At 40.8% G+C, this 115,343-nt stretch carries 84 protein-coding genes and 2 pseudogenes (1 of these 86 running past the window's edge); 48 read left to right on the top strand and 38 right to left on the bottom strand.

Annotation, left to right across the window (positions count from 1 at the left end):
- Positions 1-330: the 5' portion of a M28 family peptidase gene (locus P8O16_RS03020; RefSeq protein WP_300310724.1), read on the bottom strand. 600 nt of this gene lie to the left of the window's left edge; 330 of the gene's 930 nt are visible here — the first part of the coding sequence; the start codon lies at positions 328-330; its stop codon lies beyond the left edge, outside the window.
- A 69-nt stretch (positions 331-399) separates the two neighbouring features.
- On the opposite strand from P8O16_RS03020, the gene P8O16_RS03015 reads away from it, so the two are divergent.
- Positions 400-1,386, top strand: coding sequence for an NTPase (locus P8O16_RS03015; protein ID WP_300310723.1), 987 nt, complete (start codon positions 400-402; stop codon positions 1,384-1,386).
- 194 nt (positions 1,387-1,580) lie between these two features.
- On the opposite strand, the gene yjjX is transcribed toward P8O16_RS03015, so the two are convergent.
- Together yjjX and P8O16_RS03005 are read right to left on the bottom strand one after the other, a co-directional pair.
- A complete protein-coding gene (gene yjjX / locus P8O16_RS03010; protein WP_300310721.1) occupies positions 1,581-2,147 on the bottom strand; it encodes an inosine/xanthosine triphosphatase in 567 nt (188 codons plus the stop codon).
- A gap of 21 nt (positions 2,148-2,168) precedes the next feature.
- Positions 2,169-2,876, bottom strand: a complete 708-nt coding sequence (locus P8O16_RS03005) for a YebC/PmpR family DNA-binding transcriptional regulator (RefSeq protein WP_075348693.1) — start codon at positions 2,874-2,876, stop codon at positions 2,169-2,171.
- A 198-nt stretch (positions 2,877-3,074) separates the two neighbouring features.
- Here P8O16_RS03005 and P8O16_RS03000 point away from each other — a divergent pair, with 198 nt between their 5' ends.
- Positions 3,075-4,406 carry an NAD(P)/FAD-dependent oxidoreductase gene (locus P8O16_RS03000; protein ID WP_300310718.1) on the top strand — a complete coding sequence of 444 codons (1,332 nt, stop codon included), beginning with the start codon at positions 3,075-3,077 and terminating at the stop codon, positions 4,404-4,406.
- 159 nt (positions 4,407-4,565) lie between these two features.
- Complete coding sequence (locus P8O16_RS02995) at positions 4,566-4,994, top strand: DUF4890 domain-containing protein (RefSeq protein ID WP_300310716.1); 429 nt, start codon at positions 4,566-4,568, stop codon at positions 4,992-4,994.
- Between the two features lie 83 nt (positions 4,995-5,077).
- On the opposite strand, the gene P8O16_RS02990 is transcribed toward P8O16_RS02995, so the two are convergent.
- The 5 genes from P8O16_RS02990 to mutY form a co-directional block, all read right to left on the bottom strand.
- Positions 5,078-6,556: a glutamate synthase subunit beta gene (locus tag P8O16_RS02990; protein WP_300310714.1), complete on the bottom strand. Its 1,479-nt coding sequence runs from the start codon at positions 6,554-6,556 to the stop codon at positions 5,078-5,080.
- A gap of 1 nt (position 6,557) precedes the next feature.
- On the bottom strand, positions 6,558-11,048 hold the full coding sequence (gltB, locus tag P8O16_RS02985; protein ID WP_300310712.1) for a glutamate synthase large subunit: 4,491 nt from the start codon (positions 11,046-11,048) through the stop codon (positions 6,558-6,560).
- A gap of 383 nt (positions 11,049-11,431) precedes the next feature.
- On the bottom strand, positions 11,432-12,781 hold the full coding sequence (gldE, locus tag P8O16_RS02980) for a gliding motility-associated protein GldE (RefSeq protein WP_300310710.1): 1,350 nt from the start codon (positions 12,779-12,781) through the stop codon (positions 11,432-11,434).
- Positions 12,782-12,849: 68 nt separating this feature from the next.
- Positions 12,850-13,317, bottom strand: coding sequence for a single-stranded DNA-binding protein (locus P8O16_RS02975; RefSeq protein WP_075348687.1), 468 nt, complete (start codon positions 13,315-13,317; stop codon positions 12,850-12,852).
- Between the two features lie 46 nt (positions 13,318-13,363).
- Positions 13,364-14,431: an A/G-specific adenine glycosylase gene (gene mutY / locus P8O16_RS02970; RefSeq protein ID WP_300310707.1), complete on the bottom strand. Its 1,068-nt coding sequence runs from the start codon at positions 14,429-14,431 to the stop codon at positions 13,364-13,366.
- A 144-nt stretch (positions 14,432-14,575) separates the two neighbouring features.
- On the opposite strand from mutY, the gene P8O16_RS02965 reads away from it, so the two are divergent.
- From P8O16_RS02965 to P8O16_RS02955, 3 genes are all read left to right on the top strand, one after another.
- The gene (locus P8O16_RS02965; protein WP_075348685.1) at positions 14,576-14,884 is read left to right on the top strand and encodes an HU family DNA-binding protein; all 309 of its coding nucleotides are present in this window, start codon (positions 14,576-14,578) and stop codon (positions 14,882-14,884) included.
- A gap of 17 nt (positions 14,885-14,901) precedes the next feature.
- Entirely contained in the window at positions 14,902-15,729 is an 828-nt protein-coding gene (locus P8O16_RS02960) for a tetratricopeptide repeat protein (protein WP_300310703.1), read from the top strand.
- A gap of 179 nt (positions 15,730-15,908) precedes the next feature.
- Positions 15,909-17,480, top strand: a complete 1,572-nt coding sequence (locus P8O16_RS02955) for an Rne/Rng family ribonuclease (RefSeq protein WP_300310701.1) — start codon at positions 15,909-15,911, stop codon at positions 17,478-17,480.
- Positions 17,481-17,556: 76 nt separating this feature from the next.
- Here P8O16_RS02955 and P8O16_RS02950 read toward each other — a convergent pair whose 3' ends face one another.
- From P8O16_RS02950 to P8O16_RS02930, 5 genes are all read right to left on the bottom strand, one after another.
- A complete protein-coding gene (locus tag P8O16_RS02950) occupies positions 17,557-18,675 on the bottom strand; it encodes a DUF4221 family protein (protein ID WP_300310699.1) in 1,119 nt (372 codons plus the stop codon).
- A gap of 168 nt (positions 18,676-18,843) precedes the next feature.
- Positions 18,844-19,596, bottom strand: coding sequence for a LytTR family DNA-binding domain-containing protein (locus P8O16_RS02945; RefSeq protein WP_300310697.1), 753 nt, complete (start codon positions 19,594-19,596; stop codon positions 18,844-18,846).
- Positions 19,593-20,669, bottom strand: coding sequence for a sensor histidine kinase (locus P8O16_RS02940; RefSeq protein WP_300310695.1), 1,077 nt, complete (start codon positions 20,667-20,669; stop codon positions 19,593-19,595). The genes P8O16_RS02945 and P8O16_RS02940 overlap by 4 nt, the downstream gene beginning before the upstream one ends.
- Before the next feature lie 95 nt (positions 20,670-20,764).
- Complete coding sequence (locus P8O16_RS02935; protein WP_300310693.1) at positions 20,765-21,409, bottom strand: hypothetical protein; 645 nt, start codon at positions 21,407-21,409, stop codon at positions 20,765-20,767.
- 10 nt (positions 21,410-21,419) lie between these two features.
- Positions 21,420-23,579 carry a TonB-dependent receptor gene (locus P8O16_RS02930; protein ID WP_300310691.1) on the bottom strand — a complete coding sequence of 720 codons (2,160 nt, stop codon included), beginning with the start codon at positions 23,577-23,579 and terminating at the stop codon, positions 21,420-21,422.
- A gap of 216 nt (positions 23,580-23,795) precedes the next feature.
- Between P8O16_RS02930 and P8O16_RS02925 the strand changes: the two genes are divergently transcribed.
- From P8O16_RS02925 to P8O16_RS02915, 3 genes are read left to right on the top strand one after another with little or no spacing between them, the layout of a single operon-like run.
- The gene (locus P8O16_RS02925; RefSeq protein ID WP_300310688.1) at positions 23,796-24,938 is read left to right on the top strand and encodes an efflux RND transporter periplasmic adaptor subunit; all 1,143 of its coding nucleotides are present in this window, start codon (positions 23,796-23,798) and stop codon (positions 24,936-24,938) included.
- Between the two features lie 4 nt (positions 24,939-24,942).
- Positions 24,943-28,110, top strand: coding sequence for an efflux RND transporter permease subunit (locus tag P8O16_RS02920; RefSeq protein WP_300310687.1), 3,168 nt, complete (start codon positions 24,943-24,945; stop codon positions 28,108-28,110).
- Positions 28,107-29,510 (top strand): efflux transporter outer membrane subunit, encoded by a 1,404-nt coding sequence (locus P8O16_RS02915; protein ID WP_300310685.1) that lies wholly within the window; start codon positions 28,107-28,109, stop codon positions 29,508-29,510. The genes P8O16_RS02920 and P8O16_RS02915 overlap by 4 nt, the downstream gene beginning before the upstream one ends.
- Positions 29,511-29,559: 49 nt before the next feature.
- Here the strand turns inward: P8O16_RS02915 and P8O16_RS02910 are convergent, their stop codons facing one another.
- The 9 genes from P8O16_RS02910 to P8O16_RS02870 form a co-directional block, all read right to left on the bottom strand.
- A complete protein-coding gene (locus tag P8O16_RS02910; protein WP_300310683.1) occupies positions 29,560-31,359 on the bottom strand; it encodes a M14 family metallopeptidase in 1,800 nt (599 codons plus the stop codon).
- A 52-nt stretch (positions 31,360-31,411) separates the two neighbouring features.
- Entirely contained in the window at positions 31,412-32,110 is a 699-nt protein-coding gene (locus tag P8O16_RS02905) for a DUF1003 domain-containing protein (protein ID WP_300310681.1), read from the bottom strand.
- Between the two features lie 86 nt (positions 32,111-32,196).
- A complete protein-coding gene (gene glgP / locus P8O16_RS02900) occupies positions 32,197-33,855 on the bottom strand; it encodes an alpha-glucan family phosphorylase (protein ID WP_300310679.1) in 1,659 nt (552 codons plus the stop codon).
- Positions 33,856-33,977: 122 nt separating this feature from the next.
- Positions 33,978-35,315, bottom strand: coding sequence for an acetylxylan esterase (locus P8O16_RS02895; protein WP_300310677.1), 1,338 nt, complete (start codon positions 35,313-35,315; stop codon positions 33,978-33,980).
- 194 nt (positions 35,316-35,509) lie between these two features.
- On the bottom strand, positions 35,510-37,108 hold the full coding sequence (locus tag P8O16_RS02890) for a GMC family oxidoreductase (protein WP_300310675.1): 1,599 nt from the start codon (positions 37,106-37,108) through the stop codon (positions 35,510-35,512).
- Between the two features lie 52 nt (positions 37,109-37,160).
- The gene (locus tag P8O16_RS02885) at positions 37,161-37,853 is read right to left on the bottom strand and encodes a hypothetical protein (protein WP_300310673.1); all 693 of its coding nucleotides are present in this window, start codon (positions 37,851-37,853) and stop codon (positions 37,161-37,163) included.
- Positions 37,850-38,272, bottom strand: coding sequence for a cupin domain-containing protein (locus P8O16_RS02880; RefSeq protein WP_300310671.1), 423 nt, complete (start codon positions 38,270-38,272; stop codon positions 37,850-37,852). Before P8O16_RS02880 ends, P8O16_RS02885 begins: the two co-directional genes overlap by 4 nt.
- A 65-nt stretch (positions 38,273-38,337) precedes the next feature.
- Complete coding sequence (locus P8O16_RS02875; protein ID WP_300310669.1) at positions 38,338-40,002, bottom strand: carboxylesterase family protein; 1,665 nt, start codon at positions 40,000-40,002, stop codon at positions 38,338-38,340.
- 243 nt (positions 40,003-40,245) lie between these two features.
- Positions 40,246-42,777, bottom strand: coding sequence for a M14 family metallopeptidase (locus P8O16_RS02870; RefSeq protein ID WP_300310667.1), 2,532 nt, complete (start codon positions 42,775-42,777; stop codon positions 40,246-40,248).
- 197 nt (positions 42,778-42,974) lie between these two features.
- On the opposite strand from P8O16_RS02870, the gene P8O16_RS02865 reads away from it, so the two are divergent.
- The 3 genes from P8O16_RS02865 to P8O16_RS02855 are packed head-to-tail and all read left to right on the top strand — an operon-like array spanning position 42,975 to position 45,362.
- The gene (locus P8O16_RS02865) at positions 42,975-44,369 is read left to right on the top strand and encodes an MBL fold metallo-hydrolase (protein WP_300310665.1); all 1,395 of its coding nucleotides are present in this window, start codon (positions 42,975-42,977) and stop codon (positions 44,367-44,369) included.
- Between the two features lie 12 nt (positions 44,370-44,381).
- Positions 44,382-44,693 (top strand): rhodanese-like domain-containing protein, encoded by a 312-nt coding sequence (locus P8O16_RS02860; RefSeq protein ID WP_300310663.1) that lies wholly within the window; start codon positions 44,382-44,384, stop codon positions 44,691-44,693.
- 57 nt (positions 44,694-44,750) lie between these two features.
- On the top strand, positions 44,751-45,362 hold the full coding sequence (locus tag P8O16_RS02855) for a bifunctional 2-polyprenyl-6-hydroxyphenol methylase/3-demethylubiquinol 3-O-methyltransferase UbiG (protein ID WP_300310661.1): 612 nt from the start codon (positions 44,751-44,753) through the stop codon (positions 45,360-45,362).
- 72 nt (positions 45,363-45,434) lie between these two features.
- On the opposite strand, the gene P8O16_RS02850 is transcribed toward P8O16_RS02855, so the two are convergent.
- From P8O16_RS02850 to uvrA, 4 genes are all read right to left on the bottom strand, one after another.
- The gene (locus P8O16_RS02850) at positions 45,435-46,886 is read right to left on the bottom strand and encodes a hypothetical protein (RefSeq protein WP_300310658.1); all 1,452 of its coding nucleotides are present in this window, start codon (positions 46,884-46,886) and stop codon (positions 45,435-45,437) included.
- Positions 46,883-48,076, bottom strand: a complete 1,194-nt coding sequence (locus tag P8O16_RS02845) for a hypothetical protein (protein ID WP_300310656.1) — start codon at positions 48,074-48,076, stop codon at positions 46,883-46,885. Before P8O16_RS02845 ends, P8O16_RS02850 begins: the two co-directional genes overlap by 4 nt.
- A 28-nt stretch (positions 48,077-48,104) precedes the next feature.
- Complete coding sequence (locus P8O16_RS02840) at positions 48,105-48,407, bottom strand: hypothetical protein (RefSeq protein WP_300310654.1); 303 nt, start codon at positions 48,405-48,407, stop codon at positions 48,105-48,107.
- 371 nt (positions 48,408-48,778) lie between these two features.
- Complete coding sequence (gene uvrA, locus P8O16_RS02835; protein WP_300310652.1) at positions 48,779-51,595, bottom strand: excinuclease ABC subunit UvrA; 2,817 nt, start codon at positions 51,593-51,595, stop codon at positions 48,779-48,781.
- A 247-nt stretch (positions 51,596-51,842) separates the two neighbouring features.
- On the opposite strand from uvrA, the gene P8O16_RS02830 reads away from it, so the two are divergent.
- The 6 genes from P8O16_RS02830 to P8O16_RS02805 all read left to right on the top strand — a co-directional run bounded on the left by P8O16_RS02830 (position 51,843) and on the right by P8O16_RS02805 (position 63,133).
- Positions 51,843-56,954 carry an adenylate/guanylate cyclase domain-containing protein gene (locus P8O16_RS02830; protein WP_300310650.1) on the top strand — a complete coding sequence of 1,704 codons (5,112 nt, stop codon included), beginning with the start codon at positions 51,843-51,845 and terminating at the stop codon, positions 56,952-56,954.
- A gap of 62 nt (positions 56,955-57,016) precedes the next feature.
- Entirely contained in the window at positions 57,017-58,831 is a 1,815-nt protein-coding gene (locus tag P8O16_RS02825) for a hypothetical protein (RefSeq protein WP_300310648.1), read from the top strand.
- On the top strand, positions 58,828-60,375 hold the full coding sequence (locus P8O16_RS02820) for a hypothetical protein (RefSeq protein WP_300310646.1): 1,548 nt from the start codon (positions 58,828-58,830) through the stop codon (positions 60,373-60,375). The genes P8O16_RS02825 and P8O16_RS02820 overlap by 4 nt, the downstream gene beginning before the upstream one ends.
- A gap of 92 nt (positions 60,376-60,467) precedes the next feature.
- The gene (gene pnuC, locus P8O16_RS02815; RefSeq protein WP_300310827.1) at positions 60,468-61,082 is read left to right on the top strand and encodes a nicotinamide riboside transporter PnuC; all 615 of its coding nucleotides are present in this window, start codon (positions 60,468-60,470) and stop codon (positions 61,080-61,082) included.
- The gene (locus P8O16_RS02810; RefSeq protein WP_300310644.1) at positions 61,072-61,599 is read left to right on the top strand and encodes an ATP-binding protein; all 528 of its coding nucleotides are present in this window, start codon (positions 61,072-61,074) and stop codon (positions 61,597-61,599) included. Before pnuC ends, P8O16_RS02810 begins: the two co-directional genes overlap by 11 nt.
- A 4-nt stretch (positions 61,600-61,603) precedes the next feature.
- Positions 61,604-63,133, top strand: a complete 1,530-nt coding sequence (locus tag P8O16_RS02805) for an arylsulfatase (protein WP_300310642.1) — start codon at positions 61,604-61,606, stop codon at positions 63,131-63,133.
- 24 nt (positions 63,134-63,157) lie between these two features.
- On the opposite strand, the gene P8O16_RS02800 is transcribed toward P8O16_RS02805, so the two are convergent.
- Positions 63,158-64,249 (bottom strand): serine hydrolase, encoded by a 1,092-nt coding sequence (locus P8O16_RS02800; protein ID WP_300310639.1) that lies wholly within the window; start codon positions 64,247-64,249, stop codon positions 63,158-63,160.
- A 69-nt stretch (positions 64,250-64,318) separates the two neighbouring features.
- On the opposite strand from P8O16_RS02800, the gene P8O16_RS02795 reads away from it, so the two are divergent.
- On the top strand, positions 64,319-65,608 hold the full coding sequence (locus P8O16_RS02795; protein WP_300310636.1) for an alkaline phosphatase family protein: 1,290 nt from the start codon (positions 64,319-64,321) through the stop codon (positions 65,606-65,608).
- A gap of 66 nt (positions 65,609-65,674) precedes the next feature.
- Here P8O16_RS02795 and P8O16_RS02790 read toward each other — a convergent pair whose 3' ends face one another.
- Together P8O16_RS02790 and P8O16_RS02785 are read right to left on the bottom strand one after the other, a co-directional pair.
- Positions 65,675-67,216, bottom strand: coding sequence for a M20/M25/M40 family metallo-hydrolase (locus P8O16_RS02790; RefSeq protein ID WP_300310634.1), 1,542 nt, complete (start codon positions 67,214-67,216; stop codon positions 65,675-65,677).
- A gap of 103 nt (positions 67,217-67,319) precedes the next feature.
- Positions 67,320-68,213, bottom strand: a complete 894-nt coding sequence (locus tag P8O16_RS02785) for a YitT family protein (protein ID WP_300310632.1) — start codon at positions 68,211-68,213, stop codon at positions 67,320-67,322.
- Positions 68,214-68,502: 289 nt separating this feature from the next.
- Here P8O16_RS02785 and P8O16_RS02780 point away from each other — a divergent pair, with 289 nt between their 5' ends.
- From P8O16_RS02780 to gldB, 7 genes are all read left to right on the top strand, one after another.
- Positions 68,503-69,390, top strand: coding sequence for an EboA domain-containing protein (locus tag P8O16_RS02780; RefSeq protein ID WP_300310630.1), 888 nt, complete (start codon positions 68,503-68,505; stop codon positions 69,388-69,390).
- A gap of 36 nt (positions 69,391-69,426) precedes the next feature.
- Complete coding sequence (locus P8O16_RS02775; protein ID WP_300310628.1) at positions 69,427-70,338, top strand: TatD family hydrolase; 912 nt, start codon at positions 69,427-69,429, stop codon at positions 70,336-70,338.
- A gap of 3 nt (positions 70,339-70,341) precedes the next feature.
- Positions 70,342-71,259 carry a UbiA-like protein EboC gene (gene eboC / locus P8O16_RS02770; RefSeq protein ID WP_300310626.1) on the top strand — a complete coding sequence of 306 codons (918 nt, stop codon included), beginning with the start codon at positions 70,342-70,344 and terminating at the stop codon, positions 71,257-71,259.
- 69 nt (positions 71,260-71,328) lie between these two features.
- The gene (locus P8O16_RS02765) at positions 71,329-72,480 is read left to right on the top strand and encodes a 3-dehydroquinate synthase (RefSeq protein WP_300310624.1); all 1,152 of its coding nucleotides are present in this window, start codon (positions 71,329-71,331) and stop codon (positions 72,478-72,480) included.
- 11 nt (positions 72,481-72,491) lie between these two features.
- Positions 72,492-73,703: a metabolite traffic protein EboE gene (gene eboE / locus P8O16_RS02760; protein ID WP_300310622.1), complete on the top strand. Its 1,212-nt coding sequence runs from the start codon at positions 72,492-72,494 to the stop codon at positions 73,701-73,703.
- Position 73,704: 1 nt separating this feature from the next.
- On the top strand, positions 73,705-75,066 hold the full coding sequence (locus P8O16_RS02755) for an alkaline phosphatase family protein (protein ID WP_300310620.1): 1,362 nt from the start codon (positions 73,705-73,707) through the stop codon (positions 75,064-75,066).
- A gap of 176 nt (positions 75,067-75,242) precedes the next feature.
- Positions 75,243-76,250: a gliding motility lipoprotein GldB gene (gldB, locus tag P8O16_RS02750; RefSeq protein ID WP_300310618.1), complete on the top strand. Its 1,008-nt coding sequence runs from the start codon at positions 75,243-75,245 to the stop codon at positions 76,248-76,250.
- Here gldB and P8O16_RS02745 read toward each other — a convergent pair.
- From P8O16_RS02745 to nth, 3 genes are read right to left on the bottom strand one after another with little or no spacing between them, the layout of a single operon-like run.
- The gene (locus P8O16_RS02745) at positions 76,210-77,433 is read right to left on the bottom strand and encodes a glycosyltransferase family 4 protein (RefSeq protein ID WP_300310616.1); all 1,224 of its coding nucleotides are present in this window, start codon (positions 77,431-77,433) and stop codon (positions 76,210-76,212) included. The two genes, gldB and P8O16_RS02745, sit on opposite strands and share 41 nt — an antisense overlap.
- A complete protein-coding gene (locus tag P8O16_RS02740; RefSeq protein ID WP_300310614.1) occupies positions 77,430-79,205 on the bottom strand; it encodes an asparagine synthase-related protein in 1,776 nt (591 codons plus the stop codon). Before P8O16_RS02740 ends, P8O16_RS02745 begins: the two co-directional genes overlap by 4 nt.
- A gap of 6 nt (positions 79,206-79,211) precedes the next feature.
- Entirely contained in the window at positions 79,212-79,874 is a 663-nt protein-coding gene (gene nth, locus P8O16_RS02735; protein ID WP_300310612.1) for an endonuclease III, read from the bottom strand.
- A gap of 132 nt (positions 79,875-80,006) precedes the next feature.
- Here nth and P8O16_RS02730 point away from each other — a divergent pair, with 132 nt between their 5' ends.
- Positions 80,007-81,131, top strand: a complete 1,125-nt coding sequence (locus P8O16_RS02730; RefSeq protein WP_300310610.1) for a P1 family peptidase — start codon at positions 80,007-80,009, stop codon at positions 81,129-81,131.
- Between the two features lie 204 nt (positions 81,132-81,335).
- On the opposite strand, the gene P8O16_RS02725 is transcribed toward P8O16_RS02730, so the two are convergent.
- Positions 81,336-81,722 (bottom strand): hypothetical protein, encoded by a 387-nt coding sequence (locus P8O16_RS02725; protein WP_300310608.1) that lies wholly within the window; start codon positions 81,720-81,722, stop codon positions 81,336-81,338.
- Between the two features lie 377 nt (positions 81,723-82,099).
- Here P8O16_RS02725 and P8O16_RS02720 point away from each other — a divergent pair, with 377 nt between their 5' ends.
- The gene (locus tag P8O16_RS02720; protein WP_300310606.1) at positions 82,100-82,459 is read left to right on the top strand and encodes a cupin domain-containing protein; all 360 of its coding nucleotides are present in this window, start codon (positions 82,100-82,102) and stop codon (positions 82,457-82,459) included.
- Between the two features lie 14 nt (positions 82,460-82,473).
- Positions 82,474-84,006, top strand: a complete 1,533-nt coding sequence (locus P8O16_RS02715) for an amidase (RefSeq protein WP_300310604.1) — start codon at positions 82,474-82,476, stop codon at positions 84,004-84,006.
- Between the two features lie 6 nt (positions 84,007-84,012).
- Here P8O16_RS02715 and P8O16_RS02710 read toward each other — a convergent pair whose 3' ends face one another.
- Positions 84,013-86,901, bottom strand: coding sequence for a CHAT domain-containing protein (locus P8O16_RS02710; RefSeq protein WP_300310602.1), 2,889 nt, complete (start codon positions 86,899-86,901; stop codon positions 84,013-84,015).
- Positions 86,902-87,035: 134 nt separating this feature from the next.
- On the opposite strand from P8O16_RS02710, the gene P8O16_RS02705 reads away from it, so the two are divergent.
- Positions 87,036-88,502 carry a hypothetical protein gene (locus P8O16_RS02705; protein ID WP_300310600.1) on the top strand — a complete coding sequence of 489 codons (1,467 nt, stop codon included), beginning with the start codon at positions 87,036-87,038 and terminating at the stop codon, positions 88,500-88,502.
- 34 nt (positions 88,503-88,536) lie between these two features.
- Here the strand turns inward: P8O16_RS02705 and P8O16_RS02700 are convergent, their stop codons facing one another.
- Complete coding sequence (locus tag P8O16_RS02700; RefSeq protein ID WP_300310597.1) at positions 88,537-89,205, bottom strand: hypothetical protein; 669 nt, start codon at positions 89,203-89,205, stop codon at positions 88,537-88,539.
- Positions 89,206-89,351: 146 nt separating this feature from the next.
- Here P8O16_RS02700 and P8O16_RS02695 point away from each other — a divergent pair, with 146 nt between their 5' ends.
- Positions 89,352-90,158: a peptidylprolyl isomerase gene (locus tag P8O16_RS02695; RefSeq protein ID WP_300310595.1), complete on the top strand. Its 807-nt coding sequence runs from the start codon at positions 89,352-89,354 to the stop codon at positions 90,156-90,158.
- A 32-nt stretch (positions 90,159-90,190) separates the two neighbouring features.
- Positions 90,191-91,582, top strand: coding sequence for a sulfatase (locus P8O16_RS02690; RefSeq protein WP_300310593.1), 1,392 nt, complete (start codon positions 90,191-90,193; stop codon positions 91,580-91,582).
- A gap of 101 nt (positions 91,583-91,683) precedes the next feature.
- Here P8O16_RS02690 and P8O16_RS02685 read toward each other — a convergent pair whose 3' ends face one another.
- Positions 91,684-92,427: an MBL fold metallo-hydrolase gene (locus tag P8O16_RS02685; protein ID WP_300310591.1), complete on the bottom strand. Its 744-nt coding sequence runs from the start codon at positions 92,425-92,427 to the stop codon at positions 91,684-91,686.
- 175 nt (positions 92,428-92,602) lie between these two features.
- On the opposite strand from P8O16_RS02685, the gene P8O16_RS02680 reads away from it, so the two are divergent.
- From P8O16_RS02680 to P8O16_RS02605, 16 genes and pseudogenes are all read left to right on the top strand, one after another.
- Complete coding sequence (locus P8O16_RS02680) at positions 92,603-93,673, top strand: DUF3500 domain-containing protein (RefSeq protein WP_300310589.1); 1,071 nt, start codon at positions 92,603-92,605, stop codon at positions 93,671-93,673.
- 197 nt (positions 93,674-93,870) lie between these two features.
- Positions 93,871-95,820 carry an adenylate/guanylate cyclase domain-containing protein gene (locus P8O16_RS02675; RefSeq protein WP_300310587.1) on the top strand — a complete coding sequence of 650 codons (1,950 nt, stop codon included), beginning with the start codon at positions 93,871-93,873 and terminating at the stop codon, positions 95,818-95,820.
- A 135-nt stretch (positions 95,821-95,955) separates the two neighbouring features.
- Positions 95,956-96,144 (top strand): annotated as a pseudogene (locus P8O16_RS02670) (DapH/DapD/GlmU-related protein); the annotation flags it as partial.
- A 10-nt stretch (positions 96,145-96,154) separates the two neighbouring features.
- Positions 96,155-96,649: a cupin domain-containing protein gene (locus tag P8O16_RS02665; RefSeq protein WP_300310585.1), complete on the top strand. Its 495-nt coding sequence runs from the start codon at positions 96,155-96,157 to the stop codon at positions 96,647-96,649.
- A 5-nt stretch (positions 96,650-96,654) separates the two neighbouring features.
- Entirely contained in the window at positions 96,655-97,065 is a 411-nt protein-coding gene (locus P8O16_RS02660; RefSeq protein WP_300310583.1) for a cupin domain-containing protein, read from the top strand.
- A gap of 85 nt (positions 97,066-97,150) precedes the next feature.
- On the top strand, positions 97,151-99,070 hold the full coding sequence (locus P8O16_RS02655) for an adenylate/guanylate cyclase domain-containing protein (RefSeq protein ID WP_300310581.1): 1,920 nt from the start codon (positions 97,151-97,153) through the stop codon (positions 99,068-99,070).
- On the top strand, positions 99,063-100,706 hold the full coding sequence (locus P8O16_RS02650; protein WP_300310580.1) for an arylsulfatase: 1,644 nt from the start codon (positions 99,063-99,065) through the stop codon (positions 100,704-100,706). The genes P8O16_RS02655 and P8O16_RS02650 overlap by 8 nt, the downstream gene beginning before the upstream one ends.
- 97 nt (positions 100,707-100,803) lie before the next feature.
- The gene (locus P8O16_RS02645; RefSeq protein WP_300310577.1) at positions 100,804-103,263 is read left to right on the top strand and encodes a CehA/McbA family metallohydrolase; all 2,460 of its coding nucleotides are present in this window, start codon (positions 100,804-100,806) and stop codon (positions 103,261-103,263) included.
- Positions 103,264-103,355: 92 nt separating this feature from the next.
- Positions 103,356-105,047 (top strand): gamma-glutamyltransferase, encoded by a 1,692-nt coding sequence (ggt, locus tag P8O16_RS02640; RefSeq protein WP_300310575.1) that lies wholly within the window; start codon positions 103,356-103,358, stop codon positions 105,045-105,047.
- Between the two features lie 14 nt (positions 105,048-105,061).
- A complete protein-coding gene (locus P8O16_RS02635) occupies positions 105,062-106,381 on the top strand; it encodes an APC family permease (RefSeq protein ID WP_300310573.1) in 1,320 nt (439 codons plus the stop codon).
- A 122-nt stretch (positions 106,382-106,503) separates the two neighbouring features.
- Entirely contained in the window at positions 106,504-108,537 is a 2,034-nt protein-coding gene (locus tag P8O16_RS02630; protein WP_300310571.1) for a S9 family peptidase, read from the top strand.
- Positions 108,534-108,971: a nuclear transport factor 2 family protein gene (locus P8O16_RS02625; RefSeq protein ID WP_300310569.1), complete on the top strand. Its 438-nt coding sequence runs from the start codon at positions 108,534-108,536 to the stop codon at positions 108,969-108,971. Before P8O16_RS02630 ends, P8O16_RS02625 begins: the two co-directional genes overlap by 4 nt.
- Position 108,972: 1 nt before the next feature.
- Positions 108,973-109,698 carry a hypothetical protein gene (locus tag P8O16_RS02620; RefSeq protein ID WP_300310567.1) on the top strand — a complete coding sequence of 242 codons (726 nt, stop codon included), beginning with the start codon at positions 108,973-108,975 and terminating at the stop codon, positions 109,696-109,698.
- 47 nt (positions 109,699-109,745) lie between these two features.
- Entirely contained in the window at positions 109,746-110,231 is a 486-nt protein-coding gene (locus P8O16_RS02615) for a (2Fe-2S)-binding protein (protein WP_300310566.1), read from the top strand.
- Positions 110,232-110,322: 91 nt separating this feature from the next.
- Positions 110,323-112,548 (top strand): molybdopterin cofactor-binding domain-containing protein, encoded by a 2,226-nt coding sequence (locus P8O16_RS02610; RefSeq protein ID WP_300310564.1) that lies wholly within the window; start codon positions 110,323-110,325, stop codon positions 112,546-112,548.
- 61 nt (positions 112,549-112,609) lie between these two features.
- On the top strand, positions 112,610-112,795 hold the full coding sequence (locus P8O16_RS02605) for a hypothetical protein (RefSeq protein ID WP_300310562.1): 186 nt from the start codon (positions 112,610-112,612) through the stop codon (positions 112,793-112,795).
- Between the two features lie 304 nt (positions 112,796-113,099).
- On the opposite strand, the gene P8O16_RS02600 is transcribed toward P8O16_RS02605, so the two are convergent.
- Positions 113,100-115,097, bottom strand: coding sequence for a sensor histidine kinase (locus P8O16_RS02600; protein ID WP_300310560.1), 1,998 nt, complete (start codon positions 115,095-115,097; stop codon positions 113,100-113,102).
- 150 nt (positions 115,098-115,247) lie between these two features.
- Positions 115,248-115,343, bottom strand: a pseudogene (locus P8O16_RS02595) (IS1595 family transposase); the annotation flags it as partial.

Below are 115,343 nucleotides of genomic sequence, written 5' to 3'. Positions count from 1 at the left end.
GACTATAATTTTACGGGAATCCTTGCCAGGGATAAAGGCCACCACATTAGTAGCATCCTCATATTTTTGCCGTTCTCTCCGATTTTCAAAAGTGAATTTTTGAAAATATTTAGCATAATGGGTGCTTAAATCCAAAGATTTAAATTCCTCACGTATAAATTCTTGTGCTTCTTTATTTCCTTCGCTTAAGGTTTTTCTGCCCTCAAGTTTATCAGATGAGAGGTATTCTATAGTTTGAAGTAGTTTTTGATCATCGATCGATTGACCCGAAGCAAAGCCGATGATAAATACAAATAAAAAACTTAAAACTGATTTGGTTGGTGATACCATCTAAGGAAGTATTTTGCGTTATGTATATTCGTACTATTAATTACCAAAACGAATCTACGATTTCCATTGATGAAATTCACGAGTTTACTATTGATAATCGCTTTCTTTTTGCCAAATGCACTCTTTGCGCAAGGGACGATTCCGCAGTCTTTTTTTGATGGTAAATCAGTGGTTTTAGTATCTGTAGATCCTGGTGCTAGACCAGCAATGTCTTGGAAACAATTGGCGGATAGTGTTCATACTAGTTTGGTCGAGGCCGGAGCGGATCCGGTAGCGTACTTTGAGCTGGAGCAAGTCACACTTTCGGAGGAGATTCAAGCTGATTATGCTAAAGCATTCCAGACTCGACTTGTAAAAAATATAATTCTCGTAACCAGGCAAAAAGCACAAACTAGCATACATGCCGGGGAATTTTCCGGTGATGGAACAATTATTACTTCTACAAATCTCTTTGGTGCTGTTGGTACTGATTATGATCAAGCAGGAGCGAATTTCGCAGCTATAGGACAAGGTCAAAAATCTAAAAATCTACTGGTACTTGATGTGCCCGAGTTTTTATCCATCAGCACTCAGGAGGCGGTTTCTGCTCAGAAGTTTATTCCTCGAAATCCGCTCAATTTGGACGTGTTCAAACTTGGGATTCCAATTGAAGGATCATCTGCACAAACAGGTCTGCTGAGTTATTTTAAATATGATAATTATGGCAAATCACAAGAAACTATTCTAGCTGAGCAAGCCGCACAAAAATCAGGAATCGAGGAAATCCTTAAGCAGGAATATCCCTATCCCGTGGAGTGGCTGACAGAAGCCAAAACGAACGAGGAATTGGTTCAAGACAGGGTCCAATTCCTATTAGTAAAAGTAGAAGGCCGCGAGGCTGATCTCATGGAAAGTATGGGGTTGGAAGTAATCCCTTCCGAGACTAATTCCCGAACGGTTGTGAAATACTACATCAAACTCCTCGTAAGAGATGAATTATATATAGGCCCTGAATGGGATGCTGATCCGGATTGGAGGCAAGCTTTGAAAAATTTCATGGTGAACCTAAAAAAATAGACCTCCGGAAGGAGGTCTACTGCTACTTAAGGGTAGGGTGATTTAAGCAACTATTACTGAGGTAAGATTTATAATTTTAAGGCTATCTTTTAATCTTTTCTTAAAGAAATAATTATTTAAGAATTTGCAAACAATTCAGAATTTTATTTTAATAATTTACTGTTCCTTAATTTTTTTTTACATAAACGGCCGACTTAATACAAATTTTCCTTGATAATTGGGATCAATGCTAAAATAATTGCCTGCTGATAATATGATTCCCGGTTTAAAACTCCATTAGTTAAAATCCCTACTGATCCTCCGGATTGTTTGGAGTTTTCTTTCGAAAAAAACTGATCATCTGCATCCCCCAATTCTATTCCGGAGTTTACCAAATCAGCAATCGCTTTTGGAAGGTAGAAGACCCCGGTTTTCGAGTAACCCACTTTTCCAGATTTGTTTTCGATATAGACCCAGGCAAAAGCGTTCATTCCTAACGTGTCTTCTGCAATTCCTCCCTCTATTCCCACCCAATAATCTGCTTCCGGAAAGATTGATTTTGAATTTAGGGCTCTGTTTTTTGCCCCTAAAAAAGTCTCTTCATCTCCTCTAGGCTGGTCAGAAACCATGGAAGAGACATTCACTCCATTTACGATAAAGCCTTGCTTGAAGGCTTCTGTAAAAGCTAATTCGGTACAGGAAATTTTTACGGGATTTTTGCTTCCTACAATGATTAATGCTTTTTCAGAAGCTTGGAAATTTTGTCTTTTGGGGAATATCATAGAAAAAGGCTTGGCTTACGCCTAGGCCATGTTGGTAAATATTTGATTGACATCATCATCCTCTTCCATTTTTTCGATCATTTTATGGATGATCTCTTCCTGCTCTTCCGTCAATTCCGTCAGGGTAGTTGGGAAGCGCTGAAAATCTGCACTGATGATTTCTATATTTTTCTCTTCCAATGCTTTTTGCATGGTTCCAAAGTCCTCAAATTCGGTGTAAACGAAGATTTCTCCTTCATTTTCATCGATATCAACCAATCCGAAATCAATTAATTCGAATTCTAATTCTTCCAAATCAAAATCACCTTTCGCAAATCTGAATACTGCTTTGCGATCAAACATAAAGCTTACCGATCCAGAAGTGCCAAGTGATCCTCCGGCTTTGGAAAAATAACTACGAACATTGGCTACCGTTCGGTTGATATTATCGGTGGAGGTCTCTACAATGACTGCAATCCCAAAGGGTCCGTAGCCTTCGTACACCATTTCTTCAAAATCCTTCTCATCCTTGTTCGATGCGCGTTTGATTGCAGCTTCGATCCTATCCTTAGGCATTTGAGCACCTTTGGCATTTTGCATGATGGTCCGAAGTCGTGGATTGGAAGCAGGGTCTGGGCCTCCAGATTTGACCGCCATTACGATTTCTTTACCCAATCGGGTAAATACCTTGGACATTTTGTCCCATCTTTTGAATTTTCGTTCTTTTCTGAACTCAAATGCTCTTCCCATGGATCTCTTTTATTTGGTGGGTAAAAATAGCAAATCTTTTCATTTAGGCAGAAATGCTTCTTTTCAATGGTGACTTTTCATCAAAATATTCTTCTAAACTCCAAATGGTCCGGATTTCAGGGCTCAGCATGAAATTACTTCCCTTTCTTAGACCCTAGTTGCTGGATTTATCGTTAGCTTTTTTAAACATATACTCTTATGAATTCTTCCGACTCCCATCATATCCCAAATATACCCTCCTCGAATTTTCCTAAAGTAGTTATTGTCGGTGCTGGTTTTGCAGGTTTGAAACTTGCCAGGAAATTGATGAACAAGGATTTTCAGGTGATTCTTCTTGACAAGAATAATTACCATCAATTTCAACCCCTTTTCTATCAAGTAGCAACAGCAGGTTTGGAGCCAAGCGCAATTTCTTTTCCGCTTCGCAAAATCTTCCATCATGCCGAAAATGTGACCTTTCGGATGGCCGAGGTGAGTCATTTTGATCCGGAAAAGAAAAAACTGTACACCAATGAAGGTTTTGTAGATTATGATTACTTGGTCTTGGCAATGGGGGCAGACACCAATTACTTTGGAAATAAAAGTATTGAATACTATGCAACGCCGATGAAGACCGTCTCGGAGGCTTTGTATATCCGAAATAAAATTATTTCCAACTATGAGCGGGCGATCAATATCGAGAAAGTAGAACATCGGAAGCACCTGATGAATGTAGTCATCGTAGGTGGCGGGCCTACCGGAGTAGAACTTGCAGGAGCCATCGCTGAGTTACGAAATAATGTACTTCCAAAGGATTATCCTCAGCTCAATTTTCATAATATGAAAGTGGTCCTGATTGAAGCGGGGCCTGTTCTTTTAGGGCCGATGTCTAAGGAATCTCAGGATCATGCACTGAAATATTTGAAGAAACTTGGTGTCGAAGTGATGCTTAAGACATTGGTCAAAGACTATGATGGGCAGATTGTGACTTTGGAAGGAGATGTTTTTTTGGAAACTCAGACTTTGCTATGGGCTGCGGGAATAAAGCCAAATCTAATAGCCGGATTTCCAAAAGAATCCTATGCCCCAAATGGTCGATTAATCGTCAATGAATATTCCGAGGTCAAGGGGTTTCCAAATGTCTTTGCACTAGGCGATATCAGCCTTATAATGAATGAAGAACATCCTAAAGGACATCCTCAAGTAGCTCAGGTCGCACTCCAACAGGCAGAGCATCTGGCAAAAAATTTATTTCAAATTACAAAAGGTCATGATCCAAAGCCTTTTCGATACAAAGATCTTGGGTCTATGGCGACAGTGGGAAGAAAACTCGCGGTAGTAGATCTTCCTTTTATCAAATTCCAGGGCTTATTTGCCTGGTTAACTTGGTTGTTTGTTCATCTCATGGCTATTCTCGGAGTAAAAAACAGACTGTTTGTATTTTTAAACTGGTCTTGGAATTACCTCAGTTTTGATCCGAGTTTGCGTCTCTTAATCAAGCCAAAATATGTCAAAGAAAGTGAGCGAAAAGAATTGATTGAGGAAAGATAATTTTTAATGCTTAAGAAGCACTGGCGATGGGATTAAGAGATTTCTGAATCTTGATAAAGTAAATAGATAATTAAGTTTTCTTAACAATCACTTTGATAGTTCCTGTTAAACCTAGAGATGGATCAGTGGTCTAACCCTCGTAACTAATCCACAAAAAAGATGAAAAAAATAATTTTAACCTTAGGTCTGATGGCATTCATCGGCTTAAGTGCAATGGCACAACAACGAGGTGGCGAGCGACCAACCCCAGAGCAACGGGCGACGAAAATGACTGAGAAAATGGCAGAAGAATTAAGCCTTTCTGCTGATCAGAAAAAGCAAATTCTTGAAATCAATCTCGAACGAGCCAAAAAAATGGATCAGGATCGAGCAGAGCGTATGAAAGAAACCGAAGCTAGAAAAGAGGAAATGGATTCCCGAAGAGAAGAGATGAAAAAGCAAGATGAACGAATCAAGGCCGTACTGACTGAAGAGCAGCTTGGAAAATGGGAAGAAATAAAGCTAAGCCAAAAAGATCGAGGCAGAAGACCGGGCGGTCAGATCGAAGATCGGGATGAGTTTCGTAAACGAAGAGGTGGAGGAAATTAAATCAAAGCCTCTATAAGCAAAAAATGCCCCCAGAGTTTCAAAATCAGGGGGCATTTGTATTTTCAGAACTTTGAGATCATCCTTTATCCAGCATTTGCTATTTCATCCTCCACATGGAAAAAGGACTCGTCTTTCTGTGGAAGCATGGAGCTTCCCATAAGGTATTCATCCACATTTACAGCAGCTTCTCTTCCCTCTGATATGGCCCAAACTACAAGTGATTGACCTCTACGCATATCTCCGGCTAAGAATACTTTTCCGTTACTGCTTTTGTAATTTTTCGATTTTGGCAATGTGTTTTCCATGGTATCTACTTGGAATGCCTCGAGTAAACCATTTTGAGCCGGGCCTGTATAGCCAATTGCTAAAAATGCCAAATCACAAGGAACTTCCCGTTCTGTTCCGGGAATTTCCTCAAATCCCATTCTTCCACCAAGATCTTTCCACTCCAAATCCACAAGCTTAAGTCCAACAACCTCCCCAGCTTCATTTCCAATAAACTCTTTGGTGAGAATGGAAAATACTCGCTCTGCCCCTTCTTCATGTGAGCTGGAAGTTTTCAAAGTCATAGGCCATTCCGGCCAAGGATTTAAGGTGTTTCTTTTTTGCGGAGGTTTTGGCAAAAGCTCCAATTGAGTGATCGAAGCAGCGCCATGGCGATTAGAAGTGCCAATACAATCACTTCCAGTATCTCCCCCGCCAATTACGATGACATGCTTTCCTTTGGCAGAAATTGGGTTTTCATCAATTTCACCACCGATCACCTGATTCTGTTTTCCTAGAAACTCCATCGCAAAATGAACTCCCTTTAAATCGTCTCCTTTGATATTTAGTGCTCTGGGTTGAGCCGCTCCTGTAGCCAATACGACTGCATCAAAATTTCGGAGAATGTTCTCAGCCTTGATATTAAAGCCGACCTCTGTGTCACAGGAAAAGATCACTCCTTCTTGCTTCATAAAATCGATTCTTCGGTCGATCACCCATTTTTCTAATTTGAAATCAGGAATTCCGTATCGAAGTAATCCCCCAGGTTTGGAATCTTTTTCAAAAACAGTGACCTCATGACCAGCCTGATTCAATTGATCTGCAGCAGCTAGTCCAGCAGGACCTGAACCAATTACTCCAACAGATTTTCCTGTTCTGGTTTTTGGTGGGTTAGCTTTGATTAGACCGAGTTCATACGCTTTTTCTGCTATATTTTTCTCGATCAATTCAATAGCCACTGGATCTTTATTGATTCCTAACACACAGCTTGCCTCACAGGGAGCTGGGCAGATTCTGCCGGTAAACTCTGGGAAATTATTTGTACTTCGTAAAATCGTGATTGCCTCTTCCCATTCTTGATTATAAACAGCATCATTGAAATCGGGGATTACATTTCCCAATGGACAGCCATTATGGCAAAATGGAACTCCACAATCCATACATCGCGCCGCCTGATGGTTTAATTGCTCACCAGAAAACGGCTCATATATTTCCTTGTAGTCTCCCACCCGTTCTTTTGGGTCTCTGGCTACAGGAGTTTCTCTTTTAAATTGAATAAATCCTTCTTTCGCTCCCATCTTACACCAATGATTTTGATTGTTCTAATGCTCTTTTTTGTAAAACCGCTTTATAATCTCTAGGGATTACTTTGATAAACTTCTCTTTTGTTTCTTCCCAATTATCCAGGAATTTTTGGCCGAGCCCTGAATGAGTAAGTTTGACGTGTCGCTTTATATGGGATTTGATAATTTGGTAATCCTCCTCTTCCAAGAGGTCTATATCTACTAACTCCGGATTGATTTCAGTAATATAATCCTTTAGAATATAGGCGATTCCACCACTCATTCCAGCGGCAAAGTTTCGGCCTATTTCACCCAGATTAATAACCAATCCACCTGTCATGTATTCACACCCATGATCTCCAATCCCTTCGATAACGGCTTTTACTCCGGAATTTCTCACACAGAAACGCTCGCCTCCTTTTCCATTGATATAGGCTTCACCTGAGGTAGCTCCGTAAAATGCCACATTTCCGATAATGATATTTTCTTCTGGGACAAAGCGTGCATTTCTACTTGGGTAAATGATCAATTTTCCGCCAGAAAGTCCCTTTCCGAAGTAGTCATTTGCCTCACCCTCCAATTCAAAGTTTACTCCTTTGGCAAGGAAACCTCCAAATGTCTGGCCTGCCGATCCGTTGAATTTGAAATGAACGGTATCCTCGGGCAAGCCGACACTTCCATAGATTTTAGAAATCTCATTCGAGAGCATAGCGCCCACAGAGCGATCTGTGTTTTTAATTGGGAAATTACCTTCTGAGGCCATTGCTTGCTCCAGGGATGGATGGGCAGCTTTGATTAGCTGTCGATCCAATACCTCCTTAAGTTCAAACTCTTGATCGATTTGCTTAAATATCCCTACGTGATCAGGAACCTCAACCTTGTGGAAAATAGGGCTCAGATCTACTTTATCCCATTTCCAATGATTCAGATGACCAGTAGATTGAAGCACGTTGCTTTGGCCTACCATTTCATCGATCGTTTTGAACCCAAGGGAAGACATGATTTCTCTTAGATCCTGAACTAAGAAATAAAAGTAATTTACCACATGATCCGGATCACCGGTGAAGAGTTTTCGTAGATCCTCATTTTGGGTTGCAATTCCTACCGGACAAGTATTCAGATGGCATTTTCGCATCATAATACAACCTTCAACCACTAATGCAGCAGTAGAAATTCCCCATTCCTCTGCGCCCAGCAAAGTCGCTATTGCGAGGTCACGACCAGTTCGAAGCTGCCCGTCTGTCTGAAGAGTTACTCTGCTTCGAAGGTTGTTTTTTACCAGAGTTTGGTGTGCTTCTGAAAGACCAAGCTCCCAAGGCAAGCCAGCATGACGAATCGAACTGAGCGGAGAGGCTCCTGTTCCTCCATCTGCTCCGGAAATCAGAATTACATCTGCCATCGCTTTTGCCACGCCGGCAGCAACTGTTCCTACCCCGGCTTGAGAAACTAATTTGACATTGATTCTTGCTTTTCGATTGGCATTTTTCAAATCAAAAATCAGCTGTGCCAGATCTTCGATGGAATAAATATCATGATGTGGAGGAGGCGAAATCAATCCCACTCCAGGAGTGGAATGACGCACTCTTCCGATCCAATCATCGACTTTATGTCCAGGAAGCTGACCTCCTTCACCAGGTTTAGCACCTTGGGCCATTTTGATTTGTAATTCGGCAGCATTGGTGAGGTAGTTGCTGGTCACACCAAATCTGCCCGAGGCTACCTGCTTAATTGCCGACCGTTCCCAATCCCCGTTTTCTTTTCGGGCAAAGCGGATCTCATCTTCCCCGCCTTCGCCAGAATTGCTTTTTGCTCCGATTCTATTCATGGCAATGGCAAGCGTGGAATGTGCTTCATGAGAAATCGAGCCAAAAGACATGGCTCCGGTAGCAAACCTCCGCATGATGGAAGAGGCTGGTTCAACCTCATCTATTGGGACAGATATTCGTTTTTTGAATTCAAATAACCCTCTCAATGTCAAAGCATCTTTGCTTTGCTCATTGATTTTTGCTGCAAATTTTTTGTACATCTCAAAGTCATTGAGACGTGTTGATTTTTGGAGTAAATGAATCGTTTCTGGATTGAAAAGATGTTTTTCACCTTTTCTTTTCCATTGGTAAACGCCTCCGGTTTCCAGTATTGGTGATGTGGTTTGATAAGCCGCTCGGTGGCGAATAAGAACCTCTTCAGCGAGTTCGTCAAATGAAATCCCACTGATTCTGGAAATGGTTCCCTTAAAGCATCGGTCAATTACTTCAGGTCCAAGACCGATTGCCTCAAAAATCTGTGCTCCTTGGTAAGACTGGAGAGTACTAATCCCCATTTTTGAAAGGACTTTTAAGAGCCCTTTTCCAATCGCAGTTTGATAATTTGAGAAAAGAGTTTTTCTGTCCTTGATCGTTGGGAATTGACCTTTTTTCCACATTTCAAGTAAAGATTCCAAAGCAAGGTAAGGGTTAACCGCGGAGACACCGTATCCGATGACGGTGGCAAAATGATGAGTCTCTCGTATATCGCCTGATTCCAAAACCAAGCCTGCACTGGTTCTTATTTTTTTCTTTACTAAATGATGATGTACTGCTCCAATTGCCAATAAGGATGGAATAGGAGCATATTCTTCAGTACTATTTCGATCAGAAATGATCAAGATGTTTTTTCCTTCAGCAATAGCTTCTTCCGCTTCATCACAAAGCCTGTCCAATGCTTCTAACAATCTTCCTGGTTGATGATCAGCTTTGAAAAGACTTGCTAAAGTTTTGCAACGATAGCCTTGACCTTCCATATTTTTTATTTTCTCTAGGCTTTCATTTAGTAATACCGGCTGAGAAATATGGATCTGACGTGTGTGTTTTGGACTTTCCTCCAGGATATTTTGCCCGTTACCTAGTCGGGTAAATAAGGACATCACCATGCGCTCCCGAATCGGGTCGATAGGTGGATTACTTACTTGAGCAAATAACTGCTTGAAATAGTTTGAAATGTGTTGGCTTTGTTTGGAGAGTACTGCCAAAGGAGTATCTGCACCCATTGATCCAATTGCTTCATAACCAGTTCCTCCCATAGGAGAAAGGACAACTTTAAGTTCTTCGGAAGTGTAGCCAAAAACGGTTTGACATTTTTTGATGTTTTCCGTCGAATATGGATGGCTCAATGTTTCAGGATCATCCTCTAATCGAAGCTTGATTCGCTGATCATTTACCCACTGTTCGTAAGGTTGCTTTTTACAGATCTCACTTTTTACCTCTTCGTCAAACAATACTTTTCCTTTTTCAAGGTCCGCCCAAAGCATTCTGCCTGGACTGATTCTTCCTTTTTGTTCGATGGTAGCCTCCCTGATAGGTAGTGCTCCGGCTTCAGATGAAAGAATCAAGCGCTTGTCTTTGGTGATAAAGTAACGTAGCGGACGTAAGCCATTTCGATCCAAAGTTGCTCCTACAGATTTACCATCTGTAAACAATAAAGCCGCCGGTCCGTCCCAAGGCTCTACCAAAGAAGCGTGAAATTTATAAAATGCTTTACGGTCTCGATCCATGACCTCATTGTCCTGCCAAGCCTCTGGGACCAGCATCATCATAGCATTTGGAAGACTTCTTCCACTAAGGGAAAGCAATTCCGCCATCGCATCAAGGTTGGCAGAATCCGAGTTCATTTTGTTTGTAATCGGCATGAGCATTGCCAATTCCTCATCAGAGAAAAACTTCGATTTCATCAAGTTTTCCTTCGATTTCATTTTATTCAAATTTCCTCGGATGGTATTGATTTCTCCATTGTGAGAGAGGCATCTGAAAGGCTGTGCAAGTCTCCAGTTTGGGAAAGTATTGGTCGAAAATCTCGAGTGAACAATAGCGAAAGCCGATTCGATTCGAGAGTTTTGAAGGTCTTTGAAGAATGCTAAAACTTGATCTGTTCGTAGCTGACCTTTGTAGATTAGGGTTCGGCTACTTAAACTGGCAAAATAGAATGCATGGTTTACGCCAGGTATTTTATCATTGATTTCGGAAGTCGCAAAATTTCGTAAAACATAAAGTTTCCGCTCCAATTCAATTCCGGTAAGTCCTTTTTTATGTTTGACAAAAAGCTGCTCAATGTTTGGCATTACTTCCAAAGCTCCTGACCCAGGAACAGTCACGTCTACAGGGACAGATCGATATCCAATCAACTCAAAATCCAACTGCTCAATAATTTGGTTTAAAAGTTCCTTTGATTTCTTGAAGAGCTGTTTATTCTTTGGGAAAAAAGTCATCCCTACCCCATAAGAATCCGCCTCTGGCAGATTGATCTCTGTCCGTATAGTAATATCTTTTAGAAATTGATGGGGAATCTGAATTAAGATCCCAGCACCGTCTCCTGTTTTGGGATCGGAACCACGGCCGCCTCGATGCTCCATATTGCTCAACATGTATAGGGCATCGCTGATCGTCTCATGCGAGGGTCCACCACTCAAATCAACAACTGCACCAATACCGCAGGAGTCATGCTCAAACTCCGATCGATACAAACCTTCTTGCATTAGTATTAGAATTTAATAGGTTTAAAATTTCCAAAAATTACAGAAAAATTTTATCCTATTAAAATAATTGCAATAAATCAGGGGGTTTGATGCGGTATTATTTATGAAATTTAACTTTATTGATTTTTTAGCAAAAATGATTTCGAAATAATTTTTTCCGTTTAAAAGTGAAATTAGCCATGCTTTTGCAAGAAATGAGGGTGAAAAAAACCCGCTTTTAAATTAAAAATAGTCATTTTTTGAATTTTAAGTTTCTTTGAAAAAAAATAAGAAAAATTTTCATCTAATTCTTTCTAGACACTTTTTAATAATAAAATCAGGAATTATTATTTATAATTACAGAATTATATTCTGAGTTTTTAGAATTATTGCAGAATAAAAAATCAGTCGGTAAAAGGGTTAAGAGCATCCTTTTCTCCCGACTTCAGATGAACTTTGACCTTTTTGATTTTTCTAGAATCCATAGCCAAGATGGTAAACTCGAAATCTTCGAATAGGATCTTTGTCCCATTTTTCGGGAATTTGGAATTCAGTTCAAGAAGTAAGCCCCCAAGGGATTCACTTTCTCCCTTGACTTCATCAAAAATTTGAGAGTCAAGCTCAAGTTTTTTACAAAAGTCGTTCAAGGATACTTTACCCTCAAAAATAAAGGTGGAGGAGTCTATTTCCTGGAAAAGGAATTCATCTCTATCATCAAATTCATCATTGATTTCTCCTATAATCTCCTCAATAAGATCTTCCAATGTGACCAATCCAGAAGTACCACCATATTCATCTACGACTATGGCCATGTGCACTCTTTTCTGTTGGAAATCTTTTAATAGAGTATCTACCTTCTTGTTTTCTGGAACATAAAAGCTTTTTCTGATCAACTCCCTCCAGGCAAAATCCTCTTCCTGCTCGATATGGGGAAGGAGATCTTTGATATATAATATGCCAAGGATATTGTCAATTGTCTCTTCATAGACTGGGATTCTGGAGTATCCACTTTTATTGATACGATCCATAAGCTCATGAAAGTCTATATCTACGTCTACCGCAGTGATATCCATTCTGCTGCGCATAACCTGCTTTACAGTCAAGGTTCCAAAGTTTACAATACCTCTCAAAATATCTTTTTCTTCGGAAGGAGTATCTTCAGTGGTAAGTTCTAGTGCTTGATTCAGTTCATTTACAGAAAGGGAATAGCCTTTTTTCTTTATCCGTTTTTCTAATACATCGCTAAATGCCATCAGAAAGACAGAGATTGGCTTTAGAATAGTCGAGAAGAAAGCAATAGAAGGTGACATTATAAGACTAAACTCCTTTTTTGCCTTGTTTGCGTAGACTTTTGGAACAATCTCTCCGAAGAAAACAATCGCAAAAGTAACTCCTACGGTCTGCACTAAAATAATTACAATTCCAGTGGCATTGGTCCCAAAAATAGACCAGGCCACAAAAGTCGTTAAGGTGACTATTCCAATATTGATCAGGTTATTCAGAATCAGGATCGTACTGAGGAGCTTTTTTGGGGATTCAATAAGTTCCAATACTTTTTTCCCATTTGGGCTGTTGGATTCTCCTATTTCTTCTAAGTCTTCATTCGAAAGCGAAAAAAAAGCAACCTCTGATCCTGAAACTAAGGCTGAGCAGATGAGAAGCAAAATAAAAATCAAGCTATTTAATATCAGATAGCTTGCAGAGGGGGCATTAATCTGTCCTAATAATTCTAGACTCGGGTAGGGATCGTCCATGTATAAACCAAAGTGGTTGGTGCAAAATTAAAAAAATCCCCTGAAAACTAATCCAGGGGACTCAGATATTAAAATGGAAGATCATCATCTGCTGAATCAGCCTCCATCATTGGTGGGTTTGGCGAAGGCGCTGATGCTGTAGCTTTCGGTTGGTAGTTTTGAGCCGCAGGTGCTTGATTACCCATTCCAGATCCGCTTCCTTCGGGTTTAGCTCCAAGCATAGTGAAACTAAGCACCCTGATCTTCATCCGTTTTCTATTTTGACCTTGTTCATCAGTCCACTTGTCGGATTTGATCTTTCCTTCCACATAGATTTGACTTCCTTTTTTGAGGTATTGTTCGGCAATTTTGGCTTGCTGACCCCAGAGTTCAAGATCGTGCCACTCTGTTTGTTCTACTCGGTTTCCACTTCGATCCTTATAGGCCTCAGTGGTTGCAAGACTAAGATTTGCTACAACATTATCTCCCTCCAAATATTTTACTTCTGGGTCTGCGCCAAGATTCCCCACTAATATTACTTTGTTAACTCCTGCCATATTTTTTTCTTTGTTTTATTTTCGAAATTCAACTTGATGAAGGTACTCAAATCTTAGTATCGTTCAAAAAGTTGACTATTAACTTTGGCTTTGCCAGATATTCAACTCTTTCTTCTTCCACGAGTAAAAGACCTTGGTTTTCACACCATTGGGCTAATTCTGCAGTCTTTTCACCTGGAATTTTGACTTCGGAGAACTTAGCATTCAATTTCTGATGTGACAAAATGTGTCGGTATTTTTTCGGATAGGGTTTTATGCTTTCAGGTTTTGGGAAGCCTTTGCTTTCATTCTCGTTTATAGAAAAAATCCCTTCTTGAGGAAAGTCATGTAGCCCTTCCCAAATGTCTCCAGAGGTTCTTTTATTCCAGACGGATTGATTTCCGCATTTGATTACATAATAATGTAGATCTCGCTCCTTCACTTTGGTTTTGTTGATTTTAAGTGGGAGTGAAGTAACTAGGTCCTTTTGGAAAGCAAAGCATGAATTTGCTAAGGGACAAGAATCACAGTCCGGATTTTTGGGAACACACATTCTTGCTCCAAAATCCATCATTGCTTGATTGAATTCGGCAGGATTTTCAGTTGGAATAATTGAATTGGCCAGCGATTCAAATTCTTTTTTACCTGCTCCACTCGCAATATCAGTAGCTATTCCATAATACCTTGCCAGTACCCGGAATACATTCCCGTCTACCACGGCTTTTTTTTCACCAAATGCAAAACTTGAAATTGCTGCTGCAGTGTAGCTACCTACACCTTTTAATTTTAGGAGGTCCGCATAATTAGCTGGAAATTTTCCATTCAAGTCAAACCAAATCGATTTTGCGCAAAAATGAAGGTTTCTTGCCCTGCTATAATAGCCCAAACCTTGCCATAGTCTCAGTACATCTTCCTCTGGTGCCAAGGCCAAATCCTTGATTGTTGGATAACTCTTTACAAAAGCTTCGTAATAGGGCATGCCTTGGGCAACTCTTGTTTGCTGTAAAATGATCTCAGATAGCCAAATTTTATAAGGATCTAACGTGTTTCTCCAAGGTAAATCTCTTGGATTTTCACGGTACCAACGAATTATTTGATAAGAAAAAGCCTGATAGTCAGTAGGATTAGGAGTCATAGGTAAATAAAATCAGTTATACAAACCAAGCTAATTTTTCTGAATATGTTTTTTAATTGCGTAGGTTCTTGTACATTTGCAGTCCCAAAAACACTTGGTTAATAGGTTGTTAAGCTTATTTCATAATTTCTAAATAATTTAACAGTGACAAAAGCAGAAGTAATTAGCAAGATTGCAGATAAAACTGGAATCCAGAAAGACGATGTAACACAGACAGTTGAGGCATTCTTCAAAGTAGTGAAGGATTCAATGGCTGAAGGAGATAACATCTACGTGAGAGGATTTGGTAGCTTCATCAACAAGAAGAGAGCTAAGAAAATCGCCCGTAACATTTCAAAGAACACAGCGATCGTTATCGATGAGCATTACATTCCGGCTTTCAAGCCATCGAAAGTGTTTATTGAGAAGATCAAATCGAGTAAAAAAATTAAGGACCTTGCTCCTCAGGACTAAGCCTGTAGAGAATTGACATGAAAAGATCTCAGCTCATTTTATTGCTTGTCGGGGTCGTTGCAGTCGCAGGACTGTATGCACTACCTAAAGTAGTGGTGGATAATGAAGGAGAGGCAGATGGAATTTCGCAAGAAAACCAGCCCGAAACTTCAGAGTCAGCCAATCCAATAGCGATGCATGATGCTGAGATCTCTCTTGATCAAGCTGAAGAAATTAATACTCTTAAGCTACAGATTACGGCTAATTCCACCCAAAAAGATTACGTATCTTCAGCAGATGGATTGGCTTCAATTTATCAAGAGCTCGGAATGTATGACAGTGCAGGATATTTTTTAAGCTTAGCGGCTGATAAGTATCCTTCCGATGAACTATCCGAAAAAGCAGGAAATGCCTATTATGAGGCTTTTGGCTTCGCTCTGGATGCTGATAAGGTGTCTTTCACAGCCGATCAAACTCGAAAGTATTTAACACAGGTGCTTGATAAAGATCCAGCACGATTAGATTTGAAAACAAAAATAGCGATGACCTATGTGTCTTCGTCCAACCCTATGCAGGGGATTACGATGCTGAGAGAAGTTTTGGCAGAAGATCCAACTAATGAGGATGGACTATTCAATATGGGAATCCTATCCATGCAATCTGGCCAGTACAAACGAGCCACCGAACGATTTGAGGAATTGATTCAATATCATCCAGACAATCTTCAGGGACAGTTTTATCTGGCGGTGAGCTATTTTGAAGCGAATCAAAAGAATAAAGCAAAAGCTCAGTTCGAGAAAGTGAAGGAAATGACACAGGATGAAATGATTCTGGGAAGTATCCAAAGCTATCTTGACAAGCTGTAAATTATTGTATCACAACTAAATCCAAAGACTATGCCTTGCGGAAAGAAAAGAAAGAGACATAAGATCGCTACGCACAAGCGTAAGAAAAGACTAAGAAAAAACAGACATAAGAAGAAGTAATACACTTCTTCTTATTCTCATTTTAGTACAACGTTCATTTACATTATTAATTAGAGACTTTGAGTACGGAATTGTTAATCGATTCTGCTCAAAACGGGAGTCGTATTGCTCTTCTCGAAGATAAAAGTTTGATTGAGTTGCATTCCGAAGGGATGGACAACCAGTTCAAAGTTGGAGATATTTACCTCGGCACGGTCAGAAAAATAGTCAATGGGCTTAATGCCGCATTCATTGACGTAGGATACGAGAAGGATGCATTCCTTCACTATCAAGACTTGGGGCCAAATTTCAACAGCTTGACAAAGTTCACCAAGCAAGTTCGCAACAACAATTACAGCAATTACATGCTGAAAGGCTTCGAAAACGAATCTGAGATAGATAAGATTGGAAAAATCTCCAGTCCGCTATCCAAAAACCAGCAAATACTGGTTCAGGTCGTCAAAGAACCTATATCTACGAAAGGCCCCCGACTATCCTGTGAGCTCTCTCTACCCGGTCGTTACCTTGTGCTTGTACCCTTTTCGGACTCAGTCAATGTGTCTAAAAAGATCAGAAGCAGCGAGGAAAGAAAGCGTCTTCTGAGACTCATCAATTCTATCAAACCCGCCAACTTCGGAGTAATCATCCGGACAGTAGCTGAAGGCCAATCCGTAACGGAATTGGATAAAGACCTTCGAAATCTTCTAACTAATTGGGAAGAGGGAATGAAAAAATTGCTGAAAGCTAAGAGTCGTGATAAGATCATTGGAGAGATGAGTATGGCCTCCTCACTCGTGAGAGACTTACTCAATGAATCATTCGACGCAATCACTGTAGAAGAAGAATCAACTTACGATCAGATCAAATCCTACATCAGGACTATAGCCCCTGAAAAAGAAAAAATTGTCAAGCTTCACAACGGTAAAGCTAAGTTATTTGAAAGTTTTGGAATAGAAAAGCAGATCAAAAGCCTCTTTGGACAGACGGTCAGCCTCCCGCAGGGAGGATATGTGATCATCGAGCATACCGAAGCCCTTCACGTCATCGACGTGAATAGTGGAAATAAGTCCAATCAGGAAAGCGACCAAGAATCAACAGCATTAAAAACAAACCTGGTCGCTGTGAAAGAAATTGCCAGACAACTTCGCCTCCGAGATATGGGGGGAATAATCGTAGTCGATTTTATCGACATGAAGCGTGCCGAGAATAAAAAGGTAATCTTCGATGCGATGAATTCAGAAATGAAGTCTGACAGATCAAAGCATACAGTATTGCCATTGAGCAAGTTTGGACTGATGCAAATCACCAGACAGCGTGTAAGGCCGGAGGTCAATATTGTGACCAAAGAAACCTGCCCGGCTTGTAATGGTACCGGCAAAATCCAAGCCTCCATTCTGGTGGCGGATAAGCTGGAAAAAGATCTGGAGCATATGGCTACTATCCAAAACGTGGACAAAATCCAAATCGGGCTGCATCCCTATCTGCACGCATACTTTACCAGTGGCATGATTAGCCAGCGAGTGAAGTGGTTTTTCAAGTATTACAAATGGGTTAAACTGATCAAAGATTCTTCCCTGCCGGTGACGGAATACAGATTCCTAGATGAATCTGGAGAGGAAATCGAACTAATTGTAAAAAGCGAGACTGATTAGTCTCGCTTTTTTTTATAGGTATTTTTTTTAACCGCAAAGGAAACGCAAAGAGCACGGCTAGAAACTGGAATTAGTTTTATCCTTCTTTTTTAGCTTTAATTTTCGAGAAATCTAGTCTAACAAAAGCTACCTCATCTTCGGATTGAGGGTACCCTATATATAGATAATATCCATAAGGAGTGGAAAAACCACGTGTTAAAAAGGGTAAAACCACCTCTCCAATTTTTTCAAAATCACTATCTAAAACCACTAGTTTTGTGAGTGGTAATTTACCTTCATTTCGGTTTTGTTCAGTGTCAACTGTTATGATAGCTTCACGTAGATACACTTGAGACTTAGGATCGTAATCTACCCAGCTAAATTGACTGCTGTTGTAATTAGGTAGAAAAGCTGTGTATTCTCCCCTTTGTTCAGTTCGGCCAACTAAAAATTCCATCTTATCATTTATTCCAGCATATACCCATTTTTGTGAGTTGGAAGAAATAACAAGAAGGGAATCGTCAGCTGGAAATGAAATCAAATGAAACCTATTGATTTTATCATACCCATTTTGGTACGTGGCAAAGTTCGGATCGTCTAGGAACTCTTTGTATTTGCCTGGATATTTGAACTTGATATAATTGATAGAACTGTCTTTCGGATCAAATTCAAGGAGCCAGTTTTCATAATCCAGTAAAGACTCTTTTAGTACAAAAGGGACATCAGGAATGAGGATCTTTCCATCGATATTCAAGGCTTTTGTTCCTTTCAGGGTATTATAATTGATTGCCATCCTTTCTGTTGGTCCTTCGGGTAAATCATACCGCATGATGACTTTTCCAAAATGATCAGCTCGAATTAGTTCCTGAAAGGATACAAACCAAGCGGAGGAATCATCAGTAAAATTGACCTGCAAAAAACTTCCTATACCATCTGGTCCTTCTTCAAAATAAAATTGATCACGAATCAATTTGCCTTCTGGAAAGCTGTATTCGAGGTATCTATTTTTTCGTGAGGTCATAAGAAATTCCTTATCTCCTCTTTTAATGTAATTAAAGTTTGTCCCCAGATCTTTTGTAACCGTATCCTTTTCCAAATACAGTGTGTCGACAATCAAGTCCTCCAATTGAAGGATGGAGATCTTCTTAACTTCAGTAGATTGACATGCAAAAAGGACCCAAATTAAAGACAGGGGGAATAGTTTAAATTGTTTCATAGCTTAAGAATTAACTCAACTAATGTAATAAAATAAAAAAATTTTCTTCAAAATGGTGATACATGACGTCTCTTTTATGTGAAACTATTTCGCTGGAGATTTTCGAGCCAAGTGAGTTGTTCCTGCTTACGGTCGGAATCTAGTTTCTGTTCTTCCATAGTTTACCTTTTAACCATCTAGCCAAGTTTTGAAGTCGGCGGTCTTCTCTCTGCTGATCAAGATATCTTCATCTGAACAATTGACCAACTTTACTTTTAATCGGCTATTTGAATAGGTGAAAATTTCGGAAATAGAGGGGAATGAACAAAGGTATTTCCGATTTAGTCTGAAAAAGGAATCCGGATCTACTTGACTTTCCACCTGCTCTAAGGTTTGATCAAGAACAAATTGTTTTCCTGAAGTAGTCTGTAAAAAGGTAACACGTGCTTCACTATAAAAAAACGCAATCTCCTCAACCGTGATACTTTGAATCTTCTCTCCATATTTCACCAAAAATCGTGTTTTGAAATTAGCAACTTTGGGGGCAAGCATGGCTTTTATAGCTTCAAAATCTAAGCTCGGCTTCAGTTGGTTTGCTTTGTATTTTGAAATTGATCTGGCCAATTCTTCGGGGTCGACTGGCTTCAGTAGATAGTCAATCGCATTGACCTGAAAGGCTTTTATGGCATATTGATCGTATGCAGTTGTAAAAATAATGGGTGTGGATAGTTTTACTTGTTCGAAGATCTCAAAGCTGATTCCATCAGCCAATTGAATGTCACAAAAGATTAGATCTGGAGCTGGATTATCTGAAAACCATTGAATCGATTTCTTAACTGAATCTAAACCTTGAACAAATTCTTCTCCCACAAAATGCTGCTCTAAGAGCCTTATTAATCGGTTTGCGGCAGGGCGTTCATCTTCTATGATTACTATGATCATGTGGATAACTTTAAAAGAGGAAGCTTTACTATAAATTCATCAGCGGTCTGTATCACTTGGATTTCTTGATTACTAAGTAGCTCATATCGCTTTCGAATATTCGCTAATCCTATTCCGGTTGAGGGCTCGTTCAAGTTCTTCTTTGGTTGAAAAGTGTTACTTATCCACAATTCGTTTCCTTCTCGAATGATTTGAATAAATAGAGGATTCTCTTGACTAGCTTCATTGTGTTTGATTGCATTTTCAAGTAAAAGTTGCAAAGAAAGTGGAGGAAGAAAAAGGGGTTCAGTACCCGTAGCTTTGATATTGTAAATCAGGTTTTCTTCAAATCGTATCTTTTGCAACTCCAGGTAGTTTTTAGCAAAGTCCAACTCCTTTTCCAAAGCGACCAATTCCTCCTGTTGTACCTCAAGGACATACCGGTAGATTTTTGAAAGCTTAAGAATAAATGCGGCCGAGCGATCCGCATCCTCATAGACTAGATTGGAAAGTACATTTAAGGAATTAAAGAGGAAATGGGGATTAAGTTGGTCTTTTAAACTTTGGTATTGGCTTGCCATCATTTCTGTTCTAAGTTTTTCTGCTTCTGTGGCTGATTTTTTCCATTCCAAGAGCCAAGAACGGGTAGTAAACAATGACATGAATACGAAAGCGATGATCATTGGCTGTTTAGTAAATTGTACTAAATAATCCCATCGAACATCAGCTAGGGTAAAATGCCCATAAAACCAAGAAATGAAAAATGCAATTAGAAATGTGGCTATGAAGCAATAGATTAGGTATGTGATGACAGTCAGGATTAAACGCTTGATTGGCTGACTGATCCAAGAGATTCTTGCCTCGTAATAATCATCTACCCTACTTCCTCCAAAGCTTAATACCGAAGAAAATAAAAAGGCAAAAATGAAATCTTCCCTTGCTGAAATCAATCCTTCCCAGGATAACAGACAAGAGGGACAATATACAGGGATCAAAATGACGGCGATCATGAAATTAATCCCAATGAATTTTGGGAAGCTTGTCCAAAGCCCACTTATTGCTTGAATCTTCTTTTGCTGTATTACTGTTGGCATCGGATTGAAGTTAAATAAAAACAAGCAAAACCTTTCAAAAGTAATTTTTGAAAGGTTTTGTTTAGGGATATATATTGTAAACAATTAAATTAAAATCAATTACAATTCTTCATTAATTCCACCATTTGATCTTTCCCCCAAGTAGGAAGAATATATGTCTCGCTAACCTTTTCTTCTTCGTTTTGATATAGTTCCATACTCATTCTAGCCATTCCACAAGCCCTTTCTGGACCTGATCCAAAGAATTTTGACATTCCCAGCTCCATCTGCGACATCAAATTCACTGCCCTTGGATTGCTCCGATCTTGTGCGATAGCTTTTCCAAATAGCTCCATCACTTGTGGACTTAGGCTTTGACCACGACTTCCTGGATCTAGGCTGATTTTTCCCATCAGGATATAGCCATGAAGTGCTGTGATTTCAGAATTGGATGGGGAGATTTGAGCCGCTTTTTTTGTGATTTCGAGTGCTTGATCAAAAAATTGATCCTTGTTTACATCAAATCTAAATGCAGATTCAGTTTGGGTTAAAGCAGCGTAATAAAGTGGAAGCCACTCACCTTCATTTGCTTCGGCAATTCTCATAAAACCATTGATGACATCCTGCGCTTCTTCAGCTGTCTGAATTATACTTTTTGACTTTAATTGTTTGATCATTGCTTCTTCAAACGCAGATTCAGAAGCGAAACTTAGAGTTATCCACAAAATGGAAAGAGCAGTTGTTAAAATGTACTTTTTCATAATTTATTGATTAGAGGTTGTTTAAGTTATTTGCTGTTTTGTCTTTTGAAAGCGTTAGGAAAATTCCCAAGAATAGAAATCGAGGAGCAACTTGTCCTTGAGGAATTGATTCAAAGATTCCCTGTGAATTAGCCTTAGGGCTAAATGTGTAGCCAAAAACATTATCTCTGCCCAGCACATTAGTGCAGGCTAAATGAATGATTAGGTTCGGTTTTGGTAAATAGCTCCAGGACAAACTTAGGTTTTGAAAGCTCTTGGTTTTAGAGTTCATCTCCGAGTTATCCACATTTGGATTTGTAAAGGAATAGCCATCATTGTAGGCAAAAGAAGCTCCGAGTTGGGATTTGAGAGGAGTTATAAAATGCTTGACTACAATTGAAAGGTTATGCTTTGGAGCGAAACTTGGTTGAACTTCAGTTTGAAATTGGTTAAAGCTTCGCTTGCTGTCCACAAAGCTGTAAGTCACCCAATAGTCTGTATTTTTGAATGTCTGACGATCTCTGAAGAAAAAATCAATTCCTTTGGCATAACCAGATCCACCATTTTTCAATAATTCTGGATTGTCAGGAGATCCTTCAAACGTCACCAGATTTTCATAAGACTTGTAAAAGGTTTCTGCTCGAAATGTAAATCCATCTTTTGAAAACAAGTAGTTTAAGATCAGGTGATTGGATTCCGAATTTTGAAGATCCGTGTTCAAAACCCGAAAGTTATCCACAGGCAGTTGATGAAAGCTACCTGCGGCAAATGATAATTGGCCTTTTTCTTTTAACTGATAGGCTACAGAGAATCTTGGGTCCAACCATTTTTCTTCCGAAACACTACTTGCCCCACCTCGAAGACCCCCACGGAATACCAAATCCTTGTTTAGATATAAATCCCATTCAGTAAACAAATATGTTTCGCGGTCATCAAAATCTCTTATCCAACCTTCTCGGACTAATTTTTCTGAGTATGGATGAATGAAGTGCTCTACACCGAATTTTGCAGAAAGCCGATCTGAAAAATCTTTAATAGCCGTTCCTTTGATGTGGATAAGTTCATTCCTTCGTTCAATCTGAAGGCTGTCATAGCCAATCTGGTCAAGGTTCTTGGAATATGAGATTCCAGTAAAAATCGTCCATTCATTTTTCAGAATTGTTCTCCAATTTGCTTGTGCATAGCTGTAATCATTTTTCAGGTCAACCAAAACTTTGCGATCTGTTCCTGGCAGTTGCTGCCAAAGACTCATTCCACCTGATTCAGTTCTAGCCATTACTTTAAGCAGGCCATTTTTACCTGTTTTCTTTTGGGCGGCGACTTCCAAATCCCAAGCATTTGGAGCTGCTTCAAAATCAATTTCTTGTTTGATCAGATTTTGATAGGGTTGAAGATTAAAGTAGTTCGCGCTCGCTGTAATACTTTGTTTTTCATTTGCTAGAGTATGTGAATATCCTCCTCCGACTGACATTATGCTCAAATCTCCTTGGCTTCGTATCGAAAGGTCCTTTGTATTCAGTGCCAAAGCTGAGGAAAGTGCTTGGCCATATTCTGCAGAATACCCTCCCGTGCTAAAGAATGTTCCTTTGAATAGGTTTGGGTTAAAACGTGTGCGTGATGGTACATTTCCTGCTGTGGTCCCATAGGCATTACCGACACGCATCCCGTCGATATAGATTCCCACTTCACTTGCATCTCCACCTCTTACGAAAAGGCGACCGTCATTTCCAACAGTACTTGTGCCGGGTAGAGTTTGGAAGGCACCCATGATATCGCCCATTGCACTTGGTGTGGTGACAATATCGAGTGGTCTAAGAATCACTGATTTTCCTTCATCGGAAGCCTCCATAGCTCCTGCTGAGATAGTCACGGAATTCATTTCGGTGATTTCTTCTGTTAGGATAATGTTCTCTATTTTTAAAAGTTCGGCTTTGCACTCGATACTGATTTGGCTGGATTTGAAACCCATAAACTGGAATACTAAAATCTGATATCCTTCTAACTCAGTTTCAAAACGGTAACTACCATCTATTTTGGAGGTTGCTCCGTCGTATCCTCCTTTTATAAAAATGTTTACTCCCGGTAGAGCAATTCCTTTTTCATCCAAGACTATTCCACTTATGATTGTTTGACCAAAAGCAACTGTCTGGAACAGGATAAAGTAAATCAGGAGAATAAATTTCGCTTTCATTTCGATTTGTATTTGAATCAAATCTGCAAAAGGGTACTTGAGATAAAAATTTAACCTGACTGAAGCGTGGTTTTTTGTGACTGAAGTGTAAAATACCTTGATTGAAAAAAATTGGGATTGTTAAAAAACAGCAAATTAAATTTCTCTTAAAGCTGATCTAACCAGGATTTTATTTGATTTTAAATATCTTTAACCTAGAAGATCGATTATGTATTTATGATGAACATGTCCCCTCAGCAATTTCTTTTTGCATTAATTTTAATAATCTGCTCCTGTTCTTCTCCCCCTGAAGTGGTTGAAAGGCCTCCTCTTGAAGTAGATGTTGTTAAATTGAAAACAGAGTCAATCCAATTGGAAAAGGATTTTGTGGCTCAAATCTATGGGAAAGTGGATATTCCCATCCGTGCAAGGGCTGAAGGATATTTAGAGGGAATTCATTTTCAGGAAGGCCGAATGGTCAGAAAAGGAGAACTGCTTTACACGGTAAATTCAGATCCTTTTCAAGAGGGAGTCAACGCTGCTAATAGCGAACTAGCCTCAGCCAAAGTAAAGTTGACACAAGCTGAAAATGACCTTAACAGGTATAGACCTCTTGCAGAAATTAATGCTATTTCAGAAAAAGACTTAGATGCGGCAATCGCAAATCGAGATGCTGCCGAAGCAATGGTCAATGCTGCTGAAGCTAAGGTAAGGTTTCAGGGAATTCAATTGAGCTATACCCAAATCAAATCGCCTATCGATGGATTGATTGGGAAGACAAATGCTAAAATTGGAGAATTTGTTGGGCGTGATCCCAATCCAGTAATTCTCAATGTGGTTTCATTAATCGACTCAATACGAGTTGAATTTTTCCTTTCTGAAAATGATTATTTATCCATTTTCAGAGAATATCAGGAGGAACACCGAAAAATTCAGGATGCTCCAGCCGAGATCAAGTTAATTTTGGCCGATGGAATCATATTTGACCAAGTAGGCAAAATCGATTTTATCAACCGTCAGATTGATGCAAGTTCAGGCACTATTTTAATTCAATCGACATTTCCAAATCCAGATAGACTGATTCGGCCAGGGCAATTTGCTCGGGTGAGAGTCCCCATCCAAAATGTGGAAAATGGAGTTCTTGTTCCGCAAAGGTCAGTAAGTGAGTTTCAGGGAAAATTCTTTGTGTTTAAAGTTGGGGAGGGAAATAAAATCATCCAACAAGGAATAGAAATCGCCGGCAATTACCGCGATTATTTTTTGGTAAAATCCGGTTTGGAATCAAACGATCTGGTGGTCTTGGAGGCGATCCAAAAAGTAGCTGCGGGGCAGGTGATTTCCCCGAAAGAAGTTGTATTCCAATCTCAGTACAAAGATTAAGCAGATGAGCGAACTAGACGATTCAAAGCAGATATTCTTTGTAAAAAGGCCAATTGTAGCCATTGTGATTGCACTTTTCATGGTGATTATTGGTGGAGTTTCTATTCTTGGGCTAGCTATAGAGCAGTATCCTGATATCACGCCTCCTGTAGTGCGCGTGAGTACTGCATTTACTGGGGCAAATGCTATAAGTGTAGAGCAATCCGTGGCGTCACCATTAGAACAAGAAATCAATGGGGTAGAAAACATGCTCTATATGAAATCTACTAATGCTAATGACGGGACTTTAGCGCTTGATGTGACTTTTGATCTGGGTACAGATCCTGATATGAATACGGTCTTTACCCAAACAAGGGCAGCAGCAGCTACTCCAAAACTACCCGAAGAAGTAAAGCGCCTGGGAGTAAAGACCGAAAAGTCGATGCCAAATATTCTGATGCTGGTAGCCCTGACTTCTGATGGAGCTTACGATCAGGAATTTCTGGGGAATTATGGAATTATCAATATTAAAGATCAGCTTGCTCGAACCAAAGGAATAGGGAGAGTTCAGGTTCTGGGGGCAAGTGATTATTCTATGCGAATCTGGGTAAAACCGGATCGACTGGCAAAACTTGGAATCACAATTCCAGAAATAGTTGATGCAATTCGTCAGCAAAATGTTATTGCACCAGGAGGAAAATTCGGATCCGAACCAGCGCCTCCAGGAACTGAGTTTACTTATACAGTTCGACTTCCCGACCGATTGGTTTCAGAAGAGGAGTTTGGAAATGTAGTCATCCGATCAGAAGAGGATGGTAGTCAAATTTTCATTAAGGATGTAGCTAGAGTTGAGTTGGGGGTTGAATCCTACAACGCATTCACAAGACTTAATAAAAACTCCTGTGCTATTATAGCATTGTATCAAGCGCCAGGTTCTAACGCTGTTGAGCTGTCCGAAACTGTTCGTCGGACGATGGATGAACTAGCTGAGGATTTTCCTGAAGGAATCGAATACAAGGTTTCATTGGATTCTACCGCGCCGATTAAAGCTGGTATTTCGGAGATTATCGAAACACTTATTATTGCTCTTTTGCTAGTTGTACTGGTAGTTTTCCTTTTCATTCAAGATTGGAGAGCTACTCTGATTCCAACGCTTGCGATACCGGTTTCTTTAATTGCAGCATTTATGGTTTTCCCGATGCTCGGCTTTTCAATTAATACACTTTCGCTGTTGGGATTGGTTTTGGCTATTGGAATCGTTGTGGATGATGCGATCGTCGTGGTAGAAGCTGTGCAAGTGAATATGCAAAAAGGTATGGATTCAAAAACTGCTACCTCTGAGGCAATGAGAGAAGTAACTGCTCCGGTGATTGCTACTACACTGGTCATGGTTGCGGTATTCGTCCCTGTGGCAGCGATGGCAGGAATCACGGGAAAGCTCTATCAGCAGTTTGCGATTACCATCGCTGTTTCGGTTTTGTTCTCCTCTATCAATGCCTTGACTCTGAGCCCTGCACTTTGTTCACTTTTGTTGAAAAGTTCGTCGGGTCCTAGTAAAGGTCTATTGGGTCGATTCTTCACCAAATTCAATACAGGTTTTGAAAAGAGTACGGAAAGCTACTATGGATTAGCTAAAGTCATGGCTGGGAAGCTCAAGCGTGGCTCGATTTATATTTTGATTACGCTAGTGGCAGCAGGCATATTCGGATCAATGGTTCCCGGAGGGTTTTTGCCCGAAGAAGATCAAGGTTATATCTATGTCAACTTGCAACTGCCAAATGCAGCTTCGATGCAGCGTACGGATGTGGTGATGAAAAAAATTGAGGAGATCGTAATGGCTCAACCTGAAACCGAATATGCCACAGCACTTTCCGGTTTTAGTTTACTCGCGGGATCTTTTATCCCAAATACCGGTTTTATGTTTATCACCTTGAAAGATTGGGATGAGCGAGACGCTACAGCCAAAGAGGTGATGCAGCGATTGAATGTGATTTTTGCTAAAGAGATCCAAGAAGCCCAGGCCTTTAGTTTTGGTCCTCCAGCTATTCCTGGTCTTGGGAATGGGTCTGGATTTAGTATTATGATCCAAGATAAAAAGGGTCAGGATCCAGCTTATTTAGCACAAAATACCTATGCTTTCATCAAAGCTGTCCAAGAAAGACCAGAGATTGCCTCAGCCTTTACGACCTATCAAGCGAGCGTTCCTCAACGTTTTATGGAGATCAATCAGGATAAAATTCTGAAAACTGGAGTTCGTCTGAGCGATGTGTATAACACATTTGCTGCTTATCTAGGGGGTGCATATATTAATGATTTTAACCGCTTTGGTAGACTATATAAAGCCTATGTGCAAGCTGAGCCGGAATATCGGCAGAGTGAAGATGGTCTGGATCTGTTCTATGTCAAAAATAATCTAGGGGAGTCTGTCCCTATTTCAAGCTTTGTAGATGTCAAGCGAATCTCGGGGCCTGATTATACCAATCGATTTAATCTTTTCCGATCTGCTGAGGTGACTGGTTCTCCCGCTCCTGGATACTCCTCTCTACAAGCGCTGGATGCTCTAGAGGAAGTGGCAGCAGAAGTTCTTCCAGATGACATGACCTATAGTTGGAACGCCATGAGTTACCAAGAAAAAGCCTCTTCGGGCCAGATAGGAGTGATTTTTGCTTTTTCTCTATTTTTTGTGTTTTTGATTTTAGCAGCACAATATGAAAGTTGGTCTCTACCATTCGCGATTTTGTTAGGAACTCCATTCGCACTTTTTGGTGCATTCTTATTTCTATATCTGGCAAGGCTGATGGACGAAGCATACTTGAATAATATTTTTGCTCAAATATCTTTGGTCATGCTGATTGCGATGGCAGCTAAGAATGCCATCCTGATTGTGGAGTTTGCCAAGATCAAATTTGATGAAGGACTCAGCCTTTTTGATGCAGCTGTAGAGGCAGCTAAGCTTCGGTTTAGGCCAATTTTGATGACAGTTTTCTCCTTTATACTAGGAGTATTGCCATTAATTCTAGCCTCTGGATCTGGCGCGGAGGCTAGAAAAGTAATGGGAATGGCATTGCTAGGGGGGATTGGAGTTGCCACATTATTGGGCTTGTTTCTTTATCCAATGTTATTTGTCTTGGTAGGTAAGCTTGGCAAATATGAAGAAAAACGAGAGGCACTTTTAAACACCCAAAAATCATGAGAAAATTACTACTCATCAGTTTGGGATTGTTATCCCTTTGGTCCTGTAAATCCGGACAGAATTATCAGGGTGCTGAAGTCACGATTCCCGATCAATACCGGTTTACGGACACGACTTATCAACAGCAATTTGCCTTGGTGAATATTGATTCCTTGAAAGTGGATTCCTTAGTGAATATCAAATGGTTTGATATTTTTAAAGATCCGGTTTTGGATTTGTTAATTCAAAAAGCGCTGGAGAATAATCAGGATTTAGCTATTGCGGCAGAAAATATCCAACAGGCCCAAAGCACTTTGGTAATTCAGCGCTCCCAAATGTTACCAACAATTGGCTATTCAGCTGGAGCTAGCAGAGGAAATTATGCAGGTCTGGTTCTTCCAAATACCCAAAATGTGTTTACTGGATTTGGTACGGTAAATTGGGAAATAGATTTTTGGGGGAAATACAGAAGACTCAATGAAGCTGCAAAAGCCAATATTTTAGCTTCTGAGCAAGGCTATCGGGCAACTCAACTGAGCTTGATGAGTACAGTTGCGGCATCATATTTTCAATTATTGGAATATAAGCTTCGCCTTGAAGTCTCTAATCAAACCTTAACGCTCAGGGATAGTATGGAAAATATTATAGAGGAGCGCTTGGCTAAAGGGATTATTGCAGAAATAGATCTTAATCAGGCACAAATCCAGAGCGCGATCGCTGCGGGAAGTATTCCGATTTGGGAGCGATTGATTGCCCAGACTGAAAATCAAATCAGTGTTTTGGTGGGGGAACTTCCGCAGGAAATTGAAATTGGGACTGCTTTGATAGACCAGTCGCTTGATTTGAAAATTCCTGAAGGTTTACCTAGCCAACTATTGGCTCGAAGACCAGATATTCTTTTTGCCGAGCAAGATCTCATCGCATCAAATGCCCTAATTGGTGCAGCAAAAGCCAATCGACTTCCCAATATTTCTCTGACAGGCTTGCTTGGAGTAGCAGGAAGTGAATTTAAAAGTCTCGGTTCCGGTGGTGCGGCTTGGAATCTGGGAGGCTCACTTTTTGGACCTATTTTTAATTGGGGAGCTTTGCAGCGACAGGTGGACATTGAGGAAAGCAGGACTCGGCAAGCAGTGCTAAATTATGAGCGGACTGTTTTGGAAGCCTTTCGGGAAGTGGAAAATACGCTGGTAAATATTACCTCCCTCAGAAAAGAATTAATAGCTAGAGAAGCGCATGTGAAAGCAGCTGTTCGGGCTATGTTTTTATCCCAGGAGCGATACAATCAGGGCGTAACAAGCTACTTGGAATATCTGGAGTCTCAGCGGCAGGCATTTGATTCTCAGTTGAATTTTGCTGGAACCAAACAGGAACTTCTGAGTAGTTATGCACAATTGTATAAGGCGCTTGGAGGGGGATGGTGATTTGAAATTGTAAGAATGTAGACTTCTAACTTCAGACTTCTAATTTCCCCTACCATTCTCTCCCCACTGGAATCATTTTCCAATTCTGATCAAAGTAAGGAGTCTGCGCATAAAACCACTGGTAAATCGCTCTAGGAGATTTTGCAAAATCAGGCTCAGCTGCCTTTTTTTCCTCAAATCGTTTGTTCAAATCTGGATCTTCTACCAACATTTTTGCGATCAATGGCTCCATAATATAGGTTTCCATATATTCGGTCTGCGTAAAAATCGTATTAAAATATCCCCACTGATAGAAGCTATCTACAGACTCTGGTTCCATTAAAATCACTACCAATTCGCCCAATGGCTGATCGGTTTTGATCCGCACAGAACCCGGACTAAGAGACAGGGTTTTATAGTTACGATTCAGATCGGAGGATTGTACGCGCATCATTCCCTCGTAAGGTTGATTGCCCATTTTATAGTTTTCCACTGTGGAAAACTCCAGTTTCATTTCTTTTGATTCTGTTAAAGATTCCAGTTCGATCCCATGCTGCTTCATTTTTTGAATCAAATTACCCCATTCGGCAGGAATCCAATAAGCTTTCGGAACAGCAACGGAAAGTTCAGGAACATCCATTAGTAGACTAGGTACTACTTGCGTAATCGGTCTACCTTCCCATTTTACATATTCAGCTCCGGTAATTTCAGATTTGACTTTTGAAGATGCAATTCCTAGAAATTGCATGGAATCGGCAAGTGTTTCTCTGAATTTGAATTTGACAGGAATAGATTCTTTTGGTTGGTTGGAATCAGATTTGACGGCAGACTGTAAGGATTCAAAATGATCACCAAGCGAATTTATGGCTTGTTCCAAAAAAACATAAGTGCCCAAAACCCGCTGCTCAAAAGGTTTTAAAGAATGATTTTCGATCAGAATCGAAGCCATATGTCTAATGTCTCCATAGGTATGTGAAAACCGTGGACTGAATGAGAAAGCAATATTTCCTGCAGAAAAGTCATTTCCATTTGCCGCAAAAAGTAGAGGTCCGGGAATGTGTCCCATATCTTTCAATGCTTGGTCTACCTCAGGCTGGAATGCTGTGGATAACCAGGAAGAAATAGCCGGAGAATAACCTCCGGTTGCAACATAGCCATAGGTAATGTCATATTGATAATCAGCGCCATCTGTTACGTGCACATCGATATAAAGATCCGGATCGTATTTGTTGATGATATTAGCAATAGTTTTTATTCCAGCAGTTTCGAGTTTTGTATAATCCCGGTTGAGGTTTAGATTTTGAGCGTTTGTACGCCATCCCATCTCTACTGGTCCCCGCTGATTCACACGTCCAAATTGGCTTCTTCGCTCGTGACCATCTACATTGAGTATAGGTATAAAAAGAATATTCGCTTTGGTCAAAAGTTCTTTTTTGTCACCTAATGCAATATCCCGAAGCAGCATCATCCCAGCGTCCTTTCCATCTATTTCTCCGGCATGAATCCCCGCCTGGATCAAAATGAGTGGCTTTTTCGATGTGGATAACTCCGATGCTGAAAAATCTCTATCCAGGGATGCGATGATCATATGAATAAACCTTCCCTGCTCCGAGATCCCCGCATTGGTCATAGTCAGATAAGAAGATTCGTTTGCCAGCTTTTCCAGCCAGGTAATAGTTTCTGAATAAGTAGGAGATTCAATGCCTCCCGATTTTTCAAAAGGAGTAATCCAAGGATTTGACTTATCCACAATCAATTCCTTACTTTTTCCATCCCAAGGAAGTAATGGCGGCATGATATCTTGAGCCAAAACGTTTAGGCCAAATAGATTGAAAAATAGTACAGGGACAAAAATGAATCGAATTTTCATAAGGTTGATTTTAATAAAACTAAGGTAGTTTAAGAATTTTAAGGGAAGGAAATTATTTCTCTTCTTTTCTAACCGCCTTCATCAAATCTTCTAGGTAATCGGTTTGAATTTCTTGAATTTCTAATAACTTCTTATTTTGATGAACGAGAAGATGATCGATTTTTTCACTGAGAAGTTTGATCTCCAATTCGGCCTTTAAATTGATTTTGTAATCGTGTTCGCTCCGTTGACGATCTTTTGATTCTTGTCGATTTTGGCTCATCATGATGATAGGAGCTTGGATCGCAGCCAAGCAGGAAAGAATCAAATTCAGTAAGATAAAGGGATAAGGGTCAAAGGACTTGGTGACCAAAATAAAAATATTGGTACCAATCCAGATCAAAATGAAGCTGAAAAAAACTATAATAAAGGTCCAGCTACCGCCAAAAGTGGCAATTTGATCAGCTAATCGATCTCCAAAATTGGGCGTCTCTTCCAGTTCATCCTTGATATTTTCCGAAAGAATGGAATTATTTTGGATCGCCTCCATCACATCTTGGTCGATTTTGGCAAGCTCCCCTTTTTCCTGAATAATCAAAAAAGTAAGGTATTTCCTTCGATACTGGTTGAGTTCTGTCAAGGTAATGTAGCCTTCCGAAGGAAAATCAGGATATTCCTTCAGGATCATGGACCGAATCCCCTCTCGGATATCTTTTAAACTCACTTCTTCTCCGGAGGCAATTTTTTGATTAGAAATAGCAGATGAAAGCATAGCTGGAAATTAATAAGTCAATCTACAAAAAAGCCCAAGCTTGTTAATCAAGCTTGGGCCTTCATTTACTCATAAATGCAGGAAAATTAATCCTTGTACATGATCTCATAATATTCTCGAGCCATCCGATTACTTTCAAAAAACTCCACCACTTCTTTCATTCCCCGATGAACTATACCTCTCCAACTGTCTTTGTTTCCATAATAGGTTGGAAGGATTTCCTTTTCTAAAACATCATAAAGATTGTTCAAATCAAATTCATCCTGATCGGGAACACTCATAGTCTTGTAATCTGCTGCGGGTACGATAAAGCTATTTTTACCATGATCAGCAAACTCACAGATCCATCCATCGAATGTGGAGAAATTCACAGACCCATTCATTGAAGCAGTCATTCCTGAAGTTCCGGAGGCTTCGCGAGGAACGCGTGGGTTATTTAACCAAATATCTGAAGCCTGCTTGAGTCGCTTGCTTAGGGTCAACTCGTAGCCTACACAAACAGCAATATTTGGATAGTTTTTGCTTAAGTGAACGAGTTGATTGAAGACTGAAATAGCTCCATAATCCATCGGATAAGGTTTTCCCGCCCAAATGATTTGGACTGGGCGATCAGTATCTCGCATTAATTTTTCGAATCGCTCAAAATCACGAGTTAACAAATCAGGACGTTTATAGTTCGCAAATCTTCTTGCCCATACGATAGTCAACACGTCTGGGTCTAGAAGTTTGCCCGTTTGATCAGCGACGATTTCAAAAGCTCTTTTTTTCAAATACCGTTTTCGGTCTTCAAATTTTTCCACATCTCCGGCCTCCATGTAGCGATAAAGTTGCTTATCTGCCCAATAGTTGAAGTTTTGAGAATTTGTCACATGGGTGATTTCAGGGATGTTTTCATAGTCTTTCCACATTTCCCGACTCACTTCGCCATGCAGTTTACTTACTCCATTTGCTTTTCTGGCAAATCGCAATGCTGCTAAGCTATGGTTGAATAATTCGCCTCGCATTCCTGTTAGTTTTTTGACATCTGGAATCGAATAGCCATTAAAATAGCCCATGCGCTCACAGAGATAGATGTCGTGCTTTTCGTTTCCGGCTTCTTCCGGTGTATGAGTAGTGAATACTACTCGTTTGGTCACTTCTTCTTTGCTGCCAAATTTTTTCATCAAGTGAAAAACCGCACTGACTCCATGTGCTTCATTCAAATGATATACTTCAGGGTTGAAGTTCAATTCGTCGATCAGTTTTGCTCCTCCAAGTCCCAGTAGCATAAACTGGGCAACTTTGGCTGCTGTATCCGAGTCGTAAAGTCTATGTGTAATAGTTTGGCTGAGGTAATCATTTTCCGGAAGATCTGTGCTCAACAAGAAAAGCGGAGCAGAGTTGAACGTTTCCGGAGCCAGATACCAAGCTTTTACCCAAACCGGAGCGCCGTGGACTTTGATCTGAAACTTGATTCCTGTGTCTTGTAGGAATGAGTAAGTCTTTTCGTACCATTCTGGCTTAAGCGTTTGATCTTGGTTTCGACTCTGGTCATAATAGCCATACTTCCAAAGAATTCCGATTCCGATAAGATTTTGCTTCAATTCAAAAGCACTTCGGAGATGCGAGCCGGAAAGAAAGCCTAAGCCTCCTGAGTAAATTTTTAAGGGTTGGTGCACGGCAAATTCCATGGAGAAGTAAGCCACACGCTTGGAATATGAATCAGCAGTCTGATAAGGAACGCTGTAATTTTTGAAATCAGTCATAAAGTTCGTTTTGAAAGGGCCTAATTTATAGGAATTGATTGGGCAATCGGAATTCTCATTCCAAAAATCAAGCGTAATTTTTTGGAAATCGGTTGAAATCAGGCATAAATACTAAGGGAAGTTCAATTTGTGAAGTACCGTTTTGCAAAGTCAATGAAATATCCCCAGTTGGGACCTTCCGTATGCCCACCATCGTGCTGTCGAAAAACTAAATCCCCTTCCAAAAGTCCGATATTGGTTTCGGGATAGGTGTCCGTTTGAAGACCTTTTTTTCCCAATAATTCATAAACTGGACTTGCTGCCAAAGTAGTCTTGAACATCCCGACGGCATCGATCCAATGACCTTCCACCTCAGGGTCCCCGCTTGAAATAAATACAGGTCGAGGTGCACAAAGCGCCAACATTTCGTGCGCATCCACAGGAAGATCCATTGGAGTCAACTTACCAGCGTATTTAATGAAATTTGGAGTAAACCAATGATATTCTCCCGATGAAGCGAGGTTTTCTACTTGCTCACCATAGATTCTGCGGAAGATTTTTGTGCCTCCTGCTCCAGATGAAGCGATCATGGCAATTGCAAACCTAGGCTCGTCCACCATGGCTACCAATGCAGCTTTTCCGTATCTAGATAAACCTTCAATGCCAACTCTTTTGGCGTCCACCAAAGGATCGGTTTCTAAATAATCTAATGCTCGACTTGCTCCCCAACCCCAAGCGCGGAGCGTTCCCCAATCATCCAGTTTTCTAGGCTCACCTTTGTTGACTAGCCCGATAATTCCCGATCGCAACCCTGCGCCATTATCTGCCTGAAAACTGGTAGGAATTAACATCGCAAAACCCCAGCCTTCCTTCAAGATTTGTTCTTGCCAAGTTGGACCTTCGGGCTTTGGACGATTCATCCCTACTGGCCAAACCCAACTGAATTGCATGATTAAGGGAGCGGCAGTTTTTGTTTCCAAGGGAGTGGCCATCATCATTTCTAAGTTTACTTCGAGATCAGGATAGGAAGAGTTATCCACATGCCCGATCAATTTCTTAAACCGTGCTTTTACGTCTCCAAATAGGCTGTCTTTTTCTTCAATGATTTCCCAGGATACGTTTGGAATGTTTTCGGGCATCCGACCATAGATCTCTTTGTCAAAATGCTCTTTAAGCTCCATCCTTCTTTTTTCCCAATCTTTTTTATTCTTTACAAGATTTCCATTGTCGAAAATCAGTGGGTCAGGTAAGGTACTGAAAGGAGTGGCTTTGGATTCATCAGCGTTTGCTGCATTTGGAGCGGCTGGATTACCGGAAGGACCTGGTCTTAGGGATTCCAAACCAAGTTTCTCCATCATCAATAGATGGTCTGCCTGACTGAGCTTTGAAATGGAATCACGGCTTTGTTGAGACTGCTGGGCAAATGTGGATAAGTATAAAAAGAGAAAGAATCCGAGCGATAATAAAAAGGGTTTTCTCATTTTGGGTTAATTAAAAGATAAGAGTTATAGAAATAGTACCTCGATTTTCTCAATAAACAAATTTTAAAACAAACAATTGATTAATTGTGACTTATGGTAAAATGAGACGTTAAATCAAAAAACAATCAGTGCTAAATTGATCTGAGATTATCCAAGTTATCCACATGGGTTTCAATGAAAGAAATTATTGAATTTCATGCTAAAATGAGATCTGCAGCCTTCTCACCAATCATGATACAGGCCGCATTCGTATTACCAGAAACAATCGTCGGCATGATAGAGGCGTCTGCTATTCGTAGATTTCGAATTCCGTGAACTTGGAGTTTTTCATTTACAACTGCCATTTCATCATTCCCCATTTTGCAAGTACCTACCGGATGATAAATGGTCTCCACAGACTTCTTGATATGGGCGATGATTCCTTCATCTGATTGATCGGGAGGGGTGATGACTGATTTACGATAAGGTGCAAAAGCATCCGAATTCAGTACTTCTAATGCTTTTCTGGTGCCGCGAATCAAGGTCTCCCAATCAGCTTTTTCTGTAAGAAAATTAGGTTGAATTAAAGGTGCAGCTTTTGGGTCAGCAGATCTTAGCGCAACAAAGCCTTTACTTTTCGGCTTGATTAGGCTAGGTAAAATGGTAAATCCATCTACTGTTGGAAATGTGGTAATGTCGTGAAAGTCTGTTTTGTAGTCAGCACCAATTTGAATAGGAGCAAAATGAAATTGAAAATCTACTCCAGATTCTTCTTTTGTATTAAAAAAGGCTACCGCTTCCAATGGACTGCAAGTCAAAGCCCCTTTTTTGCTTAGAAAAAGTTGGACAAGACCTTTAAACTGATTCCAAGGGGTAGTGTGATGATTGAATCCTTCCTGTTTTTTACTCAAAGCTGAGCAATTAAAGAACAAATGATCCTGAAGGTTTTTACCTACGCCTGAGAGGTTCACTTTGGACTCGATTCCAAAAGGTTTTAATTCGTCAGGATCCCCAATCTCTGAAAGCATCAGAATCTGTGGAGATTGGAATGCACCGGCAGAAAGGATTACTTCTTTGTTTGCGAAAATCTGCTCCATTCCACCTTTTCGATTGATCACTTCTACACCGATCGCCTGATCATTTTCGAGCAATATGCGGCTTACCAGCGTCTGAGTTTTGATGGTAAGATTACGTCTCGATAAAATTGGCTTGAGAAAGGCATCAGCTGTACTATGCCGCTTCCCATTTTTGATGGTAAACTGCATCAGACTTGCACCAGCTTGCTTAGCCCCGTTGTAATCTGGGTTTTTCGGAATGTCATTTTCTGCGCAAGCTTCTACAAATGCATCCGCAAATGGGGTTTTGAAAGATTTTGCGAAAGTCACATTTAGAGGACCCGATGTCCCGTGAAAATCATTGTGTATATCTTCGTTCTGTTCGGATTTTTTGAAGAATGGTAAAACTGATTCGTAGTCCCAACCTTTATTTCCCAAAGCGGCCCACTCATCGTAGTCTGCTCTATTGCCCCGCACATAGGCCATTGCATTGGTGGAGGAACTCCCACCGAGTGTCTTTCCTCTTGGGAGAAAGAGTTTTCTGCCGTCCAATTGCTCTTGAGGCTCTGACCAAAATCCCCAATCCACTTCCGAGCGATGTAGCTTGGTGTAAGCGCCAGGGATTTTGATTTCCATTTTTTTGTCGGGAGCGCCTGCTTCTAAAAGTAAGACTTGATTGGAGGGATTCTCAGAAAGTCTGTTTACCAAAACGCATCCAGCAGAACCTGCGCCGACGATAATGTAATCAAATTCAGCCATGGAATGATTGGGGTGAAATCATACACAAAATATAAAAAAGCAGTAGGTTTTCTTAGGTGCAGGAATATAAAGTAATCTTGAATTTACCATCTCCCAAGTCATGCAATTGCAAGGATTGGATCGCATCAATATCTGAAAAATTCCAAACATTCCCTTCACGAGAGATGATTGCGGGAATTTCGGTTTGGTTATTGTATTTTCTGGAGTGCAGGTTGATTAATTGATGATAAGCTTCTGAGAGGGTAAAGCCTTCTAGTAGGTATTCCCAATCGTGGCAGTCGTCGAATAATGTTTCATTGATTAAAGCAAATTCATAAGCAGTAACTATCTTTTCCATGGGATAAGATTTACCTTCAATAATTGTCTGCTCGGTATATTCTTTTTTCTCAAGTTCTTTTCCAAACATGTTTAACTCCTCAAAACTTGCAGGATTGGAATCTCTATCAATCGTTTTTGCTGAAAAATCACCGCTAAAAACATAACCGACATTCGAATCTAAAATGATTTGAAACCAATTTCCTTCTAACTCCAACTCCGGAGAAATTCGCTTTTTGACTTTTTTGTCAAGAGTTTTATCCACATAAATTTTATTGCCTACTTCAACTAGTCCAACGATCTGTGAATCAAAATTTGGTTCTGAGTAGATTGATGCCCCTAGGAAGTTTACCGCATGTAGGATTTCTTTGCTTTGAGCAAAAAGGGAAATGGTAATAAATGAAAATAGGAGGGTCAGGTAAATTTTCATTCTTTGATTTTGGTAATCGGGGTTTTATCATCTCCCGCATAAAACACTACAATCTCTGCCGTCTCTGTTCCTTCATTGATCCCATAATGAAAAGTATTCACCAGTTCGATGATAGTATCTCCCGCTTTTAATTCCAACCGGTTTCCAAATTCATCGATTACTGTTAATTCCCCTTTTAGCAAAAGTCCAGCATTGATCACGAGGTGTTCGTGCATTTCCAGTTTTGCTTTCGGAGGAATACTAGCCTTGAGGATGGTGACTTTGGGCTGGCCTTCGGGATAGCTGGGAAGAGTATCCCCATTCCAGCTTTGGGTGGATTCGGCTAATTTTTCAAAAGTTATTTCCTGAGAAATCTCTGACGAATTACAGGAAAAATTACCTGCTAGTAAAATAATTAGGAGGAGATGAAATGCTTTCATAGCTGTTAAACTAAGCCTTTCCTTTTAAAAATAAAAGGGGACTCATTTGAGCCCCCTTTTAGTAATTAGGCCGGCAAGCTCGCCAAGCCTTTTCCGTCAGGTTTATTCTTGACCAGACTTTGATCATTCAAAATCATGGTTTCTCCATTTTCTGCAGAATACTTAGGCCAAGATGGAAGTTTGCTGCCATTGGGATCCCCAGTTTTCATAAATGAAATTAATGCTGTCGACATTTCTTTTGAAAGCGATCTAGGCCGACTTCCTCCGCCGGTATGCGTGTACATCCGGTCGGTATTGGCATACCAGAAGCAAATATCGATGCAATGGAAAGCCTTCATTCTACCAGAGTACAGATTGGGCTCCCAACCAAACCAAGCTAAATAGACCGGAGCAGATTGGGATGATTTCGCATTTGCTGCCTTGATTGCATTTTGACGATTGGACATAATCATAGCCCATATATCTGCAGGAGATGCTTCTGGAAAATCTTCCCGATAGGCTGCAATGATGGCCTCAGATTGATCTCCAAATCGTTCTTTGATTTTCTCAGCTACTCCGGGAAAATCGATTTTTTCTAATTCAGGTGACGTTCGGGTAGGATTCCACTCGTGAAAAGTAGTACAAATCATCAAAGGCATTTCTGCGGCATGCGCTGCAGTCTCCGTGAAAAACTCTCCTTTTGGAATATGAACCCCATCTGCCACTGGCCCGAAACCACCTCGGAAACCTGGTGTTGGGTTTTCCTTTCGCATTCGAGCCAAGGCGGCATTCGCTACATCAATATAGGCTCGCCAACTTAAGTCCTGAAGCTGATCCAAGGTCGCTGGAGTCAAGCCTGCTTCTTCCATCACAAATTGCCCTAATTTCTGACTGTAGCTTTGTTCATTTGCGACTAGCATAGACCCGCTCAATGCCACGCCTTTATTTACTAAACCCTTAGAAGCAGGCATAGCCATGGTGCAAGTAACTTTCGCACCACCACCGGATTGTCCCATAATGGTGACATTGCCTGGGTCGCCGCCAAAATTGGAGATGTTATCTCTTACCCATTCCAAAGCAGCGATTATATCCAATTGGCTGACGTTGCCGGAAGAGGCATACTTTTCTCCGCCTACTCCCGATAAGTCAGTGAATCCCAAAGGACCTAAACGATGATTGATTGACACAAAAACAACATCTCCTTTTTTGGAGAAATTTTCCCCGTGGTAGCCATCTTGCTCAAATGCGTTTCCATTGGTGAATCCACCTCCATGAAGCCAAAACATCACAGGACGTTTTTTGCCATCCGAAATTTCTGGAGTCCAAACATTTAAGCGAAGACAATCCTCGCTGAGATCATCGTAATTCCAATGGTCAGCAAATGAGTAATCCACATTTGCATAACGATTATCCATGATCTGAGGAGCGGTATTTCCCCACCAAAGAGTAGGCTTCACATCTGACCAAGGGGCTGGCTTCTGTGGGGGCATAAATCGGTTTTTCCCAGAAGTGTCAGCACCATAAGGAATGCCCAAATAGGTGTAAACACCATTTAAAATGTAGCCTCTTACTTTTCCAGAGTTTGTATTTGCAATAGCGATATCGTCGCCGATCTGAAGAAACTGTTCATCGGTGTTTGTTTCTTCCGGAGAGGCACTAGCACAGGAGGTAAAAGGAATGGAAGATGCCAGGCCGATTCCCGCAGTACCGACTCCTATCTTTTTGAAAAAGTCTCTTCTGTTGTTTTTCATGGTTTTGGGTTTTTGATAAAGGATTGATTGCTAAGAAAATATAATGAATCTCCTTTAGCCAAAATGATTTTGAACCCATTTTTCACCAAAACATTATTTGAATGGAGAATTATTGTTTCGAAATGACAAAATAGGCCTGAGTGATCCGGAATTTCGAGTTGGCTTTCTTATAGTCACAAAAAAACCGGCTACTTTTCAGCAGCCGGTAAATCATACATCATATATCTAAAATCTTATATCCTTTTATTGTCCTACCATAAAGATGGCGTTGCTCAAAATCAATTTGCCAGACTCCCAGAATCCACGGAAGATTGGGTTATCCACAAAGTAAACTATCTCGCCACGACCGAGATTCTCAGCTCCTATTGCCAAAGAAGCTCCCATGGTAGATTTGATTTTGTAGCCGATATAGCCAGTTCGATAGGAATCATTTGAAATGATTTTTCCTGCATTCACGCCATCCGTCAGGTAAGCATATTTGCTGGAATTGTTTTTTAGCGTGTAGAATTTTCCACCAGTACCGTAGCCAAGTGGATGCGTTTGATCCATATCCACTTTGTAGATCGCACCTGCTGCTCCACCTGAAATCGCTAATCGCTCACCTTCAATATATGGGGCCAAACGTTCTTCTTTGGCAATTGACTTTTCAACTTTTTCAGCTTCCTTTTTCTCTTCGTCGGTATCAAAAGTCTTCAGCGCGAAGCCTTCTTTATTTGCAAAAAGATTCAAGGCATTGTCAATAGCGATCATTTTTCCACCTGCACGTACCCAATCCACTATCTTATCCTGAGCAGCTTTGCTCAATCCACCCCCGCGTGTGGATGGCATGATGATCACATCGTATTTGCTAAGGTCATAGCGGCCCATGTTTTCTAGTTCCAAAGTGCTTAGTGGATAATTAAGGTCTTTTTCAAAAAAGTGCCAAACTTCGCCAAATCCAAGTGAATTAGTTCCTTGACCGCCAACTAGAGCAACTTTTGGAGCTTGGATCACACGGATATTCGGAGAGCCGAAATCCTTGCCTTCTTCCATGTAGCCAGTCATGGTTGTGGCTAAAGTGATTCCAAATTTATTAGCTGTCTCGGTTACTTTCTTGTCAAAATCAGCCACATATTCATTTCCACCTTTAGTGATTAGCAGGGTTCCTGCCGGAAAGCTTTTGCCTTCAGTCTTGAATGCATACTCCGGATATTTCACTCGAATTCCTTGATTCAAAAGTGCAGCTAAGAATGCTGCATCCCGAGTGCCATGCCATCCTGCGATGTAAGCCACTGGAGTTTTGCCAGCCACATTTGTAGTGAAAGCTGGCTTTTCATATGCTCCAGCTGGATCCATTCGAGTTTCCAAAGCAAAGGCTTCGACATTATAGGCGTAAGGCATGGACCAACTCGTGATATCATAAGTGATGCTATCATTGAGTTGAGGATTAGGTTCGAAGAAAACCTGAGCCAAAACAGACTTCGGCTGATAGGCCGAGATCACGATGTCTTGATCCGAAGTAGAAAATGAATTTGATTTTCCGCTTTGGTACTCATAACCCTTCAAGCCTGACTTTGTTCCTGCTTTGCCATAACGAATACCATTTTTATCGAGTAATTCGAGCAATTTGGCTACCTGAGCTGGATTGCTTTCTCCTTTGATGACAAAGCTTTTGTATTTGCCTTTTGGGCTGCTGGAGTTGTCTTTATAAAACTTGGTAAATTCCGAAAGTAGCTTCTCCGCATTTTGGCTAGTAACTTCAGCTGCAGAAAGTGCGGCAGTGTAATGACCTTCGATTCTATAGCTCAAAGTCACCGTATCACCTACAGAATTAAAGCCGCCACGGCCGGCTTGGCCTCCGCCACCTTGCTCGATGGTCATCCCAATCGCGCCATTAAACATCGGATAGGAATCCCCATAGGAAGGATAAAGCAAATCAAATCGCTCTTTGGTAAAATAAAATCTACCCATGTCGTCGAAATACTTGGCAGTATTCTTTCCGAAAATATCCTGAAACTCATGTTGAAATGGACTCAACTGCTCATGCAAGGGCTCAGCTGCTGGCGCCATATAAAAAGGATTATTGATTCCCTGCTCATGAAAGTCGAGATGAAGCTGCGGCATCCATTGCTGGTACATTTTTAATCTAGCCTGAGATTCCACTTGCACTTGCCAAGCCCAATCTCTGTTCAAATCGAATAAATAATGGTTGGCACGACCACCTGGCCAAGGCTCGCTATGCTCCATGGACTGAAGATCCGGTTGAAGCGTAGTATTCATTTTCTGATTGTACCAGTTTGAATAACGATCTCTTCCGTCAGGATTGATGGCAGGATCCATGATGATGACCTGGTTTTTGAGCCATTCCTGAGATTTGGCATTGGCTGGATTTGCTAGCGTATAGAAGGCAGAAATCGCCGCTTCCATTCCTACAGACTCATTTCCATGAACATTAAATGACATCCAATTGACCGGAATCGAATGAACAGGGCTGCCATCCATCAATCCTGCCCGTTTAAGGTTATCAGTACGGATCTCTTCCAGACGCGCCATGTTTTCTGAGCTAGAGAATATGGCTATGATCAGTGGACGCTTCTCGTTAGTCTCACCGTATTGAATCAGTTTGACGTTAGGATTATTTGCAGCGACATGCTCAAAGTAATCCACCATGCGGTGATGTGGAGTAAATCGATCGCCGGGCTTGTAACCCAGGAATTGCTCTGGAGTTTGGATTTGTGCCCAGCTGCAAATTGTTGTCGTAAAAAGGATTAAAGTCAGTAGTAATTGTTTTTTCATAGGAGGTGGTAAAGATTGACGACTTGAATTTAAAAGGATTTGGCTTTAGCATTCACACCGATTAAAAAAAAGCTTTTGATTTCCGTTACCTTGTATGTTTATAAAACGGAGTCACTTTTTCCAAATGTGACAAAAGTTCCTGAGTAGGAATAAACTTATCCTGAAATTTGTAGCCTAATTTAAAACAAAAGATAGAAATGTATTTTCAACATGTATACGACAAAAGTCTTGCACAAGCAAGTTATTTTATTGGTTGTCAAGCCAAAGGTGAAGCAATTGTAATTGACGCTCAACGCGATATAGATGTTTATTTGGATATCGCCAAGCGGGACAATATGAAAATCACACATATTGCAGAAACGCATATTCATGCAGACTTTCTGTGTGGTTCTAGAGAATTGGCTGCCGTGACAGGTGCCAAAATGTATCTATCCAATGAAGGTCCTGCAGAATGGCAATATGAGTTTGATCATGAAGGATTACTACATGGGGATAAAATCACCGTAGGAAACTTGACACTTGAAGTATTGCATACCCCTGGACATACTCCAGAGAGTATTAGTTTCTTGTTGACAGATCATCCTGCTACTTCTCAACCAGTGATGGTATTTACAGGAGACTTTGTTTTCGTAGGAGATGTAGGCAGACCCGATTTGTTGGAAAAAGCAGCGGGGATTGTAGGAACACAGGAAAAAGGAGCCAAGCAAATGTATGAATCTGTTCAGCGTTTCTCTGAGCTTTCTGACTACATACAAGTTTGGCCAGGTCATGGTGCAGGTTCTGCCTGCGGCAAAGCTTTGGGATCGGTTCCAAGTTCTACAGTCGGCTATGAAAAAATCAGAAACTGGGCATTTCAGTTTGCAACTGATGAAAAGGGATTTGTAGATTATCTTTTGGATGGCCAGCCAGAACCACCAAAATACTTTGCCATGATGAAGCACTTAAATAAGGTGGAAAGACCGCTTCTCGTTGAGGTGCCAAAGCATGCAAAATTGAGCAAAGAGCAATTTCTGAAGGCGCATAAGGACGGGTTGAAGGTTATCGATACCAGAAACAAGGTGGATTTTGCCGAAGGCTTCCTACCTGGAAGTATCAATATCCAAGGAAATAACAGCTTCTCGACTTGGGCAGGCTGGATTTTAAATTACCAGGAACAATTTATCCTAGTAGCTGAGGAAAGCGAGATGGAAGACCTCACGAGAAAGTTGATGCGGATTGGCTTAGACAATATCTACGGTTTTATCTCGGATGTCAACGAGCCAGGCTTGGAATTACAAAAAGCAGATGTAATTGATCTTGAAGAGTTCAAGGCTTTGTCAGAAAAAGAAGAGGTACAGGTGGTTGACGTAAGAAACACTACGGAATTTAATGCTGGCCATGTGAAAGGCGCAGATCATGTTTTCGTAGGTACGATTGAAGACAATTTGAATAAGATAAAGAAAGACAAGCAGGTAGTGATCCACTGCCAAAGTGGGGATCGGGCAGCTGTCGCCTATTCTTTACTCCGAAGAAATGGTTTTGACCAGGTGAAAAACTATTCCGCAGGTATGAAGGAATGGAAAGAAAAAGGCAACCAAGTAGTAACGAACTAAACGACTAAAAACATGGGATTCTTCTCAGGATTATTTGGAGCAAAAGACAATTCCAATCTGGAAAAGGCAATTGAAGAAGGAGCATTTTTGGTAGATGTAAGATCTGCTGGTGAATTTGCTTCTGGTTCTGTCAAAGGAGCAGTGAATATTCCTTTAGACAAAGTCGGAAATCAATTGGCGAAATTCAAAGGCAAGAAAAACATTGTTGTTTTTTGCAGAAGTGGCAATCGAAGTGGACAGGCGAAAAGCATTTTAGAACAGAATGGTTTTCAAAATGTCATCAATGGCGGCACGGTGACCAATGTTAGTCAATGTGTTAAATAAACTTGTAAGTAATGGAGAGTCAAAAGACTCTCCATTTTCATTTTATAGAATTTTGATATGAATTTTTGGGATCAGCGATACAGTCAACCAGACTTTGCTTATGGCAAAGAGCCTAATGAGTATTTAAAATCTAAGCTTTTGGATCTGCCTCCTGGAAGGATTTTATTTCCTGCGGAAGGAGAAGGAAGAAATGCTGTTTTTGCTGCTAAGTTAGGTTGGGATGTTTTTGCTTTTGATATCAGTGTAGAAGGTAAAAAGAAAGCAGAAAAGCTTGCTTTGATAAATGGAGTTGTGATTGACTATCGGGTTGAAGACTTGGAAGAAGCAGATTATCCAGCCGATTATTTTGACGCGATCGCATTTTCCTTTACTCATTTCCCTGAAGTTAAAAGAAGGATTTTTCATCAAAAATTAAGTGCCTATCTAAAAAAGGGAGGTATTCTTATTTTGGAGTGCTTTAGTAAAAAACACCTTAATTATCAAAAAGATAATCCGAATGTTGGGGGCCCAAAAGAGGAGTCAATGCTTTTTGATTTGGAAGAGCTAAAGGAGGATTTTAAAGGCTTTGATTTTTTGGAAGCTTATGAAACAGAAACAGAATTAACCGAAGGACTTTATCATGTAGGGAAGGCTTCCGTAATTCGTCTTTTCGGGGTCAAGAAGGCTTAGAGACTTAGCAATAGATCTTGTTTCTTCCTTTGTTTCTACTCTCAGGACCTAAAACAATTGGCCAACAAGAGGTTATTTATTCGATAAACCCTTACTAATAGAGTCTAGTTGAGGGATAACTTTTGAAACATAATTCTGGTAAGATGCTAAATCTTTCTCTTTAGGAATTAACCTTTTTCCAGAATTAACCTTAAACTGAACGCTAAGTGGAATTTTTGACCCTAAATATTTCTTTATCTTATTATATAAATCAGGATCTAACAAAGTATTGGAACTCCAATATTCTTGGTCGTAAGGGACCATGCTTTCAAAGCCTATGTATTCCATCCCCCGTTCAAGCGATTCTAAATCTTCTTGGGACTTGACAAACTGGAAATGCTCAAAATTGACTTTTTCAATTATTGTAACCTCGCTTCCTTTCCGATATGGCCTGGGGTTTCCAATATTAACTGGCCCGAAGAGTTTCGACTCAAATTGAACCTCACGAACAAAAATTTTGTCATTAGATTTTTCAAAAATGGCTGAAAGACTCCCACCCATTTGTCGCTCGCGGCCCCTTCGATCTTTAGGGAAAGCGATATAGTTGTACTTTGAGAAGTTGATAGAAATGCTTTCTAGACCCTCACCTGTTTCATCCAAGACGATTCTTCCTTCTCCTATTAAAAACAAGTTCGAATTCGGGTTAGTCCGCTCTCCGTCTTTTGTAGAAAATACAATAATTTCTTTTCCATTTTCTAAGCTATATCGAAAGTCATAATACTTGAGATTAGAAGTCGATAAGGGCCAGGAATACTCAAAAGCTTGAAGTAATTCTCTTGAATAAAAAGGTTTTATAAGGTACTGATCAGACCGATCCATAGCTTGTGAAGTCTGACCTGATGCGATAGTATCACCTATGGACCAATCCCAGTGATGACTTCTTCTTAGCTCTAAAGGGACTAAAAATTGATAGGAATCACCACCAGCCCACCCTGCTTGAACAAAATCATAAGGCTTCCATTTTTGACTTTTAGATGTTAAGGAAAGACCCGTAGCTTGAATAAAATCGATGTATTTTTCGCGCTGTTTGACTGCGAAATATCCACTGAAATTTGAAAGATATGCCTCTTTTTCCAGGGCAGGAGTTATGTTTTTATTCAGATGCTTGAGGTGATCTTCTGGATTACGAAATGACTTTATTTCAATTTCCTCCAAAGCGATTTCCTCGCGTTCCAGATAAATAGTTGATTTGGATTTGGAATTAAGGACGAATGAACTGTCTTTAAAAAAGTAGCTTTTTATAAAATAACTGGTCTCTTCTTCAAGAGAAATGTGGCCTAAGCTATCTGTGATTCCGTAAACAGTCCCATTTTCTGAGAAAATTGGAAGAAATGAGATGGAACTGGACTTTCCCTTTTTGTTACTTTCTTTAAAAGAAAACTCACGCTTCGTCTCACTGACCTCCTGACTAAACGTACGGAATGAATTAAAAAATGCTACTGTGAAAATTGCAGCAACTTGTATGACCAATTTAAGCTTATTCATTCGGGTAGTTTAATTCGATAAATAACTATTTTCTCCTCTTTTTCAAATTGTTTGTTATAGGATCCGTACAGATATTGCTCTTTGTATCCGAAGTATTCAAACCCTTTGGGAACAGCTTGATCCATTATTAAGGTGTCATTTCTATATAGTTGAATTCCGTCTGAAGTTTGACTGTTTTGCGTGTAGCCCCGAACCAATAAATCTCGCTCTTCAATAAAGTCTAATGTGGTATAATGGTTGACTTTTGGTCTGATCTCTTCTCGGCCCAAATCATATTCGGTCACATCAATAGCCTTAAGCGAAGGATAATCAGTAATCATATTTTGGCCAGCTTGACCAAATGCATATTGGATCATTCCTTCGGCTGAAAACCTGTAAAGGAGACTGTCCGCTTCAAAGCTTTGAATGAAAGAATTATCCTGAAAGGTTTCTATAGCAGTTCCCATTAAATAGGGGATAAAATCACTCCCAGAATAAATGGGAGGATAGCTACCTGTGATTTGCACCTTACCGGTATTTAGATCCAGCGTCCCTAAGTTTCTTGCTTCTTTAAAATAATCCTGATTCAAAATATAGTTATACTCTGGATGAGTAGAAGATATCTGAAGAATAACATTTCCATCCTGATGCCACTTAGGCTCCTGATACTCATAATGAAGTTCATAAATGCCGCCATATTCTGGCTTTGGGTTCTTCAACAATTCATCGTAAGAGGTCTCTTCATGGTAAAAATCCAATGTGCCTCTCTTGGAAATAGTCCAATCCTTATCCATCAAGTAGTAATCATAACTTCCACCTAAAAGAAATAGCCCATCATTTCCAGAAGCCATGGCAATAATCCCTCCGTTTATTTGATTTGGGCCATCACCAATTCCTACACGGGTATCCATCAAACTTAAATCGTCTGAAAAAACATGAATAACACCGGTACGCTTATCCGCTAGGATGATTTGATCATTGAAAATCTTCCAAATCCCACTCCCGGAAAAAATTACATCCCTATTCTCCAAGGAATCAATTTCTAAGGACAAGTCGCTTGTACCAGAAATCCTATAATAAGGGATTTCTTCTCCTCCAAACTCCACCTTTTCGGGAGAAAGACATGAAAGCAAAAAAATGGGAAAAAAAGCCCCGATCAGGAACTGCTTCACAATCTTTAAATTGAATATGGAACGATAGTCGGGGCTCATGATTTTAACAATTAATAGAATAAACACCTCAAATACCCTGTCCAGATGGAAATTCTGCGCATTTTGGCCTAAGTGAAAAGTGATTGCCAGATCCACAAATCTTATTTCCATCATCATCATTTCTACATCGACACTTCAAGGTATTGGAATCGGGGATCTCAGGTAAGTCAATATCTCCTATACTTTGCGCCATTGTTGTTGGTAAAAATAAGTTTGAACCAACTTCCAAAAAAGGGCTTTCAAAAGAGATATTTAATGGAAGTCCAAAGGTCATCAGTAGCACTGCTGATAACATCAGAATTCTAGTCTTTTTTAACCATTTAAATTTCATTTTGCTTCTGTTTTAATTTTAAAATTGATTTAAAGAAAAAGTTTAGGCCTGAAACTTAATTCTACGCTAAGAAAAAAAACAGACCTAATTGTCAAGTTTTTTTAAAATAAAAAAGCAGGTGATTTTTTAACCTATTGGAAATCAATCATAAAAAAAGAGGTTGTCTTAGAATGGGAAGGTTTTGATCCTAGGTGAATAATGATAAAGTTTTTTTCATTCAATTTAAAGATATGAGTTTCCAGACTTGGACTTATATAAACTGAAGACTTTAACATGATAAGCACAAGTCAGAAGACTTGCGCTAGATTGAGGAATTACGCAAAAGATTGCTTCGCTTTGCTCGCAATGATGTAGAGTCTTCGCAGGAATCCTTATACAAAAGCCTCCCTCAAATACTTCGCAGTATAATTTCCTTCTTCCTTCATCATATCTTCAGGCGTACCTGCAAAAGTCAGATTTCCACCTTTGTTTCCACCTTCAGGGCCCAAGTCGATTACCCAATCCGAGGACTTGATCACTTCAGTATTATGCTCAATGATGATGACCGAATGCCCTTGATCAATCAAGGCATTGATGGAGTGGAGGAGTTTTTTGATGTCGTGGAAGTGAAGTCCAGTCGTTGGTTCATCAAAGATAAATAGGATATGATCTCCAGCTTTTGTCCCACCTTTTCCAAGGAAAGAAGCCAGTTTCACCCGCTGAGCCTCACCTCCGGATAGTGTATTGGAACTCTGTCCCATCCCGATATAGCCGAGTCCGACTTCCTGAAGCGGTTGGAGTTTGTTGATGATTTGGGTTTTGCCTTTGAAAAACTCTAAAGCTTCATCTATAGTCATATGAAGGACTTCAGAGATATCTTTGTCCCTGTACTTGACATCCAAAATTTCATTTTTAAATCGCTTTCCTTTACAGGCCTCACAAGTCAAATGAATGTCGGCCATAAACTGCATCTCCACAGTTGTAATTCCCTCACCGGAGCAGTTTTCGCAGCGACCGCCATCTACGTTGAATGAGAAAAAAGCGGGTTTATAGCCTCGCTGCTTGGATACGGGCTGCTCAGAAAAGAGCGCTCGAATCGCATCGTAAGCTTTTACATAAGTAACCGGATTGGATCGGGAAGACTTGCCGATTGGGTTCTGATCTACAAATTCAACCTGAGTGATCTGCTTGTAGTCGCCCTCTATTCGATCGTACTTGCCGCTTTCGTCGATGACCGTCCCGAGCATTTTTCCCAAGGCAGGATAAAGCACTTTCTTTATAAGCGTAGATTTCCCCGAACCAGAAACTCCCGTGACGGTAGTGAGTACATTCAGCGGAAATTTGACCGTCAGATTTTTCAGGTTGTTTTCCCGAGCACCTTTGACGATAATGCTATCTTTCCACTTTCGGTTGCCTTCTTTTTTGAAAATCTGTTCCTCACCCCGAAGGTATTTGGCAGTGTACGTCTGCGCTGAAGTCATCAATTCTTCGATAGTCCCTTGGAAAAGTAATTCGCCTCCATTCACTCCAGCGTCTGGACCGATGTCGATGATTTGATCGGCAGCTTTCATGACTTTCTCCTCATGCTCCACCACTATCACGGTGTTTCCCATGTCCCGAAGTGATTTGAGCACACCCACTAATCGGTCTGTATCTCTAGGATGAAGTCCGATGCTTGGTTCGTCAAGGATATACATAGAACCAACCAGCGCTGAACCTAGGGATGTCACCAGCTTGATTCGCTGAAATTCTCCCCCGGAAAGGGAAGAGGTCAATCTGTTCAAAGTCAAATACCCCAAACCCACCTGATCCATAAATTCCAATCGACTGACAATTTCTTTGAGTAGTCGGTTGGCGATTTTGGCTTGGTGGGGGGCAAGTTCAATCTGCTCGAAAAATGGTAATGCCTCGTCAATCGGCATCAAAACAATATCCTGAATGGATTTCCCTCCAACTTTCACATAGGAGGCATCTTTGCGCAAGCGTGTTCCTCGACAGTCAGGACAAGTCGTTCTTCCCCTGAATCGAGAGAGCATCACACGATATTGAATCTTGTAAGTTTTGGTTTCCAGGTCTTCGAAAAAGGCATTCAAGCCTTTGAAGTATTTATTTCCAGTCCAGAGTAAGGCTTGCTCTTTTTCACTTAGCTCGCTGTATGCTCTATGAATTGGGAAATCGAATTCGATTCCTTTTTTCAGAAGCGGATCCAACCAAGATTTGGAAGATTCCCCTCGCCAAGGTGCCAAGGCTCCCTCATAAACTGACAGATCTTTATCCGGAATCACAAGGTCAGGATCGATACCGAGTACATTGCCGAATCCTTCGCAGGTTTTGCAGGCACCGAAGGGATTGTTGAAGGAAAAGAAATTGACAGAAGGAAGCTCGAAGCTCATTCCATCCAATTCGAATCGGTCCGAAAAAGTCTTTGTTTCCTGATCAGGAACAGTGATTTTCACATCTCCATGACCTTCAAAAAGTGCCGTCTGAACAGAATCAGCAATTCTGAATTGATTATCCTCATCGTCTTTTTTTACACTTGCCCGATCGATCAGGATTTCATATTTGCCTTTAGGTACTTTCTTTTCTCCGATCAGGTCTTCCACAAAATAAACTTCCCCGTCAATCAAAATCCGGGTATAGCCTTTTTGCAAAAGCAATTCCAATTCCTGTTCGATTTTACGCCCGCGGTCCATTTGCAATGGACAAGAAATCATCACTTTGGACCCTTCTGGGAAATCTTGAATATAATTGACGATATCTGTGACTGTATGATGTTTTACCTCTTTACCAGAAATGGGCGAAAAAGTCTTGCCGACACGAGAGAAAAGTAATTTTAAATAGTCGTAGATCTCAGCCGTCGTTCCAACTGTTGATCTTGGGTTTTTGGTATTGACCTTTTGCTGAATAGCGATTGCCGGTGCTACACCTTTAATGTATTCCACATCCGGTTTTTCCATTCTTCCGAGGAATTGGCGGGCATAGGAGCTTAAGCTTTCCACATACATCCGCTGGCCTTCGGCAAAAAGTGTATCGAATGCCAAGGACGATTTACCCGAACCCGATAGACCCGTGACCACTACAAATTTGTTTCGGGGAATGGCAACACTCAAACTTTTGAGGTTGTTCACCCGAGCATTTTTGATGATAATGAATTTTTTGGGATCGAGGGAATCGATGTCGATTTTTTCGGATTTGGTACTCAAGGTCATAGCTGGCAAAGATACAAAGGCAAAGTAGATTCTGTCTTGGGAATTGGTGAGTTTCTGGTGAGATAGGAGAAATCAACTTATATGTTAAACATCATTATTCCTTAATCTGCATGATTATTTGAGTAATTGATTTAATTAAAATTAATTTTCTTTGTACTTTGAAAAGTTGATTCTCTCACAAAAACTCATCGCAAATATTGTTTAGCTTTAAACTTAATTTCAATTGGTTGACTTTCAACTTTTTTAAATGCCTGATTTAAGATTTAACATACTGGATAAAGTTCGGGAGAACTCAAGATATATAGTCTATAAAGCTAATCGCATCGAAGATTCGAAAGCGGTTACTATTCAGACTTTTAGATCGGCATATCCTACATTCCGTGATTTAAACCATTTAAAGCAGGAATATTCCATATTATCTAAGCTTTCCCATCCAAATATTGTTCAACCTATAGGGTTAGAAAATCTTGAAAACTTGCCCATTCTGGTCAATGAGGATATTTCAGGGGAGCCTCTATCTGATTATTTAAAAAGGGGAAAGCTTGACTTAATTATCTTCTTGAAGATTGCGATGGAGATCACTAAAGCAGTGAACTATCTCCACAGTAAAAACATCATTCATAAAAATATCAACCCTTCAAATATTATTGTGGATAAGACTGGAGGGGTCAAGGTTTGGGGTTTTGATTATGCGATAGAGCGGGGTAGGGATTTAAATTATTCAAATGTAAGTGAGGCACTGGAACTAGGTCTTCATTACATTTCTCCAGAGCAAACGGGCCGGATGAACAGGCCGATAGATCATCGAACCGACTTGTATTCGATAGGGGCCGTTTTGTATGAAATGCTCACGGGTAGAACTATGTTTCATTTTTCTGATCCGATGGAGTTAATGCATGCTCACTTGGCATTAGTCCCGGATTCACCAAATAAGTTCCGGGATCAAATTCCAGAGATTGTCAGCAAAATTGTCTTAAAACTTTTGAAGAAAAACACTTCTGAAAGATATCAAAGTTGTTCAGGATTGCTGAATGACTTACAGCAGTGTTTGGATCGACTTCTGGATATCAATGAGATCAACGATTTTACCTTAGGTACTCAGGATCGCTTAGATCAATTTCAGATTTCCTCAAAAATCTATGGTAGAGATGAGGAGATAGGTCAGATGAATGAGCTTTTTCAAAGGATAAAAAATGAGCGAGCTGAACTCGCGCTAGTTAGCGGTTATTCCGGAGTTGGTAAATCTAGTTTTGTCCGGGAATTTCAGAAATACATTGATTTAGGAGGAGGATTTTTCATTTCAGGGAAGTTTGAACAATATAAAAAGAACCCTCCTTTAAGCTCTTTATTGCTTGCGTTGAATGATTTGATTAATCAGGTTCTTATTCGAAGTGAAGAGCAGAAGGAATATTGGAAAAACTCCATTTTGAAAGCTGTTGGGCATTCCGGGCAATTGATTATTGATATAATGCCCGATTTAGAACTGCTGATCGGACCTCAACCTGAAGTACCGACTCTTCCCATGAATGAGTCTAAAAACCGGTTTGATCAGGTATTCAACAGTTTTATTCGATCTTTTGCAAGCGAAGATTATCCGTTGTGTATTTTCTTGGATGATCTGCAATGGTTAGATACTACGACCAGAAGATGGCTGGAGAATACGCTTCTGGATTCAAGTTTGAAGCATTTGCTGATCATTTGTGCATATCGGGAAAATGAGGTTTCCCCATCTCATCCTTTGATGATGATGTTGGACAGGTTACAATCTCAGGGAGTGGGAAGTACTCTTTTTGCTTTAGCCCCTTTGGATCAGGATTCTGTAGAAGAAATCATTGCTGACTCCCTTTCGATCCCCAAGAAAAGTGGAGAAGAATTGGCAAAAATCGTTTTTAGAAAAACGCTGGGGAATCCATTTTTCATCAGGCAATGTCTTCTTACGCTTTATGAAAGTGGGGTAATACATCTTTCCCAAAACACACTTCATTGGACTTATAGTGCAGAGAAAGCCCATCGTGTCAGTATCAGTGACAATGTCATAGACCTGATGTCGGAGCTTTTTTTCAGACTTCCTGAAGAAGTTCAGACTACTTTGAAATACGCCTCCTGTATTGGAAATACATTTTCTATAGAAATTTTAAGTGGCTTGGTGGAAATAAGTGAGGGGGAGCTAGATATGCAGCTAAAGCTCTCTGAAAAGCTTTGTATCATCGAGAACCTTAATACAAAAGAACGCTCGGGTGATGACGATTATGGCTTTCAACATGATAAAATCCAACAGGCAGCCTTGGGTTTGCTTTCTGAAATTGAGAAGCAAAAGATTCGATTGGAAATTGGCAAAAGTATTATCTCAAAGCTTTCCAATATTGAGCATTCTGACTCAATCTATATTCTGACAGACCATTTAAATTTTGCTCAAAGGTTAATTGATAATGAAAACCTTCTGCAAAAACTAATAGAGCTGAACATCTCTGCGAGTATTCGGGCTAAGCATGCAAACGCCTATGAATCTGGACTGATCTATATCAGGAATGCTATGGAATTGGTACAGGAAAAAAAGTTGGTTGTCTCAAAAGAGACCCATCGAAATTTGAATTTACAACGAGCTGAACTGGAGCACCTTGCTGGAAATAATAGCAAAGTAGTTCACTTTTTTGACGAGGCTCTAAAAAACACAGAAGATGTAATTGATAAAGCAAAAGTTACCATCCGAAAAATACAGTACTATAATAACATTAGAGATTTTGAAGCAGCGTATAAGGCTTGTAGGGAAGTAACCTCGGAATTGGGAGTTAATATTCCGGCAAGTTTTTCTCCTCCAAGTTTGGCTTTTGAGTTTTTGAAATATAAAGCCATGATGGGCAAAAGGGATGTTGGAGAATTGATTGATCTTCCCGAAATGACAGATGAAAAGCTCAAAACAGCGATTCTTTTAATGGCTGCGGCAGGTCAATCGGCTTTTCAAATCAAGCCAGAGCTTTGTGTTTTGGTTTGCGCCATCATGGTTAACTTATGCCTTAAGCATGGGAATACAGACGGTGGATTTATCGGATTTCTCGGTTTTGGACCTGTTTTTCACAGTGGAATTCTTGGTTTTCGAACGACAGGTTACAAAATTGGACAACTCACTTTAGGCTTGCTTGAAAAGTACCAAAATCACGGTGCTAGGGCTGAAGCAAATTTTGTGACCGGATATTTTGCTATTCCTTGGAAACAGCCAGCTAAGGAGATGGAAGAATATTGGTTGAATGCTTATGAGTCAGGATTGGAAGTTGGTGATCTTTTTCATGCAAGTTGTGCCAGCTGCGCGATAGTTCAGAGTTATTTCATGAGGGGCGTTCAGTTTGAAGAGATTCTAGAATCCAGCAATTCCCATTTAGACTTTTTGCGAAGGTTCCATATTGAAGAAGCAGTGCTGACTATGAGTGCAGTAACTCAATCTATTAAAAACCTTCAGGGTAAAACCAATTCATCAGATTCCTTTTCTGACGAAGGATTTGATGAAAATGAGTATGTAAAAAAGCTGGATAGTTTTAATTCAAGGCATTTTGCTCATTTCTATTACATCAATAAAATGCAGTCCCTCTATCTCTGGGAAGAATTTGATCAAGCTTATGAGGTTTCTATTACCTCGGATATTTATCTAAAAGATTCTCCGGGGATGCTTCATACTGCGGAGCATTATTTCTACAAGGGAATGATTTTGGCCGCTTTGATTCCAAATTCCGGCCGGATAGAGAAATTGAAATGGAAAAGAGAACTTTCAAGTATTGCTAAGAAATTTAAAAAATACAGCCAAAACAGTCCATCTAATTTCGAGCATAAATACCGTCTTCTTTCTGCGGAGTTAGCCTTGGTTTCAGGCGATTTTGAAAAGGCACAATCAGAATATTATTCAGCTTTGGACGCGGCGGAGAAATATGAATATCTCCAAGTACAAGCACTTGTCAATCGACGGCTATTCGAGTTGCACTTGAATGATGGCAAAAAGAAAATTGCTGCAATTCATTTGAGTGATGCAGTTTATCTCTATGATTTGTTAGGGGCTAAGGGTATTGTGGAGCTATTGGTATCGAAGAGTAGTTCTAGCAATTTTTCTCAAATGGAATTCAGGTTTGTAGAAAGAGCGGAGGATAAGAAAGGATCTCAAAAGTTCTCAAATCAAGATTTGGATTTGAAATCAGTAATGAAATCATCCGAAGCAATTTCCAAGGAGATCAAGCTAAAGGACCTGCTCACAACTTTGATGAAAATAATCATCGAAAATGCCGGGGCTCAGCGAATGGTTCTCTTGTTGAAAAGCGATAATGAATTTTTGGTTCAGTCAGAATCATGTACCAAAAATCTTGAACCAAATCTATTTGAAAACCTGCCACTCAAGAGCTTTGATGCCATTGCAAAAGAGGTAATCCTCTTTTCAGCAAAAAACAAGGAAAGTGTGATTTTGGAAAATGCTTTCCAAGATGCCGGATTTGGAAAAGATCCATATATCCTCAGTCAGAAAATGAAATCCATTATGGTTGTGCCTTTGATGAAACAAAGCGAGGTAACCGGGATCATTTATCTGGAAAATAATTTGATTGAAGGAGCATTCACGATTGAGCGTTTAAACTTGATAAATATACTTTCAAGCCAAATGGCGATTTCCTTAGAAAATGCGCTTTTGTATCAAAATATGGAGGAAAAGATTAGGCTTAGGACGAGGCAGTTGAATGAGGAAAAAGAAAAGTCCGAGCAATTAATCTTAAATATTCTGCCTCCTGAGATAGCCAGTGAACTTAAAAATAACGGGATTTCAAAAGCCCGTCATTTTAAAGATGTCAGTGTAATGTTTACTGACATTGTAAATTTTTCAGGATTATGTGAGATTCTGTCCGCAGAGGAGCTGGTTTCCGAATTGAATTATTTCTACTGTGAGTTTGATCGTATCGTTGAGAAATATGGAATCGAAAAAATAAAAACAGTGGGCGATAGCTATTTGTGTGCGGGAGGCTTGAATTTGACTAAAGAATTTGATGCTGCAAATATGGTTTTAGCAGCCTTTGAGATCAATGAGTTCATACGAGAACACATGAAATCAACAACTTCCGAGGGAAAACCTGCTATCAGTATGCGGATAGGAATTCATACAGGACCAGTCATAGCGGGAATTGTAGGTATTAAAAAGTTTGCATATGACATCTGGGGAGATACTGTCAATGTTGCATCCAGAATGGAGACAGCCGGCGAACCAGGCAAAATCAATATTAGTGGACAAACCTATGAGTTAATCAAAGATAGGTTTATGTGCACCTCACGAGGCAAGATTAAAGTCAAGAATAAAGGTTTTGTAGAGATGTACTTTATAGATTCAGAAATTTAATCCACTACCTAAAATAGTGGTTTTTATTTATAATTATTTTATTCACTTTAAACCTATTTAAAATGAGTTATTTATCCTATCCGAGGATTAATTTTTACGGACGTTTTTTTACCGATCCATCTACAGTAAACAATGATCCTACCCATTACGAAGTAAGTAATACCATTCCTTCACCTTGGCAGAACCCCAAAGGTCTACATCGATTTCAGCTTCAGGAATGCAGTGTGGTTTCTGCTATTGGAAAAGATGGAGAGGTGCAAGATCCTATTGTAGGACAGCCTTTTATCACCACCGATAAGCCTTCAGCTGCAAAAATTGCAGATATAGACGTTTATCAACAGGGAGTGCCTACTATTTATGGTATGCAAGTAAGCATTCCTATTTCTGAAGGAGTAAGCTTGACCGGATTGATTGACCCCGCTGTGCTCAATCAATTGTGGTGGGTAGCTGTTTTGGCTACAAGAAGTTGGGAAGATTCCGACTATCAAATGGATAGTTTTGGTGGAGACATGAATGCCTCAGGAGTTTATCAATCCATTATTAGGGTACCAGTTGCCACTTGGCCAAGCGATGATGTTTCTTCGGTTTTAGCAGAATTGAAAAGCAAAACCTTAGAAGAAAATGGGAATTTTCTAATTTCCATCAGATTTGTAGTGGATGGATATAGAAATGTACCTGAGGATAAAAATTATCAAACTGGTAGAATCACAGGTTCATTAGGACCAGTTTATGCCAATGAACCGCTTTATAGTCCTGGGGTAAGAATGCTTAGCGGAAGAGCTCAGGATAAAAGCGACCCTTGGAATTGGCCAATGTTTAATACCTGTCCTTTTACTGTGGATCAGGAAAGAAAGCTCCTAATTATTGACTTGGCTAACGGGATTTGTAGACAGACAGCCGGTGGTCCTCCCGTACAACTTGGAGATTTGACAGCTTGGATTAAGCCAGCCAGTGACGCTCCAATCTCTCTGGGGAATGTGGATTATTCAGAGTTCTGTTTTAATTCCTACTCACATATTGTGCAGATTCCTCTGACCGATGACCAGATTAATATCCTTGGCTCATCAGCACTAAGCCTGGAAATGTCAAGGACTGATATCGGACCGGTTGAAATATTCAAAGAAGACATTTCACAAACGAATATTGAAGTAGAAGTTAGACCGATTCGACTTACAGGAAAGCCGGGAAATATTGCAACTACCAAGGTATATGTCAGCAAAATGTCTAAACCCTTAGTTGGTAAGCAACTCAAAGTAGATATTGTAAGCGTCCATGGAAATACCCCGGGGGCGACAGTTCCCCCCTCTAACCCTGGAAATACTCCTCAAGCTTTTGGAGCCATAGAAGCTTCTGTTTCAGCAACTGATTCAAATGGTTTTGCCACAGTCACAATTGTGGTGTTAAAGGATCCTGGGTATCGTACACCACAGTTGGACGGTCAGCTATATTTCATTAATCTTTATGATTCAGATGGAACAGCCCCTGTGAGTGTCTCTCAAAGCGCGATGATTTCTTGCTTAGTTTGGTCAAATTATACCATAAACGAGAATCCAAGTTGGCCAGAGATTCAGGAGATTTTTGCGGGATATGTTAAGTTGTTTCCAGGTATGACGGAAAAGATCAACTTAATTGATTTCAAGTCCTTCGAAGTTTTTGCAAAAAATCCGCCTTGGGATCATATGTACGGCACGAGTGAGGCAGGGCCACTGGGGATTAATTATGGAGCGATTGGGTTTTTTCTGAGCAGAGATTTCAATGATACCCGGTATATGCCTGTTACGAGGGATATGTCTCCAGAAAAAACCATGACGGTTTTGCACTACATTAAAAATCTTCACGACGGTACTGCCACTGGACCTAACCCTCAAGCATCATGAAAAATCCATTATTAAAGTACTTTCTATTATTTGGAGGAGCTTGTCTTGCACTAGCATCATGTGATGGATCTGGAAGTTCCGAATCTGCTGATGATTCAGTACAAATGTTTATGCAAGAGCCTGTAACTGATCCAAATATTCAGCCGAATGTATTGCCTTACACCATTGAGTTCGAAGAGCAGAGTTTTATCAATAAGCCTGCATTACCTGGCTTACAGTCTTACACAAGCGCAGTCAATAAAGCTGGAGAAATCCTTGTAGTCGGAGGAAGAAGGCAAGGTTTACATACATTTATGCCTGCACCAGAGAAAAATTTCATCCCCGACAGCGCAAATAACTTCCTTTATATTTTGGACCCAGCTTCTGGGGATTTTTGGAGTTTTGACGTGAATGGATTGAAGGATGAGCTTTCTGAGCAGTTACAATCCAATAATTTGCAAGGTTATCATGATCTGGAAACAGATGAAATGTATGTAGTGGGTGGTTATGGCTGGAAGGCGGATGGTTCGGATATGAAAACCTTCGGGAGCATCATCCGATTCAAAGTTGAGCCCTTGACTCAAGCGATCAAGAATGGTGCCTCCGCAAGTGAGATTGAAGCGTTGATGGAGTATGGGAAGGATGACCGATTTGCAGTGACCGGAGGAGAGTTGGCTAAGCTAAATGGCAGATTTTACCTTGTCTTTGGGCAGCGATTTGATGGGCAATATCGAGCGTTTGGAGGTACGGATTTTACTCAGGAATATACCGAGGAAATCAGAGTGTTTACATTAAAACCTGGTTCTTTGGATATCTTGAGCTATGGTGCCACCACGAGCTCAGATCCGGATCGACCTTTCCATCGTAGAGATGGGAACATTATCGAAGATGTTGATCCTACGACTGGAATGGAGCGAATTACTGCACTAGGAGGAGTTTTTCCTCCGGGAATTATTGGTGGATATGATTATCCTATTTACATCACAGGACCACAAAATCCGGTTGTCAAGAAAGATGTTCACCAGAAATTTAGCCAATACGAGTGTCCTGTAATCTCCATCTACGATGATGAATCTTCTAATAAATCGATTTACAGCACTATGTTCGGTGGAATTGGTCTTTATTATTACTCTCAAGATTCCGTGCAAAAGTCAATTTATAATATGGCAACAGCTCAAGGAAGAAATGATGGGATTCCATTTGTAGCGGATATTAGTACTTTTATAGAGGGGGCAGATGGGGTATATTCTGAATACATTAATGCCAAGCCTATCCAAGGCAATAGATTATTAGGTACGAGCATCACATTTATAGGAAATAGAGCTTTAATCAGCAATGGAAAAGCTACCGCAAATGGTGTTTTAAAGTTGAGTGGTTTGGCGGCAGGAGAAAAAGTTCTGGCTGGATATATTCTTGGTGGAATTGAAGCTGCTGCTCCACTTCCAGAGATTCCAAATAAAGGGACATGTGCCAGTAATTCCTTATTTGCTGTGTATGTAACGAAGACACCTTCTGGGGCAATTCCTTCCAGTTTTGCGATCAAAGCGGATTCTAATACACAGTGACCCAATAAGTATTTTAAGTGATTTGAAAAAGCGAGATTTGATCTCGCTTTTTTTATTTGAGGCTATTCAAGTATTATTTCTTTATTTCGGAAATGGATTTCCAGTTTTTGATAGATGGTTTTACAGAAGGACTCCAGCAAATGACTTGGCTTGAGGCTGTGGCTGTGGTTTTTGGGATTGCTTCAGTTTTTTATTCTATGCGGGAGCATATTTGGGTTTACCCTACAGGGATAGTCTCCACCTTGATTTACGTTTGGATTTGCCTTCAGTATAAGTTGTATGCCGATATGGGGATCAATGCCTATTATTTCAGCATGTCGATTTTTGGTTGGTATGTTTGGACCCACCCTAAAGAAGGAGAAAAAGTATTGCCGGTAACTTGGCTGAAACCCTCAGGATGGGCAATTTCTATTGGAATATTTTTAGTGTCTTATTTGGTTTTATATCTCGTGCTTTCTCAGTTTACAGATTCAGATCTTCCCTATTGGGATTCTTTTACTACTGCATCTGCTTTCGTAGGGATGTGGCTTATGGCCAAAAAGAAGGTAGAAAACTGGATAGCTTGGATCATTACTGATTTGGTTTCTGTTCCGTTGTATTTTCATAAAGGATTAATTCTCACTTCATTTCAATTTCTGTTTTTCACCATTCTGGCTACCTTAGGTTTGATAGCTTGGATCAAATCCGCCAAAAACTATGAATCTTAAAAAAGTCTTAATCTTAGGCCCCGAGTCAACTGGTAAAAGTACACTCGCTAAAGACTTGGCCAATCATTTTGAAGAACCTTGGGTTCCGGAATATTCTCGTGAATATCTTGAAAATTTGACTCGAGACTATGACTTTGATGACTTATCCACAATGGCTAAAGGCCAATTGCAAGTGGAGGAAAAAGGAGAAAAGCTAGCTAAAGACATTCTCTTTTGCGATACCGATCTAAGAGTTATCCACATTTGGTCAGCTCATCGCTTCGGAAAAACTGATTCCTGGATTTTGGAGGAGATCGAAACTCGTGTCTATGATTTGATCTTGTTGACCGATATTGATTTGGATTGGGAGCCGGACCCTTTGCGTGAGCATCCCGAACCTGAAATGCGACTTTACTTTTTCAAAAAGTATCTTGAATTAGCCAAATCAAGCGGGTTTCCTTTTGAAATTATTTCTGGTTCTCGTGAAGAGCGGCTACAAAAAGCAATTTCGGCAGTTAAGATTCACACTAAAATTTAATCGGATGAGATCAGTCCTTCTTTTTTCAATCCTGTGGATAACTTTGATTTCTTGTAGTGAAAAAGAAGTAAATCAGGCAATCAAGCCAAATATCGTGTTTATCCTCGCTGATGATTTAGGCTACGGAGAAGTTGGTTATCAAGGACAAGAAAAGATTAAAACTCCAAATATTGATGCGCTAGCGGCCTCTGGAAAAATCTTCACCAATCATTATACTGCTGCTCCAGTTTGCGCACCTGCTCGTTGTATGCTTTTGACGGGAAAGCATGGCGGTCATGCTTACATCCGAGGCAATGACGAATGGCGCGAGCGGGGTGAAGTTTGGGATTATGCAAAAGCAGCTGAAGATCCAAATCTGGAAGGCCAGCGACCACTTCCTGCGGATACTCAAACTTTGGCAAAATTGCTTCAGGGTGCAGGTTACAAAACCGGAATTGTGGGTAAATGGGGATTGGGTGCGCCTTTAAGTGAAGGTATTCCTACAAATCTTGGCTTTGATTATTTTTATGGATACAACTGCCAGCGACAAGCCCATAATCTTTATCCCCCACATCTTTGGGAAAATGAGGCGAAAATTATGCTGAATAATGAAATAGTGGTTCCTCGAACTTTACTTGATTCGCTTGCCGATCCAAATGATGCAAAGAGTTATTCTCGTTATGAGCAGCAGGATTATGCCCCTGATCTGATGCACGAAAAAGCCCTAGCATTTATAGAGTCAAATCAGGACAAACCATTCTTTCTGTATTATGCTTCCCCGCTGCCGCATGTTCCATTGCAAATTCCTGCTAAAGACCGCGCTGAATATGTGAAAGCTTTGGGCGATGAAACTCCTTATGATGGTTCTCAAGGATATTTTCCCAATCAAAAACCAAGAGCTGCATATGCTGCAATGATCGCAAAGCTTGATCAACAAGTTGGTGAGATCAAGCAGAAATTAGATGATTTGGATCTTGCAGAAAACACGATCATTATAATCACTTCAGATAATGGATCTACCTATACCGGCGGGGTGGATTTTGATTTTTTTGAAAGTTCAAAACCCTTTACAAATGGATACGGCCGAACCAAAGGCTTTGTCTATGAAGGTGGAATTCGGGTTCCAATGTTGGTGAATTGGCCAGGCAAAGTAGAGGCAGGCTCGTCAAGCAATCATATCTCCATCTTTTACGATTGGCTACCTACGATATGTGACTTAGTTGGGATTCCTATTCCAGCGGATACGGATGGGGAAAGTTTCATGGCAGCGATTTATGGAAAGGCTCAGAAGCCACATGAATATATTTTCTGGGAGTATCCGGAATATGGGGGACAGCAAGCGATCCGAATGGGAAAGTGGAAAGCTATTCGACAAAATATTATAGCTGAGAATTCGCTTGAAATCGAGTTGTATGATTTAGAAAATGATCCCCAAGAACAACTAAATCTGGCTGCTACCAATCCAGATCTTATTTCAAAAATGGAAGCCATTTTCAAAAAGGAACATTCAAAATCCGCATTAGAACGCTTTCATATGCCTGCATTAGGCGATTAAAAATATTTTATACAATTGAATTGATTACCATTTGTATAAAGAAAGAGTTGCTGCCTCTACCAGCTTGATAATATCCTTGTGAGCATTGTTATTCAGGATGATAATGGTTTTATTTTCTTCAATGTAGCGTACAATGATTGTCTTATAGCCGGGATTGTCGCCAGTGTGTGAAACCATCTTTCCGAATGGGCTTTTAGGTTCCAATTCCCAACCAAAACCATAGTAACTTCTGATACCATCATTAAGTCGAAAAGCTGTAAAAGCTTCTTCGATTGTTTTTTGACTTACAAGTTTCTCGGTGTAGAGAGCTTGATCCCATTTTAATAAATCTACCGCCGTGCTGCTGACTCTTCCAGGTCCTTTTCTATTTCCTAGCCAAACGGTATAATCCGAGGAGTGAAATTTGTTTGCATTGACATAGTTGCCGGCTTCATCCAGAAGATGCCCAGCGGCAAAGTTATTTACTTTGGATTTTTCTTCAGGGGAGCGGATCGCTGTGCTTTTCATTCCCAGCGGTTGGAAAATCCATTCTTTGGCCAGTGCTACAAAATCTTTTCCTGTCGCTTTTTCCACAATACTTGCCAGCAATACATAGCCCGTATTACTGTACTCATATTTTTCCCCTGGCGAAAACAGCATTGGCGGCTCATACTTTCTCAAGTAAGTCAGGATTTCAGGGTTGCCTGCAACTTTGCTTTTATCCCAGTGCTTATCCATGATGTCTTGGTAGTCTGGCAAGCCACTTGTATGCGTCAGGAGATTTCGGATGGTGATTTCCCGATAAGGTATCTCCAAATACTTATCCGCAGGATCATCAAAGCCAAGTAAGCCCTTTTCTTCGCACATCATCACGAGCATGGCGGTAAATTGTTTGGAGACTGAGGCAAGCTCAAAAATATCATCAGTTTTTAGGGGGATTTTATCCTCAAAACTTCGATATCCCACCGCTTTTTCGAATAGGATTTTCCCATCTTCAGCTACCAAAACCACTCCTGAAAAGCCTTCCTGACTAGCGCGTAAAAAGGCATCATCCAAGATTTTCTCCTGAGCAAAAAGAGGTATACTCCAAAGTAATAATCCGATAATGAAAGTCGCATAGCGTGATTGATTTTTCATAGTAGTGGTATTAGGTTGAAAAAGATACAAAAAAACAGCTAATTGAAGCTTAGATCTCTAATTGTAAATATGTCATCTAAATCGATTTTGATTCTTTGCTTAATGGCAAGTTTGATGGGTTTTTCAAATCCAGTTTATTCTCAAAAGAAAGTGGTTTTCATTATTTTGGATGGGATTCCTGCGGATGTTTTGGAAAATACTCCGACTCCAAACCTCGATGAAATTGCCAAATTAGGAGGCTACACGAAAGCATACACGGGAGGGAAAGCAGGAAGCTATTCCGAGACACCAACCATTTCTGCGGTAGGATATAATTCCTTGTTAACTGGCACCTGGGCGAATAAACACAACGTTTGGGGAAATGAGATAAAGGCTCCTAACTATAATTATTGGACGATTTTCCGATTTTTCAGAGATGCTAATTCCAATGCTAAACTTGGGATTTATTCCACCTGGGAGGATAATCGAACCAAGCTGATTGGAGAAGGGCTTCAAGAAACAGATTTTTTAAAAATGGACTATTCATTTGATGGATTTGAAAAAGACACCTTGACTTATCCACATGATTCGCAGAAGAAATACATTCAAAAAATTGATAATCTGGTATCCTACGAAGCAGCTTTTCAACTTAAAACCATCGCCCCAGACCTTTCTTGGGTCTATTTGGAATATACCGACGATATGGGGCATCGCTATGGAGACAGTCCAGAATTAGCAGAAGCTGTAGCATTGGCAGATCGGCAGGTGGGTCGAATCTATGAGTCCATTCGCTACCGAGAAGAAAAATTCGGAGAGGAATGGCTAATTCTTATTACTACCGATCATGGCCGAAAAGCTGAAGATGGAAAAGATCATGGGGGCCAATCTGACCGGGAGCGTGAAATCTGGATGATCACAAATGCAAAAGAGCTTAATTCCTATTTTAAAAATTATACTCCTGCGATGGTGGATATTTTGCCCACTATAGCTAGTTTTTTGAAAATCGATTTACCGGAAAAGGCCATCAAAGAGCTAGATGGCGTACCGCTGATTGGGGATATTTCTTTAATAAATGCAAACGCTGAAATCCAAAGCGGTTCGGTTAAGTTGACTTGGGTTCCAATTCAAAAAACTGGAAAGGTGACAGTTAGCTATGCTTCGACTGATAATTTTGGACAAACGGGCAATGTGGATAACTATACTAAAATTGCTGATATAGACCTTTCTGCTGCTGAATTTCGAATTCCAGTTGCTGAATTGCCTTCCGGAAAATTAAAGTTTTGGATTCAGGGGGAGAATAATGGGGTTGGGGTTTGGTTGATTAGATTAAGATTGAATTTTGCCAAAAGTATCACCAAAAGAAATCTTTGGATATTTTAGCTAAATATCTAAGCACAAAAAAGCCGACTTTCGCCGGCTTTTTAAAATAGTAGTGGTTAAGTAAAATTAATCCATTCCACCTTTTCTGGTAGGAGATCGAACTGCCGGCCAAGCCGTAGGGTTGCCGTTTCTGTCAAGTGGGATTCGAATTTCTTTAGAAACCATCTCCGGCTCTTCACTAGCCATATAGACCATAATTGCTGCCATAATCACATTGTTCTGAACATCGTCAAAAACAATCTTATCATAAGTGTCCAAATTGGTATGCCAAGTATAATTGAAATAAGACCAGTTCAATGAGCTAAGCGAAAACGCCGGAACGCCCGCTGCCACAAAAGAAGCATAGTCAGATCCGCCACCGCCTGGGTTTCCCGGGAAGGTAGTTTCCACATCTCTGGTGATGCTGCGAGGCACTTTACTCATCCATCGACCAAGGTATTCATAGCTATCTACAAAGCCCTGACCAGATACATTTGCTACTCGGCCAGTACCATTATCCTGATTGAAAAGCGCCTGGATTTTGCTCATCATTTCTGGGTGATCTTCTACGAAAGCTCTTGATCCATTAAGACCTTGCTCTTCTGAACCCCAATGTCCTACCAAGATTGTTCGCTTCGGATTAGGGTAAATTTCCTTCAAAACACGCATCACTTCCATCATCATGATGGTTCCAGTACCGTTGTCTGTCGCACCGGTTCCACCGTCCCAAGAATCAAAGTGCGCTGATAGCATGACATACTCGTCAGGCTTTTCCGTACCCTTGATCTCAGCAATGGTGTTGAAAGTTGGGGTTACACCAGTTTCTTTTGATTGAGCATTAAGGTTGATCATTGGTTTTTGGCCGCTTTCAGCTAGTCTGAATAATAGGCCATAATCTTCCAATGATAAATCTACCGTAGGGACTTTTTTGGTAGAAGCAGAGAAGATTTTGTTTGCTCCGAAACCTTGAGACCAATAAGAGGTAATGATTCCTAAAGCTCCGGCATCTTCCAAAGCCGTAGGAAGCTCTCTTCTGCCTTGACCTGTATTTCGAAGTCGCTCGTTCCAAGCATCATTCATTGCAGAGCGATCTTCTTTCATTTTTGCAAAGGATTCTTCTGTTGCGAATTCTTCCCAATTGTAATCTGGGCGACCTGTGATTTGAGGTGCAGAGATCATCACATACTTTCCTTTGACAGAAGGAAGCCATTTTTCAAAAGCAGCAGCATCCTCAACCATTGGAAGAATTACTACCTCACCAGCAGCCCCGCCTTTTGGAGAAGCTGGACTCCACGCGAGTTGGGTTCCTGCAAGTGATTTAGTCCAAGGAGCAGTCATATCGATATGAGTAATTCCACGCTCCCATCCTCTCCATTCTCCCCATTGTTCGTTTCGGGCTTCTATTCCCCAGCCTTTATACTTTTCGACTGCCCAGTCGTGCGCTTTTTGCATTTGTGGAGAACCAACTAATCGTGGGCCGATTCCATCCATTAATTCGTGTCCAAGAACCTTCAACTGTGAATTTTCACGGGCTTCTTTGATGATGTCATTGATGACTTGATCCTGTGCCTGCACTTTTACATTGAAAAGTAGCAACAGGCCCAAGCCTAAGAGGTAACGTTTTTGCATAAGATTTTCATTTAGAATTTAAAAATAGGATTTCACCACAGCTTTTTTCAACCGTTGGTGGATTTGATAAGGAATGATTGAGGTTAAGTGATTGAATTAAATTTTAAAGGTGTTTTTTTCCTACTTGTTTTACTATTCCACCTTTTACTTCTTTGATGGTCTGCACGTAGAAAAAGGCCTTTGGATCAATCTCTGTGATTGCCTTTTTAATCCGGTGCACTTCAAGTCGGGTGACTACTGCCATGATAATATCGCAATCGTGATGAATATGGAAAGTCTCTGGCAGATATCCTCGCTCACCTTTATAGACTGAAATGGCTTTGTTAAATTTTTTAACAATTAGCTCTTTCACCAACTCGTGTTCTTTCGAAATTACTGTAAGTGCAGTATACTCCTCAAATCCTTCAACCACATAATCAGTCACTTTGATGGCAGTAAAATAGGTGAGCAAGGAATACATTGCCGGCTCGATTCCAAAGAAAAAAGCTGCTGCAAGCATTATCAATGAATTGAGAAAAAGAGTGATTTCACTTCCCGAAAAAGCAGAATTTTTTTGCGTGAAATCGGTAATTACTTCAAAACCATCGATCAATCCACCGCCACGGATGATGAATCCGATGCCAGTTCCCATTAGCATTCCTCCAAAAACTGCAATCAGAACTTTATCATTTGTGACAGGCTCCATTTGCATCACCTCCAAAATACCGATCAATAAGAAGACCGAAATGGTTGCTTGAACAGCAAATGTCTTTCCTATTTTTTTGTACCCGATATATAAAAAAGGAATGTTTAAAACGATAAGGAGGAGATTAAGATTGATGCCAAATTGTAGGTTAATCAAGATTGCAATGCCAGTTACTCCTCCATCCAGAAACTTGTTTGGAAGCATGAAAGCCTCCAAAGCGATTGCTGCTAGCGCAACTCCAATGAGGTTATAGACAATTGGAGTAGGTGAAAAAATCTGTTTCCAGTCAATTTTTTCATCAGAAATATTCATTCAGAGTAGTATTTAAATTAAATGGCATCGCCATTTAAGCGTGATAAAAATCTTATTAGCTTTAAGCCTAATTATTTGAGTGGTTAAAATAGATATTTTATTCTGAAATAGAATTCATTGTCCCTAAGAACTCGATTTTTTTACCTTGGGATGAAAAATGAAATTACCTCCTAAAATCCCTGTTCGCCATTTCACATTCTATTTTTAGGAAAACATACTTTTCAATTGAGTTTTTCCACATTTTGGGCTTAATTACAATAAATAAGGTGCGCCACATCAAGAATTGATCATGGATAAAGGAATAGAAAATTCAAATATGTTCTATCAACTACTTGCTGAATCATGTGAGGAAAAGTCACTCAAATGGATTCAAATTCAAGCTGAGAAAATTGAGAACTCCACCGAACCAAACGCTTTGTTTTTGGCTTTTAGCCAAGCTTCCCGTTATTTCAAAAAAGAAACCTGCTCACCTTCTTCTACTTTTGAAGCAAAACTGCAGACCCAATACGCTAATCTTGAAGTGAGTTATTGGACCCTTCTTCAAATTGCTCGGACTTATTTGGTTTTGAAGCTTCCTTTTGAAAAAGAAAAATGGTTTAAAACGATCAACCAACTTTTTGAAACAGGTGATCTGTACGAACAGCAAGCACTCTTTGCAGCTTTACCTGTATTGCCTTTTCAGAAAGAATTAATCCCTAGAGCAATCGATGGTTTGCGGACAAATATCTCATTGGTCTTTGACGCAATCGCTTTGAATAATCCTTTTCCAGCCACCTATTTTCCTGAGGCCAACTGGAATCAGATGGTCTTGAAAGCAATTTTTATGCAGCGTCCCCTTTATCGGATTCAAAAACTTGAATCTCGAAGAAATCTGGCTTTGGCGGATATAGCGAGAGACTTTGCTCATGAGCGCTGGGCGGCAGGTAGAGATGTGATGCCGGAACTTTGGAGATTGATTGTTCCTTTTGTCAATGAATCCTTTCAAAAAGACCTGGAAAAAGTACTTGCCACCGATGACCTGCTTCAAGTGAAGGCAGCGGTTTTAGCGATTCAAGAGTCAGACTTTCTCCCTGCAAAAACACTCATTGAAAAATATCCGGAAATCGTCAAAGGAATTCAAAAAGGGGAGGTCACTTGGGAATCGATCGGTTCGGAATTTCAACGTACTCGAGTTTAAAAAAAAAGCTAATTTCAAATTCTCAAATTTAAAAATATGTCCATGTATATTGATCCACATATTCACGTAGTCTCCCGTACTACTGATGACTACGAAGCGATGCGAAAAGCAGGCATCGTCGCTATCATCGAACCTGCTTTTTGGCTGGGTCAGCCCCGGACAGAAGTCGGAAGTTTCAAAGATTACTTCAGCACTTTGGTTGGATGGGAGCGGTTTCGGGCAAGCCAGTTTGGAATTGTACATTATTGCACCATGGGGTTGAATTCCAAGGAAGCGAACAATATTCCTTTAGCTGAGCAGGTGATGGAACTTTTGCCTCTTTATGTTGGGAAAGAGGGAGTAGTCGCGATCGGAGAAATTGGATATGATGATCAGACGGAAGCTGAAGATCGATTTTATAGACTTCAGTTGGAATTAGCAAAGGAAGTCAATCTTCCTGTTTTGATTCATACACCACATCGGGACAAGCGAAAGGGAACTATCAGAAGTATGGATGTGGCCGAAGAGCATGGCTTAGACCCTAAAATGGTCATCGTAGATCACAATAATGAAGAGACTGTAAAAGAAGTTTTGTATCGGGGATACTACGCAGGATTTACCATTTATCCACATACCAAAATGGGTTCCGAGCGAATGGTTGAAATCGTTAAGCAATATGGTCCTGAGCGAATTATTGTCAATTCCGCCGCGGATTGGGGAATTTCAGATCCTTTAGCCGTACCAAAAACTGCCGATCTAATGCGAAAATCAGGGATTCCTGAGGAGCACGTCCGTCTTACTACCTACCAGAATGCCTTAACTGCCTTCGGTCAAAGTGGGCAGATGGATGAGCAAGATTGGCTAAATGCACCACCTTTGGATCAAACAAAAAAAATGAGCGGAAACTCAGTGCTACGTGGTGGCCAAACCCCACGAGTGGAAGGAAGTTCAGATTTCGTGGAAAATTGATCCATGAAGGATTCTAAGCTTTTTGCCTTCTTACAGCTCACGCGTCCAGCAAACGTAGTGACTGCGATTGCAGACGTTTGGGCAGGATTTGCTGTTGCTGGAGGATGGTGGTTTATGGTAAGTGACTGGACGCTTGGACCGGGAGTTTTTTGGCAAAAATTAGCCTGGCTTTCATTGAGTACAATTGGATTGTATGCTGGCGGTGTTGCCTTTAATGATGTCTTTGATGCTGAATTAGATGCCATAGAGCGCCCAGAGCGCCCTATTCCAAGTGGGAGAGTCAGTAAAATGGCTGCTGCCTGGATGTCCACAAGTCTCCTGATATTAGGAGTATTAGCGGCAAGTCAAGTGAATATTGTAGCAGCAGGTCTTGCTTTGATTGTAGCCATTCTTGCAGTCACTTATGACAATTGGGGAAAGCATCAGTTTTATTTTGGCCCGATCAACATGGGTATGTGTCGGGCTGGAAATTTACTCCTTGGAATCAGTGTAGCTCCAGAGTTGATCCATTCTCCCATGAGTTTGATTGGGATTATACCTTTGGTTTATGTAGCAGCGATCACCATGATCAGCCGAGGGGAAGTGCATGGTGAGAATCGGAAAGCGCTTTATTTGGGAGGTCTGATGTACTCTTTAATTATTCTTTTGATTTTATCAGCTAGTTATTTATGGAGTCCAGATTATTGGCAGACCATTCCTTTCCTCATTGGCTTAGCTTTCATGATCTTTCCTCCTTTGATCAAAGCAATTCGAACGCAGGACCCTAAATTGATTGGGAAATCGGTAAAAGCTGCCGTTATTTCCTTGATTATTCTGAATGCTTCTCTTGCTGCTGCATTTTCAGGATGGAAGATTGGCTTAATTGTGTTATTGTTGCTGCCCGTTTCGCTTTGGTTGGCAAAGAAGTTTGCAGTGACATAGCCTGATTTCAAACCAAAGTGTGAATAAATTGTCTTAGACTTATTAAGCCCATTAGACCGGATTGCAGTAATGAATACCATCATTGAACAGAATTTTTCAGTACCCTATCGCTACCAGGTTTGCTTTACAGAGAATCTGTTCAGTATTGAAAACCACCTTTTCCTAGAGGCTCTTGAAAAAGGCAAAAAACCCAAAGTGTTCTTTGTAATCGATTCTGGAGTTTCGGATAGTCATCCTGATTTGGTGACTGCCATCAAGAACTATTCGAGTAACTATTCTGGCAACTTTATTATAGCGGCTGAGCCATTGATTGTGCCAGGTGGAGAGGAATGTAAAAACGACCTTTCGATCTATCAAAAAGTTGTTGAAGCGACCCACTTATTTGGCATAGATCGACATTCCTATATTGCTGTGATCGGTGGCGGAGCAGTTTTGGATATGGCAGGTTTTGCAGCTGCAATATCCCATCGTGGGATTCGCCTTATTCGAATTCCTACTACAGTACTTTCTCAAAATGATTCAGCAGTTGGGGTAAAAAACAGTATTAATGCGTTTGGGAAAAAGAATTACCTGGGAACATTTACTCCTCCGGTGGCTGTATTAAATGATTTCAATTTTCTCAAAACCCTGGATGACCGTGATTGGAGAGCAGGGGTTGCAGAGGCTATAAAAGTGGCTTTGATCAAAGATTTAAGTTTTTTCACTTGGCTAGAAGAAAATGCGGAAGCGATGGCCAGACGGGAGATAGAGCCAATGAAAACCCAAATCATCCGATCAGCTCAGATGCATTTAGATCATATTGCCGGAAAAGATCCATTTGAATTTGGTTCCTCCAGACCACTTGATTTTGGCCATTGGGCGGCTCATAAATTGGAGCATTTAAGTGATTTTAGAATTCGCCATGGGGAGGCTGTGGCGATTGGAATCGCATTGGACTCAGCATATTCCTTTCTTCAAGGAAGAATTTCAAGGAGTGATTTAGACCGTATTTTCCGATTGATGCATACCTTAGGCTTCCAGCTTTTTGCTCCGGAACTAGAAGGGGACAATTTGGTGAAAGGATTGAAGGAATTTCAAGAACATCTTGGAGGTCAATTAACCATAATGCTTTTGGAGGCTCTGGGAAAAGGAATTGAAGTTCATGAAATGGACGAATCACTCATTCATCAAGCTGTTGACAAGCTTTCAGAATTTCACCATCAGCAACAGTCTGGTATCTAAAAGAATTGAAAATGAAGTTAAATAACTTCCATTTAAGCTATTGCAGTAATATCCACCCAGGTGAAAGTTGGGACGCTACCTTCAAAAATCTCAAAACCTATATTCCCGAAGTTCGCAAACGACTTAAGGTCACTGAAGCTTTTGGAATCGGACTAAGACTTTCAAATGAAGCTAGTTTAATTTTGAAGGAGCCAGAGAAACTGAAAGAGTTTAAGGCTTGGCTGACTTATGAAAATGCTTACGTCTTCACATTGAATGGATTTCCCTATGGAGATTTCCACAGACAAGTAGTCAAAGAGAAAGTCCATTTTCCAGATTGGACGACAACCGATCGAAGAGATTATACCATCCGATCTTTTCGGATTCTTGCTGAGTTGCTCCCTGAAGATATGGATGGTGGCATTTCCACATCCCCAATTTCATACAGACATTGGTTCAAAACTCAAGAGGAGTTAGAGCAGGCTATGAAAACGGCTACCCAAAATTTGTTGGACGTAGTTGTTGAACTTGCCACGCTTGAAAAAGAAACGGGAAAACTATTGCATTTAGATATTGAGCCAGAGCCAGATGGGATTCTTGAAAATTCAGATGAAATGATCTGGCTTTTTACCGACTGGCTGATTCCTAGAGGTATTCCTTTTCTTTGTGATCGATTTGGAATCTCTATGATGGCAGCTGAGGAAATGATCAAGCGTCATATTCAGGTCTGCTACGATGTCTGCCATTTTGCGATTGTATATGAAGATCCGGCAGATACTTTTGCGAAGTTTGAGGCAGAGGAAATCCAAGTTGGAAAGATCCAGATTTCTGCCGCATTGAAAGTTTTGATACTAGAAAGCCAGAAAGCTAAGCTGGAAATCATTCAAAAACTCCAACCTTTTGCGGAATCTACTTACTTGCATCAAGTGGTTGGAAAAGATCAAAATGGAGATCTGACATCCTATTCAGATTTGCCAGAAGCAATTGAAAAGCTATCGGAAACGAAAGATGAAGAATGGCGAATTCATTTTCATGTACCAATTTTTCTTGAAGATTATGGAGCGTTAGCTTCTACTCAATCTGCAATTAAGGTTGTACTCAATCAAATTTTAAAAAATCCACATATCACCAATCACTTAGAGGTTGAAACCTACACCTGGGAAGTTTTACCAGAAGATACGAAACTGACCTTGGGTGAATCCATTAGTAGAGAATTGGCTTGGGTGATCGAAAATATGTCCTAGCATGAAGAAAACGGTGGTAATAAACGTGGTTGCACTTTCATCCCGAGTGATTGGGGAGTATACCCCATTTTTGAAAAATTGGGTCGAAAAGCGTGAAAAGTCCATTATCGAACCAGTACTTCCTGCAGTAACCTGTTCTGCACAATCCACTTATTTGACAGGGAAAATGCCTTCTGAAACAGGTATCGTAGGAAATGGATGGTATTTCCGGGACGAATGTGAAATTAAGTTTTGGCGGCAATCCAATCACTTGGTAGAATCAGAAAAGATATGGGAGCTGCTTCGCAAAGAAGATTCGAGTTTTACTGTTGCCAACATGTTTTGGTGGTATAATATGTATTCCACTGTTGATTTTGCTGTGACTCCTAGGCCGCTTTATCTTCAGGATGGACGAAAAATGCCTGATTGTCATTCCCAGCCTATGGAACTTCGTGATCGTCTTCAAAAGGAACTTGGCACTTTTCCACTCTTTTCCTTTTGGGGACCGAATGCAAATATTGAATCTACTCGATGGATTGCGAATGCTTCAAAGAAAGTCGATGAGTGGCATAATCCAACGCTGAACTTGATTTACCTTCCTCATCTCGACTACGGATTGCAGAAATATGGGATAGATTTTGAAAAGATCGCACCACTTCTTAAAGAGATTGACTCAGTTTGTGAGGATTTAATCAGCTATTTTGAGAAACAGGGAACGGAAGTGATTTTGCTTTCTGAATATGGAATTACCAATGTAAATCACCCTATCCATCTCAATCGGATTTTTAGAGAAAAGGGCTGGATTCAGGTAAAAGATGAATTAGGAAAAGAAACTCTGGATGCCGGCACTTCCAAGGTCTTTGCTATCGCAGATCATCAGGTAGCACATATTCATGTAAATGATTCGACTTTACTTGCCGAAGTGAAGGCACTTTTGGAATCAACTCCAGGCATTCAATTGGTTTTGGATGAACAGGGGAAAATTGATCATGGTCTAGCTCATGAGCGAGCTGGGGAGTTGGTAGCTGTGGCGGATGCGGATTCTTGGTTTACCTACTATTTCTGGTTGGATGATGCGAAAGCGCCTGACTATGCCCGATGTGTGGATATCCATCGGAAGCCAGGCTACGATCCTGTGGAATTAATCCTAGACCCTGCGATCAAGATCCCATTGCTGACAGTCGGAGCGAAAGTGCTGAAGAAAAAGCTCGGGTTCCGCTATCTGATGGATGTGATCCCGCTTGATTCCAAACTAGTCAAAGGCGCCCATGGTAGAATTCCGGAAAGTGACTTGGACAAACCCATTTTTGTAAGCTCGAAGTCAGAAGGAAAGAATCTCGCTCCAACAGCCGTTTTTGAGGAAATACTGAAAGTGATTCGGTAAATTGTATTGCTCGCAACGGCGCAACGGCGCAGCGATTTAATTAACGAGAAAAATGAGATTGAGATAATCTTTAGAGCCAAAGCACTTAAAACACATTTCGAATTGCCTTTTACGCTGCGTCGCCGCGCCGTTGCGAGAGATTAAAGGCTTTGCTTATTTTTACAAAAAAACATTCCATGAGAATTTCCAAGCCGCTATTTTTTTTCCTGATTTCGCTACTGGCTTTTGCATGTGGCAAAAAAGAGGAGGAATGTAAATTGGACGAAGCTATATTAAACCAAGACATCAATCTCCAAGTCACCCGATTGGAGGATGAATTCTTTGGTGCAAAGACAGCTGATGACTTTAAGTTTTTGATGGAGAAGCATCCGGAATTCGTAAAGGAATACTTACAATTAGAAAGTTATCCTAGCGCAGATAGTTTGGCCGCCGAGCTTTTGACGATTCATCAGGATTCTGCGATGCGGGTCTTGTACGATTCAGTGCGAGTTGAATTTCAAGACTTTTCTCAAATTGAAAAAGATCTTGAAAATGCCTTTAAAGCTATCAAATACAATTTTCCTGAATTCCAGATTCCAAAAGTTTATACCTTTGTTTCTGGTTTCAACTCGGATTTGATTGTCACGGAAGATCTAATTGTGATTGGTTTAGATTACTTTTTACCGGCTACTCATACCTTCCAGCCAGATCAACCACGCTATTTGGCTGATCGATATGAAGCTCCTTACATCGTACCTATGCTGGTCACCGTTATTTCTTCTCGATTCAACAAAACTGATCCTTCGGATAATACTTTACTTGCTGAGATGATTTATTATGGGAAATCCTATCATTTCACTAAGGCGATTTTGCCCTGCACCTCAGATCAATACATTATCGGTTACACTCCTGAGCAGATCGCTGAATCTTTTGACAACGAGGAATACATTTGGGCTCATTTTGTGGAAAATGAATTGCTTTATGAGACCAACCCTTTTGAGCTTCGAAAGTATGTAGGTGAGGCTCCTTTTACGGACGCTATCAGCACCAAAGCACCTGGAAGGCTGGGACGCTGGTTAGGTTGGAATATTGTAGATGATTACGTGATTAATAATAATGTTAGTTTGGCGCAATTAATGGAAGAGGCCGATGCTGAAAAGATCTTCAGGCAGTCAGGATATAGACCTCGTCCCCCAGCTGAGTAGGACTGTCAGAAGGTTGGATCACTAGGTTTAATCTGGCTACTGCAATCTCTTTAGAAAAGTATTTTTCTGCCAATTGCCTGCTATTTCTGCTCATTTGGACAATTTTTTCTGGATGATTTTCGAGATTTTCTAGTTCCATAAAAGCGGAGTTAAGTTTATGAGGAAGGCATGAAATCCCCAATTTATTTTCTTTGACCAAATCATAAACCCAGCCTTTGTGGTTCACCAAGATTGCTTTGCCTGCGGCAATCGCATCGAAAAATTTATTGGGACTATTCGTCTTCAATACGGGTAAATGTGCAAAAGAGATCCAGGCAAAATCGGAGATGGAAAGAACCTCATTTACCTTCTCCTTATTTCCAAAAGGGATAAAAATGACATTTGAAAGTTTCAATTGTTCTGCTTTTTTAAGCAGCATCTCGCGGTGACTGCCTTCTCCCATGATGAGAAACTGCCAAGGTTTATTGCGAGTTTGAGCTTGCATTGCCAAATCCAACAATTCATCCACTGCATTCACCTTTCCCAAAGCCCCCGTGTAAGCTATTGTCAACTTATTTTGCAGGTTATATTTTTGAAGAATGGAATCTCTTTTCCTCTGGGGGAAAAAACGATCCAAATCAGAAAAATTGGGGATTAAGGCGATTTTCTGACCCGGAGAAATCTCCCTTAGGTGACTTCCAATTCCTGGGGAAAGCGCGACCAAACTCATTGCTTGATCGTAGATTCGCTTTTCCAATTTTTTCAACCATTGAATCAAAAGAGGATTTTTGATTGCTCCTACTTCGATCGGAGCTTTTGGCCAAAGATCTCTTACTTCAAAAATATATGGAATTGCAAGCTTCTTTTTTGCCCAAAGTCCAAGCAATCCAGTAGTAAGTGGGGTCGAAGTGATATATAGTAAATCTGGTCGTTCTAGCTTCGGAATCAGTTTTTTAGCTTGATTCACAAAGCTCAAAAAAGCCTTGATTCTTTTGAAAAACCCAAATTTCTGATCATATGCTACTGGTAGGTAGTGAACTTTGATCCCAGAGATCCAGCGCTGATCGTAAGATTTTTGATTTCCAGAAGTGATTAATTCTACTTGGATACCTGCTTCTACCAATCCCTTAGCAAGATGAAATGAGCGAACAGCTCCACCTTCCTCCGGGGTTTTGAAATATTGGTGGACATAGATAAGCTTCATGATTCTTGTAGGTTCAACCAGTCTGCAATTAAAAATAGATTATATAAAATCAAAAAGTGATTCTTTACTCCCGATTCAGGGTTTCTTGCTAGCTCTCTCATTTCCTTTGGAAAATCCTGACCATGAGTTTTTTCAAAAGCCTTTATGCTTTGAAATGCGTGTTGGGAAAAGGGGCCATCCTCTCGGAACCATTCCTGCAAAGGAAGTCCAAAACCAGTTTTTTTCCGGTTTGCTATCCACGCCAGGTCCAAGTCTCTTAAACTTGATTTGATCCAAGGCTTTCCTTTAAGTACTTCAGGGTCCTGCACGCTTTTTTGTAGCCTGATCATTCTTTCATCCAAGTAAGGAGCTCTGCCTTCGATACCGTGAGCCATCAATGCGCTGTCTTGAATTCGAAGAATATCCTGAACTAGATAATTTTGCCTATCGAAATCCAGTGCATCTAAATAAGTTATTTCTTTAGCTTGAAATAAGCGCTCAAAGTCTTCTGCCAGTTCATGTGGAACCGGTCGAAGTGCTTCAAAATTCAGAAAAGTACGGCGAGAATCGGACCTTATTGAAGAGAAGAATTTATGGCCTTCTCTCCCCAGAGGAAGTTTTTGAAGCACTTGTCTCAGGGAAAGCAATATTTTTTTATTCTTTAGATAAAAGTCAAAAGCTTGATGTCTTCGGTAACCTCCCCAAAGTTCATCTGCCCCAGCCCCAGAGATCATTACTTTTACGTTTTTTTTTGCCTCTTTTCCGATCATCCAAGTGAGAAAACCTGCTGAGTCTCCCACCGGTACGTCTATGCTTTGTAGGTAATCTTCCCAATTCGAAAGAAGAGATTGTTGGTTTACTTCCAAAAGCTGATGATCGGCAGGAATTTGAGAAAGGAATCGAGTAGCCGCAATTCCGTCATTATATTTCTTTCTGTATTTTTCCTCGGGTTGAATCGTATAGGCTGGAAGTTTTATTCCTGTTTGCTGATACCAAAGAGTATAAAGTAATGCACTATCTGCACCACCGCTCAGTTGAATCCCAACAGGAACGTCTGCCTGAAATTGTCTATCGACAACAATTTGCAATTCTTCTCTGAATGTGGAAATTGATGGATTAAGCTCACTGCTGACCTTTGGCGCAATGGTGTCCCAACGGAATGTCGAATGCTGATGAATCCAACTATTACGGTTTGCTTTCCATTCTCTGACTCCTTTGAAAAGCGTTTTTCCAGGAAGTGGAGTCCTCAGATAAAAATAATACCCGAATTGATCAGAATCGATAGTGGTTTTTTTGATTTTGTGAATCCCTCTCGCATCTGAAGAAATAATCAAACGATCAGGATCTTGGGAAAAATAAAGTGGTTTTTCTCCATTTTTATCTCTTGCTACTAAAATGGATTTTTCGATCAAATTTACCAAAATCAAGGAATACATTCCCTCAATAGTCTCTAAGCCTTTGTTTCCAAAAATCCTTAGCCAATGCATCAAAACTTCTGTATCTGATCTGGTAATAAGGGTTACACCCATCATTTCGAGTTGCTTACCAAGTGATTGGAAGTTGTAAATCTCTCCATTCCAGATCAAAAAATAATTCCCATCAGGCGACCAAAATGGCTGATCTGCCTCGGGTCCCGGATGTTTGATTTTTAATCGATTCACTCCCACCCATAATCCCGGCCAAGGACTTAAAGAAGCTTCCTGATCCGGACCACGATGCCTTCCGGCTTCCAAAAGAACGTCAATAGATTCCTTGTTAGCTCCTTTACCCCAGATTAAATGAATTCCACACATTGGATCTTAGGCTTCTTTATTACTTGATTGTTGTTTCTTTTCGTAGTACTTACAAAAGTAGCTAATTGTGCATGATTCGCATTTTGGCGTTCTGGCCAAGCATACATATCTCCCATGTAGGATTAACCAATGATGCGCAATATGTACATATTGTTTTGGGATATGTCGGATGAGTTGTTTTTCCACTTCCAGCGGGGTTTTGGCAGTTTGAGAAACAAGGCCAAGCCTTTTTGAAACTCTAAAAACATGTGTATCCACGGCCATATTGGGTTGATTCCAAACGACTGAGGTTATCACATTAGCTGTTTTCCTGCCAACTCCCGGAAGCTTTACCAGCTCAGCTACGGTAGAGGGGACTTCACCTCCAAAATCTTCTACCAGCATTTTGCCTAATCCGATGAGATGCTTGGTTTTATTGTTTGGATAGGATACAGAGCGTATATAAGGAAACAATTCATCAAAATTGGAAGCTGCAAGATGTGCCGGAGTTGGAAAATCCCGAAATAAAGCCGGTGTCACCAGATTGATGCGCTTATCGGTACATTGAGCTGAAAGTACTACAGCTACCAAAAGCTGAAATGGATTCTCATATTGTAGCTCCGTTTCTGCGATAGGCTGATTTTCAGAAAAATGTTTGATAAATGCCTCGTACCGTTCTTTTTTAAGCATTGGGTAGTTTATTGACTTTTGAGTCGGGAAGTTAAAAAAAATTTAAAAATTAGGTGAGGATTCGGAAAAATTGAATGTCCCAATTATTATCATCAAGCCTCTTTTTACTTACCTTGAATTTAAATCTCCAAAATGAAAGCTCCACTTTTACTATCGATTTTAATTTTGAGTCTTAGTTCGATTTCTTTTTCACAGTCCCGCCCAAGAGATTTAGGAATCTCTATTGGTATTCTTCCAACGGGAAAATTGAATACGATTACCGACGTTTCCGGTGTTCAGGTTGGGCATTTTACCAAAATTGAAGGTGATGCTATTCGAACAGGGGTAACTGCAATCATTCCTCATCCAGGGAATTTATTTCAGGACAAAGTACCAGCAGCGATCTTTGTGGGAAATGGCTTTGGGAAATTGGCTGGTGTGACTCAAGTACAGGAATTAGGGAATCTGGAAAGCCCAATCATCCTAACAAATACGCTCAGCGTAGCAGCTGGAATCGAAGGAGTGGTTCGCTATTCTTTGGCACAGCCTGGAAATGAGCGAGTGCAATCTGTTAACGCTGTGGTGGGAGAAACCAACGACGGCTACTTGAATGATATCAGAGGTATGCATATTTCTCCCCAAGAGGTGATCGAAGCTATTGAAGCTGCAAAATCCGGAATGGTAGAAGAAGGAAATGTAGGTGCAGGAACTGGGACGGTATGTTTTGGCTGGAAAGGTGGGATTGGGACTTCTTCGCGAAAACTTCCTGAAAGTCTTGGAGGCTATACAGTAGGGGTATTAGTTCAAACCAATTTTGGAGGAAATCTTCAAATCGCTGGAGTACCAGTAGGGGAAAAGCTGGGTAAGTATCCTTTCAAAGATGCGCTTGAAAAATCAGATGGGAGCTGCATGATAGTCATTGCTACAGATGCTCCGGTATTAGAGCGCAATCTCGAGCGAATGGCTCAACGTGCTATGATGGGCTTGGCTAAAACAGGTGGAATTGCCTCAAATGGTTCGGGCGATTATGTGGTTGCTTTTAGCACGGCTGAAGGATTGAGAATACCCTATACAATAGCCCCCCAAGAATTGCTGAATGGTGAATTTTTACCAAATGATGATATGACTTCCTTATTTCTAGGAGTAATAGAAGCGACAGAAGAGGCGATCATCAACTCGCTTTTTGCGGCGGAAACAATGACTGGAAGAGATGGGAATAAGGTAGAGGCTCTGCCAAAGGAGAAGGTTTTGGAATGGATTAAAGCCTCTAAGGACTAATTTCCTTTTCAAGGGTTTTAGGTTTTAAGATTGCCAATCTACCTCTTAGGGTATATCCAATGTTTAATCTGTGGCTAAGAACCAGCAAGCACTCTGCGCTTGTGGATTGACTACTTCATATTCTTTAAAAAAACCGAAGAATATTGTAATCTGTTTTTTTGAAAAATAAGCAGGAAGGGTTGGTTGTAGTGCTATAAGTTGACACTATTTCTTGGAAGTAATCTTTGTCGAATCAACTGGAGTCCATCGAATGGTTACTTTTTGGCTGCCCCATTCTCGGGCTTTGGCCACATCTTTCCCCATGTAGATATCGATTTTTTTAGTCCAGCGTCCTTGCATTTTATCGAGGACGATGTACTTTCCCTCTAGGCCATCTATGGTCACTTCCATTCCATAATAGAGCCCCGAGTCAAGTAAATCTCTGGAAATAGCAATTACCTTCATATCGGGTTTCAAGGTGTCGCCCCAGGCAGCTATGTTTGAATGCTTGTCAGTTTGCGCCCTCACAGAATTGTAGGCGCTGGCTCGAACTTCCATGGCTTTAGTTTCTGGGCTGCGACATGCGCTAAACAAGCCAGATAGCACCATCATTTGAATAAGTAAGGTTTTTGTGGATCGACACACGTCCATTCAATAGGAGTTAAGTACAATTGTTCTTTTGATGATTCACCTACAGCTGGAGATATGTAAGCAGATTCGCAAATGGACTAGCCCCGACTAATCGCTTACTTGCTATAAGTTCGAGAATTTTTTTTAGAAGTTGGAGTAGCCCAATGCGATATCTAACGAATTTGCCTTTGATAATTTTGAAATACTGCAAACACCCGAAACTTCAAATCGATATGTAAAATAGGTAGTAGTAAGCTTTGGCTCTGGAATCTGGAAGTTTTAGATTAAGCATTTTGAATGTTTAGTATCCTTATTCTAATATTCCTTTTAAATTGAATTCTAAATTTTGAAACCTACCCATGAACAAAGTCAACCTCAACGAAAAATTTGATCTGATCAAGGAGCACTGGAGCCCAAAGATCATCGGCGAACTCAACGGTCAGGATGTAAAGCTTGCCAAAGTCAAGGGGGAATTCGTTTGGCATGATCATAAAGGGGAAGATGAGCTGTTCCTGATTTTTAAAGGGACACTTCGAATTGAGTTTCGGGATCGAAGCGTAACCTTGAATGAAGGAGAAATGCTAATCATCCCCAGAGGAGTTGAGCATTACCCGATAGCAGATGAGGAAGTTTGGCTTTTGCTTTTCGAACCACAAAGTACCAAGCATACTGGAGATGTGATGACTGAGCGAACGGTAGGAAAATTTGAAAAGATTTAATTTTCCAAACTGATATGAAAAAGTCAACCCCGCTTTTAATTTTCTTTATTCTTTTACTTTTTTCAGCCTGTTTGCCTGAGAAGAAAGAAACCATTCTTGATTTGGAGTCACTTTCCATTTCAACTATTCATGAGAAATATGCTTCTGGCGAATTGACCGCTGTCGAATTAGTGGAAGCTTACCTTGCCCGAATCGATTCGGTCAATCCAAAAATCAACGCATTGACCATCATCAATCCCAAAGCTCTGGAAATTGCAAAAGCGATGGATGATGAATATCAAAAAACGGGAGTGCTCCGACCGCTACATGGAATCCCCATGATCGTCAAAGACAATATCAATACGATTGGCATGCCGACCACCGCTGGATCGCTGGCTTTGGCAGATTTTTATCCAGAGACGGATGCATTTATCATTACAAAATTAGAAGAGGCCGGAGCTATCATCCTTGCCAAATCCAATATGGCCGAATGGGCATTTTCACCCATGCATTCGGAGAGTTCTACTGCAGGCATCACTCGGAATCCTTATAATTTAGACTATGTTCCTGCAGGTTCTAGTGGAGGAACTGGAGCTGCAGTCGCAGCAAATCTGGGAACGATTGGACTAGGAACAGATACGGGAAATTCCATCCGCGGCCCATCTTCGCATAATTCGCTGGTGGGTTTCCGCAGTACGTTGGGTTTAGTAAGTCGTGAAGGAATTGTACCGCTTTACCTTCGAAATGACGTAGTTGGACCAATGGTCAAATCTGTAGAAGATGCCACTAGAGTCCTGCAAGTCATGGCTGGAATCGATCCAAAAGATCTGCTTACTGCCTATTCAGAAGGAAAAGCAGAAAGTAATTATGTCCAATACCTCGATAAAGATGGCCTGAAAGGAGCTCGAATTGGAGTATTTCGAACCTTGAGTGAAAACAATCCCGATCCGGAGATTTCTGCGCTTTTTAATCAAGCCTTGAAAGATATGGAGCGCTTAGGTGCCACAATCGTGGATTCGGTTTCAGTCCCAAATTTTGATGAATTGAGACAAGATCAATGGTGTCCTACTTTCCGCACTGATTTAGAAGACTTCCTTCAAACCTATGTGAAACGCGATACGATGAGCACATTTGAAGATGTACTTCGAGTTGGTACCAAGTCAGAATATACGCGCAATCGTATAGCCTCCTTAGGCGGAAATACCCAAAGAAGGGGTAATCCTGAAATCCCCTGTGGGAATGCTTACGAGGATGAACGCAGAGTAGCTTTTCGCGAAGCCATCGAGAAAACCATGGATTCACTTCAGGTGGATGTTTTGGTTTATCCATCTTGGAATAATCGACCAGCGCTGATTGAGCGATTTGAAGAGGAATATCGAGGAGATAATTCGCAGATCATCGCACCAGCTACCGGTCAGCCTGCCTTTACTGTTCCTATGGGTTTCAGCTCTGGAAATCTACCAGCAGGCTTACAGTTTCTGGGAAGAATGTATACTGAGCCCACTTTGATTAAGCTCACTTATAGCTACGAGCAGGGGACTAAGCATAGAGTCGCTCCGAAGCTTTGAGCTGAATTAGTTGCCATTTAGCACAAAAGGAGCCCAAATCGAAGGAATTTGCGCATCGGGGCCATATTTTCCAGTTGCCATATCTCGTTTGATTTGATTTAGCGCCGCAGTCGTATTGCTGTCCTCCAACAGGATGTCTTTGTACATTTCCTGCATGAGCAGCATGGTACCAAAATCATTCACCGGCCATAGGGAAAGTAGCGTACTATTCGCTCCGGTAAGCATAAATGCAGTATTCAAGCCGCTGAATCCTTCTCCTTTGTAGAGTTTTCCAATTCCTGTGCTGCATGCACTGAGGATAGCCATGTCTGATTTCAACTTGAGTTTGGCGATCTCCGGAGCGAGCAAAAACATGTCTTCTTTGCCATCTCCATTATTGGGTTGGGTGCACATGATTCCACTGAGTTCGGGAATCACCTCCGTGGTGAAACCATGCGTAGCGATATGTACAAATCGATAATTTGCAAGCTCTCCCGAAGCATTAAGCGCTTTGATATTACTTTCCTTCATACCATCTCCTGTGTAGATTTTATTTTCGGGACTTAGGCCGGCAAAATAATTCACCTCTCGCAATGTACCTTCCAGATAGTTTGCTCCGCCGAATCCCATTTGATCCAGTTCAGGCTTTAGGAAATAGTTTCCTGCTTTGATTTTTTCACGAATTTCTTGACCTACCATCAATACATCTTCTGTACTCATTTGCCTCCTTGGAGAATTGGGATCAGGGGAAGGTTGATAAGTTGCTCCTCCAAAAGCAATGATAGGTTTTCTGCTAGCATCATAATTTCGCTGAGATACTTCGCGCCAAACACTGACAGAGGGAATGTATCGAACATCGAATTTTTCGATAAAATACCTCCCGTTTTGATCTAGAAAAGTTTCAAATGGGAGAAAATGGAGTTCATTGGAAGCGCTGATCAGCACTGTCTTTTTACCATTCAATAAGTCCGAAATTGGAGCCAATGTGAAATTGTACCAATGCTTAAGAAAAGTCGTTCGCATGTCAGCCAACTCTGGGTCCATGCTTTCAAGTAACTCTCTGGTCCATTGGACCAATTGAGAAAAATCTTCCGATTTATAGGATTGCTCCTTGGATTGATAGGTAACGAGGTTTCCATCTAGGTAATCGATATTGGCATTTTTGAGTGAAGGGATCAGATTTGCCGGAATTTGTTTTGCCCGGTCCGTGAATGTTTTTTTCATCGTGATAAAAGCATCGATGGGATAGTTTCTCCTCACCGTTGCCTGATTGTTTGTGATCACATTGATGATGACCTCCCCGGGAGATGCCAACGAATACATCACCAATACCTCATCCGACTTGATCAAAGCTTTGGTTTCTTCCAAGTTAGGGATTTTGGCACCTGAATTCAATTGCTCCCGTAGGTAGCCGCTTCGATTTCGCTCTTGGATTTCGAAGAGTTCAGTTGAGTTATTCTGATAACTTAATGACATGATAAGACCACTGTAAGCAGAGCTTGCTTGATTCATCAGCAATAACTGCTGTTCTGGTTTTAGTCCGGCTTTTCGTTGTTCTACCAGGTCAATGGATTTCTTAAACGATGCATTTGCGCCAGCGTAGTCTTTCGCATAATACTGCATAAAGCCCGTATTGTTAATCACATTTGCTGCTTGGGCGATGTTGTTTCTACTTAGTTCGTAGCGATAGATTTCCTCTCCGGAGGCAATCGCTTCACTCCGTTTTCCCTGTTGGAATAAAACCACCTGATTATTTGTCCGGATGGTCATTTCCATATCCTTGTTTCCACTAGCCTTAGCAGCCGCCAATGCCTCGGTAAAGTAATTTGCCATTTTAGCTCGATCTGCTGTCAGGTCTTGCCCAAAGTAGGAAGTCCCAAGACTATTGAGTGCTACAGCTTGATAGTAGAAATTATTAAGTTTTTTGCCCACTAGCAGCAATTCATTAGCAGTTTGTCTTTGATCCAACTGCTTTTCTAATTTCCCTTCCAAGATGACTTTTGACTCAAGTATTCGAGCCTCGGTTTCCAAAGGGATATTCAGCGGGCGAAGTTTTTGCAGTGCTAATTTTGAATTGAGCCAAGCGGATTCCTGGTCCAAGTTTCGCTGGTCGATATCACTGAGGTAGTAGAGTGCTGTGCCTTGGCGAAAAGGCATGAGGTTTTGGGATTCAGCATCTTTTATAAATTCACGAAAGATTTTCCGAGAACCTTCCAAGTCCCCTCTTGCGTAAGCGAGCGAACCCTCTGCATAAGCCGCATCGAGGCTAATGTCAGGATTGAATGGGCGGTATTGGTTGTATTGTGCCACGTATTTTTTGAAATCGGGACAGTCATCACCGCCAAGCATGGCATACTTGCAGCCGAAGTAGTTATTTGCAAGCGTATAATCATAGGCCGCCGGATCAAAGGTCTTTTTAATCAAGTCTGCAAAGCCACTTAGATCCCGTCCTGAGTTTTGCTCGACAATCGCTATATCTTCAAGAGTCGCAGAAATATTTGCTTCATAAATAGTCTGGTAATAATAGTAAAGTAGTTTTTCTGCCTCGGCAGAGTTGCCCTGCATGTATCGAAGCATTGCCAAAATGGAGTAAGTCGCCTGATCCACCGGGCGCATGACTTGCATTAATCTGGATTCTGCCTCTGCTTTATCGAGCTCATTTTGACTTAAATGATAAAAAGTCATAAAGGCATAGCCTTCATATTCTTGGGGAAAATCCCTCTTAAAATCAGCCGCAGCTTTTGCTAAGGCCGGCATATCCTTCGCCGTGAGTGCTGCCACACTTGCATCCATATCTTTTTGGTACAATGCGGCATAGTCCACCTGTGCAAAAGCGGAAAATGAAATGAAAAAAGTCAGTATTGCTATGCTGAGGGAATTTGAAAATGAGGAAGTTTTGGAAAAAAAAGAATTCATAAGCGATCAATCAAAATCTAAGGAATACAGGATGAGTTGATGCGAAAGTCGTTTCTAATAAGGGGAATAGAAATACGACAAATGACCTATATGAATGAAATGAGCGCTTTTCTAGGTTTGTAAAAAAGCCTCTGATGAAAAAATTAATACTACTATTTCTGCTGCTGCCCTTCTTTGCACATGCCCAGATCGATAAATTATTTGGTAAAGTCTCCTTAGATGATGTTAGTGTTCTATTGGATCAAAATGAGACCCACTGCATTGTTTTCGATAGGTATAAAAAGCTGGGTTTAGTATATGACTTAGCCACCCAGCAACTTGTACACACGGTGAATCTAGACGGGTTGGTTCCAAAAGATGTTTTCAAATTGACACCAGACCAATTTGATTTTAAAAATGGAAAAGTGATTCTGGTGGGCCTTGAGGGAGGAATTTACCCCGGACACTATTTTATTCTAGATGAGGCTAGGGATATTTTCAGGCTTCATGACCAATTTTTAGCTCAAGATCATGGTCCTGTTCGAGATGTGATCGGAGATTGGGTGATTTTTTCTTTCAACCAATTCGCCAAAAATAAGAAGGGTGAATATAATTTCGATAAAATAACCGGCTCCGTGGTTCAGTATTACAATTGGATGACCCGTGAATGGCGCTCGCATAAATTTGACCAAGGAATGACTAGCGTGATTTCCGCCAAAAATGTAATTGCTCTAAAGGGTGGAAAGGAAGGAAATATAGTGGATCTGATGTCGCTCAAGCCTGTTCAAACAGTCAAGGAAGACTTGTATACCCTAGTCACTTCGCTTTCGGATGGAAAAGTTTATGCAGCCACGCGAACAAAAAGTGGGAGTCTGGACAAAATAGCCGAGATCAATTCAGAAACCTTAGCAGTGGGAAATTTTACCTCGGTAGATGCAAATGTGAGGTATGAATGGACGCCCATGTGGAATTATATGGTGCGATTGGACTCCAGAAATAACGTGGCAGAAGATTTATACGACATTGATTTGATTGTTTTAGATAAGAAAACCAACCTACAAACAGCGACTAGAATAAGTCCAGCCACAAAGAATGAGAATCTGGATTTAATAGCGATGCAGAAGGAAATCAGAGAAAAACGACAATATGCAAATGAGTCGCAGCTTCAGGAACGCTTTGCTTCTCAGATCAAAGAACAGCAGGAATGGGATGTGAATTTTACTCCACTTCCCAAAGTCTATAAACTGGATTACAACTCAATCAAAGGGAATGAGGTGACCAATCTTGCCCTGACCAATCGATTAATTCTAGGCCGAGGGGCAAATGTTTATGCTTTGGGATTAGTAGGAGAATGTGATAAAGCGAAGAGCTACCTGATCATGAAGCGAGCATCAAGTGGAGGAATAAGCTACTCTACATACGGGATCCTAAAACTTGATAAATATGGTAATCGGATGGGTTATCGAGAAATAGGAAAATCTGAAAATAACGGTTCTGGATTTACCCAAATGGATGTGTTTACTATCACAGACTCGGGTTTTGGTAATGCCACTGTGGAGACAATCCAACGTACTCAGGATGGGGAATACAAAGAGACCTTTTCACATTACTGTGGATTCTAATCTCAGACAGGAGCGATTTCTCGCTTCTGTTTTTTTAGAATAACCGATTGTCTTTTTTGATTTTTTGAAGACTAAAAGTCAATGCTTGTTGGAAATAGGCTTTCCTCTCTTCATTGAGAAAAGAACCAAAATCTATTTTGCGATTTGGGCCCTCAAGATACAGCCCTCCTCCTGAATAGCCTTTTGAAGTTTTGAGGGTAGGTGTAATTCCTACCCGATCGACTTCTTGCCAAGTGAAGTGTTTGCGCTTACCAATGTTGCCCAAGCCGGTAAAAATAGTACCCCCGGTTTTGTGGAGTCGAACTTCCACCTTTCCCCAGATGAACATCATAGCTATACTCCAGAAAAGCACCGCTCCTGCCAAAAAGGGAATAGAAAAAAGAACAAGAAACCAATTCACTTCTTCTTCTGAAAATGCAACGATAAGTGTACCTCCAACACTAAAGGAAGTCCAAATAATCATAAACGGCACCAAAAAAAAGGCCATAAGCGAGCGAGTGCTTCCTCCTACAATCAGCTCATTAATCTCTGCTCTAAGCCAAGTGCCTTTTGGACCTTGATTGATATCAAATTTTGGGTCCACTACGGGACTTAGAAGCTCTGATACTTTGAAAATATTCTTGCATTCGGTACATAGGCCTGTATCGGTGGCGATGTTCAGGTTTTCAGTTTGAAGGGGTGACTTGCAAATCGGACAATTCATTATGAAAATAGAATTAATTCAACCCAAATAAGTGATTCTATTCCTAGCTAACCCATACGTCAAATGACCTATTATTTGATGACTTAATCTAAGAATGATTGAATGGAGATGATCGAAGATTTCGAGGAGATTTATAAATTGACCTAATGAAAAAATTAAGCACATTAATTTCACTTGCCACATTGCTGTTTTTTGGAGCCAATTCCAAAAGTCCAGTTGAAGTAGAAATGATTACTAATTACGGAACCATTGTGCTTCGACTTTATGATGAGACTCCCCTTCACCGTGATAATTTCATCAAATTAGTGGACGAAGGTGTATATGATTCGCTGTTGTTTCATCGGGTGATCAAAGGATTTATGATTCAAGGTGGAGATACCAAAAGCAAGCATGCAAGTGACACGGTTCAGCTCGGAGGTTCAGATTTGAATTATCAAATTCCGGCAGAGTTTCATCCCGATCTCTTTCATAAAAAAGGAGTTTTAGCCGCCGCCCGAACCGGTAATCCGGCCCGAGCATCGAGCAGTACTCAATTTTATATTGTGCAAGGGATCATCCACACCGATAGTTCGCTGGATCATAATCAGGGCCGAATCAATAAAATGCTTGCAAGACATTATGCAGTGAATGATCCGGAATTGAAGCCGCTGATAGATTCTTTGGCCAGTGCGCGAACTAAGAAGGACAGCATACAAACCAAGGTATTGAATGATAGCTTACAAATGATTTATGAGACCTACGATAAGTTTGAGACTTATCAAATCCCTGAGGCTCATAGGGAAGTCTACAAGCAAATTGGAGGCACACCCCATTTGGATCAGAACTATTCCATTTTTGGAGAAGTGATCTCGGGCTTGGCTGTGGTGGATTCTATCGCTTCGGTTCAAACGAAAGTCCCGGATCGACCAATTGCCGAGGTTCGGATCTTGAGTATGCGAGTGGTTTCCAGATAATTTTTCTAAATTATTGGGAATTGCCTTTAACTATGAGACAAATCCCTTTTTACTTCGCATTCATTTTGTTGGTTTTTTCTTGCCAAGAAAAAGCACCAAATTCCAGTCCAGAAGCTTATCCAAATATCGTTTTCATCTTTGCAGACGATTTAGGTTATGGAGATATCAGCAGTTTCGGAGCTACTGATATTGCTACTCCTAATATTGATCGGATCGCTGATGAAGGCATCAAATTCACTTCTTTTCTTTCCGCCTCGCCTGTTTGTAGCCCCTCTAGAGCAGGACTTTTGACAGGCCGAATGCCTCAGCGGATGGGAATTAATGCAGTGTTTTTTCCCGAGAGTTTAACAGGAATGGATCCTGAGGAAATCACTTTTGCGGAAATCCTCAAAGAGAAAGGCTATCAAACAGCAGCAGTTGGTAAATGGCATCTCGGTCATATGGAAAAATACCTTCCCCTCAACCAAGGCTTTGATCAGTATTTTGGAATTCCATATTCCAACGATATGAGATCTGTTGTCTATATGAGAGATAATAAGGTCGAAGAGTTTGAAGTCGATCAAACCTACACCACACAGAAATACACCGAGGAGGCGCTCTCATTTATTGATCAAGCATCGGATTCTCCTTTTTTGCTTTATGTCGCGCATAATCAACCACATGTTCCGATCTACGCTTCGCCTGATTTTCAGGGAAAATCCAATCGGGGGCTCTATGGAGATGTGATCCAAGAGATCGATTGGAGTGTGGGGCAGATCTTAAAAAAATTGGAGGAAAAGGGGATTCTTGAAAATACCCTCATTGTATTTTCTTCTGATAATGGGCCATGGTTAGTGATGGAAGATCATGGAGGCTCAGCTGGTGATCTTCGGGAAGGAAAGCAATTCACTTTTGAAGGTGGTGTGCGTGTACCGACTGTCGCTATGTGGAAAGGAAAAATCCCTGCTGGTCAAGTCTATGAAGAAATGGCTACTCAAATGGACTGGTTTCCCACTTTTTGCAAGCTTGTTGGGGCAGAAATTCCATCCGATCGTGAAATTGATGGAAAAGACCTTTCCGCAGTCCTCTTTGAAAATGGAAATCGGGAAGAAGATACTTTTCTCTACTATATGCTCTCTGATCAGCGAGGTTACCGAGAGGGAGACTGGAAGATCAAACGCCCCTATAAAGGGTTTGCAGGCAGTAGAGGAATGAAAGCCGTTGAAGCACATGACACCTTACTTTTTAACCTTAAAAATGATCCTGGAGAAACCATTAATCTGGCGAAAGAAAATCCTGAAAAACTTGCTCAAATGATGCGAGCGATGGATTTGGCAGTAAAACAGCTGGGGCCTCTTCCTCCAAGTAAGGTAGTCGGGACGGCTCAGGATAACAGCCATTATGAGTACTTAGACAAGAAGCATAAAGGACAGGGAAATAAATAATTTCCAATTTTCTTTCCACAAAATGAGGTATAAAAATGCCCCCAATAAGTGTCTAACTTTTTGGGGGCACATCATTAACTGCCTTTTTTAAATTCCTCCTCTTAATTCTCAGGATACCAGTTCCTAAGTCTAACTTCTACTTGCGGGGCATTTGAATTGACAGTTGATTTGAATTTTTCTACATCAGCAAGACCATCCCCACCTCTAAAATGGTAAGGATAAACAATGGTAGGTTTGAACTCCGAAACTGCATCTGCAGCCTGATCCACATCCATGGTGTAAGGAAGATTCATACAAACAAAAGCCACATCTATTCCTTTCAATGCACGCATTTCTGGAATGTCTTCAGTATCACCTGAGAGGTAAACTTTCTTTCCCCCAAGCTCAAGGATGTACCCATTTCCTCTTCCTTTTGGATGTCTGCTATCATCGGTTTCAGGTAAATTGTACATCGGAATTGCTGAAATGTTAATTCCAGAAATAGATTCTGTCTGTCCATTATTCATGATTTGAATTGACTTTCCTGATCCTGCAGGTAGTTTTTCAGCTACTGCCTTTGGAGCGACTATGATCGCATTGCTCAAATCCAATCCATCAAGGGTTTCCTGATTATGATGATCCCCATGGATATCTGTAATCAATACCATATCAGGTTTCTTTTGGCCTTCAAAAACTGATGCTCCTCCATAAGGATCGACATAAATGGTTTTACCCTGATATTCCAGCACAACAGTTCCGTGCAAAATCGGAGTTACTTTGATATCTCCAGAAGATGTGGGAATCAAATCTTGTCCGAAAGTTGCGATCGGGGACAATAAAATTAGAAGTATGAGTAGTTTTTTCATTTTTAGAATAGTTTGTTAGCTAACCTTCATTGGGCAAACTTGTTTGAAGAATTGAATTCTTCTAATAACAGAATTGAGATTATTTCAAGAAGCCACGAGTTATTTTAGTAATTTAAAAAGCCTAAAGAATAATTCAATTCTTATTTCTTTTCGCCTAGCCTAAAACTACCTCAATATGAAAAATATATTAACCCTTTTCGTTCTATTGCTTTTGTCTGTTTCTAACGGGTACTCGCAGTCAGTAAAAGAGCTACAGAAATCCACCTTGGAACTTGTTGCGACGTTTGATGAAGACCTTAAGAAGGAAGCAATGCTTTCTATGCAGGATTCCATGCGGACCAAATGGACTAATCTACCGATCGGATTGGCTCCAAGGACAGGAGCACGATTTGGAGATTTTTCTGAAGAGAGCAAGTTGAAATTTCACCGATTACTTACCACCATGTTTAGCTCTCAGGGATACCTGAAGACCTTTGCGATCATGCAGCTCGACGATATCCTACATGAAATTTTTGAGATCGGTTTTCAACGAGGCGAGGTAAATGAAAATACAATCAAAATGGTCCGAGGACTGGATTGGGATTATGGCAATTACTTTTTTGCAGTTTGGGGAGATCCTGCCATGGATGCGATTTGGGGTTTGAAATTCGAAGGCCACCACTTGTCGATTAATCTTTCTGTAGCTGGAGATGAGTTTTCGATGACACCCTTATTTATGGGGACAGACCCAGCAGAAGTGGAGGTTACTCAATATTCTGGACTCAGACCATTGAGCAAGGAAGAGGATTATGGATTTTGGCTTGTCAATTTACTTTCGGATGAACAGAAAAGTAAAGCCGTTCTCAGTCAAAAAGTCCCGGGAGATATTTTGACTGCGCCTGGTACAGAACAGCGATTGACTGAATATTGGGGAATCAAGGCCTCTGAATTGGATAAAAGTCAAGAAAAAATACTCCATCATATCATCGAGGAGTATATCGGTAATTTGGAGCATGAGAAGGCGGATGTCTATCTAGCAATGCTACATGAGACCCCAAAGGAACAAATCTATTTTGCCTGGATAGGAGCCCTTGAACCGAGAAAGTCACATTACTATTTGATCCATACTCCAGATTTCATCATCGAGTATGACAATGTTGGTTTCATGAATAATGGAAATCACATCCATGCGATCTGGCGAGAAAAGAACAATGATTTTGGAGTCGATATCTTGAAAAAGCATCGATTGGATCATGAGCATAACTAATATTAGTACACATACCTCCATTTATTAGACAAAATTCAAAAAATACCTGCCGGCTAAATTTGAGTAACTAGTTTTTGAACCTGTAATTATAAGTTATAAGCACTTCAATTATCTGGAAAAAATCGGCTCATTTTCAGCTTAAAAACATGATTTCCAGAGGATAATTGATTATCTTATAGTGGAATTTTTTTTTTATCATGAAACCTAGACTGCTGCTTGTTTTTCTAATTTTCCACCCTTTTTTTAGTTGGTGTCAGGATTTGGATAGTTTACTTTCTTCATCCTACGAAGCGTACTCTAATTTTAAACTTGAAAAAAGTATCTCATTAGCCGAAGAAGCTCTGGTTTTAAGTAAAAATTCAGGTAATAAAATCGGAGAAATTCAAGCGTTATTCTACCGTGAAATTTCAAGCCAGCAGTTAAACCCAAGTAGCCTTGATCCGAAGCGAATCGAAAGTATGATTCCCGAGATGGAATCAAATAAGCTGAATCTATTGGAAGCTCGAGCCTATAATTTTTTAGCCAGCTTGTATGGTCGCTTTGGAGATGTGGAAAAAGCCATCGAAAACCATTTGAAAGCGAGGGATATTTTTCAAGACATGAATAATCGTGGCGGGATTTCAATGATTCATACTAATCTGAGCATGTTGTATTACGATCAGTATGATTTTACAAATGCATTTTATCATGCGCGAAAATCCTTAGAAATGGATTTGCTCAGCGAAGACTCCCGTCAAATACAGATTAGCTACAATAACTTGGCAACTATTTTTGAGCAAACTGGGCCCATCGATTCGGCAATTTATTACCATAGCTTAGCCTTGGAAAAAGCAGTAGAATTAAATAATCCCTACGCTATAGGTCTTTCGTTGAATAATCTGGGTAATAATCATTCCCATAAAGGGGATTTAGGATTGGCTGAAGAGTTATTAATTAAGTCTTTGAACATCCGGGATTCCCTAGGCTATACGCTTGGACTGGCATACACACATAATTGCCTATCTACCCTCTATCAAAAAGCTCATAAGCTGAATAAGGCAAACTATCACGCAAAAAAGTCTTTGGAGAATGCTGAAAAAAGCGCTGAAGTGAAGATCTTGAGAATGGCTTACGAGCGTCTGGCTGAAGTAGCAGAGCTTCGGGGCGATTACCGGGCAGGGCTAGGCTACATGAAAAAAGGGGCTTTTTTGATGGATAGTATCACAAATGAATCCAAAGCAAGGGAGCTGACGCAACAAATATTGAATTATGAGTTTAAAAAAAAGAAACTAATCGATAGTTTAAAGAATCTTCAAGAAAAAAATGATCGTGAAATTTTCTTCAATGATTTACTTGGGATCGAGCGAAACCGGAAAACGCTGTACTTAATCTCGGGGATATTTTTTCTGATCATAGCGATCGGCCTATACCACAGATCAAGATTTATCAAAAAATCGAGTCAAATCATTGAAAAGGAAAAGGAGCGATCCGATGAATTATTACTCAATATTCTTCCTCCAAATGTCGCGGAGGAGCTCAAAAAAAAGGGTTACTCCGAGGCTAGAAATTTCGAAGAAGTCACGGTCATATTTACTGATTTTGCGGATTTTACAAAAAAGGCCCAGCACCTCAGTGCGACAGAGTTGGTCTTTGAGCTGAATATCTGCTTCAAAGCTTTTGATCAGATTATTGGCGAGTTTAGATTGGAAAAAATCAAAACGATCGGAGACGCCTATTTAGCTGCAGGCGGTCTTCATAACGAATCTGGAGTCATAGAGGTAATCTCTGCTGCCATTAAAATCAAAGATTTCATTACTAAGCGGAATTTTGATCCACGTATCCCTTCCAAAGTCAAATTCGATATGCGAATCGGGATCAATAATGGCCCATTAGTGGCTGGAATTGTAGGCTCCAAAAAATTCCAATATGACATTTGGGGCGATACTGTAAATACTGCCCAACGAATGGAAGCCTCCTGCGGGCTGAATAAGATCAACATCTCCGAAAACACCTATAATTTGATTAAGAATTACCCTGATTTTAGATTCGAGTCCAGAGGTCCTATTCCGGTAAAAGGCAAAGGCTTACTAAATATGTGGTATGTGGAATCGAGTAAATACCAGCTGCAAAAATTTCAAGATACTACCAAAACAAGAGTTTTGACCTGATGGATGGAGGAGGTTAAAATTTCGACTTTCAATCGATTCAGGGAGAAATGACTTTGGTGAAGATATTTTGAAAAAGCATAGCTTAGATCATGAAAATAACTAGTAGGGAGGGGCGACCTGATTTTTCAAAAATTAAGACATTCGCTTGTTCCAAAACCTATTCATATTAAAAAGAATGTATGGATTGGTGCCAATGCCACCATTTTACAGGGAGTCACCATTGGCGAAAACTCGGTTGTTGCCGCTGGCTCAGTTGTTTCAAATGATGTCCCTGACAATGTAGTCGTGGGAGGTACCCCGGCAAAAATCATCAAGGAAATTTAAACTAGATAAAATGAGAATAAGAACTATAATCGCGGTAGCCATCTTTTTAGGGATAGGTCAGGCCTGCAACACAAAAGTTGAAAAACAAGAAAATATGGAATCGGCTCCTTCTGAAGAAGCAATTTTTCCTATGGGCGAATTGGGGCCTGCTACAAATTTCACAGGCAATGCTTACAATTTTGGCTTAGTCGAAAATGATTCTATCTACAACACACTTGTGGGAAATGTCTATTTCGAAAAAAGCGCAAGATCCAATTGGCACTTTCATCCAAGCGGGCAAATTCTAATTGTACTCGATGGTGAGGGATATCATCAACTGGAGGGACAACCCAGACAAACGATGAAAAAGGGTGAAGTTATCAAGGTTCCTGCAAATACAAGGCATTGGCATGGCGCAACTGAAAATAACACGCTTACACAAATGTATATTTTGCCAAAAACAGAAAATGGATTCGTTACCTGGCTTGAGCCAGTGACGGATGAGCAGTATAAATCTAACAAGTAATAGAAATGGAAATTATCAGATTAGGGTCTCAACCATCAGTTAAAGGCCCAGAAGATTGGTTCACAGGGCCTGTTCGCATCAACTATTTATATCAACCAAATGGAAACCGACGCGCTGGTGCAGCGGAGGTAACATTTGAACCTGGTGCAAGAACTGCCTGGCACACACATCCTCTTGGTCAAACTTTAATTGTATTGTCCGGAGTTGGCTTAGTCCAACGTGAGGGCGGTGTTATTGAGGAAATCCGACCAGGTGATATTGTCTGGTTTGCTCCGGGAGAAAAGCATTGGCATGGAGCATCAGCAACACTAGCAATGACTCATATCGCCACGCAGGAGGAGCTGAACGGAAAAGTGGTGGACTGGATGGAGAAGGTAACTGATGAAGTCTATCACACTTTGCATAAATCAACTTAGTCAATGAACATGAGTAAATACAATTTATTGTATTTTATGCATGTAAACTCCTATCTTAAAGTCTGAGAATGAGTTTTTTTTGGCTATGACAAAATTCCGACTTGCATTTATTTTACTTTTTAGTGTTTCCTTTTCTTTGAAAGGACAGAATTTGGATAGCTTAATCTCAAATGCCTATTCTGCCTATTCTGATTATAACTATGAGGAGGCTATTCGATTAGCTGATGAAGCGATCGAACAAGCAACCAAAAGCAATGATGAATCTGCTTTACTCCAAGCAGAGTTTTATAAAGCCTTGAGTGTTCAAGAACGAGACCCTACCCAATCCGACACTGAATTGATCGAGAAGATGATTATTCAAATGGAAAAGCTAGGTTTAAAAGTGGAGCAAGCAAGGGCTAATAACTTTCTGGCTAGCACATATGCGCGTTTTGGAGATGTTGAAAAAGCTGTAAAAAACCATCAAGCCGCCATGGATATTTATGAATCCCTAGGTAATTTGACAGGGGTTTCTTCTTCCCATTCGAATCTCAGTTTGCTTTACTACGATCAGCACGATTATGAAGAGGCCTTTTATCATTCAAGGAAAGCTCTTGAAATGGATCTCGCTATGGAAATCCCTGATAATATTCAAAGTAGCTATAATAATCTAGCCATTATTTTTGAACATACAGGCCCACTTGATTCCGCGATTTACTACCATAAATTTTCTCTGGACTATGCCAAAAGGGCTGAAAACCCGTATTCAGTAGGTTTAGCTTTAAGTAATTTGGGTAATAACTATGCAAACAAAGGTGACCTGAAACTCGCCGAAGAAACCCTACTTGAAGCCCTTCGAATTCGCGATTCTCTGGGCTATTCTCGTGGTCTGGCCTATACGCACAACCGACTTGCCAATCTTTATCAAAAGAACAATCAGCTTTCCAAAGCAAAATATCATGGAGAGAAATCACTTGAAAATGCTGAAAAAGCAGGCGAAGTAAAAGTACTTCGAATGGCCTATGAAAGACTTCAGGAGGTTGCTGAAAAAACGGGTGATTATCGAGCTGAGTTAGTTTATTTAAAAAAGGCCACTTCACTCAAGGATAGTATCTTGAATGAATCGAATACAAAAAGTATCACCCAAATGATGCTTAACTATGAATTCGAGAAAAAACAGATCCTGGACAGCATCAAAAATGAGCAGGAAAAAAGAGAGCGGGATCTGGTTTTCAACGAACGTCTTGAAGTAGAGAGAAGCCGCAAGATCATCTTCATGATTTCTGGTTTATTCCTTTTCGTACTAGCTATTGGACTTTTCCTTCGATATCAGTTTATAAAAAAATCAAAAGAGACCCTATCCAAAGAAAAGGATAGATCAGACAAACTCTTGCTGAATATTCTCCCTGCTGAAGTTGCAGAAGAGCTCAAAGCAAAAGGAAGTTCAGATGCCAGAGACTTTGATCAGGTGACCGTTATTTTTACAGATTTTGCAGATTTCACCAAGAAAGCAGAACAGCTCAGCGCAAAGGAACTTGTCAAAGAATTGAATACTTGCTTCAAAGCCTTTGATGAGATCATCGGCAATCTGGGTTTAGAAAAGATCAAAACGATCGGGGATGCCTATATGGCTGCAGGAGGACTTAACTCCAAAACTGGAGTAAAAGAAGTTGCCTTGGCAGCGATTCAGATGAAAAAATTTATAGATAAACGAAACTCAGATCCTAATATATCAAGGAAAATAAAATTCGATATGCGCTGTGGAATCAACACTGGGCCAGTTGTGGCTGGAATTGTAGGTATAAAGAAGTTTCAATATGATATCTGGGGTGATACGGTAAATACTGCACAACGAATGGAGGCAAATTGCGAATTAAACCAGATCAATATTTCTGAAAAGACCTATTCGCTACTAAAAGATGACCCGGACTTTACCTTTACTGAAAGAGGAATCTTACCTGTAAAAGGAAAAGGAGAAATGAAAATGTGGTATATAGATTCATACAAAATGGAAATTGATGAATAGAAAAAATTTTGGGCTAATAATTTTTATTCTTTTTTGTATCTCTAGCTGTTCAAAGAGACAAATAGAAGAGTCTCAAAAAACTGTTTCACCCAATATCTTACTAATCGTAGCCGATGACCTAGGCTATGCGGATCTAGGGAGTTTTGGTGGTGATATAGACACGCCAAACCTAGACGAACTGGCTAGACAAGGGGTCCGATTCAGCCGATTTCATACTGCTCCGGTATGTGCTGTTACCCGTGCGATGCTTTTGTCTGGCAATAATAACCATATCGCAGGCATGGGCTCACAACAACTCCAAACCAAAGTCACCGGTTATGAAGGACATTTGACCGATCGAATCATACCCCTTCCCGATTTACTTCGTTCTGCAGGATATCATACCTACATGGCAGGTAAATGGCATTTAGGTGATAGGCTAGAAGATGGTCCTCAGGCAAAAGGATTTGAACGGTCATTTGCATTAATAGAAAGCAGTGCAAATCATTATAGTTCAAAGGGAATATGGTCAGAAATGCCCACTTCGCCTTACACCGAAGATGGAAAAGAAACGACTTGGGAGGAAGGAGACTATTCCACGGATTTCTATACTGACAAACTGATCTCTTATATATACAGCCACCGTGAAGATGGGAAGCCATTCTTCACTTTTGCAGCTTATACTTCTCCCCATTGGCCTTTGCAGGTAGACGAGAAATACTGGAAAAAATACGAAGGTCGCTACGATGAAGGCTATGAGGTTTTGAAAGCAAAACGTTTTGAAAGTTTGAAAAAGGCTGGAATGATTCCTGAAAATGCGGTTTTGCCTCCTTCTCATCCAGGTGTCAAACCTTGGGATTCACTTTCCCCGGAGGAGCAAAAAAAGGAAGCCCGAAAGATGGAACTCTATGCCGGGATGGTCGATAATCTGGATTTCAACATTGGGAGATTGATCAGTTATTTAAAAGAAACTGGGCAATACGAGAATACCTTGATTGTTTTTATGTCTGACAACGGCGCTGCAGCAGAGGATTTTTATTACAGTGAGTTTTATGGCCCTTACATCCAAGCGAATTATTCCGAGGAATATGCTGAAATGGGAAAAGTAAATTCATTTATTTCTTATGGTCCGCAATGGGCTGAAGCTGGATCCTCACCTTTCAAATATTACAAAGGCTTTACCACAGAAGGCGGCATCAACACACCAATGATCATCTCTGGTCCAGGGGTAGAAAATAAAGGAGATATCAATGATTCATTCTTAACCTTGTTAGATCTTGCCCCTACTTTCTTTGAATTGGCTGGAGTCGAATACCCTAATCAATGGAATGGAAAAGATGTAAAACCTTTGCTAGGCAATTCGCTCATCCCTTTACTTACTGGAAAATCAAATTCAATTCACGATTCTACTTATGTCTTTGGATTGGAGCATCGAGGCTATGCGATGATCCGAAAAGGGGATTGGAAAATTCTGAGTATTGAGCGACCATTTCTAGTGGAGAATTTTCAGTTGTTGAATCTAAAAACAGATCTCGCGGAGCAAGTTGACTTAAAGGATTCCTATCCAGAAAAATATCAGGAAATGCTGGCTGAGTGGGCAAGTTTTTCCAAAGAAGTTGGAGTAGTTATTCCCACTCCCAAAAAAGAAAATGATTAAATCTAAATTTATGAATCTAAGAATATTTCTCTTTTCCCGTTTTGCACCGCTCGGATTGCCTGTAGGCACTTCAATTTAAACCATAGACCAATACCTAATGAGATATTTTACCCAAAAGCTCACCTTATTTTCCATCTCGGTTTTAGCCTTCTTCTTGTCCTCAAGTATAGCTAATGCACAGTGGACTAATCGATACAGCAAGCTCAATGACTTTGGGCATCATGTGTATTTAGAGCAGCACGAGCTTCCGATTCTTGCCTACGGACCCACCGACCCGGCACCGGCTCCAGACGGGAAGCACTTGGCGATTGCAGCCAGAGGATGGCTTTGGAACTTGAACTTGGAGACGGGTAAAGCGGTCAGACTGACCAAAGGCCCAGGAATGGATTCACGCCCGAGATGGTCTCCTGATGGGAATAAACTGACATTCGTCCGGGATGAAGGGCGAAATACGGCAGTAATTGTTTTGGATTTGAAAAGTGGAGCAGAAACCCGGATAGATACCGAAGCCATCGAGCTTGATCCGGAGTTTTCAGCGAATGGCGAGTGGATCTATTACTCTTCAGGGATAAGCGGTTCGATCAATCTGAGACGAAGAAACCTGGAAACTGGAGCCGACGAACAGCTTACTGATCTAAGACAAGTGGAGCGCAATTCGCGGATTCTGGCAGACGGGAAAAGTCTCATGTACCTTCATGGCCTCGGTGCGAATCGCGTACTTCGCATCAAAGACATGGATTCTGGAACCGACACGATTGCCCTTGAACAGACCTTGACCTATCATTTCACTGCTGATGCACACCCTGATCAGCGACTGATCGTCTTCAGTGCTCCGATCGACAATGACTATCACCTTTGGACCATGGATCTCGATGATCCACGGGTGAAGTACCGACTGACTGATGGTGCCCCTTTCGCACTGACCCCTGCTTTCAGCGCTGATGGAAACCAAGTATACTTCGTCGAGTTGGACGAAATTCGACAGTTTCGACTCATGCGAATTTCAACCTACGGTGGTTTGCCTCAACAGGTCATGATTTCAGATTGGGATCTAGGTGAAGCGAGTGGCAAATTGAATGTGCAAGTCAATGATGCAGCTGGCAAGCCCGTCACGGCTCGAGTTTCTATTGTCCGGGAGGATGGATCACCTGTAGCATTCCATGAGGATGCTACTTATGCTGACCCACAAACGGGACGTCATTATTTTTATGTAGAAGGCAAAGCTCAATTCGATCTGCCAACTGGAAAATATGAGATATCCGCTGCACGCGGTCCGATGACACCGGTGGTAAAATCTACGGTTTCAGTTGAGGGCAATAAAGCAAAGGAAGTAAGCATGAGCCTTTCGCCTATTTGGGATGCAGCGGCGGCAGGGTATGTCTCGGCAGATCATCACGTGCATTTGAATGGCGACGGACATCATCGTGCAACCCATAAAGATGCGCTTCGTGCTATGGCGGGAGAAGACCTGAACTTACTTGCCCCTATGTCCTGGAATCGATGGGAAAGGCGAATTGATGCATCCATTCTTGGAAAAGAAACCATCCAAGATGGACGAATCGTAGACCAAGGCCAAGAAGTACGCTCACATTTCCATGGGCATGTAAGCTTAATTGGCCTTGACCAAGCATATTACCCTTGGTTTTGGGGACCGACTAATCCAAAACTCGGAGATCCGGATCGCAGCAACGGCGAGGTGATAGATTTTGCGGATCGCATAGGCGGATTTACGACCTATGTTCACCCAGTATCAATTGATTCGAACCCTTTCGACCAGCTTGAAAATGGTCCTATCCCGATCGAATTAATTTCTGATGCAGTCCTTGCCGACCGTATCGGTTTGGAAATGGTGTGTGCATGGACCAGTCCGCTTGGCAACAGTGAGGTTTGGTATCGACTTCTTAATATCGGACAGCCGGTTGCAGCCATGTCAGGGACGGATATGTGGGTGGATTTTCACCGAACCATGGCCGCAGGAACTGGGAGAAACTATGTGCGCTTGGATGGAGCAGAGATGTCTTCCAAGTCAGTTCTTGAGGCAGCAATGGCTGGAAAAGGATTTGTCACCACCGGCCCTGCATTACTTTTTCAAGTTGGTGAAAATGCTCAACCTGGTGATATAATTAGTAGTGGAAATCAAGACTGGAAGGCTACCCTCGTAGGAACCAATGATATCGACGTAGTGGAGATCATCGTCAATGGTCAAGTCGTGGAGACTTTACCTGGAATTAAAGCAGGAGAAACCCGACAATACCAAGGTCAAGTGGTCCTTCCGTCGGGAGGATGGGTAGCGATTCGTGCCTTTGCCAGCGAACTCAAGGAAGATACTTGGCCTACCATGCATGCAAGACCTTTTGCCCATAGTTCACCCATTTGGATCAATGCGATTGGAAGTACCGATCCGATGGCTCAAAAGGCCGCTGCCGCCGATCTCATTCGGGCTATTGATGCTTCAGAAAAAATTGCGAGGGAAGCTTATGGCAAAATTGAGATGAACCGAATGATGAGCCGATTTGAAGATGCCCGCAAAAAATTAAAAGGAATGACAGACAAATGATTTTCAGAAAAGTTTCAAAAATAAGAAGAGGCTCTTCCCTTGAAATCAGTAACCTCATTATCATTTCAAAAATATTATCCACCTGAGAATTTATGAATCATAGAATTAAGTTTATCCTATCCCTTTTTGCAGTTCTCATCTTATCAGTTGAGACTTCACCAGCACAAACCTACGGACAAAATGGAATGGTGGTATCTGATCATTATTTGGCTTCTGAAGTAGGAGTTGCCATAATGAAAAAGGGAGGAAATGCCATCGATGCTACGGTAGCTACTGCCTTTGCTCTGGCAGTTACTCATCCGGAAGCTGGCAATATAGGAGGTGGAGGATTTATCGTCTTAATGAAATCAGATGGTGGGGTGACTACTTTTGATTTTCGGGAGAAAGCACCTTTGGCAGCAAGTCCTACCATATTTCTAGATGAAAATGGGAAGATCCGAGACAATTCAAATCACAAGGGTTTGCTTTCTGTTGGAGTTCCAGGTACAGTAGCCGGATTATTTCAGGCCCATCAAAAATATGGGAAATTGCCTTGGAAAGACTTGGTGCAACCAGCTGTGGATCTGGCAAAAAATGGCTTTACCATGTCTTGGGGATTGTATAATGCGGCAGTTCGCGTCTCTAAGATGGATGCTTCCTATGACATCATGCAAAACTTCTTTCGCGGAGCCAATGGAGAAGTTGTAGCTCCGGGTGAACTTTGGAAGCAGCCTGCACTTGCCAAAACTTTGGAGGCAATTCGTGATCAAGGTCGGGATGGCTTCTACAAAGGTGCAGTTGCTGCCGAAATTGAAAACTACATGAAAGCCAATGGTGGGATCATCACCCAAGAAGACTTGGCAAAATATGAAGCAGTGGAGCGTGCTCCGCTGAAGACTACATTTAAAGGCTATGAGGTTTATTCTATGCCTCCTCCAAGTTCGGGAGGAGTAGCTCTGATCGAGATGATGAATCTGATGGAAGCTGCGGATATTTCGAATGTTGAGTTCAACTCTACAGCTTATGTGCATTTAGTAGCTGAGGCTATGCGAAGAGCTTTTGCAGATCGAGCAGAATATTTGGGAGATCCTGATTTTAATTCGGAAATGCCTATTGACCGGTTGATATCCAAAGATTTTGCAAAAGCAAGATTTGAGAATCTTGACTTGACCAACGCTTCAAAGAGTGATTCCTCGAAATTTGGCCAAGAGTATGGAGGCGATAATACCACTCATTTTTCGGTGATCGATAAGGAAGGTAATGCGATCTCGCTTACCTACACTTTAGAAAATAGCTATGGAGCTGGAATGGGTTCAGAGAAGTTGGGTTTCATTTTCAACAACGAAATGGGTGACTTCAACCCTGTACCAGGAATCACCACTAGTACCGGCCAAATCGGTACAAATCCAAACTTAGTAGCTCCTGAAAAACGAATGCTTTCTAGTATGACTCCTACGATTGTAGCAAAAGGCGGAAAGCCTTATCTCGTGATTGGAAGTCCAGGCGGACGGACAATTATCAATACTGTTTTTCAGACTGTTCTGAATGTCCTCGCATACGACATGCGAATAGACCGTGCGATTGAAGCGATGAAAATACACCACCAATGGCTTCCCGATCAGATTTTATACGAGCGCAATTTGCTTTCTCCCGACACTCGGGATGCCCTTGAAAAGATGGGACATACCTTAAGACCTACGACTAATATTGGGGTGTTGATGGGAATTACTTACGATGCAAAGCTTGGGGTATTTGTTGGTGCAGCTGATTCCGCTAGTGAGGATGGAGCGGCCAGAGGATACTAAATTTAACTTGACTAATGGGAGAAAAAACTGAGGGAAATCTTAAAAGAGAGATCGGCATTCTAAGTGTAGTTACGAATGTGCTCAGTATATCTATCGGAAGTGGAATATTCCTCTTACCAGCCTTGGTATTTGTGATTTTGGGCAATGGAAGTATCCTAGCTTATATTTTTTGCGGACTGATCTTTATAGCTCTCGGACTATGCTTTGCAGAAGTGAGTAGTAGAATCTCCGATACTGGAGGGATGTATGTTTATGTAGAGCGGGCATTTGGTCCTCTGGCTGGTTTTCTTTCTAACATTCTATATTTATTCGGAGTAGGTGTTTTAGCCTGTGCGGCACTCCTTAATGCCATGGCCGATATCGCTTCCACTTCTTTCCCGATTTTTCAGGAAAGTTGGGCTAGAGTTCTGTTTTTCTCTGTGATTTTAGGAGTTATCTCTTTGCTCAGTATTCGGGGAATCAAAGACAGTATGATCTTCGTGAAACTACTGACCTTTACCAAGGTTTTGGCAATTCTGGCCCTTGTGATCTTTGGACTTTCTGCCATAAACATGGATAATATTTCATGGAAAGGTTTTCCCGAGTTTTCCAAGATTGGTGAAGCTACACTTCTCTTGATCTTTGCATTTCTTGGCGGTGAATTAGCGTTAAGCATTGGTGGTGAAATGAAAAACCCCAAGCGGACAGCTCCCATAGGATTTGTGATAGGAATTTTCGGAGTTGTGTTGATCTTCTGTCTGATCCATTTGTCTGTTCAGGGAGTCCTTGGTCAGGCTTTGATCGAAAATCAAGAAGCTCCACTTGCGGAATTAGCCAAAAAATTGGCAGGAAATACCGGGTTTCTTCTAATCCTTATCGTTTCTTTTATTGCAGTATGGAGTACATTCAGCTCCATTTTTTTACTTAAAAACCGGATTCTTTATGCCGGAGCGGTTGATGGAATTTTGCCTAAAGTATTTGCAAAACTTCATCCCAAATATGGCACCCCGGCGCTAGCGATTCTTTTTTTAGCAATTTTGGAATTGGTGATAGCGAGTACGGGGAGCTTCAAGTATTTATTGATTTTGGTCACAGCTGCCTCCATTCTGATTTATATCGGGGTGATTTTGGCCTTTTTCAAATTTAGAATAGGGGAGAAAAATCCTGGTCCTGAAGTTTTTAAAGTAAAGGGGGGATCAATCATTGGCATTTTTGTCTTGATTGCCCTAATATGGGTTTTTTCGCGATTGCAATGGACAGAGATTCAGGGAGTCTTTATTTCTCTCGGCATTTTGATCATACTTTACTATATTCTTAACTATTTCAAAACCACAATTAAAAAAGAAATAGTTTAATTTTTTGTTCTACCAAAACACATCTAACTATGAGAAAATCATTTATAGAAACCCAGTATCTATTTTCTTAAGAAATCAATCAAACCGCTAACCCAGCACATTTATCATAAAAGCATAAATCAATGAAAATCAAAATTTATCTAATTGTTGTCCTTGCGATATTCACAAATCTGCAGCTGAATGCTCAGCAGAAAACTAATCTACAACCACTCGATCTTTTTGATCTGGAGTATATTTCTGATCCACAGATTTCTCCGGATGGAAGTAAAGTAGTCTATGTCCGAAACTTTAAGGATGTGATGACCGATCGGGACTATTCCAATCTTTGGATGTCTAATGTGGACGGATCGCAGAACCGACCAATGACCCAAGGGAATCAGCGGGATTTTGGACCGGTCTGGTCTCCTGATGGAACCAAAGTAGCCTATCGATCTAATCAGCAAGATGAAAAAATGAAGCTTTTCGTCTTTTATTTGGATACTAAGGAGTCTGTTGCCTTGACTAATTCTGCTAATGCCCCAGGTTCAGTTTCCTGGTCTCCGGATGGAAATACTTTGGCATTTTCATCCTTTGTTCCGGTAACAAAAAAGTCAATGCTTTCTATTCCTGCTGCTCCTGCAGGAGCAAAATGGAATGATGCGCCCATATTCATTGACGAGCTCAACTATCGCGGAGATGGAGCAGGGTATTTGAAGCCGGGCAATCAGCAGATTTTCACGATCGGATTAGCTGGAGGAACCGCCCGACAGTGGACTTCCGACGATCAGGACTACGGTTCGCCAGTATGGTCCAAAGATGGAAAAAGCCTGATTTTCTCAGCTAATCTGCACGAAGACAACGAGCTGGTTCCGAACAATTCAGAAATCTACCAGATGAGCTTAGCAGACGGAAAAATCACGGCTTTGACTTCCCGTTTTGGGCCTGATGGAAATCCCGCCATTTCCCCAGATGGGAAACTAATCGCATATATTGGAAATGACGATTCCTTCCAAGGCTATCAAGTCCGCAATCTTTATGTGATGAATGCTGATGGTTCTGGTGTGAAAAATATGACTGAAGCACTTGACCGCGATGCAGCAAACCCACAATGGGAAGGCAATGGAAAGGGAATTTATTTTCAATACGACGAAAAAGGAGACACCAAAATCGGCCACGTCGCCTTGACCGGAAAGATCCGAACCGTGGTCGAAGGACTAGGAGGGTTGGATCTGGGAAGACCTTACAATGCAGGTTCCTATTCTGCTTCTTCCAATAATCGTTTTGCCTATACCCTAGGCGGAGGAGATCATCCAGCTGATCTTGCCGTTTGGGTAGATGGAACAAGCAAGCGCATTACTTCGGTAAATGACGATGTGTTTTCCTACCGAGAAGTTGGTAAAGTGGAGGAACTCTGGTGGAAATCCAGTTTTGACCAAATGGATATCCAAGGCTGGATTGTAACACCTCCCAACTTTGACCCAAGCAAAAAATACCCTTTCATCCTAGAGATCCACGGCGGACCTTTTGCCATGTATGGCAATTCATTTTCCTATGAGGTACAGCAATATGCAGCAGCTGGCTATGTAGTGCTTTACACCAATCCCCGTGGAAGTACAGGTTACGGACAGGAATTTGGAAACTCAATCCATCATGACTATCCCAACCATGACTACGAAGATTTGATGTCTGGCGTAGATGCAGTGATTGCCAAAGGCTATGTGGATTCAAATCAGCTATTTGTCACAGGAGGTTCTGGTGGTGGAGTACTCACCGCTTGGATCGTAGGAAAAACAAATCGATTCCGAGCCGCTGTGGTGGCAAAGCCAGTGATCAACTGGACGAGTTTTGTGCTACATGCTGATGCTCCAGCCTTCTTTGCGAAGTATTGGTTTGGTGCGATGCCTTGGGAAGATCAGGAAAATTACTGGAGAAGATCTCCGCTTTCACTGGTTGGAAATGTAAAAACCCCAACCATGCTTTTGACCGGAGAGCAGGATTTCCGAACACCGATTTCTGAATCTGAGCAGTATTATGCTGCACTGAAACTAAACGGAGTGGAATCTGCCATGGTCCGTATTCCAAATGCTTCTCATGGATTGGTCAATCGACCAAGCATGCTGATGAGCAAGTCAGCAGCGATTTTGAGTTGGTTTAATTATTACCGAGACAAAAAGTGAAATTAGCCTTCTGCTGCTTTTTCTATTTTGTAGTTGGTTTTGCCATGGCGCAAGATTCTGATTCCACTCAGATTCTTGCCCAGCGCAAAGCTTCAAATGCCGCTCTTCGCCAATTCGACGAGGACTTGAATGCTACTTTTTCAACGGAGGATGCCTTCATCACTACAGGGGCAGGAACACTGCTTGCCGGTAAAAAAGCCCTTCAAGACTATATCCAAAATGCAAGCGGCCCGAATATGTACTGGATCCGAACTCCAAGTGAAATCAAGGTTAATCCAGAAACTAAATTAGCTTGGGAAACAGGAACTTGGGAAGGATTCTATGAAGATTCAAAAGAGCCGGTTGTGGGAGGAAACTATTCTGCCATGTGGACCAAAGCATCTGGAGTTTGGCTAATCAAGTCTCAGTTGTTTGTCACATTACCAATTGAATAGAATGGAAGAAAAAGAGGATCCCAAAGCAACCGCAATAACCCAACACTCAAGAAATTGGAAATCCTATTTCAAGGAATTCTTTATGCTCTTTTTAGCGATCGTTCTCGGGTTTTTTGTCGAAAACCAACGTGAATCCTATGTAGAGAATAAAAGTGCTGATGTCCTGGCTCAATCCATGTTGGAGGATTTAAAACAAGACCGGGTCGCATTACAGGAAGCCATACGATTCGCTCAAGAAAAAGACGATCAGATTCAAAATTTCCTTCAGATGCTTCACACGCCAAGAGTCTCTTGGGATACCCTAGCCATCTACAAAAGCATGACGAAGGTTTTTACCACTTTCCCTTTTTCCCCAACAGATGGGACCTATTTGCAAATGAAATCATCAGGGACACTCCGATTTTTCAATCAGATGCTGGTGAATAAAATGAATGCCTATGACAATCAGCTCAAGAAAACAGTTTTTCGAGATGAAATAGTCGAAAAGGCTGAATGGGAGCTTGTCCCCCTTGCTGCCACACTGATCAATTTTGAGGTAACTGGAGAACTGCGTTTTAATAAGCCTATTACCACGGAAATGTACCTCAAGATTCCAGACAAAAACACCTTGGATATTCTCATCAATAAAGTAGCTGTCGTCCGAACCATGATGGGACGCTCGCTGCAGGAGTATAAGTCGCAACTTGCCTTGGCGGAGAATCTGATTGGAGAACTACAAACTAGATGATTTCGAACAAAATACCGATATTGAAAATATAAGCTAATGCCTGAATCATGATTAAGCTAACGATAAACGAAAAGGAATTTGAGGTAGATGCGCCTGCCGGGATGCCACTTCTTTGGGCGATTCGCGAACAGTGCGGATTGACCGGAACTAAATTCGGATGCGGAATTGCCCAATGTGGTGCCTGCACGGTTCATGTGGATGGACAGCCTATTCGGTCTTGCATTACTCCTGCGACTTCTGTGGAAGGGAAAAACATCACTACCATAGAAGGAATATCAAAAGATAAAAACACACTTCATGTGGTACAGCAAGCATGGATAGCCGAGCAAACCCCACAATGTGGCTATTGCCAATCCGGTCAAATCATGTCAGCTGTGGCACTTCTCAATACTAATCCCGCTCCAAGTGATGAAGAAATTGATGCAGCTATGTCCGGGAATATTTGCCGCTGCGGTATGTATGGGCGAATCAAGTCTGCTATCAAACGTGCTTCTGAATCACTTCAATCTTCTTCCACTCCTGAAATTATTTAGCGATGAAATCGAGCATGACGACAACGACACACACTGGAAAGATTAAGTGCTGCGAGATTCCATGTGACCATAAAAGACAAATTATAAACACATGAAAAAATGGACTAGACGCGCATTTATTGGCGCAGGAGTTTTAGCAAGTGGTGCTGTCGTGATCGGAATAGCTATTCGGCCAGGAAATCGATCCTCAAAAGTGGCAGGCCTGATTGCTGACAAGGGAGAAACAGTCATGAATATTTGGTTGAAAATCTCTCCGGATAATACGGTTACCGCAATCATTCCTCATGCAGAAATGGGGCAGGGCGTGCATACCACCTTGGCGATGATGCTTGCCGATGAAATGGATGCAGACTGGTCAAAAGTTAAATTTTTAGAAGCCCCTGCTGATAAAGAATACGCAAACTATATTTTGGCCAAGGGCTTTATTGCAGGAGATAAACACTTTCCGAAATTTCTTGAGGGAACCATCGATGGAATATTCCTCACTGCGGTGAAATCAATGAATTTTCAAATTACCGGAGGATCTGCCTCAGTGAGATTTACAGGTCAGCAAGGAATGCGAATCGCCGGCGCAGCTGCCAAATCCATGTTGCTTCAGGCTGCCGCTGAGACTTGGAAGGTTCCCGTCGAGGAGCTCAAAGCTCAAAATAGTACTATCACTCATGCTGCAAGTAATCAAACGGCAACTTTTGCAGAACTCGCTCCCGCAGCAGCCCAAGTTAAAACACCGTCACAACCGAGACTCAAGACTCAGGAAGAATTCACCATCATGGGTACCTCCAAACCTAGATTTGATATTCCCGCAAAAGTTGATGGGACAGCCAAGTTTGGAATGGATGTACAAGTTCCAGGGATGAAATATGCAACGATTAAAGCTTCCCCGGTTTTCGGGGCGAAAGTTAAATCTGTAGATACTACGATTTCCTCAAGTCAGAAAGGAGTAAATAAGATTTTGAATTTGGGAAATGCTGTGGCAGTAATTGCAGATGGATTTTGGCAGGCAAAAACAACACTGGATGGTCTTCCCATAGAATTTGAATCCACAGAAAATAAGGAACTCAGCCAAGTGGATATCATCAATGGATATAAGAAAGCCATGGATACCGCCTTGGCAGAGGACGAGCTAGACTTGCATTTCAAAAAAGGGGATGCTTTGGCAGAATTAGAAAGTGCAGATACCTTGGTAGAAGCAGAATACGAGCTTCCTTTTCTGGCTCACGCCACCATGGAGCCGATGAACTGTACCGCTTGGGTGCATGAAGGGAAATGTGAAATTTGGTGTGGAAGTCAAAACCCGCTTGGGGTAAAAGCTGCAGCCTCAAAATTATTGGACATAGACTTTGATCAGATCACGGTTCACAATCAACTTTTAGGAGGTGGATTTGGTAGAAGATCCGAAACAGATGTCATAGAGCAGGCGGTATTGATCGCTAAGGAAGTAGACTTTCCAGTAAAATTAATCTGGTCCAGAGAGGAAGACACCCAGCATGATGTCTATCGCGAAGCGACCCTAAGTCGGATGAAGGCTGGTTTGGATAAATCTGGGAATCCGGTTGCCTACACGCATCAGTTTATCTTCAAGCATCATCCACCGGAAGCTGCAGATGTCCCTTACGATATTCCTAATCAGTTGATTCAGTATTCTAATCCGACCACCTATGTGCCTTGGGGGAATTGGAGAAGTGTGGATCATTCCACGCATGGATTTTTGACGGAGTCATTTATAGATGAGATGGCTTTTGCAGCGAAAAAAGACCCTTTTACTTACAGAAAAAACCTGTCCGAAAATAATCCCCGATTCCAGGCGGTTCTGGATTTGGTAAAGGAAAAATCAGGATGGGGATCAGCCCTTCCTGCGAATTGGGGAAGAGGAATAGCCATCGCTCAATCCTTTGGAACTATCGTAGCTGAGGTTGCCGAAGTGGAGGTAAGTGTGGAAGGAAAAGTAAAAGTGCATCGCGTAGTCTGTGCTGTAGATGCCGGCTTTGCAATTCATCCGGATGGATTCATTGCGCAAATGGAGAGTGGAATTATCTACGGTTTGGCGGCTGCCATGACCGGAGAAATCACGATCGAAAACGGTGCGGTGCAGCAGGGTAATTTCAACAACTATCCAGTGACCCGAATGGATGAAGCGCCAAAGATCGAAACACATATCATCAATTCTGGAAATTCTCCTGGAGGAGGAGGCGAACCTAGTACACCAGTGATTGCACCGGCTGTGACTAACGCCATTTTCAATGCGACAGGAATTCGGATTCGTCAATTACCAATTTCTAAAAATGATTTGAGAGAATCGATGCGTCAAACAACCTAATATGCTTCCTGAAAGTCTCAGGAGGAGTTTAATTGAAACCTTAAATTAGAAAATCATGGGAATGTTTTGGGATTTAATTCAGCAAAGTGAAATCGAGGAGCAAAAAGAAAAAGCTGTTTCGCTGGAACAGCGCGTCCTTTATCTAGAAGAAGAACTTGAAAATACCAAGACCCTCCTGTTAAAGACCTTACACATTCTGGAGGAGCGAAGTGGTAAGGATATTGATGGAGATGGAATAGTGGGATGAATCAGGTTTTCTGGCAAGACTTAATAGATAGGGGAAGATGATTTCTTTGTTTTGAAAAATTCGCTAAAACCTCCTTGATAAAAACAAGGTGGGAAACTTGGAACAATTTTTCTGGTTGTGATCGGAATTTTGAATGCTTTCTAATTGAATAAAGACCTATGATGAGATTGTTAAACTTTATTCGTCAATGTCTTTTTGCTCGCTCAATTAAAAAGGACGTACTCGATCTCTTCCATTTCTTTTAGATTTAAGGTTGGAATGAGCCAGATAGTGAATTGCTCAAATACCGATTGAGAGAAAGACTTCAGGCAGGAATATGGGCGATGCCAACCCGCTGTTTTTTAAAATCTATTAAAATCATTGTCCCATTACTTACATCCTGTACTAATTTTCCATCAATTTGACGAGTAAGTAAATCTACCAGCTGAGTTCCGAAGCCAGTGCTTTTAGTTTTTGCGTCTAAAGATTTGCCGACTCCGTTATCAGATATTTTAAGTTGAAAATTATTGTCATTCAATTCTCTTAAACTTAACTCAATACTCCCTTTTTCACCTTTTGCAAAAGCGTATTTCAATGAATTTGTAACCAGCTCATTTACAATCAAACCTAGAGGCAAGGCTGTGTCAACATCTAATTCAAATTCTTTCATTTCAATAATTACTTCTATTCTTTCTGTTTCATTATAGGAGTCCAATAGATTAATGCAGAGATTCTCAAAATAATTTTTCATTTCGATAAACGCCAAGCGTTCGCTCTGATAAAGCTTTTGATGCAAAATACCCATAGATTGGACTCTGTTTTGGCTAGCTAGCATGATCTCCTGCATGTTGGGATCATCTATTTTGGCAAACTGCAGGGCGAGCAAGCTCGATACTACTTCCAGATTATTTTTAACACGGTGATGTATTTCCTTAAGCAGTAATACATTCTCGTTATTTTTTGATGAAAGCTCATTTTTGGTTTTAGTCAGATCGTTGATCGTGACATTGAGTTCCTGAGTACGTTCCTCAACCTCTTGCTCCATGGCAATAAAAAGCCTACCATATTGATTGGTGATATATATATAAATACCTAATGGATAACTGATATATAGTAAAATGAGGTCTAAATAATATAAGGTAGTACTTAAGGAAAAGATTTCGGCATTAATCATCCTATTAACTAATAGAAAAACCGAAGTGCCTATGGCTCCAAATGCAACATAACGCGCCCCAATATTTTTTTCCTTGATGGCTATTTTCATGATAACTACCATAAGAATAATGACCCCAAGTATTATGGTCGCATCAAAAACAATAAAATTAAAAACATTGATAAAATAATTGCCAGTTCTAAAAATCGCCAACCAGACCAGATGTTTGGTCCAGTAGAATTTTTTTATTTTAAATAAAGAACTTAGAGAATAGGGTAAAAGACCATAACCCAAACCATAAGCTGTGGAATTTAAAATCCCACTTATAATTGGATTAGAAAAGCCGTTGAGTTCCACAAACAAAAGTATATGGGCACAAATAGCGGCGCATAAAAACAGAAAGGTGATCAGCGTAATGATAAGGTTACTATCCTCTTTCCTGATTTTGAAATAAAGGAGAGCATGTAATACCAATAATATAGAAAGCACTACCACTATTACTGACAGCGTAGCAAAGCTATTTGCATTTCGCTGATCAGAAAATTTAGCACGGATTTTTGAAGAAAAACCAATGTCAAATCCAAGATTTTCAGAAAAATACCGGAATGTTTGATGGTTTTTTTTTGCTTGATGATTCGAAAATCGAATGGCCAAAGTGTGTTCTTCTTTTGGCATGATATTCAGGGGCCTATCACCTTCATAGCCCGGACTATATGTTTTTTCGAGTTGGTTATCCGGTGAAAAATTTCCGTAAGTAGTGACCAGATTTCCATCAAGGTAGATTTCCGCTGCCCCCCAAGAATAAAAGTATAGTCTTTCTATATTTTCAATAGTGTTTGGGTCAGCAGTAAAAGAAATTCTCCACCATCCATATCCCTTCCACAAGGTATCTGGCATCTGGTATGCTTTTAGCCCTATAGGGTCAATATTGTACCATCCCGAATCATCAAAATTGGGATTTGCCCACTCTAAGCTATCACCAGGTTGATATTTCCAACTCTCTTTGAATTTTAATTTGAGCAAGCCTTCTTTAAATAGACTAGCGTCTAGCTGTGGCTTTTGAGCAAAAGAATCTAGCGTTCCAAAAAAGAAAAATATGAAAATAGAAAAGGTGAAATAAAGCGCTTTTGGAAAAGCTAATTTCAGGTCAATTGGGTTGCTATTCTCCATTATTCAAACATAATTTAATTTTAAGAATAGATAAGTATAAAAGACCTTTTGCAATTGATTTGGTGCATAACGTAGTTTCTCAGAAACCCAATGACACTTCTAAACCTTCAGCCGAAAAGTAATTCTGTTGATAGAGGTGTCCGCTTAACATCATATCATATTTGAGATATACATTTTATCTGCTTTTACCATTCTGATGATTAGATTATTGAAGATGGTGTCTTTGTTCTGGGAGCGATTAATTCG

Source organism: Algoriphagus sp., assembly GCF_029254265.1.
In the GTDB taxonomy this organism is placed as follows: Bacteria; Bacteroidota; Bacteroidia; order Cytophagales; family Cyclobacteriaceae; genus Algoriphagus.
Note: the sequence above shows the minus strand (reverse complement) of the source record. Positions and strands in the feature narration are given on the sequence as shown.

Bases quoted from the DNA above. Each gene is read 5' to 3' on its own strand.
- P8O16_RS02845 (WP_300310656.1), bottom strand. From the start codon at position 48,076: ATGAGCCCCGACTATCGTTCCATATTCAATTTAAAGATTGTGAAGCAG.
- P8O16_RS02945 (WP_300310697.1), bottom strand. From the start codon at position 19,596: ATGATCATAGTAATCATAGAAGATGAACGCCCTGCCGCAAACCGATTA.
- P8O16_RS02805 (WP_300310642.1), top strand. From the start codon at position 61,604: ATGAGATCAGTCCTTCTTTTTTCAATCCTGTGGATAACTTTGATTTCT.
- P8O16_RS02830 (WP_300310650.1), top strand. From the start codon at position 51,843: ATGCCTGATTTAAGATTTAACATACTGGATAAAGTTCGGGAGAACTCA.
- P8O16_RS02690 (WP_300310593.1), top strand. From the start codon at position 90,191: ATGAGACAAATCCCTTTTTACTTCGCATTCATTTTGTTGGTTTTTTCT.
- P8O16_RS02645 (WP_300310577.1), top strand. From the start codon at position 100,804: ATGAGATATTTTACCCAAAAGCTCACCTTATTTTCCATCTCGGTTTTA.
- P8O16_RS03005 (WP_075348693.1), bottom strand. From the start codon at position 2,876: ATGGGAAGAGCATTTGAGTTCAGAAAAGAACGAAAATTCAAAAGATGG.
- P8O16_RS02610 (WP_300310564.1), top strand. From the start codon at position 110,323: ATGAAAAAATGGACTAGACGCGCATTTATTGGCGCAGGAGTTTTAGCA.
- ggt (WP_300310575.1), top strand. From the start codon at position 103,356: ATGAATCATAGAATTAAGTTTATCCTATCCCTTTTTGCAGTTCTCATC.
- P8O16_RS02885 (WP_300310673.1), bottom strand. From the start codon at position 37,853: ATGAAAATTTACCTGACCCTCCTATTTTCATTTATTACCATTTCCCTT.
- P8O16_RS02860 (WP_300310663.1), top strand. From the start codon at position 44,382: ATGGGATTCTTCTCAGGATTATTTGGAGCAAAAGACAATTCCAATCTG.
- P8O16_RS02850 (WP_300310658.1), bottom strand. From the start codon at position 46,886: ATGAATAAGCTTAAATTGGTCATACAAGTTGCTGCAATTTTCACAGTA.
- P8O16_RS02990 (WP_300310714.1), bottom strand. From the start codon at position 6,556: ATGGGAGCGAAAGAAGGATTTATTCAATTTAAAAGAGAAACTCCTGTA.
- pnuC (WP_300310827.1), top strand. From the start codon at position 60,468: ATGGATTTCCAGTTTTTGATAGATGGTTTTACAGAAGGACTCCAGCAA.
- P8O16_RS02765 (WP_300310624.1), top strand. From the start codon at position 71,329: ATGAATACCATCATTGAACAGAATTTTTCAGTACCCTATCGCTACCAG.
- P8O16_RS02650 (WP_300310580.1), top strand. From the start codon at position 99,063: ATGAATAGAAAAAATTTTGGGCTAATAATTTTTATTCTTTTTTGTATC.
- eboE (WP_300310622.1), top strand. From the start codon at position 72,492: ATGAAGTTAAATAACTTCCATTTAAGCTATTGCAGTAATATCCACCCA.
- P8O16_RS02680 (WP_300310589.1), top strand. From the start codon at position 92,603: ATGAAAAATATATTAACCCTTTTCGTTCTATTGCTTTTGTCTGTTTCT.
- P8O16_RS02740 (WP_300310614.1), bottom strand. From the start codon at position 79,205: ATGTGTGGAATTCATTTAATCTGGGGTAAAGGAGCTAACAAGGAATCT.
- mutY (WP_300310707.1), bottom strand. From the start codon at position 14,431: ATGACTCCTAATCCTACTGACTATCAGGCTTTTTCTTATCAAATAATT.
- P8O16_RS02975 (WP_075348687.1), bottom strand. From the start codon at position 13,317: ATGGCAGGAGTTAACAAAGTAATATTAGTGGGGAATCTTGGCGCAGAC.
- P8O16_RS02810 (WP_300310644.1), top strand. From the start codon at position 61,072: ATGAATCTTAAAAAAGTCTTAATCTTAGGCCCCGAGTCAACTGGTAAA.
- yjjX (WP_300310721.1), bottom strand. From the start codon at position 2,147: ATGATATTCCCCAAAAGACAAAATTTCCAAGCTTCTGAAAAAGCATTA.
- P8O16_RS02910 (WP_300310683.1), bottom strand. From the start codon at position 31,359: ATGAAAATTCGATTCATTTTTGTCCCTGTACTATTTTTCAATCTATTT.
- P8O16_RS02665 (WP_300310585.1), top strand. From the start codon at position 96,155: ATGAGAATAAGAACTATAATCGCGGTAGCCATCTTTTTAGGGATAGGT.
- nth (WP_300310612.1), bottom strand. From the start codon at position 79,874: ATGCTTAAAAAAGAACGGTACGAGGCATTTATCAAACATTTTTCTGAA.
- P8O16_RS02725 (WP_300310608.1), bottom strand. From the start codon at position 81,722: ATGATGGTGCTATCTGGCTTGTTTAGCGCATGTCGCAGCCCAGAAACT.
- gldB (WP_300310618.1), top strand. From the start codon at position 75,243: ATGAGAATTTCCAAGCCGCTATTTTTTTTCCTGATTTCGCTACTGGCT.
- P8O16_RS02875 (WP_300310669.1), bottom strand. From the start codon at position 40,002: ATGAAAAACAACAGAAGAGACTTTTTCAAAAAGATAGGAGTCGGTACT.
- uvrA (WP_300310652.1), bottom strand. From the start codon at position 51,595: ATGACCTTGAGTACCAAATCCGAAAAAATCGACATCGATTCCCTCGAT.
- P8O16_RS02780 (WP_300310630.1), top strand. From the start codon at position 68,503: ATGGATAAAGGAATAGAAAATTCAAATATGTTCTATCAACTACTTGCT.
- P8O16_RS02720 (WP_300310606.1), top strand. From the start codon at position 82,100: ATGAACAAAGTCAACCTCAACGAAAAATTTGATCTGATCAAGGAGCAC.
- P8O16_RS02685 (WP_300310591.1), bottom strand. From the start codon at position 92,427: ATGAAAAAACTACTCATACTTCTAATTTTATTGTCCCCGATCGCAACT.
- P8O16_RS02905 (WP_300310681.1), bottom strand. From the start codon at position 32,110: ATGCTTTCATCTGCTATTTCTAATCAAAAAATTGCCTCCGGAGAAGAA.
- P8O16_RS02820 (WP_300310646.1), top strand. From the start codon at position 58,828: ATGAAAAATCCATTATTAAAGTACTTTCTATTATTTGGAGGAGCTTGT.
- P8O16_RS02715 (WP_300310604.1), top strand. From the start codon at position 82,474: ATGAAAAAGTCAACCCCGCTTTTAATTTTCTTTATTCTTTTACTTTTT.
- P8O16_RS02915 (WP_300310685.1), top strand. From the start codon at position 28,107: ATGAGAAAATTACTACTCATCAGTTTGGGATTGTTATCCCTTTGGTCC.
- P8O16_RS02785 (WP_300310632.1), bottom strand. From the start codon at position 68,213: ATGAATATTTCTGATGAAAAAATTGACTGGAAACAGATTTTTTCACCT.
- P8O16_RS02925 (WP_300310688.1), top strand. From the start codon at position 23,796: ATGATGAACATGTCCCCTCAGCAATTTCTTTTTGCATTAATTTTAATA.
- P8O16_RS02920 (WP_300310687.1), top strand. From the start codon at position 24,943: ATGAGCGAACTAGACGATTCAAAGCAGATATTCTTTGTAAAAAGGCCA.
- P8O16_RS02800 (WP_300310639.1), bottom strand. From the start codon at position 64,249: ATGAAAAATCAATCACGCTATGCGACTTTCATTATCGGATTATTACTT.
- P8O16_RS02755 (WP_300310620.1), top strand. From the start codon at position 73,705: ATGAAGAAAACGGTGGTAATAAACGTGGTTGCACTTTCATCCCGAGTG.
- P8O16_RS02865 (WP_300310665.1), top strand. From the start codon at position 42,975: ATGTATTTTCAACATGTATACGACAAAAGTCTTGCACAAGCAAGTTAT.
- glgP (WP_300310679.1), bottom strand. From the start codon at position 33,855: ATGACTGATTTCAAAAATTACAGCGTTCCTTATCAGACTGCTGATTCA.
- P8O16_RS02705 (WP_300310600.1), top strand. From the start codon at position 87,036: ATGAAAAAATTAATACTACTATTTCTGCTGCTGCCCTTCTTTGCACAT.
- P8O16_RS02775 (WP_300310628.1), top strand. From the start codon at position 69,427: ATGTCCATGTATATTGATCCACATATTCACGTAGTCTCCCGTACTACT.
- P8O16_RS02930 (WP_300310691.1), bottom strand. From the start codon at position 23,579: ATGAAAGCGAAATTTATTCTCCTGATTTACTTTATCCTGTTCCAGACA.
- P8O16_RS02700 (WP_300310597.1), bottom strand. From the start codon at position 89,205: ATGAATTGTCCGATTTGCAAGTCACCCCTTCAAACTGAAAACCTGAAC.
- P8O16_RS02960 (WP_300310703.1), top strand. From the start codon at position 14,902: ATGAAAAGATCTCAGCTCATTTTATTGCTTGTCGGGGTCGTTGCAGTC.
- P8O16_RS02890 (WP_300310675.1), bottom strand. From the start codon at position 37,108: ATGGCTGAATTTGATTACATTATCGTCGGCGCAGGTTCTGCTGGATGC.
- P8O16_RS02620 (WP_300310567.1), top strand. From the start codon at position 108,973: ATGGAAGAAAAAGAGGATCCCAAAGCAACCGCAATAACCCAACACTCA.
- P8O16_RS02710 (WP_300310602.1), bottom strand. From the start codon at position 86,901: ATGAATTCTTTTTTTTCCAAAACTTCCTCATTTTCAAATTCCCTCAGC.
- gltB (WP_300310712.1), bottom strand. From the start codon at position 11,048: ATGCAAGAAGGTTTGTATCGATCGGAGTTTGAGCATGACTCCTGCGGT.
- P8O16_RS02935 (WP_300310693.1), bottom strand. From the start codon at position 21,409: ATGAAAAAGTACATTTTAACAACTGCTCTTTCCATTTTGTGGATAACT.
- P8O16_RS02675 (WP_300310587.1), top strand. From the start codon at position 93,871: ATGAAACCTAGACTGCTGCTTGTTTTTCTAATTTTCCACCCTTTTTTT.
- P8O16_RS02790 (WP_300310634.1), bottom strand. From the start codon at position 67,216: ATGCAAAAACGTTACCTCTTAGGCTTGGGCCTGTTGCTACTTTTCAAT.
- P8O16_RS02630 (WP_300310571.1), top strand. From the start codon at position 106,504: ATGAAAATCAAAATTTATCTAATTGTTGTCCTTGCGATATTCACAAAT.
- P8O16_RS02995 (WP_300310716.1), top strand. From the start codon at position 4,566: ATGAAAAAAATAATTTTAACCTTAGGTCTGATGGCATTCATCGGCTTA.
- P8O16_RS03000 (WP_300310718.1), top strand. From the start codon at position 3,075: ATGAATTCTTCCGACTCCCATCATATCCCAAATATACCCTCCTCGAAT.
- P8O16_RS02895 (WP_300310677.1), bottom strand. From the start codon at position 35,315: ATGAGAAAACCCTTTTTATTATCGCTCGGATTCTTTCTCTTTTTATAC.
- P8O16_RS02825 (WP_300310648.1), top strand. From the start codon at position 57,017: ATGAGTTATTTATCCTATCCGAGGATTAATTTTTACGGACGTTTTTTT.
- P8O16_RS02605 (WP_300310562.1), top strand. From the start codon at position 112,610: ATGTTTTGGGATTTAATTCAGCAAAGTGAAATCGAGGAGCAAAAAGAA.
- P8O16_RS02870 (WP_300310667.1), bottom strand. From the start codon at position 42,777: ATGAAAAAACAATTACTACTGACTTTAATCCTTTTTACGACAACAATT.
- P8O16_RS02655 (WP_300310581.1), top strand. From the start codon at position 97,151: ATGACAAAATTCCGACTTGCATTTATTTTACTTTTTAGTGTTTCCTTT.
- P8O16_RS02615 (WP_300310566.1), top strand. From the start codon at position 109,746: ATGATTAAGCTAACGATAAACGAAAAGGAATTTGAGGTAGATGCGCCT.
- P8O16_RS02940 (WP_300310695.1), bottom strand. From the start codon at position 20,669: ATGCCAACAGTAATACAGCAAAAGAAGATTCAAGCAATAAGTGGGCTT.
- P8O16_RS02730 (WP_300310610.1), top strand. From the start codon at position 80,007: ATGAAAGCTCCACTTTTACTATCGATTTTAATTTTGAGTCTTAGTTCG.
- P8O16_RS02745 (WP_300310616.1), bottom strand. From the start codon at position 77,433: ATGAAGCTTATCTATGTCCACCAATATTTCAAAACCCCGGAGGAAGGT.
- P8O16_RS02795 (WP_300310636.1), top strand. From the start codon at position 64,319: ATGTCATCTAAATCGATTTTGATTCTTTGCTTAATGGCAAGTTTGATG.
- P8O16_RS02840 (WP_300310654.1), bottom strand. From the start codon at position 48,407: ATGAAATTTAAATGGTTAAAAAAGACTAGAATTCTGATGTTATCAGCA.
- gldE (WP_300310710.1), bottom strand. From the start codon at position 12,781: ATGGACGATCCCTACCCGAGTCTAGAATTATTAGGACAGATTAATGCC.
- P8O16_RS02880 (WP_300310671.1), bottom strand. From the start codon at position 38,272: ATGAAAGCATTTCATCTCCTCCTAATTATTTTACTAGCAGGTAATTTT.
- eboC (WP_300310626.1), top strand. From the start codon at position 70,342: ATGAAGGATTCTAAGCTTTTTGCCTTCTTACAGCTCACGCGTCCAGCA.
- P8O16_RS03015 (WP_300310723.1), top strand. From the start codon at position 400: ATGAAATTCACGAGTTTACTATTGATAATCGCTTTCTTTTTGCCAAAT.
- P8O16_RS02695 (WP_300310595.1), top strand. From the start codon at position 89,352: ATGAAAAAATTAAGCACATTAATTTCACTTGCCACATTGCTGTTTTTT.
- P8O16_RS02600 (WP_300310560.1), bottom strand. From the start codon at position 115,097: ATGGAGAATAGCAACCCAATTGACCTGAAATTAGCTTTTCCAAAAGCG.
- P8O16_RS02855 (WP_300310661.1), top strand. From the start codon at position 44,751: ATGAATTTTTGGGATCAGCGATACAGTCAACCAGACTTTGCTTATGGC.
- P8O16_RS02660 (WP_300310583.1), top strand. From the start codon at position 96,655: ATGGAAATTATCAGATTAGGGTCTCAACCATCAGTTAAAGGCCCAGAA.
- P8O16_RS02950 (WP_300310699.1), bottom strand. From the start codon at position 18,675: ATGAAACAATTTAAACTATTCCCCCTGTCTTTAATTTGGGTCCTTTTT.
- P8O16_RS02635 (WP_300310573.1), top strand. From the start codon at position 105,062: ATGGGAGAAAAAACTGAGGGAAATCTTAAAAGAGAGATCGGCATTCTA.